Origin of the sequence: Devosia crocina (assembly GCF_900116545.1) — a bacterium.
Classification (GTDB): Bacteria; Pseudomonadota; Alphaproteobacteria; order Rhizobiales; family Devosiaceae; genus Devosia; species Devosia crocina.
Genome location: NZ_FPCK01000001.1, coordinates 1,469,515 through 1,584,857, shown reverse-complemented (window position 1 = coordinate 1,584,857; position 115,343 = coordinate 1,469,515). Strand labels below are relative to the sequence as shown.

Genomic DNA, 115,343 nt, shown 5'->3' with positions numbered 1-115,343 from the left:
GGTGACGCTGGTGAAGCGGCCGATGAGCTGGACCGCGATTGACTGCAGTTTCCCACGCGTTCTTCTTGCTGTTGGCGCTTTCGTGAGGACGAGCGGGCAACACGTTCTTGTGTTTGCCTGCGATTGAACCTATTTCTGGGCCAATCTATCGCGTGTAACGCGTTCTGGTAGTTTGGGAGATCAATATGCACGCGCCATCCATCTGGGGCATTCTCGTTGTCGCCGTCGTCGTCATTCTCTTGTTCGGCCGCGGAAAGATCTCTGGCATGATGGGCGAAGTCGCGTCAGGAATCAAAGCCTTCCAGAAAGGCATGAAGGACGACGACAAGCCGGTCGAACGCGTCACCACGAGCGCCGAAGTCGAAGCGCGCGAAGTCGATCGCAGCAAGGACGCTTAAGTCACTTTCCTGCTGACTGCATGGAGCCCTTTGGCTCTCGGAGACTATTGAGATGATCGGCCTCAGCTGGACAGAGATGCTGGTGATCGGCGTCGTGGCGCTGATTGTCATCGGACCCAAGGATTTGCCGGTCGTCATGGGGCGGATCGGCAAGGTGGTCGGACAGATCAGGCGCATGGGTGCGGAATTCCAGCGCGAGATCAACCGGACTACGGGCCTCGACGAAGTCCGCAACCTGCGCAACTCCATTACCGCGCCGCTCAAGAAATCCGCCGATGAAATTCGGCGTGAGTTCAACGCGATGACACCGACCGGCCCGCAGCCGAGCGGAGCGATCAAGCCGTCCGACCCCAAGTCGGAAAGTGTGGTCGACGAGTTGCGCAACGCGGCAGGCATGCAGCCAACCAAGAAGACGAATGACGAGATCGCTGCCGAGGCAGGGTTCAAGCCCAGCGCGCCTATCAAGGCCGCTCAGGTTACTCCGGCGCCAAGTGTAACGCCTGTTCCGACCGGGGAGGTTACGGCGATCGAGTTGCCGTCAGTGGCAGTAACAGCGCCTCCTCCTGCCAAGAAGGTCCGCGCCCCGCGCAAAAAGGCGGAAACCTCCAGCGCCGCAGATGCGAGCACGGAGGCGGTAAAGCCCGAGCGCAAAACGAGGGCAAGGCCCTTAACTTCGAGCGATGCCAGCACGGCAGCAGAAACCCCGGCCAGGAAGCTTCGTGCGCCTCGGGCCAAGCCCGCTGATACGGCAGAAAAGAATTGACGATGGCGGACGCCAAGGCTCAGATCGACAACAAGAGCAAAGACACAGACGACGAGCTCGCCGGCAGCGAAGCCCCGCTGCTCGATCATCTTATCGAGCTGCGTAAGCGCCTGATCCATAGCGCCATCGCAATCATCGTTATGATGATCATCTGCTTCATTTTCGCGGGCCAGATCTTCGACATACTGCTCAACCCGTATCGCTCCATCTATCCCAATCCGGGAGATATGGAGCTGATTTACACGGCGCCGCAGGAATTCTTCTTCACCCAGCTCAATCTCGCTTTTTTTGGCGCAGTCTTCCTGGGTTTCCCCTATCTTGCCTCGCAGGTTTATGGGTTCGTCGCGCCGGGGCTCTACAAGCATGAGCGCAAGGCACTCATTCCGTATCTTGTTGCGACGCCGATTTTCTTCCTTCTTGGCGCAGGGATGGTCTATTTCATCGTCCTGCCGCTGGCTCTTGGCTTCTTTGCCGGCATGCAGACCGACGAAATCAAGCTTCTGGCTCGAGTTTCGGAATATCTCAGCCTCGCAATGACGCTGATCCTCGCATTCGGCGTCTGTTTCCAGTTGCCTGTCGTCTTGACGCTCCTGGCACAGATCGATCTCGTCAATGTCGAGATGCTGCGAAAGGGGCGGCGCTACGCTATCGTAGGCATCCTCGCGCTGGCTGCTTTCGTCTCGCCGCCTGATCCGATCTCCCAGATCGGCCTTGCCATGCCGATGTATGGTCTTTACGAACTCGCCATCATTTCGGTTCGGATGGTCCAGAAAAGGCGCGAGGCCGCCTTGGCAGCGCAGGCTGCCAATCTTTCCGGATCTTCCTCCGAATAGCTGTGCCGCGCCGCGCGGGGCACAGCTGAGTGCCCGCGGCGCTGGCAGGCGTGCCACGGGCTTCGCAACCCTCGACCTGCCATTCAACCAGAGGCGGGCAGGGGCCCGTATGACCGATGTTCGATATCAAGTGGATCAGAGCTAACGCCGAAACATTCGATGCTGCCGTTTCCCGGCGCAAGAACGTTTCTGTGCGCTCCTCCGACCTGCTAGCCATCGACGATCGGCGTCGGGCCATCATCGCGCGCCTCAACGAAGCGCAGGAAAGGCGCAATGCGCTTTCCAAGCAGATCGGCCAGGCCAAGGCTCAAAAGGATGAGGCCAAGGCGCAGGAGCTGATGGCGGAAGTGAGCCGTCTCAAGGACTCCATTCCAACCGGCGAGGCCCAGGAACGTGCGATTGAAGCCGAACTGCGCTCGGCGCTCTCCGTCATCCCCAATCTTGCCCTTGAGGATGTTCCTGAAGGCGGCGACGAAAGCGACAATGTCGAATATTTCGGCGCAAATGGCACTGCGGCTACTGCAGCGGCCCAGCGGCCGGGCAAGCCTCAGCTATCGTTTGCTGCCAAGGAACATTATGAACTGAGCGTAGCACACAAGGACATGGACTTCGAGGTTGCCGCCAAGCTCTCGGGTAGCCGTTTCGTGGTGCTCAAAGGTCATCTCGCGCGTCTCGAACGGGCGCTGGGGCAGTTCATGCTCGATCTCCACACCACCGAGCACGGTTACCTCGAAGTACAGCCGCCGCTGCTGGTGCGTGACGATGCCTTGTTCGGCACCAACCAGTTGCCCAAGTTCGAGGAAGATCTGTTCTTCACCCCTCATGGCGAATCCCGCCTCGCGCTGATCCCAACAGCCGAGGTGCCGCTGACCAATATGGTTCGCGAGTCGATTTTGGCTGAAGAGGAACTGCCGCTGCGCCTCAGCGCGCTGACCCCTTGTTTCCGTTCCGAAGCGGGTTCTGCCGGACGCGACACGCGCGGCATGCTGCGCCAGCACCAGTTCGACAAAGTCGAGATGGTGTCGATCACGACGCCTGAAGAATCGATCAATGAGCACGAGCGGATGCTTGCTTGCGCCGAAACTGTGATGCAGCGGCTTGGGCTGCATTATCGCGTCATGTTGCTGTGCACCGGCGACATGGGCTTTGGGGCGCGCAAAACTTACGACATCGAAGTCTGGCTGCCGGGGCAGGACACTTATCGCGAGATTTCTTCTGTTTCGCTATGCGGTGACTTCCAGGCCCGCCGCATGGAAGCACGCTATCGGCCCGCTGGCGAAAAGCAGGCGCCGCGATATGTCCACACTCTCAATGGCTCCGGCACCGCTGTTGGACGTTGCCTGATCGCAGTGATGGAGAACTATCAGCAAGAAGACGGCTCTGTGCTGATTCCGGAGGCGCTGCAGCCCTACATGGGCGGCCTCACAAGCATCGGGAGCAAGTAAGCCATGCGCATCCTCATCACCAATGACGATGGTGTGGATGCGCCAGGCATCGCCATCATGGCCGACATTGCCGCGGCACTGTCGGACGACGTCTGGATCGTCGCTCCAGACGATAACCAGTCTGGGGCGGGGCACCGTTTTACCTTCGGCCGCGAACTCCAGGTAGATCAGCGCGGCCCGCGCCGGTTCGCTATCGTCGGCGGTTCGCCGGCAGACTGCGTGGTTGCGGGCATGACGCACCTGCTCGGCGGCCAGCCCGCGGACCTGGTGTTATCAGGCGTGAATGCGGGCCAGAACCTCGGTGATATCGTTCATTGCTCGGGCACTGCGGCAGGCGCGCGCGAGGGCGCCTTGCACGGGGCTGTAGGGATCGCCATGAGCCAGGCCATCGATTACCAACGCAGTCGTACGGTCGACTGGTCCAACGCGAGCCGCTTTGGCATTGCTGCCGTTCAGGCAATTCTCGAGACCAAGGGCCAGCATGACGTCTTCTACAACGTGAACTTCCCCGCCTGCAGCGTCGAAGACGTTCAGGGCATCGCCGCAGTGGCGCATCAGCGCTTCCCCCGTGCGGCGTTCAGCTATCGTGAGGCGGATGACGGGCAAGGGTTCTACATCACCATCCCTGAGACGCCTACGCCGCTCGATCCCACGGCCGACTATGAGGTTCTCAGGCAGAACCGGAAGATCACGGTTACGCCTTTTGCCCTTCAGCAAACCGAAAAAGTTGCGCTGAATGCACTTGCCTCCCTCAGCCTTGGCTGAGTGAGGTATTCTTAACCTTACCCAATCCCAAACACGCCCCTTCGTATCTCACTCAAATCGCAGCGGTCTTAAACTCGTCTTTACCTTGCCATCCTAATCTCGAATCCAGTGTTAAGTACCTGCGTACGAGTTAGCCGATGCGTAAAAACCTGCTTTCCAGGGTGCCCAAGGGTACAGTCGCCGTGGCTGGTCTGTTGGTGGCGACAGTTGCTCTGTCTGGCTGCTCCAGTCTCGGTGCCCGTAGCTTTGGTGATCCCACGACGACTGGCTCGGTCGCGCAGTCAGCGCCGCCTGCCACGATCAATCAGCCAATGCCGCCTTCGATCGGCGCCCAGCAGAATATGCAGGTCGCTGAAGCCCGCTTCCTTCCGCCCGCTCCGCTAGGCGGCGGCTGGGCTGGTGGGGCTGTCCAAAACAACTCTCCTGTTCAGTCCAGCTTCACCCAGCCGATGGCCGCGACGTCTCCGGTCGCTTTGGGCGCCAGTGCGCCCACGGTTCAATCCCAGGACCTTCCTGTACTGAGTAATTCCGCTTCCATGGGAACCCAGCAAGCCATGCCCGCCATGCAGACCCCGGCCGCCGCGCCAACCATGCCGCCATCCCTTGCCGTCGGCAGCCTGCCCACCAGCGCTCCTGCGCCTAGCCCCAATTCTTCCCTCCCGGTCAACAGCAGCGTGCCCACTTCGGCGGCCACTGCGCCCTCCGGTGGCTACACGCACACCATTGCCGGCGGTGAGTCGCTCTACACGATCGCCCGCCGCTACGAAGTGACGACGCAGGCTCTGGTCCAGGCAAACAACCTTTCCTCCCCTGACAAGATCGTGGTGGGGCAGCAGCTGGTGATCCCGGGTCGCCCCGATCTCGTGCGGACGCCGCAAACCGCATCCCAGCCTGTACAGGTTGCGAGCGTCGCGCCAGGCAATGCTTCGTCTCCCGCGCCTCTGACGCGTCCGCAGGAAGCTGCAGCGCCGCAGCAGGCGGCAGCAACGCCCACACCCGCGCCGGCTGCAACTCCAGTCGCAGCGCCGACGCAGGCGGCCGCACCCACTCAGGTTGCCAATGTGCCTGCAGCTGCGGAGCCCGTTGCCTCGGGCAATGACAAGTTCCGCTGGCCCGTGAGTGGACGGGTCATCACCGACTTTGCCGCCTCGCGTGGCACTGGTATCAATATCGACGTGCCGGAAGGCTCGACCGTCAAGGCCGCTGAGAATGGTACGGTCATCTATGTCGGTTCCGGCGTGGAAGGCTACGGCAACCTGATCCTGATCCGTCATCCCAATGGCTATGTCTCAGCCTATGCCCACCTTAAGGGCATGAGCGTTGCAAAGGGTGCCGTTGTTGGCCGCGGCGACGCGATCGGTACTGTGGGCATGTCTGGTTCGGTGTCCAAGCCACAGCTTCACTTCGAGCTGCGCAAGGGTGCGACGCCAGTCGATCCGATGCCGCTGCTGGCCAGTTAAAGCGGACATCGCTGCTGAAGAAAAGGCCGGTGCACTGCATCGGCCTTTCGCTTTGCAGGCCTCAAACCGCTTTACCCTGTTCGCCTGCCAACGTCCGGATAAGTTGCATGGCAACGCGGCCCGAGCGCGCCCCACGCGTTGCAGCCCATTCGATGGCCCGTGCCCGCAAAGTTTCTTCACTCAGGCCAAGGTCATAAAAATCGGCATAGCCGCGGACCATGGCGAGATATGTGTCCTGATCCGAAATGTGGAACCCGAGCCACAGGCCGAAGCGATCGGAGAGCGAGACCTTTTCTTCCACGGCTTCGCTCGGGTTGATAGCTGTCGAACGCTCGTTTTCGATCATATCTCGCGGCATCAGGTGCCGCCGGTTCGAGGTCGCATAAAACAGCACATTGTCCGGCCGGCCCTCGAGCCCTCCGTCGAGAATCGTCTTGAGGGATTTGTAGCTGGTCTCGCCCTGGTCGAAACTGAGATCGTCACAGAAGATAATGATCCGGGCGTCGGTGCCTGCGATTTTGCGCATCAACTGTGGAAGCGTCTCGAGGTCTTCGCGAGCGATTTCGATCAGCACAAGCCGCCGGAAGCCCTCCCGGCCAGCGATATCGGCGTGTATAGCCTTGACCAGCGAGCTCTTGCCCATGCCGCGCGCGCCCCAGAGCAGGGCATTGTTGGCGCCGTGTCCCCGGGCGAATTGCTCGGTGTTCTTCAATAGCTCGTTGCGCACGTGGTCGATGCCGCGCAGCATCTGCAGCGGCACGCGGCTGACATGCGGAACGGCTAGTAAGCTGTTCGATTCGCCTTGCCAGTGAAAGGCATCGGCCGCTTCTAGTTCGAGAGCGTCGGCGCCATCGTTCGCCGGAGCCATCGACGCGGCGATAGCCTCGAGCGCAGTCGCGATGCGGCCTAGATATTCCTTGGTTTTCACCACTTCAGTTCCTTGCTTGGGGCGCGGCAACATGTTCCCCGATTGGCTTTGCAATCATTAGGGGGCAAATGTATAGTCCGCGCGATTTTGGCCGGGGTGCAAGTGCACAAGACCCCATTCGCGTCTAGTCTTTCAGCCACCCGGCTGCCTGGCGCTCTTCTCCCCCAATACCCAAGAAACGACAAGGAGTTCGCCTGATGTTTGTAACGCCCGCTTTTGCTCAGGATGCAGGGGCACCCGCCGCGGGAGGATTTGCCGACGTTTTGATCCAGCTGATGCCGATCGTGCTGCTGGTTCTGATCTTCTGGCTCCTGATCTTCCGCCCGCAGCAGAAGCGCTTGAAGGCACAGCAGGCGATGCTGGCTGCCATTCGTCGTGGCGACACAGTCGTGACTACCGGCGGCATCGTCGGTAAGGTGACCAAGGCTGTCGATGGCGAGGATCTCGAGGTCGAGATCTCCCAGGGCGTCAAGGTCAAGCTGGTCCGCGGCATGGTGGCGGATGTCCGCTCCAAGGCTGAGCCGGTCAACGACAACAAGCCGGCCTAAGCCGGATCGCTTCAGCCGGAGCCCCGCTAGGCTCCGGCTTCTTGCTTTTTTAGGACGCCGTAGATGAACCAGTCGCCGTTCCGCGTTGCCATCATCCTGATCGTCGCACTCGCGGGTATTCTGTTTGCAGCTCCGAATTTCCTGCCCCAGCAGGTGCGGGACTCCTTGCCTGGATGGCTGCCTCAGCCTGGGCTGGTGCTTGGGCTCGATCTGCAGGGCGGCTCTCATCTTCTGCTTGAAGTCGATCGCGCCGGCATTGTCGCACAACGTCTGAGCGACGTTCGCCGCGACGCCCGCAATGTCCTCGCCAATCAGAACGGCATCGGCAATCTCATCACGACCGATGAGGCAAACAACGCCATCTATATCGAGCTGACGGACCCGACCCAGAAAGAGCAGGCCATCTCTGTTCTTCAGGGCATCCAGAACACAATCAACAACTCGATGTTCTCTGCCGGCGTCGGCGTCAACGAACTCGCCTTTGGCGAACGTCCGGATGGGCGGCTTTCGATTACTCTGACGCCCGATGGCATCACGCAGCGCATGAGCTCGCTCGTCGCGCAATCCATCGAAGTCATCCGCAGCCGTATCGATGAACTGGGCACCACCGAGCCAACGATCCAGCGTCAGGGCGACACCCGCGTTCTTGTGCAGGTTCCCGGATTCGGGGATTCCACGCGCCTCAAGAACATCGTCTCCCAGACTGCCCGCCTGACCTTCCACATGGTCTATCCCGGCCTCACTGCAGACCAGGCGGAAGCTCAGGGCCTTCCGGCAGGAACCATTATTGTTCCGAGCCAGGATGGCGGTCGCGAACTGCTCTTTGAAGACGTTGCTCTCGGCGGTGAATCGCTCGTCGATGCTCAGCCGTCCTACGATGCACAGCGCGCCATTCCGGTAGTCAGCTTCCGGTTTGATACGCGCGGCGCCATCACCTTCGGCGAAATAACCTCGCGCAACGTAGGTCAGCGCTTCGCCATCGTCCTCGACAACACCGTCATAACCGCGCCGGTCATACAGCAACCAATCACCGGCGGTTCCGGTCAGATCAGCGGCAATTTCACGACTGCCTCGGCCAATGACCTTGCCGTGCTGTTGCGCGCGGGTGCTCTGCCTGCCAGCCTCAATGTGATCGAAGAGCGCACGGTTGATGCCAGCCTCGGTGCCGATTCCATCCAAGCCGGTTTTACTGCCGGCGTCGTGGCTTCGGTCCTCGTCGTGACCTTCATGGTCATCGCCTATGGCCTCTGGGGCGTCTTCGCCAACGTCTCGCTGGTGCTCAATATCATCCTGATCTTTGCCGCACTTTCGACACTCGGCGCCACGCTGACCTTGCCGGGTATCGCTGGTATCGTGCTGACCATAGGCATGGCGGTTGATGCCAACGTGCTGATCTACGAACGCATGCGGGAAGAGCAACGGGCCGGACGAACGCCGCTGCAGGCGATCAATGCCGGGTTCGAGCGCGCCTGGGGAACCATCGTCGACTCCCACCTCACCCAGCTCGTCGCAGCCATCGTGCTCTATTTCATGGGTTCGGGACCGGTTCAGGGCTTTGCCGTGACGCTCGGCCTCGGCATTCTGACTTCACTCTTCACCTCCTACACAGTCACCTCCTATCAGGTGAACCTGTGGTACAAGCGCGTCCGCCCTAAAGAGCTCAAGATCCAGCACTTCCGGTTCATTCCGGATGGGACCAAGATTCCGTTCATGAAGATCTCGCGCTATGTCATTGCGCTTTCGATCGTCATGTCGGTGATTTCCGTCGGCGCCGCCTACTTCAAGGGCTTCAACCTCGGCATCGACTTCGTTGGCGGCACCGCTATCGAAGTTCAGCATCAGGGTGGACCGGCTGATGCCGGACGCGTCCGCGAACTCTTAAGCGGTCTGGAGCTCGGGGAAATACAGGTGCAGGGCTTTGGCACACCCGAAGATCTGCTGATCCGTGTGCAGGCGCAGGAAGGCGGCCAGTCGGCCGATCAGATCGCGGTGCAGCAGGTGCAGGATGCTCTCGCAGGAGATAACTACGAGGTGCGGCGAACAGAGGCCGTGAGCGGGACGGTTTCGGGCGAACTCGCCTGGACCGGCACGATCGCCGTCATCATCGCGCTCGTATGTATCCTCATCTACATCTGGTTCCGCTTCGAGTGGCAATTCGCCCTGGCTGCCGTGACGACCACGTCTCACGACATCATCATGACTATCGGCCTGTTCTCGATCACGGGGCTGGAATTCAATCTGAGTTCGATCGCTGCGGTCCTGACGCTCGTGGGTCTGTCACTTAATGAAACCGTGGTCGTATCCGACCGTATACGTGAGAACCTGGTCAAGTACCGGAAGATGCCGCTGCCGGAATTGATCGACCTGTCGATCAACCAGACGATCGTGCGAACGTCTTTGACCCAGTTCACGGTTCTGCTCGCGCTCGTGCCGCTGGTGCTGTTCGGCGGCGAGGCTTTGCGCAGCTTCACCATAGCAATGACGTTTGGGTCGCTTGTGGGCATGTACTCCTCGGTTATCGTCAACGGCCCGATCCTCATCAACTTCGGTCTCAAGCAGAAGACCGACGAAGAGCTGACCTCCAAGAAAGAGAAGACGACGGATGGCGCATCCGTCTGATCAAACATCATCAGGCGCGGGACATTTCCCGCGCCAGGTCGGCATCGACGCCTATGGCAATAGCGGGTTCCGCTTCGCCGAGATGTCACACCGCGGTTCGCTGCTCTGCCTGCCTTCCGGCATGCACGGGTGGGAGGTCACCACACCTGAGCAACTGACGCTTGCAAGTCTCAAGCCGGTATTCGACCTTGCCGATCAACTCGATGTTCTCATGATCGGACTCGGCACGGACATCATGGCTATCGATCCTGCGATCAGGGCAGCTTTCCGCGAGCGCAGGGTGATCATCGAGGCTGTCGGAACCGGTAGCGCTATACGAACCTATAACGTCTTGCTGGCGGAAGAGCGCGCCGTCGCAGGCGCCTTTATCGCTGTCGAGAACGCGCGCTGATGGCGTCCGAAAGTTTCGCCTATTCAGCGCAGGTCTTGCGGGAAACCGATCGGGACCGATATCTCGCGACACTGGCGCTTCCAGCCGAAGCGCGTGACGGCGTGACTGCGCTGCTTGCCTTCAATGCAGATGTCGCGGCCATAAGAGAGCGGGTGACGGGACCTGCGCCAGGGGAGATCCGGCTGCAGTGGTGGAACGACGCGCTGAGTGGCGATGGCCATGGCGCGGTGCGGCAGAACCCTTTGGCCGATGCGCTGCTCGATACGCTGGATCGCTATGCCCTTCCGCCCGGCACGCTGCAAAGACTGATTGGGGCGAGGCGCTTCGACCTTTACGACGATCCCATGCCAGACCTCGAATCGTTTGAGGGCTATGCCGGAGAGACAGCAGCGACACTGTTGCAGCTGTCGGCGATGATCCTCAATGACGGGCTCGCGGTCGAACACGGGGACGCCGCCGGCCATCTCGGCGTTGCGCAGGCCATGGTTGGGCATCTTCGTGCCTTTGGACACGTTTCTGCTCAAGGACGCATCATGCTGCCGTGGTCGATCCTCGCAGCGAACGGCGTTCGTGAAGGCGAGATTTTCACGGCAACAGATAGCGAGGGCCTCCACGCGGCGCTCAGCCAGGTAGCAGACCTCGCCAAAGAGCACCTCGCCAAGGCCAGGCCTGCCATCGCGGCGCTTCAGCCGAAGTTGAGGCCGGCATTCGCGATTCTACCCGTTGTCGAGGCGCAGCTCCTCCATTGGGTGCGGAACGGCGAAACGCCATTCAGTTTGCCCCGCGACGATGCCGACTGGCGGAAGATTGCGCGGATCACCTGGTGGACCCTGCGCAATCGCTAGCGGAGGAACGGCGGAATGCCGCCGTTCGACTTGGGGTGCTACTGCCAGGCTTTCAGGTCTTCGAGGGCGCGGCTTGTTATCGCCTTGCGCTTGGCGATTGTTTTTTCCGGCCCTCGCCAGCGCTTCACGCCTTCAGGCTTGGTAATGCTCACCTCGGGGAACAAGCCAAAATTGACGTTCATGGGCTGAAAACTACGCGCACCGCTATAGCTTTCCGCTTCGATGTGGCCACCAGTTATGTGGCCGATGAGAGCGCCGAAGGCAGTTGTGACTGGCGGAAGCGGCAGCGTTTCCCCTCGGGCTTCCGCTGCAGTCAGACGGCCGGTGATCAGGCCTACGGCGGCGCTTTCGACATAGCCTTCCACGCCTGTCACCTGTCCCGCGAAGCGAACACGCGGGTCTGCCTTGAGGCGCATGTCCGGCCCGAGCACTTTGGGTGAGTTGATGAAGGTGTTGCGGTGCAACCCGCCCAAGCGGGCAAACTGGGCATTCTCCAGCCCCGGAATCATCCGGAAGATCTCGGTCTGGATGCCGTAACGCATCTTGGTCTGAAAGCCGACCATGTTCCAGAGGGTGCCCAGCGCATTGTCCTGCCGCAGCTGCACAATGGCATACGGCTTGACGGTCGGGTTGCGGGGATTGGTGAGGCCAACCGGCTTCATCGGTCCGTGCCGCAGAGTCTCGGGGCCGCGCTCGGCCATCACTTCGATCGGCAAACAACCGTCGAAATAGGGGACCTTCTCCCAATCTTTGAATTCATGAAGCGGAGCCGATTTCAGTGCCTCGACAAAGGCGTAGTACTCGTCCCGGTCCATGGGCAGGTTGAGGTAGTCAGCTCCAGTGCCGCCAGGGCCAGCCTTGTCATAGCGCGACTGCTTCCATGCGATGTCATGGTTGATGCTGTCATAATGAACGATGGGCGCGATAGCGTCGAAAAAGGCGAGAGAGTCTTCACCCGTTTTGGCAAGGATCGCGTCTGCAAGAGCCGGCGAGGTGAGGGGACCGGTTGCGATGATGACGTGACGCCAGTCCTCGGGCGGCCAGCCGTTGAGCTCCTCGCGCACCACGGTGATCCGCGGGTGATCTTGGATCGCCTGCGTGACCGCGCCGGAAAATCCATGACGGTCGACCGCAAGAGCGCCGCCTGCTGGAAGCTTGTGCTCGTCGGCCGCCCGCATGATGAGGGAATTGCAGCGGCGCATTTCCTCATGAAGAAGCCCGACGGCGTTCTGTTCGTGATCGTCGGAACGGAAGGAGTTGGAGCAGACGAGCTCGGCGAAATCGTCCGTCGAGTGCGCGTCGGTTGCTTTGACGCCGCGCATTTCGTGGAGGATCACGGTTGCGCCAGCCTCGGCGGCTTGCCATGCGGCTTCAGAGCCGGCGAGACCGCCGCCGATGATGTGAATAGGTTCGTTTGACATGGCGAGCCAGATAGCAAGCCCGCCATGCCGCGGCAATGGCCGAATTAGGCGGCGCGACGCTCGTGGCGGCCCTCGTTGATCTCTTCTGCGATTTTGCTGCAGAAGGCATCGAGATCGCCCGGATTGCGGCTGGTGATCAGACCCTGGTCGGTGACGACCTGGCTATCTTCCCAGAGACCGCCGGCATTGATGACATCGGTCTTGATGGAGTTGAAGGACGTGACCTTGCGGCCCTTCACAAGGCCGGCTTCAATGAGGAGCCAAGGCGCGTGACAGATCGCGGCGACCACTTTTTTCTGCTGCCAGAAGGACTTGATGAAGGAAAGCACACTCTGTTCGACGCGCAGGAGGTCGGGGTTGATCTGACCACCCGGCAAAACCAGGGCGTCGTAATCGTCCGCCTTGACCTCGGAAAGCACCTTGTCGACGGGCACGGCATTGCCCCAGTCGTCCTTGTCCCAGCCTTTGACTTCACCCGCCTCGAGCGAAACGACATGCACCGTGGCGCCAGCTTCGCGAAGCGAGTTGAGGGGGACTTCAAGTTCGGATTGTTCAAAGCCGTTTGTGGCGACGATGGCGATATTTTTACCAGAAAGATTCTGCACGGGGATAACTCCTTTGTTTGGTTCGCTGGGGGAACGGTGAGGAGTCGCCGCGGTTCCTGAAATGCCGATCATAAGGCGTCAGAAACGGAAACACCCGCATCTCACAGAGAAGCGGGTGTTCGGTTTACAGTATTCGCGCAGTATACTTCAGAGCGAATTTGCATGATCGCGGGCAATGCGATTGATGTCGGTGCGGTTGATGCCCAGGTCGTTGAGCTGACGATTGTCGAGCGAAGCGAGTTCACGAACGGTCTGCTGGTAAGCGGCCCATTTCTTGAAGGTCTTGCGGATGTCCATTTGGTTTCTCCTGTCGTTTGCAGGGAGAGGTATAGTCAAAACTGTCCGTGGGGAGCAGATAGAGTTTGGTCAGATAAGCCATGCATTCCTTGCAGGGCCTTTGTGGGGATCGTTCACCTTCGATTCAGCTTGAGGGCAAGACAAAGGCCGCCGGGGTGTGCTCCGGCGGCCTTGGGTAGGGTGAGGGACAAAGATGGTCAGCGGTCGAAAAGAGACCGCGTCATCTTGGAGAAGTCCGGACCGGAAATCCCAAGCATATCGGCGTCGCGCGTGGAGGGAACGTCCATTTCCCGCAGGCTCTGCTTGATGTCGATGAGGCGCTTCACACGCCAGACGGCTCGTACAAACATGGGTCAAATCCCCTGTTGTGGTGGCAGCACGAGAGGAGGATGGGCCGGTTTGCGGATCTGCGCCAGAGGGGCAGGAGCAGGCACGACATGCGTGCGGCGCATGGCATTTTCATGGAACTGACATGAACATTATGCGCCTCAACCACGCTTTATGCTGTCCATGTGTTACCATCTCGCTAACACAAAGGCGCTGTTAACGCCGATTGGTCAGCGCGTCGACATGCGGCAGCGGTTTCTCGCCGGAAGGGGATTGGAGAGAAAAGTGTGGGCCGCTATTCAGCGGCCCGGGTCGCATATTGCGGACGCCGGTCCATGACTTCCTTGAGGAAGGTTCCTGTATGCGAGCGCGGATTGGCGGCGACGACCTCTGGCGTGCCTATGGCCACCACTTCGCCACCCCCATCGCCCCCTTCGGGCCCCATGTCGATGATCCAGTCGGCCGTCTTGATGACTTCGAGATTATGCTCGATCACCACGACGGTGTTGCCGCCATCGACCAACTCATGGAGCACTTCGAGGAGTTTGGCCACGTCGTGGAAGTGAAGCCCCGTGGTTGGCTCGTCGAGCATGTAGAGCGTACGGCCGGTCGCGCGCTTGGAAAGCTCCTTGGAGAGTTTTACGCGCTGCGCTTCGCCGCCGGACAGGGTTGTGGCGGGCTGGCCCACCTTGACATAGCCAAGACCGACCCGCTGAAGCGTAGCGAATTTGTCACGGATCGTTGGCACGGCCGAGAAGAATTCGACGCCCTCGTCGATGGTCATATCGAGAATGTCGGAAATCGACTTGCCCTTGAACTGCACCTCAAGGGTTTCGCGATTGTAGCGCTTGCCCTTGCAAACGTCGCAGGTGACGTAGACGTCGGGCAGGAAGTGCATCTCGATCTTGAGAACGCCATCGCCCTCGCACTTTTCGCAGCGGCCGCCTTTGACGTTGAAGGAGAAGCGGCCAGGCCCGTAACCGCGTGCTTTCGCTTCCGGCAGGCCGGCGAACCATTCGCGCAGCGGCGTGAAGGCGCCGGTATAGGTTGCGGGATTGGAGCGGGGGGTGCGGCCGATCGGGGATTGGTCGATGTCGATGACCTTATCGAGGAACTCGAGGCCAGTCAGAGACTGGTGCGGGGCAGGGACCACACGGGCGCCATTCAGACGCCGTGCGATGGCCTGATACATGGTGTCGATCATCAGGGTGGACTTGCCGCCCCCAGAAACGCCGGTGATGGCGACAAACATGCCGAGCGGGACGTCGACCGAAACATTCTTGAGATTGTTGCCGGTGGCGCCCTTGACCGAAAGCGCCTTGCCTTTTTTGCCTTCGCGCCGTTCAGCGGGCAGCGGAATGCCCATGCGGCCAGAAAGGTATTTACCGGTCAGGGAATCGGGATGATCGAGAATGTCCTGAGGCGTGCCCTCGGCAACGATATTGCCGCCGTTGACGCCGGCACCGGGGCCGATGTCGAGAACATAGTCGGCAGTGAGGATCGCATCTTCGTCGTGCTCGACGACGATGACCGTATTGCCGAGATCGCGCAGGCGCTGCAGCGTTTCGAGAAGACGCGCATTGTCGCGCTGGTGGAGCCCGATGGAGGGCTCGTCGAGCACATAGAGCACGCCCGTCAGGCCGGAACCAATCTGCGATGCGAGGCGGATGCGCTGCGATTCACCGCCCGACAGGGTGCCGGAATTGCGGGACATGGACAGGTATTCAAGGCCCACATCGTTAAGGAAGTTCAGGCGTTCGCGAATCTCCTTGAGGATACGCTCGCCGATCTGCGATTGGGTCTCGGTGAGCTTGTCGGACAGCTCCACGAACCACTTCGAGGCGACCTTGATCGACATGTCGCTGACCTGGCCGATATGGAGACCATCGATCTTGACCGCCAGCGTCTCGGGCTTGAGGCGATAGCCGCCGCAGGCAAGGCAGGGCTTGGCGGACATGTATTTTTCGATTTCCTCGCGCATGCCGGCGCTCTCGGTTTCCCGGTAGCGGCGCTCGAGGTTGCCGATGACGCCTTCAAAAACCTTCGACGTCTTGTATTGGCGCAAGCCATCGTCATAGACAAAGTCGATCTTGGTCTTGTCGGTGCCGTAAAGCACGGCGTGCTGCACATCGAGCGGCAGCGCGTTCCAGGCTGTGCCGGTCGAAGCACCATAGTGCTTCACCACAGCCTGCAGGGTTTGCTGGTAATAGGGCGCGCTGGTCTTGGACCAGGGGAGGATCGCGCCATCGCGCAGCGACAGGGTCGGGTCGGGTACGACCTGATCGGAGTCTATCTTCTGCTCGGTACCGAGACCATCGCATACCGGACAGGCGCCAAAAGGATTGTTGAACGAAAAGAGGCGCGGCTCGATCTCGGCAATGGTGAAGCCGGAAACCGGGCAGGCAAACTTTTCCGAAAAGGTGATCTGACGTGCGGAGCCGTCCGCGTTCTTCTCGTCGGCAAATTCAACAAGCGCAATACCGTCGGCCAGCTTGAGCGCGGTTTCAAAACTCTCGGCCAAGCGGCCGGAGATGTCGGGCGAGACGACGACGCGGTCCACCACCACTTCGATATCGTGCTTGAACTTCTTGTCGAGCGCCGGGGCATCTTCGATTTCGTGATATTCGCCGTCGATCTTGACGCGCTGAAAGCCCTTGCGCATCAGATCGGCCAGTTCCTTCTTGAACTCGCCTTTGCGACCGCGCGCGATGGGCGCGAGCATATAGAGACGCGTGCCTTCGGGCAGTTCAAGGGTGCGATCGACCATCTGGCTGACGGTCTGGCTTTCGATCGGCAGACCCGTGGCGGGCGAGTAAGGAATGCCAACGCGCGCAAAGAGCAGACGGAGATAGTCGTAGATTTCGGTGACGGTACCCACTGTCGAGCGTGGATTGCGTGAGGTGGTTTTCTGCTCGATGGAAATGGCGGGCGAAAGCCCCTCGATGTGCTCGACATCGGGCTTTTGCATCATTTCGAGGAACTGGCGGGCGTAAGCGGACAGCGACTCCACATAGCGGCGCTGGCCTTCGGCATAGATGGTATCGAAAGCCAGAGACGATTTGCCCGAGCCCGACAGCCCAGTCATGACGATCAGGCTGTCACGCGGCAGCTTGACGTCGATGCCCTTCAAATTGTGCTCGCGGGCGCCGCGCACGATGATTTCGCGGTTCTGGCTGGGCGTAGGCTTCATCATATCAGTCCATGGCTCGGTGCGCCGCAAGCAGCACGACGGCGGAGGTCACATTGGGGCGTGGCAGCGGGAAGACCCGAGAAATAGGTGCGCAACGGGACTTTCGCAAGCGCGTATAGCGCATGGCCGAACAAACGGTTGATCACAGCATCGCCTCTTGCCGGAACGAACATAAGTAGAACGCGAGGGATCGGTCAAGAGGCGCGCTGCCCCTCCTCGCCGGTGCTCGGAGCCGCCGGGGAGAGAAAAAGAGCTGGAGGCTTTCGCCGGAGGCAGATGCGGGATCGTTGCTGACAACCGGTGTCAGTAGAGCAATCGTGCGTGGCACATTGACTCTCCTGAAGAGGTGGAACATAAAGAGAACGTTACGCGGGGGGCTCGCCGGGTTCGCGTGGAGACGCTAGGGTGCGCGACCGCTGTGCAGTCCATTCCGCGCCTGAGCGGATGCAGCATTGATTGTGGGATGTGAGCGTTCCGAGCCCTCAGGCGAGCCGGAACTGAATCGAGAAGGACGAGACCATGGCAGGCAGTGTGAACAAGGTCATTCTGGTCGGCAATCTGGGCAACGAGCCCGAGGTGCGCAACTTGCCCAGCGGCGGCAAGGTGGTGAACCTGTCCGTGGCAACCTCGGAGCGCTGGCGCGACCGCAATACCGGCGAGCAGCGCGAAAAGACCGAGTGGCATCGCGTGGTGATCTTCTCGGAAGGCCTCGCCAAGGTTGCCGAGCAGTATCTGCGCAAGGGCAGCAAGGTTTATCTCGAAGGCCAGTTGCAGACCCGCAAATGGCAGGACCAGTCCGGGCAGGACAAGTATTCGACCGAAATCGTGCTGCAGGGCTTCAACGCGTCGATGGTGCTGCTCGACGGTCGCGGCGACAATGCCGGCGAAGGCAGCGGCTATCGCGGCGGCAATGACGATGGCGGCTTCCGCGGCGTCAGCAACAATTCCGGTGGCGGCGGCGGCCGTCGTCCATCGTCCAATGCGCCGGCCTTTGAGCCCGGCGGGCTCGATGACGATATTCCGTTCTGAGTGTGTCTTGAGGAGGGTCGCGTAAGCGGCCCTTTTTATTTTGGCGGGCGCGGGGCGGACGGGCGGCTGAGCACGAACCACGCGCAGGCGCCAAGGCACAGGCCAACCACAACAAGCAGCCAGACGTCGGGTTGAGCGCCAAGCCAGAAGATGGCGAAGCCCGAAGCCATGCCAAGGCAGGCGAGGATTTTAGCGCGGGGCGGAATGACGCCATGGCGGCGCCAATTGACGATGGTGGGGCCGAGATAGCGGTGCCCCAGCAACCAGGCTTCGAGCCGCCGGGACGAGCGGGAAAAGCACCAGGCAGCAAGGATCAGAAAGATCGTTGTCGGCATCAGCGGCAGAAAGGCACCGATGATACCGAGCCCCAGAAGGACAAGGCCGGCGAGAAGATAAAGGACGCGAACCAGCCGATTGGCCGCGACCTCAGGCGGATTGGTCATTGAGCGGTGTCCAGCCAGATGGTGACCGGCCCGTCATTGACGAGGGCGACCTGCATGTCCGCTCCAAAGACGCCATTGGCGACGGCGACGCCAGCGGCGGCCAGCGAGGCGGAAAAATGCTCGTAAAGCACAAGGCCGAGATCTGGGCGGGCTGCCCGTGAAAATCCCGGACGGTTGCCGCGTGTATCGGCAGCTAGAGTGAACTGGCTGACGACGAGTGCTGCACCGTTCACATCGAGCAGCGACCGGTTCATCTTGCCCACGTCGTCGGCGAAGATCCGAAGTTTGGCGATCTTGGCGGCCAACCACTGCGCCTGATCCCCGGTATCGCCCTCCATGGCGCAGACCAGCACCAGAAGCCCCCGAGCGATTTCGCCGGTGACCACATCGTTGACGGCGACCGAGGCGGACGAGACGCGTTGAACAAGAGCGCGCATACGGTTTCCCTGGCTGGAGCGCCCGTGTTGACCAGCCCGAACACTGTGGCGCGGCGGCGAAGCGGGCAACCGGTGGCCGCCCGCCGGAACGCGCCGATTAGCGGCTGAACGGAACCTGGGCCTTGAGGCTGTCGCCGGATTCGACATAGACCACATCGAAGCCGACGCTGATCGCATCGCCATTAAGCGCAATCTGGGCCGAGATGTTCATGTCCTTGCCCTCTTCATCCGGCGTGCGCTCGCGCAGGTTGAAGACGAGGCCATTACCCCGCTTCTGGCCAACCGCGACACCGCTGAAGGTGGCATTGGAGGTCATGGCCGCCTCGAAGCGCCGGTTGGCGTCGACATAGGCTAGGGTGCCAGCGACCGACAAGTTGGTGCCGGCCAGGGTGCAGCGGCCATTGTAATTGACCTTGTCCTGATTGCCCTGGCTCAGCGTCAGGCGGCAGACGACGGATTCGGTCGAGGCGCCGACCACCGTTCCGCGGCCGCGCCACTCCCCGATATAGGATTTGAGCAGGGCGACCTCGGCAGGGCCGGCATAAGCGGGCGCAGCGGTCAATCCGGCCGTCAAAAGGAGACCTGCCAGTGCAGCGGCACGGGACAGGGGTCCAAGAACAATCATAGTGCAAAGCCTCCAAGTGTCACAACAAGCCCCCCGGCATGTCAGCGCCGGCCAGATTATCCCGCTTCGGTGAAAAGCCGGGCCGGATGTCGCGAAAGTGATTGCTTCACTTCCGGTTCAACCTGAATCATCGTTGGCCAGAGTAGCTTTAGCTTCCCTGCGGCGGCAAGCAGATCTACTCGCCCGGCTTGAGCCGCGTATCGGTATCGCCGGATGGATCGTCCGGGGTCGGCACGTGGTCGGCGGTGCGGATGCGGATCGATGTCAGGTTCTGCAGCCAGCGCGATGCGGCTACCAGCAGCGAGGGCAGCATGAAGAGGTCGCCGATCAGCGCCAGCGCGAGCGAAAGCACGAACAGCGTGCCGAACAAGGCGACCTGCGGCAGCTCCGAGAAAGCGACGATGATGGTGCCGGCGCAAAGGATCACGGTGGTCGCTATGATGGCGCCCCCGATCCTGTTCAGCGTATGGCGCACCGCCTCAAGGTGCTCGCGCTGCTCCTCGCGCCGACCGTGCATATAGTGGGATAGCATGTGGATCGTATCATTGACCGCGATGCCAAAAGCGATGGTCAGGGCCATCACGCTGGTCAGTTGCAGTCCGGCACCGGACGCCCAGAGGTAGGCCTGGGTGCCCAGGATCGGGAACATGTTGGGCACGGCGGAGATGAGGGCGATGCGCAGCGAGCCGAAAGCTACCCCGATCAGCACCAGATTGAGAAACACGCTGGCGGCCAGCGAGATCTGCAGCGAGCGCACGATGTCGTCGGTCGCAAAGGTGGTGAGAACGCGGAAGCCCCCCACCTCGGCGCCGCTGATGCCGGCTTGGGCTATTTCGGTTTCGATGCGAGCGACGATGTCCTTGAGCGCCTGGCTCTCGATGATCGTGGGCATGAAGCCGGTGACGAGGGCCTGGCTGCCGTCATCGGTCACGAAGCGCTTGCGCATGAAGGGGCCGACGGCGTCGAACACCTCCTGCCGCGAAAAACCGCTGTCGGTGTAATTGGTGAGGCTGGCTGCAGAGATGACCTTGTTTTCACCCAGCTCGGCCTCGACGATCTCGTGCACCGTGCGGATCGTCTCGAAATCCTGCGGGCCGACATTGGGATCCCGCTCCTGAAGCGGCACGCGGACATAGAATGGCGCGACCCCACCAACGCCCTGGTCGATGCTTTCCGCTGCGCTAAGGGCTGTCGAGCCCTCGGTCATGAAATCCTCAAAGGAAAAGCGAGGCTGGATGAGGAAGAAGGGGATGACCAGGAGAATGGTGACGACAAGCGCCAGCGCCGAGAAGGGGCGGCCGTAGCGCATGGCGAGGCCGAGAGCCAGCGGCACGGGGGCGCTGAGAGCGAAATTAGGCGCCTTGGGTGCCTTGAAGCCAAGGCGGACGGCTAGCTTGAGCAGCAGCGGCATGACGGTCATCAGACAGACGAACATGATGACGCAGCCGACAGCGCCCGCCAGCGCAAATTCCTGCACGCCCTGACCGGGCGACACATAGAGCGATGCAAAGGCGACCAGGGTTGTCAGCGTGGTCAGCGCCGTGGCCGGGCCGACGAGCTTGAGCGTCGTATCCACCGCCTTGTTCGGCTCCATGCCGTCGCGCCAATAGGCCAGCCAGTTGAACACGAAGAACATCGACTCCGCGAAGGCCATGACGAGGACAAGCGTGGTAACGATGATGGTGAGAAAGGAGAAGGAGCCAAAGAGCAGCAGAACCGTGCCGATGGACCAGGCCACGGCCACGAAGGGCGTTGCAGCCACCAGGATGGCGCCCCAGAACGAGCGGAGGGCGAAAAGCGCGATGAAAGCGCCGAGGCCGAAGCCATAGACGGTGAACTTGATCTGATCGTCCACTGCGGCATTGAGCATCTCCGAGGTCCAGACGGGCGGACCGGTCAGCTCGATCGAAAGGGCGCTGTCCTCGTAAAACGCCAGCGTTTCGCGCAGGCTGTCGATCATCGCCTTGCTGCCGTTCTGGCTGACCATTTCCTGATTGGGGAAAACGATGATGACGACGCCTTCGAGGTCGGGCGTGATCAGGTTGCGCATCATCGGATCGTGCTGCTGCAGGTCGGTGAGGGCGAAGGCCACTTCATCCGGCGTGAGCATGCCCTCCGGCACGGCGGGCGCCGACCCACCGGCGCCATCAGGCTTGCGCAGGGTAAAAGGCGACATGGTGCCCACGGCGTAGTCGTTGAGCTCGAGATCGAAAGCGAGGCTGCGCGCGGTCTCGATCACCTCGGGGTCAACGAGGTTCGGCGCATTGACCATGACATAGATGTCATTTTCGAAGGTGCCGAACGTATCGGAGAGACGTTCATAGGCGTCGTAGTAGTGCCCCGAATGGGCGTAGACGCGCAGCAGGTCGCCATCGACATTGGCGCGTGGGATTTGCGCAAAGCAGAGGATCGAAAATGCGATCACCGCCAGCGCCATCAGGCGCGGATAGCGGACGGTCGAGAGCCCCAGATATTCAAAGCCGAAACCGATGGAGCGATCTTGAGTGAGGCGGGCAATAAAACGCTTGAACCAGGAAGAAGAAGAAGACACCGAGACCCGACTCCGCGTTGAGCGCCACCCGGTTCAATTGTCTAGGCGTTTCGTTCTGGTGCGTCCAGCATTTGCCGGTGTCTGGCCTCACGCCCTGCTGCCGGTCGTAACGGCAGCAGGGCGGGGTGGGACTGGCGATCAGACGCCGAGCGCCTCCTTGTTCTCTGCCAGGAACGCGCCGAACGGAGTCGGCTTGCGGCCGGAATAGCGCTCGACTACGCCGGTTACGACGCCATGATGACCGGCGACGGCATCGCGCTGAAAGGCGACAAGCGCTGCGGCAAACCCTTCGGGCAGGCCAGCGGCGACCAGACCCTTGTGGAGCTGCTCGGGGGTGAGCGGCACGACCGAAATGGTTTTGCCCGTCAGCTGACCGAACAACTGCGCCCGCTCGGTATTGGTCACGGGGGCCGCGCCTGTGACGTCTTCGATCGTCTTGCCCTCGGCGCTCAGGAGCGCGCCTGCGGCGGTGCGCGCGGCGTCCGCACGGGTGATGTAAGAGGTGCCGCGATCCCCGATCAGGCCAAAGAGCTGCCCGGATGAGACAACATGCGCCGCATCGGCGAGCGTATTCTCCGCATACATGTGATTGCGCAGGATGGTAAAGTCGAGGCCGCTGGCAGCAATGGCGACTTCCGTCCAGAAATGTTCCGGGTTGAGGCCGGCATCGGGGTCAGGGCGGGCGGCAGGCGCAGAGGTATAGACGATGTGCTTGACCCCCGCAGCGGCAGCGGCTTCAACGATAGCGCGCTGCTGATCGACGCGCCGGCCTACAGCATCGGTGCTGACCAGCAGAAGACGCTCAACCCCGGCAAGAGCAGGCGCAAGGCTTGCCGCATCGTCGAAATCGAGCTTGCGCACTTCGACGCCCTTTGCGGCAAGATCCTGAAGCGTGGCAGGATCACGGGTACCGGCGATGACGCGGGTAGCGCCGCGGGCGAGGAGTTCCTCGACGGCGAGGCGCCCCAGATTGCCAGAGGCTCCGGTGACCAACAGGGCGGCGTTGCTGAACTTGCTCATTCCATTCTCCGTTTGCTTTGCCTCGAACCGCTTGCTCCAATGCAGCATGGAGAGTAGGTATCTAAAGGAGAGTGCTATCTAGGTGTATCCGGCTCTGCTGGAAAGGAGGCACTTTTTCGAGTGAAGATTACCTTGAGGTAAGTGCATGCTGGATGGTGTGGAAACAGCCCAGATCTATATCGAGCGTTGGGCAGCCGCGGCCGGTGCGACGGGTCCCTGTCCGGTGCGCGACGTGCTCGACAAGATCGGCGACAAGTGGAGCATGCTGTTGGTGATGACGCTGGCCGGTGGGCCCAAGCGGTTCAATGAACTTCACCGTGCCGTGCCCGACATTTCCCAGAAGATGCTGACCCAGACGCTGCGCGATCTGCAACGCGATGGCCTAGTTTCGCGCCATGTCTTCGACACCAAGCCGCCTTCGGTGGAGTATCGGCTGACCCGGCTGGGGCATTCCTTGATCGTTCCCTTCGGGCACCTGATCGAATGGGCTAACGGATCCATCCGCCGCATCGAAGCTGCGCGGAAGGATTTCGACGCGGCGCGCTAGTCAAGAAATTGCAAAGACATCTTTGCAAAGAAATGTTTGCGGTTTAGTGTGCATCCCTGAAGGGGAGGGGATGCGCCATGTCCGAACGCCGAGAGATCAGCCGCGTTAAACCTGATGCCATGGCGTTACGCGCGCTCGCCCATCCCCAGCGGCTCAAGATGCTGGGCATGCTGCGGATCGATGGACCAGCAACGGCGACGCGGCTGGCCGAGAGGATGGGGCTCAATAGCGGAGCGACCAGCTATCATCTGCGTCAGCTTGCGCGGCACGGCTTCATCGAGGAAGACAGCGAACGCGGCAATGCACGGGACCGCTGGTGGCGGGCTCGGCACGAAACAACGACGGTGCTTGAGGACGAAACGGACGACGATGCGCTCGATGCAGGGATTGCCTTCACCGAAGCGGCGCTCGCCAGCCAGATGGCCGACATGCAGAACGCCATCGCCCGGCACGCTACGCTCACGCCCGAGTGGCGCAGGGCATCTACCTTCAGCGACTACATCATCCCCCTCGATGCAGCCGATGCCCAGGCGCTGATCGAAAAGCTGCATGCGGTTTTGCGCGAGGCCATGGCGGAAGCGCCGAAGCCCGGCAGCGTTCGCGAGCCTGGCGTCGAAACGGTCAGCATCATGTTGCACGCTTTTCCGCGCGACACAGTGGAGCCAGGTAAATGAGCGGCAAGGGGCCGCTGGTCGCGCTGGCGGCTGCGACGGTCGCCTCGGTCGGCGGTACGCGGCTGTCCGTCATCGCCATTCCCTGGTTGGTGCTGACGACAACGGGTAGCCCGGTGCTGACCGGTTTGATGGGTATGGCGGAACTGCTGCCCTACGTGATCGCCAAGGCGCTTGGCGGCCCCTTTATAGACCGCTTGGGCGCGCGGCGAGTTGCTCTTTGGAGCGATTGCCTGTCTGCCCTTGCCGTGAGCCTTGTGCCCTTGCTCTTCTGGATGGGTCTGCTCTCGATCTGGGTGCTGATTCCAGCGGTTGCGCTGATCGGTGTCTTGCGAGCGCCTGCCGATGCGGCCAAGCAGGCACTGGTGCCCGAAGTTGCCGCGCTGGGGGCAATCAATCTCGAGCGGGCCGCAGGCGTTCTTGGTGCCAGCGAGCGGCTGGCGGGAACGATCGGGGCAGCTGGGGCAGGGGTGCTGATCGCCCTTTTGGGAACGGGTACGGCCATGCTGGTCAATGCGGCAGCTTTTCTCGCATCGGCCGCGCTGATTGGTCTGGGGCTGCCGAAGGGGCGGGCTGTGGGAGGGGAAAGGGAGAAGAGTGGCTATGGCGCCGAGCTTGCCCAGGGCTGGTCGATGTTGCGGCGCGAGCCAGTGCTGGTCGGGCTCGTCGTGATGATCGCCTTCACCAATCTCTTCGATCAGGGATTTGCGCTGGTGCTGCTGCCGGTCTGGGTGAAGGCCGGTGGGCTCGATGTCTCCTGGGTGGGGATCGTCCTCGCGGTGTTTTCCGGTGGCGCCATTGCAGGAGCGGCAATGGCTGCGGCCTTTGCCGAACGGCTGCCTCGATTGCCGGTTTATGTGGCGGGTTTCGTATGCGCGGGGCCAACGCCCATGCTGGTGCTGGCCTATCAAGTGCCGATGCCTGCGGCACTCGCGATCCTGGCGATCAGCGGTTGCGCGGCGGGATTTCTCAACCCGATCATCAACGCCATTCTTTTTGAGCGCATCCCCAAGGAGATGGTGGGGCGGGTGATTGCGCTGGTGGGCGCCTTTGCCTGGGCGCTGATGCCGTTTGGCGGGCTCTATGCGGGGGTTCTGGTAGACCGGTTTGGGATCGCGGCCGCCCTTACGGCAACTGCGCTGCTCTATCTTGCCGCCGCGCTCTCGCCCATTGCCATACCAGCATTCCGCCAGATGAAGCGGCAAGCTCCAGCTGTGGGGTGATCTCCACAGCCCATTGGGGGTGAAATTGGCAATTTGCCCGGAAATCCGCTAGATATGGGGCAAAGAAACCAACGTAGAATCACCCCGTGACAGATACGCCCGAAGATGTGAGCGGCAGAACGCCCGGCTCAGACATCGCACCGATCCACATCACCGACGAAATGCGCAAGAGCTATCTCGATTACGCCATGAGCGTGATCGTCAGCCGCGCCTTGCCGGATGTGCGGGACGGTTTGAAGCCTGTGCATCGCCGCATCCTGTTCTCGATGAACGAGAACGGCTACGACTACAACAAGCCGTTCCGCAAATCGGCGCGCGTCGTCGGTGACGTTATCGGTAAATACCATCCGCATGGCGATAGCGCCGTCTATATGGCGCTCGTGCGCATGGCTCAGGAATTTTCCATGGGCCAGATGCTGGTGGAAGGGCAGGGCAATTTTGGTTCAGTCGACGGCGATATGCCGGCGGCCATGCGTTACACCGAAGTGCGCATGCGCAAGATCACCGGCTTCATGCTCGATGATCTCGACAAGGACACGGTCGATTTCCGCGACAACTATGACGGCTCCGAGCGGGAGCCGAACGTCTTGCCGGCGCGGTTTCCAAACATGCTGGTCAATGGCGGTGGCGGCATCGCCGTGGGCATGGCGACCAATGTGCCGACGCACAATCTGGCCGAGACGATCAATGCGACGCTCGCCGTGCTCGACAATCCCGCGATCACGACGGAAGAGCTGATCGAGCATCTGCCGGGGCCGGATTTCCCGACGGGCGGCGTCATTCTTGGCCGGGCCGGCATTCGCCAGGCTTATGAAACAGGCCGCGGTTCGATCATCGTGCGCGGGCGCTCGACCATCGAGGAAGTGCGCAAGGAACGCGAAGCCATCGTCATCACCGAAATTCCCTATCAGGTGAACAAGGCGGCGATGGTTGAGCGCATTGCAGAACTGGTGCGCGACAAGCGGATCGAGGGCATTGCCGATCTTCGCGATGAATCGAGCCGCGAGGGCATGCGCGTCGTCATCGAGGTCAAGCGCGATGCGCTGCCCGAGGTGGTGCTGAATCAGCTTTATCGGTTCACGGCGCTGCAGTCCTCGTTCGGCTGCAACTTTGTGGCGCTCAATGGCGGCAAGCCGGAGCTGATGAATCTCAAGCAGATTCTCGACTGCTTCATCGCTTTCCGCGAGGAAGTGGTGACGCGTCGGGCCCGGTTTCTCCTCAACAAGGCGCGCGACCGTGCCCATGTGCTGGTCGGTCTGGCTGTTGCCGTTGCCAATATCGACGAAGTGATTGCCTTAATCCGCACCGCGCCGGATCCGGCGACGGCACGCGAGCAGTTGATGACCCGCCGCTGGCCGGCAGCCGATGTGGCCCCGCTGATCAAGCTGATCGACGACCCGCGTCACCGGATCAATGACGATGGCACGTTCAACCTTTCGGAAGAACAGGCACGCGCCATTCTCGAACTGCGTCTGGCGCGCCTCACGGCCCTTGGCCGCGACGAAATCGGCGACGAACTCAATGGGCTCGGCGCCGAAATCGAGGACTATCTCGACATCCTGCGCTCGCGGCAGCGCGTCATCGAAATCATCCGCGAGGAGCTGGAAGCGGTGCGCGACGAATTTGGTTCGCCGCGCCGGACCGAGATTTCGGACCACGCAGCGGATTTCGAGGACGAAGACCTCATTGCGCGCGAAGACATGGTCGTGACCGTGAGCCACGGCGGCTATATCAAGCGGGTGCCGCTTTCGACCTACCGTGCGCAGAATCGCGGCGGCAAGGGTCGTTCGGGCATGTCGACGCGCGACGAGGATTTCGTGTCGCGCCTGTTCGTTGCCAATACGCACACACCGGTGCTGTTCTTCACGAGTCGCGGCATCGCCTACAAGCTCAAGGTCTGGCGCTTGCCGCTGGCGGCCGCCAATGCCCGGGGCAAGGCGCTGATCAATATCCTGCCGCTCGAGCAGGGCGAGCGGATCACCTCGATCATGCCGCTGCCCGAGGATGAAACCTCGTGGGGCAATCTCGACATCATGTTTGCCACGACCCGGGGCACGGTGCGCCGGAACTCGCTAGCTGACTTTGTCGAGGTGCGCCAGAACGGTAAGATCGCCATGAAGCTCGACGAGGGCGATGCCATTGTCGGGGTCGACACCTGCACGGTCAATGACGACGTCTTGCTGACGACGGCCATGGGTCAGGCGATCCGCTTCCAGGCCGACGACGTTCGCCTCTTCAAGGGACGCGATTCCATGGGGGTCCGCGGCATCCAGCTTGCGGAAGGCGACACAGTCATTTCGATGGCCGTGATCAACCATTCCGACGCCACTGCCGAGGAGCGCGCGGCCTATCTCAAGATGAGCCGCGCGGTACGCGGCGAAGAAGAGACAGAGGAGAGCCCCGACGAGGCAGGGGTGGAAGTCGGCGCCTTGCCGCAGGAGCGCTATGCCCAGATGAGCGCCATCGAGCAGTTCATCCTGACCATCTCCGAGAACGGCTATGGCAAGCGAACCTCGAGCCACGAGTATCGCATCACCGGCCGTGGCGGTAAGGGGATCGTCGCCATGGCGGTCAACAAGCGCAATGGCCAGCTTGTCGCCAGCTTCCCTGTCGCCGATGAGGATCAGATCATGCTGATCAGCAATGGCGGCCAGACCATCCGCCTGCCGGTGGGCGGTGACAAGCCCATCCGCCTCGTCAGCCGCGGCTCGCAGGGCGTGATCGTCTTCGATACCGCCGAGGGCGAGAAAGTGGTTTCGGTGGAGAGGATCAGCGAACCGGAGGACGAAGAGGGCGATGATCTCGCCCCACCCGCCGAGGAATAAGCTTGGAACCGCCGGTTGTTCGGGAGAATGGCCGGCGGTTTTGCATTTGGGAGGTGGGCCGGCGTGTGATGTGGGGTGGTGGGTCGCTGCGATATTGGGGCACGCCACTGTCCCTAGAGGCTAAGCTGCGCTTCGGAGGATGGCGCGCGCCGTAACCGCGTTTTTGTCATTTCCGACGGTTGAAATCACGCGCCGAGCGGTGCACACAAACGGGGCACAACTGGACCGAGGACTGCCCGTGACCGCCGCAAAACTGCCCGCTGCATGTGAAACCAAGGACGATGTCCGGTCCGAGATCGACCGGATCGATCAGAGCCTTTTGACTTTGCTTGCCGAGCGTCATCGCTATGTGACAAGAATGGCGGAGATCAAGACGGACCCGCACGAGGCTTTCGATCCCGTGCGGATCGAGGCGATCATTGGCAAGGTGCGCAGCCGCAGCCTCGATCTCGAACTGGACGAGGATCAGGCGGAGCTGCTGTGGCGGACGCTGATCGACTGGAACATAAACTACGAAAAGGGCATCATCGCTGCCCGCAAGAGGGCGCGCTAGCTTTGCGCCACCGGCCGGGCGCCTGGGGCGAGAGAATGGAGATTGGGCCATGGCGGTTATCAAAATTCGCAAAGCCGAAATCTCCGACGCCCCGCGCATGTCCGATATCGCATTTTCGGCCTGGGACACCGGGATAAGACCGCTGCTCGACGAGCGGCCGGGACAGCGTGAAAGCGAACGAACGCGTCTCAGCCAGGCCGCGGGGATGAATTGGCAGAACGCTATCGTCGCCACCATCAATGGCATCGTGGTGGGCTGGTGCTGCCGCTCCCCGCGCCGCAGCTATATCCCATATCTCTTCGTCATGCCGGACATGCAGGGCAATGGCATTGGCGCGCAACTGCTGAGCCGCATGGAAATGATTCTGGAAATGCAAGGCGCGAGGCGCGTGCATCTGGAAACGCCGGCGGACAACGTGCGGGCCGTTCGCTTCTATGAGAAGCAGGGTTATCATATCCTGGCGTTGCGCGGCGAAGGACGGCGTGCCCACGAACCGTTCATGAGCGTGCATCTCGAAAAGGCGTTGCACCCCATCGAGGGGGCGGTCGATTGATCACCCGGCGCGCGCAGACAGCCGACGCCCCGACGCTGGGCGCAATCGGCATTGCCGCCTGGCGCGAGAGCGCGTTTGGCAGGCATGACGCCGGGCGTACCGATGGGGAAAAGCTCCATACCGAATTCATCGACTTCTGCGCGGCCCACCCACACACGATCCTCGTTGGCGAAGAAGGCGGGACTTTGCTCGGATGGGGTGCGCGCGAGCTGTCGGACGAAACCATATCCGATCTTTGGGTTGCACCCGAGGCGCAGGGACGCGGGGTCGGTGCGGCCTTGCTTGCGGCTCTGGAAGAGGCTATCGCCTTGGAAGGTTTCGCGCATGCCGAGCTCGAAACCTATGCCGGCAATGCCGGGGCAGTGCGCTTCTATTCGCGACAGGGCTATGAGCCTATCTGGCGCGGTTTGAAATTCTCTGCCAGCCTGAACTATGACCTCGATAAAATACGCTTCCGGAAACCTCTTCGGGAAGCGGCATAGGACCCGCCCAAGCATGACCCTCGTCGATACCCGCACCCCCGACAAGAAGCGCCTGATTTCCGGTTCGACCGGCGACTGGGAGGTTATCATCGGCATGGAAGTGCATGCCCAGGTGACGAGCGAGAGCAAGCTCTTTTCCGGATCGTCGACCGCTTTCGGCAACCCGCCCAACGCCAATGTCAGTTTCGTCGATGCGGCCATGCCCGGCATGCTGCCGACCATCAACGAAGAATGCGTTCGCCAAGCCGTGCGCACCGGGCTCGGGCTCAAGGCGCAGATCAACAAGCGTTCGGTGTTCGACCGCAAGAACTACTTCTATCCCGATCTGCCGCAGGGCTATCAGATTTCCCAGTTCAAGGACCCGATCGTGGGCGAGGGCAAGGTGTTGCTCGACGTGGATGGGGAGCAGATCGAGATCGGCATCGAGCGTCTGCATCTGGAGCAGGATGCGGGCAAGTCGATCCACGACCAGCACCCGAACATGAGCTTTGTCGATCTCAACCGCTCAGGCGTGGCGCTGATGGAAATCGTGTCCAAGCCGGATCTGCGCTCGTCCGAAGAAGCCAAGGCGTATCTGAGCAAGCTGCGCACCATCCTGCGCTATCTCGGCACCTGTGACGGCAACATGGAACAGGGCTCCATGCGCGCCGACGTGAACGTCTCCGTGCGTCGTCCCGGTGGCGAGTTCGGCACGCGCTGCGAAATCAAGAACGTCAACTCGATCCGCTTTGCCGGCCAGGCGATCGAATACGAAGCGCGCCGCCAGATCGACATTCTGGAAGATGGCGGTGCCATCGATCAGGAAACCCGGCTGTTCGACCCGAAAAATGGCGAAACGCGCTCGATGCGGTCCAAGGAGGAAGCGCATGATTATCGCTACTTCCCCGATCCCGACCTGCTGCCGCTCGAATTCGACGATGCCTTTATCTCCGAACTCTCGCAGCACCTTCCCGAACTGCCTGACGAAAAGCAGGCCCGATTCATCGCCGATTATGGCGTGACTGCCTATGATGCGATGGTGCTGACACTGGACCGGGAAACGGCCGACTATTACGAGGCCTGCGTCGCCCATGGGGGCAGCAAGCGGGATGGCAAGGCTGTTGCCAATATCCTCAATGGCGATGTCGCAGCCTTTGCGAACAGCCAGGGACTTGCTGTTTGGGAGACCCACCTGCAGCCTGCTCAGATCGCTGGTCTGGTCGATCTGATCGCTGGGGGTACTATCTCCTCCAAGGGCGGCAAGGATGTGCTGCAGATCATGATTGCGGAGGAGCCTGAAGGCGATCCGGCCGAAATCGTGGAGCGTCGCGGGCTCAAGCAGGTGACAGATCTTGGCGCCATCGAAAAGATCGTCGACGAGATCATCGCTGCCAATCCCGATCAGGTGGCCAAGGTGTTGGCCAAGCCGACCATGATCGGGTGGTTCGTTGGTCAAGCGATGAAGGCTTCGGGCGGCAAGGCCAATCCGCAGGCGCTTAACGAGCTGATGAAGAAAAAGCTCGGCATCGAATAGCGAAAGGAGGACCCATGGCCAAGGGATATTGGGTTGTGCGGGTCGATATCATCGATCCGGAGCAGTACAAGATTTACCAGGCGGCCGTGGGTCCTTTTCTCGACAGTGTCGGCGGGCGCTTTATCGTGCGCGGCGGCAGAAACACCGTGACCGAAGGGACATCACGGCAACGCACGGTCGTGGTCGAGTTCGACAGCTACGAAGCGGCCCTTTCAGCCTATGACACAGCGCAATATGAGGGGTTGGCTGAGCTTCGCAGCAAGGCGGGCGAGCTGGATTTTGTGATCGTTGAGGGCGTCGACGGTTAAGAGATGAGGCCTGCGTTTTCGGAAGGCCCCTAACCCTAGCCCTCTCCCCATAGGGGCGAGGGGACTGGGCCGGCGGGTGCGGACAGGGCCTGCGTCAAACTGGATCTGATCCCCTCGCCCCTATGGGGAGAGGGTTAGGGTGAGGGGCAGTTGCTTGGTAGCGTCCGCTATGGATTCCAGTCGTTGAGCGGCTCGGGCGGCAGACTGTAATCCAGCTCGTCGGGCTTGTTGTTTCGAACCGGATTACCCTCGGGATCGGATGCGTCAGACGTCGGCAGATGAACCGGCATCGGCGGGGCTGGATGATGTCCGCGATCGACAGGTGCATCGGGCGGCAGTTGTTCCGGGATCGGGGATATGGGGTCCTCGACACCAGGGCCCTGATCCGGCACTTCTTGCGGGCTGGGCGGCACCGGATCGACCGGCTGTGGCTGAGGCGGCTCAGGCTGCGGAACGATCTCGGGATTGGGACGCGGGTCGATTTCAGGTGTGCGATCGGGCATGGCTTTCTCCTTTTGAGCCAACGATGGCTCGCTCGGAGAGTTCCGCCAAAGCTCAGGCGGGCTTGCGCCGGAGGATGTGGCGGATGCGCCCATCGATGAACAGCAGCCCCACGAAGATCACCAGCATTCCCACAAACTGGATCGGCAGGATGGTCTCCTTGAGCACCAGAACGCCGATGACAATGGCCGAAATCGGCGCAATGAAAGTGGTGGTGGCAAAGTTGGTCGGCCCCACGCGCGGCAGGATGCGATACATGATCTGGAAGGTAAAGGCGGTCGACAGGAGCCCGATGGCCAGAGCCGCGCCATAGGTTTCGGGCCGCGTCATGACCGGAATGCCTTCGGCCGCAAAGGCGACAGGCAGGGCGAGAATGGCTGAGCCGCTCATCGCGATCGCTGCGAAGGCCGATGGCTCGATGTGCCGGAAGCTGCGCGTGATGTTGAGCGAAAGTCCATAGCAGAAGGCAGCGCAGAGACAGGCGATCACTGCCCAGATCTGGGAGCTGCCGCCGCCGGACAGCGCCGGCGAGACGAGAATGGTTGCGCCTACGAAGCCGATGCCGACGCCGGTGAATTTTGTCGGGCTCGCCTTTTCACCGCCGATCCAAAAATGGGAAATGATCGCGGTGACCATGGGGGTAAGGGCGTTGATGATCGCGGCGATGCCGCTGGCCAGATGCGCCTGGGCGAGCGGAAACAGGGCAAAGGGAATGGCGTAGGACAAGAGCCCGAGTGCGCCCAGTTGCAGCCAAAGTTTACGATCGCGCGGCACCGGCTTGCGCAAGGCGAAAAGCACTGCCCAACAGCCGAGCGCGCCAATCGAGACGCGCAGGGTGGCGACCCAGACGGGCCCGATCTCGCGGATCAGCACCGCATTGAAGATAAAGGAGAAGCCCCAAATCGTGCCAAGGGCAATGATCCATAACCAATCACGCAGACTCATCGCCATTCTCCCGGTCAAGCCGCAGTTCAGTACGCCCGGCCCGAACAAAGGTCGAACCGATTCTGACGATGGGAGAGATCAATTGCGGTGATGGCCGCTTCCAGGTTCGCGGGGCTAGATTGTCACCTCGCCGCGGGCCAGCTTGGCGAGGGCTTGCGGGTAGAGGCGGTGCTCTTCGACGAGAACGCGGGCGGAGAGGGTTTCGGGTGTGTCGCCGGCGAGAACCGGAACGCGGGCCTGGAGAATGGCAGGACCTTCGTCGAGACCGAGGGTAACGAAATGAACGGTGCAGCCGTGTTCGGTGGCGCCATCGGCGAGGGCACGGGCGTGGGTGTCAAGGCCCCTATAGGCGGGCAGGAGAGAGGGGTGGATGTTGATCAGCCGACCCTGCCAGTGGGACACGAAATCTTCGCCAAGAACGCGCATGAAACCGGCAAGACAGACGATGTCCACTTCCCAGCTTTCGAGCACCTGGGTCATTGTGTCTTCGAACATCTCCCGGCTGGGAAACTTGCTTTGTGCCAGCGAAGCCGTGGCTATGCCCTCGTGTGCGGCAGTTGCAAGACCCGGCGCGGCGGCCTTGTTGGAGAGCACGCCGACGATATCGGCCGGATAATTGGGGTCGCGTGCGGCCTCGATAAGGGCGGACAGGTTGGAGCCACGGCCGGAAATGAGAACGCCGACCTTCTTCCGGCTCACAGGGCGAGCTTTCCGCGGAAGGTCACGGCTTCATCGCCTCGCGCGGTCAATTGGCCGACAATCGCGGCGGTTTCCCCGGCGGCGTTGAGGCTGTCGACGAGTTTGTCGGCGTCTTCCGGAGCGACCGCGACGAGCATGCCGACGCCGCAATTGAAGGTGCGGAGCATTTCGCGTTCGGTCATGCCGCCGACCTTGGACAACCAGCCGAAGACCGGGGGCAGGGTGACTGCGCCAAGATCGATATCGGCAGCAAGTTCATCAGGCAGGACCCGGGGGATATTGTCGATGAAGCCGCCGCCGGTGATGTGGGCGAGAGCCTTGATGCCGAGGCCTGACTTGAGCGCGGCGAGAAGCGGTTTGACATAGATGCGGGTCGGCTCGAGCAGGGCTTCGGCCAGCGATTTGCCGGTTTCGAACGGGGCTGCATCAGTCCAGGCAAGGCCCGAAACATCGACAATCTTGCGGACGAGCGAATAGCCGTTGGAATGTACTCCGGAAGAGGCGATGGCAACGAGCGTGTCACCGGCCGCGATGTCCTTGCGGGGGAGGAGGGCATTGCGCTCGGCAGCTCCGACGGCAAAGCCGGCAAGGTCATAGTCGTTGCCGTGATACATGCCCGGCATTTCAGCGGTTTCCCCGCCGATCAGCGCGCAGCCAGCGAGGCGGCAGCCATGGGCGATGCCCTCCACGATCGCAGTGCCCTGGGCGACATCGAGCTTACCGGTCGCGAAATAATCGAGGAAGAACAGCGGCTCGGCGCCCTGGACGACGAGGTCGTTGACGCACATGGCAACGAGATCCTGGCCAATCGTGTCATGCTTGCCCGTGTCGATGGCAATCTTGAGCTTGGTGCCGACCCCGTCATTGGCTGCGACCAGGACTGGATCGACAAAGCCGGCGGCCTTGAGATCGAACAGCCCGCCGAAGCCGCCGATCTCGCCATCTGCGCCGGGCCGGCGCGTCGAGCGCACCGCAGGCTTGATAGCTTCCACAAGCGCATTTCCGGCATCGATGTCGACGCCTGCCTGCTTATAGGAAAGGCCGTTTGATGGCACGTTTTGCGCTTCGGACATGAGCCTAATACCAATGCTGGGGATATCGGGTACGCCTTGGCAGCCGAGACCCTGTCTGGTTGAACTTCTCGGTGCTTGCCGCTAGAGCTTTGTAGCGAACCGAAGGGATCGCACAGTGCTCCAGGTCTGTGGTTTTAGTCGCGTTTTCATTGGCGTTGAGGTGCAGCCCCAGCGTCAGCGATTTCGCTAGGGGCCTGATAGCTTCTTGGATAGTCAGACGCAAGGGCCGCCAGGCACCATGAACCTTCGAAATCAAGTGCTGATCTGGATTGGCTTCTTCGTCTTCCTGATCCTCTCGCTGTGGATCTTCCGCGGCATCCTGCTGCCCTTCGTGGTGGGCGCGGCACTGGCCTATCTTCTCAACCCGCTGGTGAACCAGCTGCAGAAGCTGCGGATAAATCGCGGCTGGGCCACCGCTTTGGTGCTGGCTAGCGTCGTCGTGATCGTCATCGGGCTTTTCGTGATGCTATTGCCCATGATCATTCAGCAGGTCGTGGGGCTGGTGCAGCGCTTGCCAGGTTATGCCGCCGATCTCGAAGCCCTGGTGCGGCGCTGGGCGCCGGAACTGAGTCAGTGGCTGGGACCGGAGCGCGCCGCACAGGTCGAGCGCTCGGTTTCCGATATTCTGGGGCAGATGGTGGGTCTTGCCGGCATTCTGACGCAGGAAATCGTCAATTCGGGCATGACCCTGATCAGCCTGATCGGCTTTACGATCTTCACCCCTGTGGTCGCGTTCTATCTGCTGCTTGATTGGGACAGCATGGTGCGCGGCGTGCACGATCTGCTGCCGCGCCGGCACCGCGCGGAAATTCTGGGCATCCTGCGCGACATCGATAGTTCCATGGCCGGGGTGATCCGCGGGCAGGGCGGTGTGCTGCTGATCGATGCGGCCTTTTATTCTGTGTCGCTGTCGCTGATCGGACTCAACTTCGGCCTCGCAGTCGGGCTGATCGCGGGACTTCTGAGCTTCATCCCTTATGTCGGGTTCGGGGTTGGGTTCACCCTGTCGATGGGAATCGCCATCGTGCAGTTCTGGCCCAATTGGTGGATGGTCGCCGGAGTGGGTGGTATTTTCCTCGGCTGGCAGTTCATTGAGGGAAATATCCTTTATCCAAAGCTTGTGGGTGGATCGATCAACATCAACCCGGTGTGGCTGATGTTCGCGCTGCTGGCCTTCGGTGCGCTGTTTGGCTTTGTCGGGCTGCTGCTCGCCGTGCCCCTGGCGGCCATTGGCGGTGTGCTCGTGCGCTTTGCCATTCGCAAGTACAAGGCAAGCAGCCTTTATCTCGGGTCCAGCCATGGGGGTCATGGTGGCAGCCCCACTGCGTGAGGATAGGGTGCGCCAGCTACCGCTCGAATTCGATCACGCTCCGTCCCATGCGGCTGACGACTTCCTAGTCGGCGCCGGGAATGCGTTAGCCCACGGCCGCATTCAGGCTTGGCCCCACTGGCCGGAAGCGGTGACGCTGCTGATCGGGCCGCCCGCAGCTGGCAAGTCGCATCTGGCGCGCATCTTTGCCGATCGCAGCCATGGGCAGACCGTGACGCCTGAAACGATCGCCGCCATCGCCGCTGCCGATGGACGCGGGGCTCTCGTGATCGAGGATGCCGACAGGCTCCATTACGACGAACCGAGCCTTTTTCATCTGCTGAACCAGGCCATGCGCGGGAACCGCACGATTTTACTGACGGCGCGTGCCGAAGTGGCTGAATGGCCGCTTGCGACCGACGACGTGCGCTCGCGAGTTCGCCGCGCTCCGGCGTTCCGGCTGGAGGTGAGCGACGACATAGAACTGTCACAGATGTTCGCCAAGCTTTTCGGTGACCGGCAGGTCAGGGTCGATCCGAAGATCATCAGCTATCTCGTGGCGCGCATGGAGCGCAGCCCGGAAGAAGTTGCTGTTCTCGCCAATCACCTCGATCGGCTCGCCCTTTCGCGGGGCACGGCCATTACCCGCGCAATCGCTGCGGAAGCACTGGCGCTCCGGGACCTGGAGCGCGATCATGAGCGTCAAACGGATGGGGAAGCGTCGACCGATGAATGAAATGGGAGAATTCAACGAAGCCGAAAGCGCTGCTCCTGACATAGAGGCCTTGCGCACCAGTCCCGCGCGGTTCGTCAATCGGGAAGTGAGCTGGCTGCAGTTCAACATGCGCGTGCTCGAAGAAGCCGGCAACGAAGCGCATCCCCTCCTTGAACGACTGCGCTTTGTGTCGATCTCGGCAAACAATCTCGACGAATTCTACATGGTGCGTGTGGCCGGCCTGAAGGGACAGATCCGGGCAGGACTGACCAAGCACAGCGCCGATGGATTGACGCCGAGCGAACAGCTCGAGGAGATCGCAACGCTCGCCCAACACCTGCAGCGCGATCAGCAGGACCACTGGGAAACACTGCGCGAAGAGCTCTTTGCGCAAAACGTCGTCATCCACGAATCCAACGATCTCAGCGAAGATCAGGTCGCCTATCTGCAGCGCCTTTTCCGGGAAGAGATTTTTCCGGTTTTGACGCCCATTGCGGTGGACCCGGCGCATCCGTTTCCATTCATTCCCAATCTCGGCCTGGCGCTCGCCTTTGAACTGCGCCGGCCCGATAGCGACCAACCGCTGACGGCTCTGGTGCGTATTCCAGGCAATCTTGACCGCTTCATCAATCTGCCGACCGGGCTTGTATCCGATGGGCGGACTGAAGTCGTTACCATAGACACTCTGGTCAAGCTGTTCTTTCACAAGATGTTTCCGGGCCATGAGGTGGTGGGTTCGGGCGCCTTCCGGATCATTCGGGACAGCGAGATCGAAATCGACGACGAAGCGGCTGATCTGGTGGTGGAGTTCGAATCTGCGCTGCGCCAACGCCGCCGCGGCCAGGTGATCCGGCTCGAGATCGAGCGCTCGATGCCGCGCGCGCTGCAGCGCCAGATCGGTGAACAGCTGGGCATCAAGGACGCCGATGTGTTCGAGGTCCATGGCTTTCTTGGCCTTGCCGATGCGCGCAAGATTTGTGACGTGGACCGGCCAGACCTGAAATTCCCGCCCTATATCGCGCGCTTCCCCGAGCGGATCCGCGACTACAACGGGGACAATTTCGCGGCGATCCGCGCCAAGGATATCCTTGTCCATCACCCCTTCGAAAGTTTCGACGTCGTCGCCCAGTTTCTGATGCAGGCGGCGCGCGATCCGGACGTCGTGGCAATCAAGCAGACCCTTTATCGCACCTCTGCCGATAGCCCGATCGTCAAGGCGCTGGTGATGGCGGCGGAAGCGGGCAAGTCGGTCACCTGTCTCGTCGAACTTAAAGCGCGGTTCGACGAAGAGGCCAATATTCGGTGGGCCCGCGATCTAGAGCGCGCCGGGGCGCAGGTGGTGTTCGGCTTTATCGAACTCAAAACGCACGCCAAACTCAGCCAGGTGGTGCGGCGCGAGAAGGGCAAGCTCGTCAGCTATTGCCATATCGGCACTGGCAACTATCACCCGATCACGGCCAAGGTTTATACCGACCTCAGCTATTTCACCATCGACCCGACAATCACGCGTGACGTTGCGCGCGTCTTCAACTTCATCACCGGCTATGCGCGCCCGACCGAGCTCGAAACCATTGCCGTGTCGCCGGTGAACATGCGTGAAACGCTGCTCAACAACATCGCGCGCGAGATCGAGCTGGCGCGCGAGGGGCAGTCCGCATCGATCCTTTTGAAGATGAACTCGCTGGTTGACCCCCAGGTGATCGACGCGCTTTACGATGCGAGCCAGGCCGGCGTGAAGGTTGACCTGATCGTGCGCGGCATCTGCTGCCTGCGGCCGGGCATCCCGGGATTCTCAGAGAATATACGCGTCAAGTCGGTGGTCGGACGCTTCCTCGAGCACAGCCGCATCTACTGCTTCGGCAATGGCGAGAGCATGCCCTCGCCGCGGGCACAGGTCTATATTTCCTCGGCAGACCTCATGGGGCGCAATCTTGATGGGCGTGTCGAGGTCATGGTGCCGATCCTTAACCGGACTGTCCACAAGCAGATCCTTGACAGGACGCTGGTTGCCTATTTGAAGGACAACCAGCAGAGTTGGGAAGTGCTGCCTGATGGCAGCTCCCACCGGGTGCGTGTTGCAGACGGCGAGGAACCGTTCAATGCGCATGACTATTTCATGACCAACCCATCGCTGTCGGGCAGAGGCAGCGCAGGGATTGGAGACGGCGACGAGGGCTGAGTTTGACACAATTCTGGGGCGTCGATGCCGATCCCACAGCCCAGGGCCGTCTCAAGGGTGCGCAGCCCGTGGCGGTGCTCGATATCGGGTCGAACTCGGTTCGACTGGTGGTTTACGAACGCCATGCCCGTTCCCTGACGCCACTTTATAATGAAAAATCGGCCTGTGCGCTCGGGCGTGGCATCGCTCAAAGCCGGCGGCTGGCCGATGCCAATGTCGCCAAGGCGATCGACGCCATCAAGCGCTTCGCGCTGGTTGCCCGCATGATGCGGGTCGGGCAGGTGCATGTGCTGGCGACCTCTGCCGTGCGTGATGCGGCCAATCGGCTGGAATTTGTTTCCGCAGTCGAAGAGATCATGGGCGCACCGGTGCGCGTGCTCTCAGGCGAAGAAGAAGCCCATTTTGCAGCGCTGGGCGTAGTGGCCGGAATTCCCGGTTTTGTAGGTGTGGTCGGGGACCTCGGGGGCGGGAGCCTCGAATTTTCCGCCATTCTCGACCGAAACGACAGCAATGGCGAATCCTTCGAACTTGGCGTCATCCGCCTGCAGGACGATGCCGATGGATCGCCGAAAAAGGCGGCGACGATCGTCCGGGACCGGCTCAAGAAATCCATGCTGCCGCAAATCCCGTCCGGGGGGCAATTTGCGGCCATCGGGGGCACCTGGCGCTCGCTCGCCAAGCTTCACCTCGAGCTGCGCAGCTATCCGCTTCACATGGTCCAGGACTATGTGGTGCCTGCTTCGGAAATGATCTCATTTTGCGACGAGATCGTAGCCGCAGATTCGGTCAAGAGCTATTCCGGCTCAGGCAGCGTGAGCAATTCGCGGCGCGAACTGGTGCCGTTCGGCGCCGCCGTGATGGGCGAGGTGCTCCGCGCCGGGCATTTCGACAATGTGGTCTTCTCCGCACTCGGGGTGCGCGAAGGGTATCTCTACGGCTTGCTCTCGGAAGCGGAGAAGGGCGTCGATCCGCTGATCCGGGGCGCTGAAGAACTGGCGGTCCTGCGATCGCGTTCGCCCGCGCATGCCAATGATCTGATCGAGTTCACCGGTCAGTATTTCGAGGCAATCGGCCATGCTGAAAGCGGTGACGAGGCCCGGCTGCGCAAGGTCGCGTGCCTTCTGGCCGATATCGGCTGGCGCGCGCATCCGGATTATCGTGGGCCGCAGAGCGTCGACATGGTCGCCTATGGCTCGCTGACCGGGGTCGATCATCCGGGCAGGGCGGTTTTGGCCAACACAATTGCCGTGCGGTATGACGGACTGAAGAGCAAATCAGCCAATATGCTGGCGGACCTGACGAGCCCAGAGCAGATCCGCTGGGGCCGTTTGGTGGGAGCCCTGTTCCGTGTCGCGTATCCGATGACGGCAGCCATGCCGGGCATCCTGCCGCGCATTCGGTTCCGCCTCGATAGCGATTGCCTGGTGCTGCACCTGCCGGCCGACTACGTCTTTCTCAATGGCGAGCACCTGCGCAACAGGCTCAACCATTTCGCCGGCTTTGCCGGGCATGCGGGTTCGCGCGTCGATGTGGGCTGAGGCTGCTTATTCAGCAGCCTGAGCCGGATTGACCGGGAATTCGAGCACGCCCTTGCGCGTGGCGGCGAGACCCACGCGGCCATGCTTGATCGCGAGAGCCTTCTCGCCGAAAAGCTTGCGCCGCCAGCCTTTGAGTGCAGGAACATCAGCCTCATCGTCGAGCACCAGGGCATCGATCTCGTCTGATGTGGCGATGATGCGCGCCGCGACGCCGTTTTGCTCGGCGACTGACTTGAGAAGAACCCGGATGAGATCGCCGACTGCGCCCTTGGGTGACGGGCCACGGTAGCGTTCGGGCATGACCGGTAGTTCGGACTTCGGCAGCGCCTCGACTTCCTTCAGCAGTTCCATGATTTCGGCAGCCGCGGCGCTGCGACCGAAACCGCGCGGCACCGCGCGCAACTTGTCGAAAGCCTCCGGCGTCACGGGACGCTGCATCGCCAGATCGTAGAGCGCGTCGTCTTTGAAGATTCGGCTGCGCGGCTGATCGGTCTGCTGGGCGCGGCGTTCGCGCCAGGCGGCAAGAACCTTTAGGGCGGCAAGATCGCGCGCACGGTTGATCTTCATCTTGAGCCGCTCCCAGGCGTGCTCGGGGCGTACGACATAGGTGTCGATGCTGCGCAGGGTTGTCAGTTCGTCTTCAACCCAGTCCCAGCGGCGGGTCTGTTCGACCTGCTTGCGTAGCTCGCGATAAATGTCGCGGAGATAAGTGACGTCAGCCAGCGCATAGGCGCGCTGCTTTTCCGAGAGCGGGCGGGCCGACCAATCGGTGAAGCGCGAGGATTTGTCGAGTTCCACCTTGCAGATGGCGCGCACCAGGCTGTCATAGGATGCGCTGTCCCCGAAGCCGCAAACGCTGGCGGCAATTTGCGTATCGAAGATGTTGTGCGGCACCTTGCCGGTCAGTTTGACAAAGATTTCAATATCCTGCCGGGCGGCGTGAAATACCTTGGTGACCGATGGATTAGCCAGAAGCTCGAAGAAGGGCTTGAGATCGTAGTCATAGGCGATCGGGTCGATCAGCACCGCCTCGTCATTGGTTGCCACCTGGATCAGGCACAGTTTTGGCCAGTAGGTGGTCTCGCGCAGAAATTCTGTGTCCACGGTCACAAAGTCAAACCGGGCGGCGCGCTCACAAAAATCCGCAAGCGCCTCTGTGGAAACTATAAGGTCCATACGGGTTACCGTCTCAAAATCGTCAATATTGTTCCTAGCAGGTGATGGCCGATAGCTCCACCTCGGATTTCCGTTGCCCGCCGCTACCGGGCTGACGCTTGACAAGCGGGGTGCTCCATGCGCTTTTCGCGCCCAAGAATCCGGCCTTTACTGCAGCTTTTTGAGTTTGATCATGACCACACATCGATACCGCACGCACACTTGTGGCGCTCTGACGGCGGACGATGCCGGCAATACTGTGCGCCTGTCCGGTTGGGTCCACCGCATCCGCGACCATGGCGGTCTGCTATTTATCGACCTGCGCGACAACTACGGCATCACCCAGTGCGTGATCGACCCTGATTCTGCCGCCTTTGCCGACGCTGAAAAGGTGCGCTCGGAATGGGTGCTGCGGATCGATGGCGAAGTGAAGCTGCGTGATGCCGCTGCCGTCAATTCCAACATCGCAACGGGCGCGATCGAGATCTTCATCCGCGAAATCGAAGTGCTCTCCGTCGCCAAGGAACTGCCGCTGCCGGTCTTTGGTGACCAGGATTATCCCGAGGACGTGCGCCTGCGTTACCGTTTCCTCGACCTGCGTCGCGAGAAGCTGCACGCCAACATCCTTAAGCGCACCAAGATCATTTCGACCATGCGTGCCGGAATGGGCGATGCGGGCTTTACCGAATTTTCGACCCCCATTCTGACAGCCTCGTCGCCGGAAGGCGCTCGCGACTTCCTTGTGCCGAGCCGTATCCATCCGGGCAAGTTCTTCGCGCTACCGCAGGCGCCGCAGCAGTATAAGCAGCTACTGATGGTTGCCGGCTTCGATCGCTATTTCCAGGTTGCGCCGTGCTTCCGCGATGAAGATCCGCGTGCCGACCGCCTGCCGGGCGAATTCTACCAGCTCGATCTCGAAATGAGCTTCGTAACGCAGGAAGATGTCTGGAACACCGTCGAGCCGGTGATGACCGATGTCTTCGAAAAGTTTGCGGACGGAAAGCGCGTTACCAAAGGCTGGCCGCGGATTCCCTATGACACCGCGATCCGCAAGTATGGCTCGGACAAGCCCGACCTGCGCAACCCGATCGAAATCCAAGGCGTCACCGAACATTTCGCCGGGTCCGGCTTCAAGGTCTTTGCCAACCAGATCGAAGCGGATCCCAAGGTCGAAGTCTGGGCCATTCCGGCCAAGAACAAGGCCGGTGCCGAGCCGATCGGCCGCGCGTTCTGTGATCGCATGAACGCTTGGGCACAAGGCGAGGGCCAGCCGGGCCTTGGCTATATCTTCTTCAAGGATGGTGCTGGTTCCGGTCCAATCGCCAAAAACATCGGCGAAGAGCGCACCGCAGCGATCAAGAGCCAGCTTGATCTTGATGATGGCGATGCCGTGTTCTTTGTCGCAGGGCGCCCGGAGAAGTTCTACAAGTTCGCAGGCGAGGCCCGCACGAAGGTCGGTACCGATCTTGGGGTTGTCGACACCGAGCAGTTCGCGCTGTGCTGGATCGTCGACTTCCCGTTCTATGAATGGAGCGAGGAGGAAAAGCGCGTCGACTTCGCCCACAACCCGTTCTCGATGCCCCAGGGCGGCATTGAGGCGCTAAACTCGTCCGATCCGCTTTCGCTCAAGGCCTATCAATATGATGCGGTCTGCAACGGCTACGAAATTGCCTCGGGCTCGATTCGTAACCAGGAACCCGAGACCATGGTCAAGGCGTTCGAGCTGACCGGCAAGTCGCGCGATGAGGTCGAAGAGCAGTTCGGCGGCCTTTACCGTGCGTTCCAGTATGGCGCTCCGCCGCATGGTGGCGCCGCTTTCGGTATCGACCGCATCGTGATGCTGCTCTGTGGTGTGGCCAACCTGCGCGAGATCACGGCGTTCCCGATGAACCAGCAGGCGGAAGATCTGCTGATGGGCGCACCAAGCGCGGCCGACAACAAGCAGTTGCGCGAACTCAGCATCAGGCTGAACGTTCAGAGCTAAGCTCTTTTGCGATCATCGATTTTGGGGGCGGGTCTGCGAATCCGCCCTTTGTCTTTTCCCCTTGCGGAGGCACTGGTTAACGCGTTTTTAGGCGGCAAACGCTAGCGTTCGATCACCTCTTTGGAAGTGGATCTATTCCGTGAAAGCGAAGTTCTCGCACCTTCTTATGTTGCTGGGCACGCTTCTGGCTTTCGTTCCGATTATTTCGGTCGATTATCTGCTCGATGGATATGCGCGAACCAAGGAATTGGCGCGCTTGCAGGCGACTGCCGACGAACTGGGCCTACGGATCAACGGCTATACCACGGACGCTGTCCAGACCTTGCGCAAGGTGATTGCCGACAGCCCGTCCTTCTGCACGCCGACTTTCACGGGTATCGCTCTTCAGGCAATCGAGAACAGCGTCAACGTCAAGCAGGTGCTGGTCGAGAACATGGATGGCGTGCAGTATTGCGACGCCTTCGGCCGCGGCGTGCAGCAGTCTCCACTCTCCGAATCCTTGCCTGTACCGGGCCTCACCGAAACCATATCGATCGTTGCCTTCGCAGAAATGGGCACTCCGGCGGTCAAGGTGAGCCAGGTCCTCGGGGGAACCCGGCGTGTCTCTGCCTTCGTTCCGATCATCGCGTCGTCCATGAAAACCTGGGAAGCCTCACTTGCTCCAGGGGGGATGGTCGATGTGGCCCTGACGAGTGGCCTCACCGTATTGTCCATCGGGTCGGCAGTCGACATGCAGCGTGCCGTCAACAGTACCGACTATCTGGTGGTGGAAAGCTTTGCCGGCGAATTGCCGATCAAGGTCCGCTACGTGGTGCCGTTCTCTGTTGCGCGCGCCAACTATGCCGACCTCGATGTCATTTTTACCATTCTGGCCTGCTTCGTCAGCGCCGGCCTTTTGCTGCTGGCGCTGCGCTATGCGCGCCGCTCGCGCGTGCCCTCGTTTGATTTGGAACGCGCAATCGGTCGAAACGAGATCAAGCCCTACTATCAGCCGGTCATCAATCTGCGCACCGGTGGGCTCGTTGGCTGCGAAGTGTTGTGCCGCTGGGAAAAGCCCAATGGCGAAATCGTGCCGCCGGGCGTTTTCATCGATTATGCCGAAGCCAGCGGCATGGCTATTCCCATGACACTGTCCTTGATGCAGCAGGTGCGTTACGACCTGTCCGAGCTGTCTCAGAAGATGCCGGGGTTGAAGATCTCCATCAATCTTTTCGAAGGCCACTTCAGGGATGTCGGGATCGTGGAGGACGTGCAGGCGATTTTCGGCAATTCGCCCATTTCCTACGATCAGCTGGTGTTCGAAATCACCGAGCGCCGGCCGCTGGAAAGCTCGCCAGCGGTCAACAGCGTCATTTCGGGGCTCCATGCGCTCGGCTCCAAGATTGCCATGGACGATGCGGGCACGGGCCATTCGAACCTCGCCTACATCGCTACGCTCGGCGTGGACGTCATCAAGATCGACCGCATCTTCGTGGATATGATCAAGCCAGGCACGAATCAGGTGCCTGTGCTTGATGGGCTCATCGCCATGTCGAAGGATCTTGGCTGCGAGATCGTGGCTGAGGGCGTCGAGACTGAGGCGCAGGCGGTTTATCTTCGCGCCCATGGCGTGACGCAGGCGCAGGGTTATATCTTCGCACCCGCACTTAAGATCGGAGCTTTCCGCGAACTAGCACTGGCCCTGGCTTCGACGCCGGATGAATCCGCAGGAGCAGGCAGCGATGGCGGCTTCAACGACGCGGCGTGATCATAACTCAATCGATTGCAGGCGGTTAGGGTGAGAAGAGGGCCGCCTGGCCCCTTTTCATCGCCTCGGAATGGTGGCAGTACCACCGGCATCTGCTGTGCCGGAGGAAAACGTGACGACCGATCCCAATGAGCAGCGCAAGGTGTTGCGCGAAGCCGCTCTGCATTTCCACGAATTTCCCAAGCCCGGCAAGCTCGAGATTCAGCCGCTCAAGCCGCTGGGCAATCAGCGGGATCTTGCACTGGCCTATTCGCCCGGCGTCGCGGCGCCCTGCGAAGAGATCGCCGAAACCCCCGAGGCGGTTGCGCGCTACACGTCGCGGCAGAACCTGGTCGCGGTGATCTCGAACGGGACGGCTGTTCTCGGTCTGGGCAATATCGGGGCGCTTGCCTCCAAGCCTGTGATGGAAGGCAAGGCTGTTCTCTTCAAAAAGTTCGCCGGGATCGATGTTTTCGATCTCGAAATCGACGAGATCGACCCCAAGAAGTTCAGCGATGCCGTGGCGCCGCTTTGGCCCACATTCGGCGGCATCAATCTTGAAGATATCCGCGCGCCGGACTGCTTCGAGATCGAGGAAGCGCTACGCGAGCGCATGCCGATTCCGGTTTTTCATGACGACCAACACGGCACCGCCATCATTGTAGGCGCTGCTGTGCTCAATGGGCTCGAGCTGAGCGGCAAGAAGATCGAAGAGGTCAAGATCTGCACCTCCGGGGCAGGGGCGGCCGCTATCGCGTGCCTCAACGTGCTCGTCGCCCTCGGTGCCAAGCACGAAAATATATGGGTGGCGGACAAGGATGGTCTGGTTACCCACAAGCGCAACGACGTCAACGACAAGTGGCGCGGGCAATTCCGCCGGGAAAGCGATGCCACGACGCTGGCCGAGGTGATCGAAGGCGCCGACGTGTTCCTGGGTCTTTCGGCGGCAGGCGCGCTGAAGCCGGAGATGCTGACCAAGATGGGGCCCAAGCCGCTGATCCTGGCTCTGGCGAATCCGAACCCCGAAATCATGCCCGAACTGGCCAAGTCGACACGGCCCGACGCGATGGTGTGTACCGGGCGCTCGGACTACCCCAATCAGGTCAACAACGTCCTCTGCTTCCCGTTCATCTTCCGCGGCGCGCTCGATGTGCATGCAACGACGATCAACGAAGAGATGAAGCTGGCGGCCGTGCGTGCCATTGCCAAACTGGCGCATGAGCCGGGCCTCGAGGTTTCCCCCTCGGGGGCACCGGCCGTTTACGGCCCCGAGCACATCATCCCCAACCCCTTCGACCAGCGGCTGATCCTGCGCATAGCGCCGGCCGTGGCGCGCGCTGCCATGGAATCCGGCGTGGCCAAGCAGCCGATCAAGGACTGGGACGCCTATCAGGACCAGCTGAACCGCTTCGTGTTCCGCTCCGGGCTGGTGATGAAGCCGATCATCGATCGGGCGCAGGGCCAGAACAAGCGCATCGCCTTTGCCGATGGTGAAGACGAGCGCGTGCTGCGGGCCACCCAGGTTCTGCTCGAGGAGCGGATCGCCCGCCCGATCCTGATCGGCCGACCCGCCGTGATCGAGGCGCGCATCGAACGCTTCGGGCTCAGCATCGAGCCGGGGCGCGATTTCGAGGTCATCAACCCCGAAGACGATCCCCGCTATCGCGACTATGTCAGCCTCTTCCATTCGCTGGTTGGGCGCAACGGCGTGACACCGGATACGGCGCGCACGATCGTGCGCACCAATACAACCGTGATCGGTGCGCTGGCGGTCAAGCGTGGCGAAGCGGATGGCTTGATCTGCGGCCTCCAGGGCCGGTTCATCAAGCATGTGCGCGATATCCGCTCGATTATCGGCTTGCAGAACGGGGTGAGCGATGCATCGGCGCTATCAATGCTGATCATGCCGCGTGGGGCCTTCTTCCTGGCTGACACCTATGTCAACCAGAACCCGAGTTCGGACGAAATCGTCTCGATTGCCCTCCAGGCGCGCGATCACCTTAAGCGGTTCAACATCGAGGCACGCGTGGCCCTTCTGAGCTACTCCAACTTCGGCTCGCGCGACGGGGACAGCGCTTTCAAGATGCGCGAGGCCTATGACAAGCTCAAGGTCGTGGCGCCGGACCTGATCGTCGAGGGTGAGATGCAGGGCGACCTGGCGCTCAATGAAAACTTGCGCGACCGCTACATCCCCGACTCGGTCCTGCGTGGCGAAGCCAATCTCCTGATCTTCCCCGATCTTGATGCGGCCAACCTCTCGATGACCCTGCTCAAGGAAATGAACAACGCGCTGGCTGTCGGCCCGATCCTGATGGGCACGATGGCCCCAGCACATATCCTTGCGCCTTCCGTGACGAGTCGTGGCATCGTCAACATGGCGGCGATTGCCGCCAATGAAGCGATCGGGGTCAAAGAATAACCGAATGTCCAGCAGCTCTCCCGAGACGGGAGGGCTGCTAAGACCATGGCTGTGGAATGCCGACCGGTGCCATTATGGGAAACGGGTTATTAAGGGCTCGCGCCACATAGTGGGACACCCCATATCGGTCTGCTCATGCCCACACGTCTCAAGCGCCCAGCATTTTGGCGACCTCTCGCTCTCGCAGTGTCGCTGATCGCCTTCCAGGGCTATCTTGGCTATTCGGCCATAAACGGCAATTTCGGTATCGAAAGCCGAGATGCGATTCTGGCCGACATCCAGGTTCTGAAGGATCGTTCGGCCGCCTTGCAAGGCGAAATCGACAGCTTTGCCCATCGCAATTCGCTGATGGACCCGCGTCACCTTGACCCCGACATCGTTACCGAACGTGCGCGCAGCTTGCTCAACATGGCGCATGCCGATGACATTCTGGTCATGGTGCACCCGGACAGCGGTCAACCGATTTCTGGTAAATTCCGAGAATTAATCGATGATCAGTTAATTCAGATTATCGAGGCAGATTCAACGCTCTAGGCCTTGTTCAGGGTGGCGCGGTGAGCAATTTTATCTGCCGCCAGCTTGCGCTATAGTGCAGGAGATGGCCTGATCGGGCCAAGCCGCTAATTCCAATTGTATTTCGGGAGCCACCTATGGCGCGCAAGGCGACGGCTACTTCGGCCAGCACAATGCCCAATGCCCCTCAGTTCACGCAGGAACAGGATCTGGAGGCTTTCCGCGAGATGCTGCTGATCCGGCGTTTCGAAGAAAAGGCTGGCCAGATGTATGGCATGGGCCTGATCGGCGGTTTTTGCCACCTCTATATTGGCCAGGAAGCGGTTGTTACCGGCATCACCATGGCCAGCGAGAAGGGCAAGGATGCCCAGATCACCGGGTATCGCGACCACGGCCATATGCTGGTCATGGGACTCGACCCCAAGGGCGTGATGGCCGAGCTCACCGGTCGCCAGGGCGGCTTGTCGAAAGGCAAGGGTGGTTCGATGCACATGTTCTCCAACGAGCATCGCTTCTATGGCGGCAACGGCATTGTGGGCGCGCAGGTGTCGCTCGGCGCGGGCTTGGCCTTTGCTTCGAAATATACCGGCGACGGCTCGGTCAGCATTGCCTATTTCGGCGATGGCGCGGCCAATCAGGGCCAGGTCTACGAAAGCTTCAACATGGCCAAGCTCTGGAAGCTTCCGGTCGTGTTCGTGATCGAGAATAACAAATATGCCATGGGCACCTCGATCGAGCGTGCTGCGGCGACCACCGACTTCTCCAAGCGCGGCGCGTCGTTCGACATTCCGGGCGAGCAGGTCGATGGCATGGATGTGCGCATGGTCTATGACGCAGCGCAGCGCGCCATTGAACATGCCCGTTCCGGCAACGGACCCTACATCCTCGAGATGCTGACATATCGCTACCGCGGTCACTCGATGTCCGACCCGGCAAAGTATCGCTCCAAGGACGAAGTGACCAAGTATCGCCAGGAGCGAGATCCTATCGAGCAGGTGCGTGCGCGTCTGATCGAAGGTGGTTCGGTGAGCGAGGAAGATCTCAAGAAGATCGAAACCGAGATCCGCGCGATCGTGACCGAGGCGGCCGACTTCGCGACCAACGATCCGGAGCCGGATGCATCCGAACTCTGGACCGATATCACGATCGAGGCCTGATCCCGCGATGAGCATCCTGCTCGGTGTCGTCATGCTCTTTGCCCTCTTGTCCGGCCTGCTCGCGGCCGGACAGGCCATGGCAATCAGCCGCATGGCGGCCGCGTCTGGCGCCAGCTGGCGCGACTGGCTGTTTGGCTGGTGGCGCTTCGAGCAGATCGCGCACCGGGCAGGCCTGAGCGGGGAAGTGCAAGCCGCGCTCTACAAGCGCGCGGTTATCGCCTGCATCGCCTTTGTCATTCTTGGCCTCATTCTGAGCGGCTGGGCCGTGAACGAACGCCAGGGGAGCGCCGCCATCGAGGCTGCCGAGACCCCAATCACCGATTGGCGCGTTCTGCCCGCCCGTCTTGCCGAACAACTCGAACTTCGCCGTGTGGCCACCATGCCCGGCGCTACCATTCTGGAGAGCTGATATGCCCCAAATCCTCATGCCCGCCCTTTCTCCCACGATGGAAGAGGGTAAGCTCGCCAAATGGCTGGTCAAGGTTGGAGACACCGTCAAGTCCGGCGACGTTCTGGCCGAGATCGAAACCGATAAGGCGACCATGGAAGTCGAGTCGGTTGATGAAGGCGTGGTCAAAGAAATCCTGATCGAGGAAGGCACCGAGGGCGTCAAGGTCAACACGCCCATCGCCCTGGTTATGGGTGAAGGCGAGGAAGTAGGCGAGGGGAACCGCCCGGCCGCTCAGGCGACCTCATCCGATCCGGACGGCGATTCGGCTGTGGCTGCAGCCGCAGCACCTGTGCCGGCGGAGCCGAGATCCGGCGCCGAAGCCCCTAAATTCGTTGCGCAGAACGATCCCGACCTGCCAGACGGCGTCGAGATGGTCGAGATGACCGTTCGCCAGGCGCTGAACGAGGCGATGGCCGAGGAAATGCGTCGCGACAAGGACGTCTTCATCATGGGTGAAGAAGTCGCCGAATATCAGGGTGCCTACAAAATCACCCAGAACCTGTTGCAGGAATTCGGAGCCGAGCGCGTAATCGATACGCCGATCACCGAGCATGGCTTTGCCGGACTTGCGGTCGGTGCGGCCTTTGCCGGGCTCAAGCCGATCGTTGAATTCATGACCTGGAACTTTGCCATGCAGGCAATCGACCAGATCATCAACTCCGCCGCCAAGCAGCTTTACATGTCTGGCGGTCAGGTGACGGCACCAATGGTGTTCCGCGGCCCGAACGGTGCAGCAGCCCGCGTGGCGGCCCAGCACAGCCAGGACTATTCGGCCTGGTACGCTCACGTTCCCGGGCTGACGGTCATCGCGCCCTATAGCGCGGCGGACGCCAAAGGGCTTCTCAAGGCGGCTATTCGCTCGCCGAATCCAGTCGTTTTCCTTGAAAACGAAATTCTCTACGGCTCAACCGGTCTCGTGCCCAAGGTCGATGACTTTGTCCTGCCGATCGGCAAGGCGCGCATTGCCCGTGAGGGTGCGGACGTGACCATCGTCTCGTTCTCGATGGGCATGCGCTATGCGACCCAGGCGACGGAAAAGCTGGTTGCTGCCGGCGTCGACGTCGAACTGATCGATCTGCGTACGCTTCGTCCGCTCGACATCGACACTGTCATCGAGTCGGTGAAGAAGACTGGTCGCCTCGTGACCGTCGAAGAAGGCTGGCCGCAGGGCGGCATTGGCGCCGATATTTCGGCGCGCGTCATGGAGCAGGCATTCGACTATCTTGATGCGCCCGTCATGCGTGTGACCGGCAAGGACGTGCCGATGCCATACGCTGCCAACCTTGAAAAGCTGGCGCTGCCAAACGTCGATGAAGTGATCGCGGCCGTCAACGCCGTGACCTACCGCTCGTAAGGAGTTTCCGGGATGCCAATCGATATCACCATGCCGGCGCTTTCTCCGACGATGGAAGAGGGCAAGCTCGCCAAATGGCACGTCAAGGAAGGGGACAGCGTTTCCTCCGGTGACGTGATCGCCGAAATCGAAACCGACAAGGCTACGATGGAAGTCGAGGCCGTCGACGAGGGCAAGATCGGCAAAATCCTCGTTGCCGAAGGCACTGACAATGTGAAGGTCAACGCCGTCATCGCCGTGCTTCTGCAGGATGGTGAGGACGCCAGCGCGATCGGCTCAGGCGGCGCAAAGCCGGCCGAGGCGCCGAAGGCTGAAGCCAAGACCGATGCGCCGAAGACTGAAGCGCCAAAGGGCGATGCCGGTACGCTGCAATATGACAAGGGCACGTCGACGACATCGACCGCACCGGTTTTCAACTCGAACACTGGTTCGAGCGCGCCGAAAGCTTCGCCCGCGCCAACCCCGGCCAAGTCCGATGGCGGTCGCGTCTTTGCTTCGCCGCTGGCCAAGCGCCTCGCCAAGGAAGCTGGGATCGACCTTTCGTCTATCGCCGGTTCGGGCCCCAAGGGCCGTGTCGTCAAGTCGGACGTTGAAGCTGCCAAGAGCGGGAAGGGCGCTGCCAAGTCTGCTGCTGGTGCTGCGCCCGCAACCGGCATGAGCAAGAACCAGGTCATGGCGCTCTACGAAGAGGGCACCTACGAGGTCGTGCCGAACGACGGCATGCGCAAGGTCGTGGCTGCGCGCCTGACCGAGAGCAAGCAGACCGTGCCGCACTTCTACCTGACGCTCGATTGCAAGATCGACGCGTTGATGGCCGCGCGCGAGCAGATAAATGCCACAGCACCCAAGGGCAAAGACGGCAAGCCGGCCTTCAAGCTCTCGGTCAATGACTTCATCATGAAGGCCTGGGCGATTGCCTTGCAGCGCGTGCCGGCGGCCAATGCGACCTGGGCGGGGGACTCGATCCTCTACCACAAGCGCTCGGACGTTGCCGTTGCCGTGTCTGTGCCGGGTGGCCTCTTCACTCCGGTGGTCAAATCGGCCGACACCAAGACGCTGCGGGAAATCTCGGAAGAGGTGAAGGATCTGGCGAGCCGCGCCAAATCCAAGAAGCTGGCGCCGCACGAATATCAGGGCGGTTCGTCGTCCGTGTCGAACCTCGGCATGTTCGGCATCAAGCACTTCTCGGCCGTCATTAACCCGCCGCATGGCACGATCCTGGCGGTCGGCGCCGGCGAAGAGCGCGTTTATCCGGACAATGGTCAGATCAAGATTGGCCAGTTCATGACGGCAACGCTCTCCTGCGATCACCGCGCCGTCGATGGTGCACTGGGTGCGGAAGTGCTCGGTGTGTTCAAGGGGCTGATCGAAAACCCGGTGATGATGCTGGCCTAGGGCTGCGCCCTAGGTTTCTTTGGTCGCGTTTCCAAACCGGAAAACCGGTTCCCATTTTTTCTGGAAACGCTCTGATGGAGCCGTCGATGAAGACCATTCTCGCCTATGGCGACAGCCTGACCTATGGCGCGGATCCTGGTGGTGGTCCGCGGCACGCCTATGAGGATCGCTGGCCGACGGCACTCGAAAAGGGGCTCGACGGGCAGGCGCGGGTGATCGCCGAAGGTCTTGGCGGTCGCGCTACGGCTTATGACGACTGGACGGCTGCCGCCGACCGTAACGGGGCGCGGATTTTGCCCACGTTGCTCGACAGCCATAAGCCGCTCGACCTTGTGATCATCATGCTCGGGACCAACGATCTCAAGCCGTTTGTCGCGGGTTCAGCGGCCTATGCGGCGCGCGGGGCTCGCCGGTTGGTCGAAATAACGCGGGGGCACTTTGCGGCTACCGGGGAGACGGCGCCGCAGATCCTGCTGGTGTCGCCGCCTGCCGTCGTCGAGACGACCAACGAGAACATGCTGGGCAATTTTGGCGGGCTCGACCATCTTTTCCGCGAGTCGCGTGAATTTGCGCGGCATTATCGTCGGCATGCCGAGGAAACCGGCGTTGCCTTTTTCGATGCGGCGACGGTTGCCAAGGCCGATCCGCGTGACGGCGTCCATCTGGACCCCGCCAATACGCGCGCGATCGGGGTGGGGCTCGTGCCGCTCGTCAAACAAATTCTGGGTCTTTGACCCTCTCTTCTTCTGGAGGCCCTTATGGCTGACCAATACGATCTTCTCGTCATCGGCGCCGGTCCCGGCGGTTATGTCGCTGCCATTCGCGGCGCGCAGCTCGGTATGAAGGTGGCCATCATCGAGCGCGAGCACATGGCCGGCATCTGCTCCAACTGGGGCTGCATTCCGACCAAGGCGCTGCTGCGTTCGGCCGAAATCTACGGCCATATGGGCCATGCCAAGGACTACGGCCTGACGGCCGAAAATTTCGGCTTCGATCTCGACGGCATCGTCAAGCGTTCGCGCGCTATCGCGGCGCAGATGAACAATGGCGTGCAGTTCCTGATGAAGAAGAACAAGATCGACATCATCTGGGGCGAAGCCACCATCACCAAGCCCGGCGAGATCAAGGTTGCCGCCTCGAAAAAGCCGGTCGTGCAGCCGCAGGGCCCAGTGCCGAAGAATACGCTAGGCGAGGGCACTTACAAGGCCAAGAACATCATCATCGCCACCGGCGCCCGCCCGCGCGTGCTGCCTGGTATCGAGCCCGATGGCAACAAGATCTGGACCTATTTCGAGGCGCTGAAGCCTGCTGAAATGCCCAAGTCGCTCGTGGTCATGGGCTCGGGCGCCATCGGCATCGAGTTTGCTTCGTTTTACCGTTCGTTCGGTGCGGAAGTGACGGTGATTGAACTGCTGCCGACCATCTTGCCGGTTGAGGATGCCGAGATTTCGGGCCTTGCCCGCAAGCGACTGGAAAAGCGTGGGATCAAGATCATCACCGAAGCCAAGGTTGCCAAGGTGGAGAAAACCGGTAACGGCGTTGTTGCGCATGTCGAGACCAAGGATGGCAAGACCCAGCAGGTCACCGGCGACAAGCTGATTTCGGCCGTCGGGGTTATGTGCAATATCGAGGGGCTTGGCCTCGAAACCGTTGGCGTCAAGACGGAGCGTGGCGCCATCGTCATCGACAACTACGGCAAGACCAGTGTGGACGGGATCTGGGCAATTGGCGACGTCGCTGGCCCGCCGATGCTGGCGCACAAGGCCGAGCATGAAGCGGTGATTACCGTCGAGAAAATCGCCGGCCTCAAGGTCCATGGCCTCGACAAGACTAAGGTGCCGGGTTGTACCTATTGCGAGCCGCAGGTGGCCAGCGTCGGTTTGACCGAAGCCAAGGCCAAGGAAGCTGGGCGCGAAATCAAGGTGGGGCGCTTCCCATTTGTGGGTAATGGCAAGGCAATTGCGCTTGGCGAGCCGGACGGCTTGGTGAAGACCATTTTCGACGCCAAAACCGGGGAACTTCTCGGCGCGCACATGATTGGTGCAGAGGTTACCGAGCTTATCCAGGGCTTTGTCGTAGCCATGAATCTTGAAACCACTGAAGAAGAACTGATCCACACCATCTTCCCGCACCCAACGCTAAGCGAAACGATGAAGGAAAGCGTGCTCAACGCCTATGATCGCGCGCTGAACATCTGATCGAGTCTGGCAATCTGAGGATGGCGCCCGGGCCACGGTCGGGGCCTTCCTCGGAACTTCCGACGACCCCGCTATCTCAAGATGGGTCCCGGCCTTCGCCGGGGTTCGGTGGCTGGAAAAAGCAAAAAAACCACAGGAGTTTCCCACATGGTCAAGGCAATTCAGATCGGCCTCGGACACTGGGGGTTCAGCTGGACCAAGGAAGTTATCCCTAAAGTTCCCTCTGTCGAAATGGTGGGCTATGTGGATACCAATCCCGAGGCCTCCGAACGCCTGCAGACGGAGTTGGGAATAGATCCAAAATTCTGCTTTTCCAGCCTTGAAGAAGCAGCAAAGAAAACCGATGCGGTGCTTGCGATCTGCACTCTGCGGACCGAAGCGCATTACCCCGTGGTCAAGCGCTGCCTCGAGCTGGGCTATCACGTAATCGTCGAAAAGCCTTTCACCTCGACCATCGCCCAAGGCAAGGAACTAGTTACCCTCGCCAAGGCGCAGGACCGGGTGCTGATGGTCAGCCAGAACTATCGCCATCAACCTGCACCGATCGCTGCGGCCAAGCTGATCGCCGAGAACCAGTTTGGCGTCATGAACATGGTGTCCATCGATTTCCGCCGGCATGGTCCAAGCCAGGGCTATCGCTATTGGGATATGCCCGATCCGCTCCTCGCCGACATGTCGATCCACCACTTCGACCTGATGCGCTATGTACTCGGGGAAGAGCCGGTGCGTCTATCGTGCCGGACCTGGAACCCGCCGGGCAGCCCGTTCCAGTTCCACCCGAGCGGGGCGGCGCTGATCGAGTTTTCGAAAGGCACGATGGTGTCCTACCGAGCAAGCTGGATGAACACCGGGGCCGTGACGCCGTGGGCCGGCGAATGGGTGATGGATGCAGCCCAGGGCCAGATCCATTGGACGTCGCGCGACCATTTCCGCGATCGGACCGGTCCGGATATCCTGACTCTGCAGCCTCTGGATCAGGAACCAAGGCCTATACCACTCGATCCCGTGCAGTTTCCAGATCGCAAGGGCACACTGAACGCTATCGCCAAGGTGATCGAGACAGGAACGGTGCCAGTCGGCTTCAGCTCCGGCGCGGACAATCTGGGTTCGTTGGCTCTTGTACAGTCGAGCATCCTTTCGGCCTCTCGCGGCGGCGATTGGGTAGAGGTCGCAGAGGTGCTTGGCTGATCCGAACGCAAGCCAGCCTAGCAGAAAGGCCGGGTTGAACCGGCAGCTCATGGGAGCGATATAGGGGCTCTAGTGGACGTGTTTCCGGACAGCGAACCGATACCCACTTCGCCTGGAAACACTTTGCCCAGACAGGACTAATATGGTCACGCTCATCGATAATTCGGCGCTTAAGCCGCGCCATCCTGAAAAGGCCAACCGGCCCGACAGCATCGTGCTGCGCAAGCCCGACTGGATCCGCGTGAAGGCTCCGGGTTCTCCGATTTACAAGGAAACCCAAGAGATCGTGCGCGAGAACAATCTCGTCACCGTCTGCGAGGAAGCCGGCTGCCCAAACATCGGCGAGTGCTGGAGCAAGAAGCACGCGACCATGATGATCATGGGCGAGATCTGCACGCGGGCCTGCGCCTTTTGCAATGTGCGCACGGGCCTTCCTGGACCGCTCGATCCCCACGAGCCGGAAAATGTCGCCATTGCGGTGCAAAAGCTCGGTCTTGAGCATGTCGTGATTACCTCGGTCGACCGGGACGATCTGGCTGACGGCGGCGCGCAGCACTTTGCCGATGTGATCCTGGCTATTCGCGCCCGGAACCCGCGCACCACGATCGAAATCCTTACGCCCGATTTTCTCCGCAAGGATGGTGCGCTCGAGGTTGTTGTGGCGGCGAAGCCCGACGTGTTCAACCACAATCTCGAAACCGTGCCGTCAAAGTATCTGAAGGTTCGGCCCGGCGCCCGCTACTTCCATTCGATCCGGCTGCTGCAGCGGGTCAAGGAGCTCGACCCAACCATTTTCACCAAGTCCGGCATCATGGTCGGCCTGGGTGAGGAGCGGAACGAGGTCCTGCAGCTCATGGACGATCTGCGCTCGGCTGAAGTCGATTTCCTGACCATCGGCCAGTATCTGCAGCCAACCAAGAAGCACTATCCGCTGCAGCGGTTTGTAACGCCTGAGGAGTTCAAGTCCTTCGCTACTGTAGCAACCGCCAAGGGCTTTTTGCTGGTTTCTTCGAGCCCGCTCACCCGGTCCTCGCACCATGCCGGCGAAGATTTCGCCCAGCTCAAGGCAGCGCGTCTTGCAAAGCTTGGTCACTGATGAAGCGCTTTTTTGAGCGGCATGTGCCGCACCTGCCGCACTCGATGTTCGAAATCGTCAGCGAGCTAGAGGACTACCCGCGCTTCATCCCGAACTGCAAGGCGATGGACGTGCGTCCCGATCCTGCTGCCCGGGACAAGGACGTGCGCCTTGCAAAAATGACCCTCTATTTTGGGCCAATCACGCAAGCCTATACAAGCCGCGTGACGATCGACCCGGACGCTCTGACGATCGCGGCGAAGGCTGTCGATGGTCCGTTCGCTTATCTCGATTCGATTTGGTCGTTCGAGCCAGAGGGGCAGGGGACAAGGGTCCGGTTCGAGATCGACTTCAAAATCTCGAACCCCTTCATTGCGGCCGTCGCCGAGCCTGCCTTCGCTGCCAAGCAGGACGAGATCATCCGGGCTTTTGCAGAAGAAGCCGACCGGCGATTTGGCAGTTGAAGCATTTTACGCCTGACGCTTTTGCCCGGCGCGTCGGGACAATCCATCTTGCCTAGGCATGGACCACCGGGACAGGCCCGGTGGTGACGAAGACGGGAATGCCAGCCGCTTGAAACAGAGTTGAAATGCTCTGCTTTACTCTTCTACGCTGGTCAGCACCTGCAGAACCAGATCCAGCGCTGCCGCCGCCGTCGCCTTGCGAACTTCGTCGCGGCCGATGTCGCCGAAGCGGTGCTCGATAACGACGGTGGCCAGGTCCGAAGAAACGGCTACGTATACCAGACCAACCGGTTTTTTGTCCGTGCCACCATCCGGACCGGCAATGCCAGTTGCGGAAACGGCGATGTCGACGCGGGCGGTGTTGCGCGCGCCGTCTGCCATGGCACGGGCGACCTGATTGCTAACCGCGCCATAGTCATGGATGAGGCGCGAGGGGACCTGGATCATCTTCGACTTGGCGGTGTTGGAGTAGGTTATAAAGCCGCCATAGACCACGGCGGAGGAGCCGGGAACGTCGGTCAAGGCAGCCGCGATCAGGCCGCCCGTGCAGCTTTCAGCCGTGACGATGCTGCGATTGGTTTCGCGTAAGAGGTCGATGATGCGCTTGCCGGCACTTGGTTCACTCGCCTGAACGGTTTTTGCCATCACTCATCCCTTGGTACTTCAACACTTGCACTTGCCATAGCCACAATACCTTCCTCCCGCCCGATGAACCCGAGCTTTTCGCTTGTTGTCGCCTTGATCGCGACGCGACTGGCTTTGATGCCCAGAGTCTGGGCAATGACAGTGCACATCGCCGGGACGTGTTTGGCAATCCTGGGCGCTTCACAAACAATCGTCACATCGAGATTGACTATGCGCCCACCGCGCTCGGACACCAGCTTTCCGGCGTGTTCAAGGAAGATGGTGGAGCGGGCACCACGCCATTGCATGTCACTGGGCGGGAAGTGAACACCGATATCGCCTTCGCCGATCGCGCCTAAAATAGCGTCGGTCAGAGCATGAAGCGCAACATCTGCGTCGGAATGGCCCTGCAGTTTGGCGGTATGCTCGATGCGCACGCCGCCGAGAAACACTGCGTCACCCGGCTCGAAGGGATGAACATCGTAGCCAGTGCCCACGCGTGTCTCCATGGCCTTGTCTCCCAGAATATGCCGCTCTGCACGCCGGAAGTCCTCCGGATGCGTGATCTTGAAATTGTCCCGGTCGCCAGTGGTCATTGCCACGCGCAAACCTGCCCATTCGGCGATTTCCGCATCGTCGGTGAACTCGCGCCGAACCGTTGCGGCCCGCATATGCGCGGAAAAGATCTGTCCGAACCGGAACCCTTGTGGCGTTTGCGCGGCAAAGAGCGTGCGCCGATCTTCCGTAATGGCGATTTCACGGCCATCCGGAGCGCGTTTGATCGTGTCGGTAAGCGGCAGGGTTGGCAGGGCGCCATCATGGCTCTCGAGCGCGCTCAGCACCTGCTCTATCTGTTTCGGAGACACGAAGGGGCGGGCGGCATCCTGGATGAGAACCAGATCCGGCCGCTCCGGCGCCAGCGCTTTCAAGCCCTCGAGAACCGACGCCTGGCGGGTCGCGCCACCCGTGATGGGCGAACGGAGGCGTGTATCCTCGAGCTTCAGAGCTGCGTAAGCCTCTGCGTGATCCGAATGAATGACCGGCAGGATCGTCGCTATAGCGGGATGAGCCAGAAAGGCATCCACGGTGCGAGCGAGGACGGCGCGGCCGGCGACGGTTCGATACTGCTTGGGATGAGCGGTGCCTTCCGAGTGGGCGCGCTCACCCTTGCCAGCGGCGACGATGATGACGGCTATGGATTTAGGACGTATGGACATATAGGCAGCGGCTACTCGACCGTCAGAGATAGAACTGGTCTAGCCTTCGCCTTGGCATGCGGCAAGAGCAGCGCAGCTTCCCACCCTCTGCAGATCCTTTGGGTGTTGCACCAGCGCGCATAATGACTATTGTGCGGGCACGTTGCTTTGATTGATGATTTCTGGGGCACTCTTTGTCTGGTAATGCCTTCCCGTTGAGCATTGGCGGACATGAAGTCCGCAACCGGGCCATTCTGGCACCGATGGCGGGAATCACCGACCGTCCATTTCGTGAGATCGCCGAGCGCTACGGTGCCGGACTTGTGGTATCAGAGATGATCGCCAGCGCCGCGCTCGGTACCGGGCACGCCGATATGGTGCGAAAGCTCAGCCGGGCAGGGGAACTGCCCCACATGGTGCAGCTTGCCGGGTGCGAGCCGGGCTGGATGGCCGAGGGCGCCCGTATCGCGGAGAGCGCCGGCGCGGACATCGTCGACATCAACTTCGGCTGCCCCGCCAAGCGTGTCACCAGTGGGTATGCTGGTTCAGCCCTGATGCGCGTGCCTGACCAGGCACTGGCCATCGTTGAAGCCGTCGCCGGCGCAACGCAGCTGCCAGTGACAGTAAAGATGCGGCTTGGCTGGGATGATGACAGCCTCAATGCGCCGGACATCGCGCGGCTGGCGGTGAGCGCCGGGGCGCAGATGATCACCGTACACGGTCGCACGCGGCAGCAATTCTACAAAGGTACTGCGCGCTGGGCGTTGGTGCGCGCTGTGGTAGAGGCTGTCGCTGTACCCGTGGTGGTCAATGGCGACATTGTGGATGGCGAAAGCGCAACCGAAGCGCTCGATCAGTCAGGTGCGGCTGCTGTGATGCTTGGCCGCGGTGCTCAGGGACAGCCATGGCGGGTAGGGCAGATCGGTGCTGTGCTTGCCGGTCAAAAGCCGCCGGATGCCCCAAGCGGTACCGAATTGATCGAGCTGATCCGTCATCATTATCAGGAGATGCTGGTGGACTACGGCACCGAGGTCGGCTCGCGTGCCGCACGCAAGCATCTCGACTGGTATGCTGAAGCCGCCGGTCTCAATCTCGATAAACCGACGCGCACGGCGCTGTTGAACAACGATCAGCCGGCCGAGGTCATCGACCTGATCGGCCGAATCTTTTCCGATGAATGGAGAGCAGCCGCATGAGCGCTGCCTTGACTATCCTCGATGCCGTGCCCGCTCGCTCGGTGCTGCAGGCGTTGCCTCAGCCCATCATCGTGCTCGATGAGGCACGCAAGATCCAGTTCGTGAACTATGCAGCGGAGGCGTTCTTCGGGGCATCGCTGAGCGTGTTGACGCGGCAGAAGCTGGACGATCTGCTCGCCTTCGGCTCACCTATCATCAGCCTTGTCGAAACGGTGGTAAACCGCCGTGCGCCAATGACCGAGTACCGGGTTCGCATAGGCTCGTCCCGCTTTGGAGACGAGCGCATTGCCGATGTTTTCGCCAGTCCCATGTCCGATGTGGATGGACAGGTCGCGGTGCTGATCCAGGAGCGCACCATGGCCGACAAGATCGACCGGCAAATGGTTTCTCGCGGCGCGGCGCGATCGGTGACAGGCCTTGCTGCCATGCTCGCGCACGAGATCAAGAACCCACTCTCGGGGATCCGCGGGGCGGCGCAATTGTTGGAACAAACCGTTGCCAGCGACGAGGTGCCGCTTGCCCGGCTGATCCGTGAGGAGACCGATCGCATCGTTGGGCTGATCGACCGTGTCGAAGTGTTTGGCGACGAGCGCCCGATGGAGCGCGAGCCGATCAACATTCACGTCGTTCTCGACCGGGTAAAACTTCTTGCCCGCAACGGGGTCGCGCGCGGAATCACCTTCTTTGAAGAGTACGATCCCTCCCTGCCACCGGTGCTGGGCAATCGAGACCAGCTTATTCAAGTGTTCTTGAATCTGGTGAAAAATGCCTCGGAAGCGCTTGAGAGAACACAGAAACCCGAAATCCGTCTCTCCACTGCTTTCCGCCCGGGAATTCGTATCAGCGTGGCTGGCGTAGCGGAGCGTATTTCCCTGCCGCTTGAGATCGTCATCGAGGATAACGGACCAGGTGTGCCGCTCGATACGCTGCCTTTCCTTTTCGATCCCTTTGTCACCACCAAGACCAACGGCTCCGGTCTGGGGCTCGCCCTCGTCGCCAAGATCGTGGGGGATCATGGCGGAGTGATCGACTGCGAGAGCCGGCCAGGGCGGACGCGCTTCCGCATTCTGCTGCCCGTTGCCAATGGCGTCTTCCAACAAAATTCTGACGAGGTATCGACGAAATGAGCCACGTAGTCCTGCTCGCTGACGACGATGCCGCGATCCGCATGGTACTTAACCAGGCACTGACCCGCGCCGGCTATGAAGTTCGGCCAACCGGCAACATCTCCACCATGTGGAACTGGGTCAGCCGGGGGGAGGGCGATGTGCTGATCACCGACGTCGCCATGCCCGACGGAAACGCCTTCGAGGTCATGCCCAAGATCAAGAAGTTGCGGCCCGACCTGCCAATGATCGTCATGAGCGCACAGAATACGTTCATGACCGCGATCCGCGCTTCTGAAGTCGGAGCCTACGAATACCTGCCCAAGCCCTTCGATATCACCGAGGTGCTTTCCGTTGTTTCGCGCGCGCTGGCAGACGCCAAGAAGCCTACGGCGGCCGACCGTAAGGTGGAAGAGCAGAGCGAGTCCATGCCACTGGTCGGGCGGTCCCCGGCCATGCAGGATATCTACCGCGCACTGGCCAGGCTGATGCAGACCGACCTGACCGTCATGATCACCGGCGAAAGCGGCACCGGCAAGGAACTGGTGGCACGCGCGCTGCATGATTTCGGCAAGCGCCGGAATGGCCCCTTCGTCGCCATCAACATGGCAGCCATTCCACGCGACCTCATCGAGGCCGAGCTCTTTGGGCACGAGAAGGGCGCCTTTACCGGCGCGAACACCCGCTCGTCCGGACGTTTCGAGCAGGCGGAAGGCGGGACGCTCTTTCTCGACGAGATCGGCGATATGCCGATGGACGCGCAAACGCGTCTTCTGCGCGTGCTGCAGGAGGGCGAATATACAATGGTTGGTGGCCGCAGCGCCATCAAGACCAATGTGCGCATCGTTGCCGCCACTCATCGGGATCTGAGCCAGATGATCCGGCAAGGCCTCTTCCGCGAGGACCTTTATTATCGTCTCAATGTCGTGCCGATCCGCCTGCCGCCGCTGCGCGAACGTATCGACGATATCGCCGACCTTGCTCAGCATTTCCTTCGCGCTGCGGAGCGGGAAGGAGAGCCGACCAAGACCATCTCGGCGGAGGCGATTCGCCTGATGCAGAACTACTCCTGGCCGGGCAATATCCGAGAGCTGGAAAACCTGGTGCGGAGGCTTTCCGCGCTGTATGCCGATGAGAGTATCTCTGCCGAGATCGTGCAAAACGAACTCAACATCGCCGAACGACCCGAGATCAACTCAACGATCGGCCCGGTGGATGTGTCGACAGCAGTTGAAAGCCATGTCGGTCAGTTGCTGCGCGAGTACGAGCCGAACCTTCCGCCTGCCGGACTCTATCAGCGTGTCATCGACCGTGTAGAAGCTCCGCTGATCGCCATGGCGCTGAATGCATGCGGTGGCAATCAGATCAAGGCCGCCGACCTTTTGGGGCTCAACCGGAATACGCTGCGCAAGAAGATCCGGACCCACTCGATAGAGATCGTCAAGCATAGCCGACGAAACTGATCTCGGCTTTCAGTCCAAGGGTGCGTGCGCGACTGTCACATTTTGGCAACATTTTTCTTGAAGGGTTGCTCGAATTGGGTCAGGGTCTTCCGCCTGAAGCTCCCAATGGGCGCCATTACGCGCGCTGCATGGGACGCTAGAACAGGGATCCGGAGAGAACCGAGCAGTGCATGACTGAGGCGCTCAGCAGCGACATCGAGGCCCTAGCCACGCCGATGACTGGGAAAAAAGGACCGCGCACGCTGTTATCCGGTCAGGGGAACGGGCCGCTTCGCGTGCTCGGTTTCTTTGTGGTTTTTGCGTCCGTTCTCATGTCTTCGGTGTCGTTTCTGATTCTGACGGGAACAACCAACATCGAGCCATCGGCTACGGTCTGGACTGCGATCTGGGTGGTCACGGGCATTCTCGTGCTGCTGGTGCTCGCGCTTGTGGTCACCGAAGCGGTTCTGCTGGTTCAGGCCCGGGTGCAGCGGGTACCTGGCTCGGCGCTCCAAATGCGCATGGTTGCGACCTTTGCACTGGTGGCCGGTGCGCCGGCGGTGCTTGTTGCCATCGTTGCCACCATTTCGCTGAACCAAGGCCTGGATCAATGGTTTTCCGAGCGTACGCGCGCCATGGTGGAGAGTTCCCGCCTCATTGCTCGCTCTTACATGCTTGAGCATGCCCAAGTGCTGCGGGACGATATTATCTGGGTTGCGACCGAGGTCGAGCAGTCGCATACGATCTTCGATCAGGATCCGACGCGGTTTACGCGCATCTTGACCGCTCTTGCGCAAACACGCTCACTGCCATTTGCGTCCTTGCTCGATAGCTCGGGCGCCGAAATCACCCGGGCCCAGATCAGTGTCGGCGGATCTTACCCCCGCCCGCCAGCCGGTGTGACGGACGGGGTTGTCGAAGGTATTCCGACGCCAATCGCGCCGGGTTCGACCCAGTTTGTCGGCTCCATCATCAAGCTGCGTGGCTATGATGACGTGTTCCTGTTCGTGGCGCGGCCGGTGGATGCGGAAGTGCTGCAATATATGCGGCTAACCGACGACAACATCACGGAATATCGCGAATACGCCTCGAACCGGCTGGTGTTTCAGATCACCTTCGCGATCATGTATGTCGGTTTGGCCGTGGTGCTGCTGCTCGCTGCCCTCTGGATCGGCATCGCGCTGGCCAACCGCTTTGTCGATCCGATTCGGAACCTGATGATCGCGTCGCGCCGGGTGAGCGGCGGCGACCTCGACGTGCGCGTGCCGGTGCAGGAGGGCAGGGGCGATCTTCGCGATCTTTCCAACGGCTTCAACCGCATGACGCAGCAGCTCAAGTCGCAGCGCGAAGCATTGCTCAACGCCAACGAGGTGAACGAGAAGCGTCGCCAGTTTACGGAAGCCGTGGTGGAAGGCGTGTCGGCGGGGATCATAGGCCTCGATGCCTTCGGGGCGGTTACCCTCGTTAACGCGCGGGCTTCCGAAATGCTTTCGCAGAGTGAAATCGACATGATGGGCGAAAGGCTCGAGGATATTTTGCCTGAGATTGCCCCAACCATGGAGAAGGCCCGGTCTGCGCGGCGTGGTCAGGTGCGCGACCAGATTCAGCTCGGCAACGAAACCAACCGTCGCATCTATCAGGTGCAACTGACGCGCGAAGGCTCGATCACGGAGTCCAAGGGCTATGTGCTGACATTTGACGACATCACTGAGCTGGAATCCGCGCAGCGTACGAGTGCGTGGGCGGATGTGGCTCGCCGCATTGCCCACGAAATCAAGAACCCGCTGACACCTATTCAGCTCTCGGCAGAGCGGCTGCGCCGTCGCTATGGCAGCAAGCTCGAGGAGGACCGCGAGGTTTTCGACAAGTGCATCAATACGATTGTCCGGCAGGTGGGCGATATCGGCCGGATGGTGGACGAGTTTTCCGCATTCGCCAGAATGCCGGAGGCTGCCCCCGAGCGTGCCGACCTGTCGGACACCATCCGGCAAGCGGTTTTCCTTGAGAGCGTTCGGCTTCCAGAGGTTGCCATCGCCACAGATTTGCCCGATGAGACGATATATGCCTGGTTCGACACGCGACTGGTCTCTCAGACGCTGACCAACCTGATCAAGAATGCCGTCGAAGCCTTCGAAGGGCTCGACATGGTCTCCGGCTGGCAGCCGGCAATCAGGGTCGAGGCGCACGAGGAAGGCAATCATGCGCGGATTTCTGTATCCGACAACGGCAAAGGGTGGCCCAAGGAGAACCGGCAGCGGCTGCTCGAGCCCTATATGACCACACGAGAAAAAGGGACCGGACTCGGCCTCGCCATTGTCGCCAGGATCATCGAGCAACATGGCGGCATTGTCGAACTGGTCGATGCCGAACCTGACGAACAGGGCAGGATTGGGGCCTGCGTGACCTTCACGCTGCCACTTCGTTCCCCAGACATGAACAACGATACGGACGCCTCGGCTCATTCCGAGCCGCAACATGTCCAACAGGAGGAATCGCTGATGCCGGCGGTTGTCCAGAGGTAAATGGCGCTAGATATTCTCATCATCGACGACGAAGACGATATCCGCGATCTGATTGCCGGTATCCTTGAGGATGAAGGCTACGAGACCCGCCAGGCGCATGATGCCGACAGCGGGCTCAACGAAATTGCGAGACGGCGGCCCAGCCTGGTCTTTCTCGATATCTGGATGCAGGGGTCGCGGCTTGACGGACTGCAATTGCTCGATGTCTTTCAGAGCCAGCACCCGGACATGCCTGTGGTGATGATCTCCGGCCATGGCAATGTGGAGACGGCGGTCTCGGCCATCCGGCGCGGTGCCTATGACTATATCGAGAAGCCCTTCAAGATCGATCGCCTCCTTCATGTCACCCAGCGGGCCATGGAGGCGACGCGCCTGCGCAACGAGGTGGCCGAGCTCAAGGAACGCTCCGCCAGCAAAGGCGGCGACATGGTCGGGCCATCGCCATCGCTGCAGCAGGTGCGCGGAATCATCGACAAGTCCGCGCCCACGAATTCGCGTATCTTCATTGCCGGACCTTCTGGTGCAGGCAAGGGTCTCGTTGCCCGCCTTATTCACCAGCGCAGCCCGCGTACACATGCCCCGTTCGTCGAGATCAACGCCTCTCTTTATGCACCCGATGAAGTATCAGTCGTTCTTTTCGGCCGTGAAAGTCGCGACAAGTCAGGCCTGCTGCAGGTGGAAGTCGGCGCGCTCGAGCGGGCCCATGGCGGTACGCTTTATCTCTCGGAAGTGACGACGCTGCCCGCTCAGGTGCAGACGGCCCTGCTGCGCACGCTGGTGGAAAACCGATTCACTCGCGTCGGCGGGGCACAGGCTGTGCCGATCGACGTGCGCATCATTTCATCGAGTTCGCAAAATGTTACGGCCCTGACCGAAAACGGAGATTTTCGTTCGGACCTTTTCCATCGGCTTGCCATCGTTCCCGTTCAACTGCACCCGCTCAAGGAACGGCGCGAGGATATCCCTCCGCTTGTTGGAGTATTCATCGAGCAGGTCTGCCGCATGCACAATCTGCAGCGCATGAATATCGGCGATGACGCAATCGCCGTGCTTCAGGCGCAGGACTGGCCTGGCAATGCCCGGCAATTGCGCAATTCGATCGAACGCCTGCTCATTCTTATGAAGGACCAGCAGCCCGAAGACGGTGTCATCACCGCGGCCATGCTGCCGTCCGATATTGGCGAGGTGCTGCCAACCGTAGGGGATGCGGACACCTCCGCCCACCTCATGAGCCTACCTTTGCGCGATGCTCGTGAAGTATTTGAGCGGCAATATCTCCTTGCCCAGATCGAGCGCTTCGGCGGCAATATTTCCAAAACTGCTGAATTCGTCGGTATGGAGCGCAGCGCCTTGCACCGGAAGATCAAATCGCTGGGTCTGTAGGCAGAATCCGAAAAAGCTGCCACGCCATGCGCAGAGCGCGGGTAGGCAGCAGGCATGACATGTGCCATAGTCGCTAATGTATGATAATTCTGGATAGAGGGAACTGGGCGGCAGTTTCCGATGTTCCGGACGCAAGTGATTGCGACAAAACAGCGACAATAAATGCCGCGACAAGAGGCCTAAAATGCCCAGCGAAAAGCAGCAAAACCTGCAGGATTCCTTTCTTAATCACGTCCGTAAGCAAAAGGTGCCAGTCACGATCTTTCTCGTGAACGGGGTTAAGCTTCAGGGGGTGATCACCTGGTTCGACAATTTCTGCCTGCTGTTGCGTCGTGACGCTCAGTCGCAACTGGTTTACAAGCACGCCATTTCTACCATCATGCCCGGCGCGCCGATCCAGTTGTTCGACCCCGAGCAAAACCACGATCACGACTGACAGGCTGCATGAGCGAATTCGACGACGAAGATGGCCGCCTGCCGGGCGGTCCCAAGCCCTTTATCGATCGGCAGGAGAAGCCGACCCGAACCGGGCTGATCTGCCCTGACGTCCGCGGCAAATCAAGCTACCACAGTCTTGAAGCGCGACAGGCCGAGTTCGAAGGGCTGGCCGAGGCTATTCGCCTGGACATCGCATTTTCCGATGTGGTCAAGGTTAGGGACATCCGCCCCGCAACCTATATCGGTGCAGGTCATGTCGAGACAATCGCCGAGAGGGTAAAGGCCGAAGAGGTTGAACTCCTGCTTGTCGACACGGCGCTCTCACCCATTCAGCAGCGCAATCTGGAGCGCGAAACTGGCGCCAAGGTGCTGGACCGCACCGCCTTGATCCTCGAGATTTTCGGTGAACGGGCTGCCACGCGCGAAGGCGTGCTTCAGGTCGAGCTCGCGCATCTCAACTACCAGAAGGGGCGTCTCGTGCGTTCCTGGACCCACCTTGAGCGGCAACGCGGCAGCGGCGGCATGGGGTTCATGGGTGGCCCCGGCGAAACGCAGATCGAAAGCGATCGCCGGCAGATTACAGAACGCATCGTGCTGCTTGAAGATCGGCTCGATAAGGTCAAGAAGACGCGCGCCCAACAGCGCCAGCAGCGCACCCGGGCGGCCATTCCCGTCGTGGCTTTGGTCGGCTACACCAATGCGGGTAAGTCGACGCTGTTCAATCGGCTGACTGGGGCAGGTGTCTTTGCAGAAGATCTGCTCTTTGCCACGCTCGATACGACGATTCGCAAGATCGAACTGCCACATGGGCGAGAAGTGATGTTGAGCGACACGGTGGGCTTTGTTGCAGACCTGCCGCACGATCTCGTTGCGGCATTCCGCGCCACGCTTGAAGAAGTGGTGGATGCCGACATCATCCTGCACGTGCGCGACATCGCCAATCCCGACCATGCGGGCCAAGCTCAGGATGTGCTGACGGTGCTTGATGAACTCGGCGTGTCTTCCGAAAAGACACCCGTCATCGAGGTGTGGAACAAGGTCGATCTTCTCTCCGAAACCGGCCTCGTCCTGGGGTCGGCGGCACCAGCGGGCAAGGTACTCGCCAGTGTGCCGGTTTCGGCTCATACGGGGCAGGGCATCGAAGATCTCAAGGATCTGATCGAACGCTCGCTCGGGGAGCAGGCTCGCACCTATCATGTCCATGTGCCGCACAGCGCGGGCAGCGATATCGGCTGGCTCCACAGCCATGCTGAAGTCGTCTCCCGCGATGAACCGAACGAGCGTGGGCAGGACTACGTGGTTCGTGTCGACCCGCGCCATCGCACCGCTTTTCTCGAGCGCTTCAACGGCCGCATCGCCACGTCCGATCTCTAACTGCCTTTGTTCTTGTCTGAAGCGCGCACTTCGTTCCAGTAGCCATCGAGCCGGTCGAGCCCCGCCTCGGCTGGCGCGATGCCATCTTGCCGGCATCGGTCTTCCACATAGTGGAAACGCCGCGTGAACTTGGCATTCGCGTCGCGCAGTGCAGCCTCTGCGTCAACACCAGCATGGCGGGCGAGATTGGCTACGGCAAAGAGCAGGTCGCCAATTTCCTCATGAGTGGCCTTTGTGTCGTTCTGCGCCTGAGCTTCGGCAACCTCGGCGATTTCTTCTTCGACCTTGCTCATGACGGCAGCAAAATCTGGCCAGTCGAAACCGACCTTGGCCGCCTTCTTTGTCAACTTTTCCGCACGGGCCAGGGCAGGCAGAACCTGAGGAACATCGTCGAGTGCGGAGACTGGCGCTGCGCTCTGGCGCCGGGCGGCCTTTGCGGCACGCTCCTGAGCCTTGATGCCCTCCCAACTCGCCTGCGCGCCGGACGCGTTGTTGGCGGATGTATCCCCGAATACGTGGGGATGCCTGCGGATCAGCTTCTCGGTGATGGCGTAAATGACATCGCCAATATCGAAGTGTCCCGCTTCCCGGGCCATTTGAGAATGAAAGACCGGCTGAAGCAGCAGATCACCGAGCTCCTCCCGAAGATCGGCGAAATCCTGCCGCTCGATGGCATCGGCAACCTCATAGGCCTCTTCGATCGTGTAGTGCCGGATGGACGCGAAATCCTGCTCCAGATCCCAGGGGCAGCCTGTATCAGGATCTCGGAGCGCGGCCATGATTTCGATGAGACGGGAGATGTCGCGAGAAGGCTGCATGGGTATGGTCCGAAGAATCGCTTCAATTCATCATATGCGCTGCGCCACGGAGTGAAGCCATTTCTTCCGGTGCGCGTTTGAAACGGACGATCAAACAATCGGAAATGCTCAACTAATCTGGTGAACCCATGGCCAAGCCTAAGATAGCAGTGATCTTCTATTCCACATACGGCACCAACCTACAGATTGCCCAAGCGGCCGCCAAGGCAGCAGGTGAAGCTGGCGCTGAGGTCCGTCTTCTGCGCGCGGCTGAGACAGCGCCATCGCAGGTCGTCGAGGGCCAGGCGGCATGGAAAGCCAATCTGGACAAGATGCAGGACATCGCCGAGGTCACCCCTGACGACATGGTCTGGGCGGACGGCTACTTCATATCCGCACCAACCCGGTACGGCGTCGTCGCCAGCCAGCTACGTGCTTTCATAGACACTCTGGGACCGGTTTGGAGCGAGGGCAAACTGGCAGACAAGACATTCACCGCCACCACAAGCGCTCAGAATGTCCATGGGGGGCAGGAGAGCACTTTATTGAGCCTTTACACCACGGCCATGCACTGGGGCGCGATCCTGGTCCCACCTGGCTATACCGACCCTGCCTTGTACGAAGCGGGCGGCAATCCTTACGGATATTCAGCGTCGGCGGGCTCCTTTGACGAGAAGGGTAGGGTGGCCGTAGCCCACCAAGCGAAGCGCCTGGTGGAATTCACGACCAAAGTCAGGTCATCCGCTTAACTCGGATAGACGCGAAGCGCGCCGACCGGGGCTTTAGTATTCTACAGGTCCAGTCGGTTATGCGGGAGGGTTCTTAGGCAGAACGTCGCGCAAGTGTTCCATGAGATAGAGGTGCGTGGCCGCGTTGGCCACGATCAAAACGCCCGTGCGTTCGAACACTTCCGGCCCGCGACCCCACCAGTCGGTGACGATTCCGCCGGCTTCTTCGACGAGGAGAATACCGGCGGCGGTGTCGACGAAGCCGGTTTCTTCATAGTAGCCGGTGAGCCGGCCGCAGGCGACATAGGCGCAGGAATTGGCGGCGCTGCCGACGATACGAACGGCGCCGATAGGCGCGCGGATAGCGTCAAGGCGTGCATAAGCGCTTGGATACAATGACAGATTTGGTGTCGGCAGGCCGGTGCCGATGCACATGGTAGCAATGTCGGTCTGCCCGCTGACCTGGAGGCGTTCGCCGTTGAGGTAGGCGCCTTCGCCCTTGATGGCGGTGAACATTTCATCAGCGACCGGGTTATAGACCAAGCCGCAAATTGTCTCACTGCCGCGGCGCAAGGCGATGGTGATGGTATAGTGCTGACCATTGAGAAAATTGGTCGTGCCATCAATGGGATCGACCAGCCAATGGTGGTCGTCGGCGCCTTGGGCTGGGGCGAATTCTTCGCCGGTCAGGCCCCAGGGGTAGCGGCCGAGGAGTTGGCTGCGGATCAGTTGCTCGGATTCGCGATCGGCGTCGGAGACGAAATCGCCGGGGCCCTTGATGCCGATATCGAGGTCGCGGAAGCGGCGGAAATGCTCGAGCGTCAAGGCGCCGGCTTCGCGTGCCGTGGCGACCATGTCATTGAGAATGCTGGTGTAATTTACGGTCATGCAACAAGAGCCCGATGGAGCCCCTCCGGGTCGTCGGTGGTGATCTGGTCGACTTTGAGGGCAAGCAGGCGCTCGACCTGGGGCAGGGTGGTGCCGTCGACGGTGCGAATGGTCCAGGCGTCGACCTTGCGGCCGGCAGCGTGGATGGGGGCAACGATATCGAAGCCGGAATCTTGTGCGGCGAGAACGATTTCGTGGGCGAGATAGATGAAAGCGGCGTCAGGCGCTGGGGCGAGGGCGTCCGAAATGAACGCCTGGTAGTCACCCGTCTGGTGCAGGCGATCGAGCGAGGGGCCGTAGCAGGGATCGTAGCCTATCCGAGCCAACGGTGCCGATTGCGTTAGCAAACGGTTAGCACTTGGGTCCGCTCCAGAGAGAATTATCGAGCGCGCGACGGGTGAAACCGTGACAGCAAAATTGTGCACGATTTCGGGCGAGAGAGCCGCCAGGTCTTCCTTGAAATCCAGTTGCAGCAGCGCTTCGGGGTGCGGCTTTTGCTCTGCGAGCAACGCGCAGAGATCTTCGAGCAGCATGACGCGCTCGGCGATCGGGGCGCCGTCATTGCCGCGCAGTTGAAGCTGACGAAGCGTTCTCCCATCCGTGTCGCGGACGCGGCCAGTGCCGGTGGTCTCTTCTTCAAGCGTCAGGTTGTGGAGGATAGCAAAGCCGTGATCGGCGTGGATAACCAGATCCACTTCGACGCTGGCGCCAAGGCGCATGGCTTCGGTGATGCGGGTGCCGGAGAAGGCCGGATCGGATGCGCGCCGGCGGCCGCGATGCCATTTGAGCCAGGTGCGGTGGCCGGCCCGTTCGATAAACAGCGGATCGGTCATCTCAGCTCCTGAAAACTTGTCTACCGTCGCGGAAGGCGGCCACGGCACGCGGTGCAAGGTTGACGCTTTGCCCGGTGCTGAAGCGATCGGGGTGATCGACCATGGCTTTGACGCGGATCGCTTCGGGCAGGTCGAGATCGACAAGGCCATGCGTCCCATAGTCGGTGACGCGATGCACGACGGCTTGTCCTTGATCGGCCAGGCTAAGATCGAGCGCTTCGGGGCGCATGGCCAGAATTGCCGGGCCATCGGAGATAGGCAGGTCAAGCGATAGACCGGCGCGATGGAACCGGCCGTGGGCGACCTCGCCGTCGATCAGGTTCATGGTGCCGATAAAGCCGGCGACGAAGGGGGTTTGAGGATTGCGGTAGACGACATCGGGGCGGTCGATCTGTTCTGTCCGCCCATCGCGCATGACCACGATACGATCTGCCATGGAGAGGGCCTCATCCTGGCCGTGGGTAACGAAGAGCGTCGTGATCTTGAGGCGTTGCTGGATGTCGCGGACTTCTTCGCGCAAGCGTTCGCGCAAGTGCTGGTCAAGGCTGGCGAAAGGCTCGTCGAGCAAGAGGATCTTGGGCTCGAGCACGAGGGAGCGGGCGAGGGCAACGCGCTGCTGCTGGCCTCCGGAGAGCTGGTGCGTCTTGCGCTCGCCATAGCCGGCAAGACCGACGAGGTCGAGCACGGCTTCGACCTTTTCGCGGATTTCGCTTTTGCCGGTGCGGCGAAGTTTTAGGCCAAAGGCGAGGTTGTCGAAGACATTCATGTGGGTCCAGAGCGCATGGCTCTGGAACACCATGCCTGTCGGGCGCCGCTCGGGCGGCAGGTGGGTGATGTCTTCGCCATCGATGGTGATCAGGCCAGAGGACGGATCTTCGAAACCGCCCACCATGCGCAGAAGCGTCGACTTGCCAGAGCCTGAGGGGCCGAGAAGGCAGACGAGTTCGCCATCGGCGACATCGAGCGAGAAGCTGTCGACGGCCTTGGTGCCACCGGGGAAGTATTTGGAGACGGATGAAATCTTGAGAACGGACATTTTTATTCCTTCACCTCTCCTTCTGGGGGAGAGGTCGGCGCTTGCGCCGGGTGAGGGGGCCTGAACCGGATGCGAGGCAAGGCCCCCTCACCCGACCCAAGAGGGTCGACCTCTCCCCCAAGGGGAGAGGTGAAGAAGTGGTCCATCACCCCCCGAATCCCCGTGCAAAAGAACCCGAATTCACCACGCGGCGGGCGAAAAGGAGGGCGATGAAGCTGGGGATCCAAAGCAGCACGGAAAGCACTGCGCCGAACTGGATGACGGGCTGGTTGTTGATGAAGCTGATCATCAGCACAGGCAGGGTGCGAACCTGCGGCGCGCCGATGAGCCAGGCGCCTTCAGTTTCGTAGAAAGTGCCGACGAAACTGAGCAACAGGGCGGCGGCGATGGTGGGGCCGGCCTGGGGCAGGGTGATGGACCAGAAGACGCGGAACGGTCCGGCCCCGACATCGCGCGCCGCTTCCTCCATTCGCCGGTCGACAGCCTGGAAGGCGGCGACAGGGATCCAGATCATGAAAAGCAGCGTGCCGACGAGCTGAATCAGCACGACACCCCAGAAGGTGCCGATGAGATTGAGCTGGAGGAAGATGGCGGCGATGGCGACGAGCAGACCGAATTTGGGGAAGGCGTGGCCGGCAAGGAACGAGAAGAAAAGGATATCGCGGCCGGGAAAGTCGAGCCGGGCGAAGGCATAGGCGGCGGGCAGGCAAATGATGGCGGAGAGCAGCGTCACCACCGAGGCGAGCGTCAAGCTCATCGAGATCGAGCTCCACACATCGGCGCGGGCCAAGGTTGCCGACCACCAGCGCAGGCCAAATTCCTGCGGAATGATGGAGGGAAAGCGCCAGACATTGGTGAAGGCCCATATGCCTACTACAAGGAGCGGACCGATGATGGCGATGGTGAGGAGGACGGCAAAGACGATGCCGGTCCAGTCGATGCGTCGTGAAACAAGAGTTGCCATTTCAGGGCGTCCGGTTCTTGGCAACGGAGCGGATATAGAACAGCCCGAAGACGATGCAGAAAGCGAAGGTGATGACGGCCTGGGTGATGGCCATGGGCGGGTTCTGCAGATCGCGGAAGGTGCGCTGCATGAAAGGGCCCATCATTTCGGGCGCTGCGGGACCCAGCACATAGGGCAGAGTGAAACTCGAAAAGATGCCTAGGACACCAAAGGAAATGGCAACGAGGATCGAATTGGTGATGCGCGGCAAGATGATGTGCCAGAGAATGGCGAGGCGCCGGGCGCCGACATCGCGCGCCGCTTCGATCGTGGCGTTGGACACTGCGCCGAGGCCCGAAACGAGGATCAGGACGGTGAGCGGGATATTGTCCCAGACAAGGCCGATGACCGGGCCCCAGGGGGTAAGGTAGGGCGAGCGGATGCGTGGCAAACCTACGCCATTAAGCAGGAGATCGACCGTGCCGTTGGGACCGAGCACGCGAATAAAAGCGTAGCTCAGGATGATCGAGGGTACGAACATCGGAAAGATCGCCAGGCTCTGCACAAAGGCGGCAATGCGATTGCTGGTGAAGCGCAGATATAGCGCCAGCGGCAGGCAGATCACCAGCAAGAGGGCAGCGCAGACCATGGTGGTCCAGAGCGTAACCGTCAGGTTGTTGAGGCTATAGCGGTCGGAAAAGAAGAACTGGTAGTTGGCAAACGAGAACGACGTACTGCCATCGGTGCCGACCTGCATCAGCGAGCGGGGAATAGCGGTCAGGATTGGCCAGATCACCATCCAGGCCACAAGAAAGACAGGGATGGCGACAAGGAAGAGGCCGGCATATTTACGGCCTCGCCTGGTGCCCGCGACGGAAACGGTCGCAGCGGTGTGTTCGGTCATGGAGTACTGACTGCGTTTTGGGCGCGGTTCGCGCCGCATTGCCTGGTTGTCGGCTCGATCGCATCCCTCCCCTCAAGAAGGGAGGGGGCCAAATCTGTGATTGTGATGCCCCCATCCAGCCTCCCCCGGTTTTGGGGAGGCTGGGTGGGGCGCGATGCTTAGGCGTTGCGGTCGACGTTGGGCGCGACGGCGCGGTACCAGCCGTCATTGACCGCCACTTCCCATTCCCCGCTCGGGAAGGTCGGGATGGTGGTGGGAATGATGTCGGCATAGCGCTCGCGCAGGTCGGACGAAACGTAATCCCAGGAGACGCCGGGGAAGCCGCCGAGTTCGGTCAGGACCTTGGACTGGATTTCCTCGGACAGGAGGTAATCGGCCAGCTTGATCGACATGTCGCGGTTGGTGCCGTTTTCAAGAACGAGACTGCGCGAGAAGCCGCCGGGCAGAGCGAGATCGGTCAGCTGCACGAGGCCGGTAGTTTCCGGCAGCACGCCATTGGCAAGCGCCTGCAGGGCCTGGTCGGACCAGACGGGGATCATGGTGACGGCCGATTGGCTCAGCAACTGCACCGACTGGGTGTTGCCGCTGGTATAGGCGCCGTTGTCGAAGAGCGACGGAGCGAGATCGGCAAGGATGTCCCAGGCTGGGTTGAGCATCGCCTCGGCCGCTTCGGCCGAATAGTTGTCGACCGTGAACTTGGAGGTGTCGCGGCCATTGGCCTCGAGAATGGCGCGGCGCACGAAGTTGCTGCCCGAGCCGCCTTTGTCGGGACGGTTGTAGATGAACTGGCCCGGATTGGCCTTGATCCAGGCGACCAGAGCTTCCCAGGTCTTGGGCGCGTCGGCGACCGGCAGCTTGGTGGTGTCATAGGCCAGGAGCACCTGCGAGCCGCGATAGGGCAGGGCGTAATCGGTATCCATGGCGAGCGGATTGACGCGCGACCAGTTTTCGAGGCCGGCTTCTGCGAAGTTGACGTATAGGCCTTCATCGATAGCGCCGACCGGCAAGTGCGGGTCGCCGGTTTCGAAGTAATCGGCCTGCGGATCGGTGCCGGTCTGCATGGCGGCGCGGGCGCGATCGAGAATGGCCAGCTGCCCCGAGCCGTCGCCGGCATCAACCAGGTTCAGCGTGATTCCGGGATTGGCGGCCTCGAAGCCGGGCTTGACGTGATTGGTCCAGAAATCGAGGATGTTGGTATCCGAGCTCGTGTACCAATCGATGGTGCCTTCAGCAGCAAAGGCGAGCTTGGGCAGGACCAGCGTACCCACGGCCGAGCCTGCGGCCATGATCACGAATTGACGACGTTTCATCTGTTTCTCCCGGGTGGGCGGCAGCCACCGCTATGATTGGGCGCCGGAAGGAACCGGCGGGGTATTGGGTCGGCCGAAGGGGTGCGGCCTGCCCAATGAGCGCTGACCTGTCACGCATGCGTGGCTGCAGCGCGAGAAGTCGCCCGGCTATGCACGCAGTTGCACAAAGGACCGGGTTCGCGGTGCTTAATAGGAGTTCCAGTTGAAGCTTTGATGACGCTTTGTTCATTGCACATGTGTGCAAGAGAACTGCATCGGTCAGCGCGAGTTGGCCCTGACGGATCGGCGCCAGACGGGAAGCGGCTCAAAGAGCTTCCGCTCGGAGCCCCAGGCATGGGGCTCGGCGAGCAAGTCGACCGCATGATCGGCCATGGCTGCCAGGGGCTGAGCAAAAGTGGTCAAGCGGTAGGATTCCCAGCCGCCCTGCTCGATATCGTCGAAGCCAACGACGCATACATCGTCCGGTATCCGCAGGCCAAATTCCTGCCGGGCGGCGTCCATGAAACCCAGGGCCAGCAGATCGGTGACACAGAAGACCCCATCCGGCCCATCAGAGCGGCCAAAGAGCCGCCGCCCGGCCTCAAGTCCGGACGCATAGGTTGTGGGGCCCGCTCGTGTCACTGCGACGTCGAGGCCGGCTTTTCTGGCAGCTTCGACAAACACGTCCTCGCGTTGCAGGAGGCTGGCGGTTCGCGCCGTGGAGGTGACCACAGCCAGCCGCCGACAGCCGGCACGCTGGAGCAGAAAGAAGGCTTCCCGCGCACCCATGGCGTTGTCGACGCCCAGGTTCTGGCTGCCCTGAAGATGGTCGGCGCGGTTGATCAGTATGACTTGCTGCCCGTTTGCAAGGCAGGTTTCGATCAGGCTTGCCGGAGGCGTGCCGGAAAGAACGATGGTGGCATCCGCACGATAGTTCAGCGTCTGCCGCAAAGCGGTAGCAACGCTCTCATCATCGCTTTCGGTGTTGATCACCATGGTGATCTTGCTGGCCGCCTGAAGTTTGCGGGTCAATTCGTCGACTAGGCCGGCGCGGATCGGCGTTGTGAGGTCGGCCACCACGAGGCAGACGATGTTGCTGTTTTCGCGCAGGCCGCGGGCAAGGTGATTGACGTGGTAACCAAGCGCTCCTGCGGCAGCGAGCACCTTGCGGCGCGTGGCTTCGGATACGCTGGCGCCATCGGTGAAGGTGCGCGACACCGCCGAGCGGGACACACCGGCGCGTTCGGCAACCATGCGCGCGCTGACAAAGGGACGGCGCTGCAGGTCGGTCATTCTGAACGTTCCAAGAGTGATTAGCGCAATTGTGCCGGGCAGCGAGGTCGGGTCAAGAGATCAAATCCTCATCGGCGGAACAGCAGCACCAATCAGCGGAACACACGTAGCAGCTATTGAAACTACTGACCTGGTGGATATTGCGCACGGATGAGAAGGCGGCGAGAGCGTTCAGGCCCTCAGGCAGCACCCGGCGTTCCTCAATGTGCGGGCACTGGCGAGGACATTGCGGTTTCGATCAACAACCTTCTGCCACTCAGGGCCGTTCATCATGACTGACCTGGACACGCCATTATCGCCTTGGATCCCATAGAACCCCGGATCGCGTAGGTCGAGGCTAGCGGGCAGGGTGCTGAGCTCTGATACCTTCAACCCGCCGGAATAGATGGTCTCGAGCATCGCCGCGGTCCTGGCGAGTGATATCGCTTTCGTGGATCCTGGTTTGCCGGCCTTGACGTCCGTATACGCGCAATCCAGCACCTTGGTAGCTTGCTCGACGGTGACGAACCGCAACGACTCCTTGACCACTGCGCCGTACCGCTTTTGCGGGGTTTTGCGCGATTTGCCCGACTTCGACAGCGTATTTGTAAAAAGAGCGGATGGCTGAAACCGCTCGCCGGAGTGTAGCTTACCACATAAGCCTACAACCCGGTCGGCGGGAAGGCCGAGAAAATAGGCCCGGTTTATCCCTAAAGCCTACAACACCTTATCCTTGAGTTTACAACAAATCCAAGTTGATACCCTAAAAGGGTACAACCACTGCCGCGAATAGTTTGGACTGAGGCGGCGTTGACCCGACTGGATCGAGCTGGCCGGCTGCCATAAAGGGTAGAATAACCTTGTCCGGTTACGAAGGAGCATGGACCGGCAAACCAAGAAAACCTTCGATACTGCCTATTCAGCGATCTGGGCCTCCTACGAGGAATATCTGGTCAAGGAGCGAGGGAACTCGTCAGCTACCATTAAGACCAAAAAGGCGCTCGTGAACGCCTACACCCATCGCGTGCAGGAGGGTGATCTGCCCCTCAGGGCAGCAACGATAACAGGGCTGACCCCTCAAGTGTCTTCACATCACATCGGCGAATATTCGAAGGGTGTCCAGCCAACTTCAGTAGCGCAGGCCATATCGGTGTTGGACGAATTCTTTACCTTTCTGGAGCGCCAAGGAACCGTAGCTGTAAACCCGATATTTCGTCCCGCTGATCTAATCGTGACGTGGCATGCTCCGGGCGCATTGTCTGATGATGAGGTTGAGGCAATTTTCCACCTACTGCCGGTTCACGACATCGCCTGGGTCGAGGCACGCGATCGCGCAATCCTTCACCTGTATTATGATGCCGAATTGGATCCCTCCCAGCTGTTCAGCCTTACGGCGAGCGCTTTTGATGGCGAGAGACTTCGAGTGCGGGGTGGCCGCGATAGATCGCTTGCAACTCTCAAGCTTCCCAGGGTCGCGGCCGAGGCACTGTCCAACTATCTGCTTTTGTGGCCCGGCTCTTTTCTTCCGGATGATCCGTTGTTCAGACACCATCGGTACCACCGCGGAGTTAACCAGAAAGGACACGCCAGGTTCTTGCAAATGAAGGCGGAGCACTTGCAGTTGAGGTACACGGCAAGGCTGCTGAGAATGGCCGGAGTGAAAAGGCGTATGGCCGAGCGCCCGAAGCAGGGAAGGACGCGGACACCACCGAAATGGCAACGGGGTGCCGATAAGGATTGGGACTTCGAAGCTCTAATTTTGGCCTTCAGGCAGACCCATCCTCGGTGGGATTGAGTATGGAATCCATGGATGATGAACTGGAGGTTGCCTGGCAAAAGTCAGTCGTCACGAACGGCCCGCCCTCCTTGATTGAGCGATATTTACGCGAAGTATCGCGATTCAGGGGCTGGCTTTCAGCGCGCCATATCGGTCTACTGACCGTCAATCGGGATACTATCGAACAGTATGTGTTAGAGCGTGAGCCTCGGGAAGCCGCAACGGTGGCGTCGATCAAGTCCCTATTTCGGTTCCTGCTTGCCAATTCCGAAATCGCAGTCGATCCCGCGGAACATATACGCTGGCGAAAGCCGGTGCTGCAGCGCAAAGCCTTGGATGAGACGAGCGTGCATGGCTTCTTGGATCAGCTTTCGCCGTGGCATTGCGCCGATGACTTCGGTCCGAAGCAATACTTCCCGCGAGTACGGGCTTGGGCAATGGCGGAGCTAGCCTACTCGTCCGGGATGTCCACTGAAGAACTCGTAAAAATCGGTCTGAAGGACACCGATCTGCCGCGGTTGTCCGTGACCGTTGATAATCGGCTCGTTCCGATAACGCCGCGTGCGCGGACAGCCATCTCGTATTGGCTGCTTATCAGGAACGCGCTCCTCGACGTGCCGGCACGTTTCCTGTTTCACGGTCGGGGCCTTCCGCATGCGGCAATGACGCAGCGGCCTTCTGCCGACTTCCGCTTTTTCGAAATTGCAGGGCGCCGCTACACGATGGTGGAGCTTCGGCACGCGTATATCGTGCACGCCGCCGACCGGGGGCTGTCTTTGGCCAACATCTGCCGCCTTACCGGGCTAGGCGTGGCTCAGGTCGAAAGCATCCTCAAGGAATACCTCATTGACGCTCCAGGATCGTAGACCAGTTTACACGAGTTCCACGACGATCGTAGGTAAATGGCAGGGAGGGCGCGGGAAAATTGCCATCCGCCAACGTCCCCATCCACGCCGTTCAGGTTGAAGTCGACCGAGCAAGTTGGAAAGCCCAACCGACCAAATTCAGGCATCCGTTTCCGCAGGCCCTAGCACGGCAAGCCGGTCCGTTTCCGGTGAACCTGCTTGAAATGCTGAACAGGCGGGGGGAATTGACGCCCCCGACGCTCACGTCCCAAATAGGCGTCGCAAGGCTGGCCTCTCCTCCGATGTCTGCGCATCATGGCCGATCCACCGCCCTGAAACCGCGAAACGAGTGGCGAGCTGTCGATCTTCACCGGACGGGAGTTGCAAGCGATAATGTTGGGGTCGGGCTCGCGACTACCGTGCTCGCTCTGGTTTTCAACTATACTGCCTACCCAACGGTCGCGATTTCCATCATCGGTTGGCAAAGCACGGTTAGGAAGCTTCCATCGGCGGCGTCCCGCCCAAAGTACGAAGGGTTGACAGTAGTTCCCTTTTTGTTCTTTCATTGCTTTGCTCACGTAGGCAGTGCGTGACCTTCCCATCGCCGGCCTAGCCGGCCCATCGAAGAAACGACGCCATGAGCGAAAACAAAGTCCCTGCGGCATCTGCCGCGGATATGCTGCACGCGCCTACATCGACGCGCTCGCAGCAGCCGAAAACGTCAAAATCAAATCAATGATCCGCGGATCCGCACCGCAGGACTCCCTGGAAACCATCCTTACCGATCTCGAAGACGATGACGACGGCGAAGGCCCGCATCTTCGGGTGGACCTTGTCCTCGCCGCGGTTCTCACCGCAAAGGCGGTGGCAGGCGAGCCGGGATGGGCCAAACGCCTTTTTCCCGCAGACATAAGGTGACAATCTACCCCATATGCCGACAACAGGATCAATGTGTGGGAGGGACGATCGGCGCCAGAGCGCCGACCAACGACACGGCGTAATTGACCGACGACGGTGACCCCTCGAACCTAAAGCCCCAAGCCGCGCCGCCGTTTTCTTCCTCGGCATAGACTACAACCCTGAGTCCGTCGAGCTCTTGCGGGTCCGCTGCCTGATCCAGTGCATTCTGCACCGTCGCTCTGAGCGGGCAGACTATGGCGGACACGGCATCCAAGATTTCGTCCAGTGGCTTCTGGACGCCTTGGAATTCGATTATCCAGCTCACCTGTTCGGTCAATCGAGGCCTCGCAACCTATCTTTCGGATGGTCACTCCGCGGCGCTAAGGGACTTATGCTCTATGCTGGCCACTTCCATTTCCCCGCGCTTGTTCATGGCACTACGCCACTTGAAGCCTCGGCCCGCGAATTCGGCAACCGCTCTCTGCAGAACCCAGGCAGTCGCGTATCGGACGGGTCGGTGAACGCATACGTCGGCGAGCAATTTGAGACCGGAATAACGCGGGAAATGGGGGATCGACGCCGAGACGGCGGCGAAAACCTCCAGAAACTCGTTCTGCTCGCGGCCGCGGCCCATGAGATGACGCAAGAGATCATCTGCTCCGTCATCAAGGACATAAAGAGCGGGTTCTAGAAAACTACCCCTGAATTTATCCGTGGAGCCCTCGGCCTTAGCCATATCCAGCAGGACGATAATGGTCAAAGACGCGGTTTCGAGACTGACGGGAAGACCTGTCGCGGCCATCCGGAACGCGACGGGAGACAAGTGCTCCGCCAGGTCGCCGATCACTTCGAGCGCGTCATGCTTCAGGCCGTGCCGCGCATGCGCCTTTAGGATCCTCATAGCGTAGTCGCTACGTTCGCTACGCGTCTTCGGGAGATGATCCTGAACGCCAACGAGAAAATTGACGCGCGCCTGCGTCATCGCGGTTCGATGGATCGTCGCCGTCAGCAGTTCGGGACGCTCGGCTATGGTCGCAGAAATGGTCTTGAAGTCCAGGCGCGGCACCTCGAGCATCGCTCTCTGGAACTGGTCGTACACGCTGGCCTTACGGAATACTTGGAGATGATCCAAACCCATGCGGTCTAGGTTGGCGAAGGCACTCTTGAACTCAGCTGCGCCATAGAGGAGTGCCAACATCTCGTCGTAGGCCACGACAAGGCTTAGGTCTGGAGGAGCGCTCGCGCGCTTCCTCTCCTCCTCCTCGACGAACTTTGCACGAGCATTGTGGGACCGGATGGCATCATCGTCGGCGGTCCGCAGGCCGAACGTCTGCATCGCGGCAGATATCGGCACGGCATAGGCCAAGTCTTCTGCCACGGCCACGATCATGCCGAGCACGTCGCCGGCATCGTCCATGACCAGCGTGCCGCCGTCGCCAGCAACGGCAAACGGTCCGTTCTCGCCACGGATCGAGAAAGCCCCGCGATAAATCTGCTTGGTGCCGTCGCCACGTTTGATGAACATGGGCGTATCTACTGCGGCAATAGTACCCTTGGCGGCCCGGGCCGAGCCAACATCTCTTGTCACCCTGGCACCCAAGCTCGGCGGTCCGTCGGCGACGGTATGCTCGATCGGCGCTACCTCGACATTCTGATGCAGGCGAACCGGCTTGAGTGCAGCCGCGATCGGCATTCCGCGTTCGCCCCATGCGGCGACATCGACGCCCACGACGGTGCCGATGGGAGCGCCCCCGACTTCAAGGCTGTCGTCCGCCAAGAAAAACGCTCCCGGGACAAGCGCGAAGAGATCGTCTCCGTCACCCTGCACCGCAATCGGGCCGATCGACAGATCCCGGCCGACATTGTCGGCGAAGATCCGCAATCCCGGCTGTATCAACATTGGCTCAATCCATGTCCGTTACATTCAAACCCATTCAGCGACCGGTTCTGGCACGATGAAGCAGGCGATGCCGAAGAGATCGGTAGGTAGCTGGCGATGATCAACACTGTCGGGCGCATAATAAACTCTAAAGCCCTTCTTGTTGTTTAATCCAGATGCATCGCATGTTGCGCGAAATTTGGCCCAAAGATAGTCCTCGGCCAAATCTTTCCGGAATTCGATGAACTCCTGACTGAGAGGATCGCGAAGGGGCACCCCGTTGCAGGACTCGAAGAAGTCGTCGGGCAACTTGGCCGGCCGGAGAATGTCTCCCAGGTAAAGCTGCGCCGTTTTGAGCGAAGCGATCTCGCCTTTCTTCAGGAGCCAGTTCAAGCCTCCACCGGGCCCGATTCTCATGACCACTTTGTTTCCCGCCGCGACCGGCACCAACGATTTGGCCGTCTTTATCATCGGCTCGTCGGTGATCGGATCCCTTGTGACTTTTCCTTGGGTATAGCGGACGGCTCCATCGGCCAGCGCCGCGGCAATCATGATCTTGTGGACCGGTGCGGAGTTGACCGCATAGGGGAATGGAAGCGTACCCACCAGTGTCACCGTCATGCCGGTCACGCGGGAGCGGAGGAGGGCGCGTGCGTCGTTGGAAAGGCTGCGCTCGACCAGGTCCGAATACGCCCGGGCATAATATTTCGCGGCTTCCGCGGTTGAGCCCTTCTTTTTGGCCTCCACCTCGATTGCAGTGACGGCCGGCCGAAGGCCCGACGCCTCCATGTCTTTGATCAAGCGGAAGCAGATATGGCCGCCCTCGAATTCTTCCTGCAAGATGCGGAGCGTGTCGATGAGGCCGCCGTCGCCCGTGCCGGCGATCGTGAAGCTCCGATGACCGGATTCCACCAAACCGTCGAGATCGTCGGGATCCCAGTAGGATCGGTCCGTGTCCCACACCTTGATCTCGGCGCCGAAGCCGGTGGCGACGAACACGTGGTCATATAGCTCCGACTTAGGGCTTGTATGGCCGGGTTCCGTGAAGACCACCTTCATGGTGCCGGCGGCGGTGCGTTTGATGTCGGTGACCGTCCGGTTCAGCCGCAGTTGCTGCATACGCGGGAGAAAGAACCTCCGCCACTCCCTCTCGATCGACTTGGCCGCGACATCGCTGGTTGCTTCGTACCAATCGAGATAAGGCTGCGACGTCGTCGGTTTGAGCGTTAGTGACGGCCAAAAATTCACCGTCGGGTGAACGTACCTGTGCCGTGCGTTCTTTTGGCACTTCACGAGTTCCGTGTTCGCTTCGAACAGGGTCACCGTATGGCGTTTCGCGACAAGCGCGGCACTGGTGGTCAAACCCGCGATCCCTCCGCCGATTACGGCGACCCGGGCGTTGGGCTTGTGGGCGCGTTCTTCGGACCAAGCCCAAACGGTATTGAAGGCACGTGCCTGTTGGCTCGCGAAACTCACGCGTGAACCGAAAGGACCAATGAAGGAGATGCCCTGCCGACCGGGAAGGCTGGACGCGGTATTGAACAACGTCACGCGATCTTGGTTTTCTTCTTCGATCATGCAAGCAAACTTGGTCATTCCTCAACAAGAGTGCCTTGTGACGAAATCGTGTCGCTTCCGCAAATGGATTATCGGAGCGTTCGCAAGAATTAAGCGTGCAATCCCACTTTGATTGGTCATCGGCAACAGGACTCGATAATCGGGAGCCGAAGTCGCCTTCACCATCCCCGGCGATGACGCGTCCGCCGCGTCAGATCGATCGCTCGGCGGCTCGTTGACTCTTTCGCATCCCTCTCCGAACATTTGCCCAGGACACAAGATAGGTGATCAAATGGACCCCGTTGCAAACCTCGGCAATCTCCTCGGCGGAATTGCAAACCTCCCCTTCGTTCGACCGTTCGGTGCGTTGCTCCTCAGTATCGTCAGCGCATGGTTGAGTTGGACCGGGAATGGCGAAGGGTGGCGCGACATCATCCTCGCGATCGCCGTAGCCCTAGCTGTCTGGACCTTCCTGGAAGCGCAGTCCGGCACAATGCGGGGCTTCGTCGTCGGGCTCTTTGCGTTTCAGATCTCGACGGGTCTGACGACGATCGGCATGATGTCGCCGACGACCCCCCAGCTGTGCATCATGACGCCCGGCGAGGACATGGCAAGTTGTGCCGAAAACCTGGGCGTCCATCACTCGGCGATCTCGGTCAATCCGAGTTAATCAGTCGGCATCCGGCTCGGATGGGTGGTGGTGGTTTCCGCGCTGCGACGCCAATAGTCCGCCTGTATCGGTAGTGCGTCGTCGCCGTCGTCGAGGGCAAGCACAACGCCCCGCATGCTGGAATCGTACATCTCCATCAGGCGCTCCAGCACGATATGGGGCTCGACTATGGACCCCGTAACTGGGAGGTCGCCAATCCTTCCATTCTCGAAGGGCCCATCGAATGCCGCGAGATCAGCGACCAGTCCATCTACGATCACCTTGGCATTGGCGAGCGCGTGGATCGAGGCAGGGTGGACGAAGTCCGACCGGCTCAATAGGGCGTCCAGCGATATCGCCACCGTCGCCATACGTTGGCGCCAGTTCCTGACGTCGGTCATTTCAAGTTCGGTGCCGTTCACCCACTCGGCCGCCACGATGTGGGCCTCGCGCTGCGCCTGCATGATCGCGAACCTGGCGAACCATGCGGCCTCCTCTCCCTGCCTTCGTCGCTCGCGGCGAGCCCGCCGGGCCTCTCCTTGTGCGAGCCAGGCCGCGCCCACGATCGCGGCCACGGAGCCGGCGGCCTGTGCCCGGCAGCCGCGTCGGCAGTCCAACCGACCGCGACGACCTTGTCGTATGTCGCCCAGCCGGATATGCCGATCACGACGAAGGCTGCGGGATAAAATGCAGCCGCTAGGGCCGACCGGGCCAGGCGGAGCGATCGTCGCCCGATTTTCGCGGCTTGCTTCCAGAAATCAGCCTTCGCCATCCGCTTTCATCCTGACCCACTCGGCCTCGATCACGCCGACACGGGCGAGGGAAGTGCCCAAATCGTGCGCGATTCGTTGCGCATGGCTGGGCTTGAGCTGGGCCACCCATTCGTATTCCTGGTTCTCGCCTTTCAACCTGAACCGATAGCCGTCCTTGGCCGCCATAACCATGTGCTGGTTGCCGGCAACGAATGTGTCCATGAAGAGCTGATCGCGAGGCTTGCCGTAACTGTAGAGTTCGAGGAACCCTTCATTACCGGGGCGCTCGATGACGACACCTTTCGACTGGCCTTTGCCGGCATTTGCCTTCAGCTCCCAGAGGGGGAACCGGTAGGCGGCCCCTTCGGTAAGACGGACGCAATCGCAGAGGGGCATCAGGCAAACGGCGTAACGCTGCTCTTCCTGTTCCTTGCCCTCCTTATCGACCGTCTTCACGACATACCGGACAACCGTTCCGAATTCGAGGAAGCGCTCTTCTCCATACTGCGTGCGGGAGACGTAAAGTGCCGCTAGACGCTCGCTCGCTTCGGTCTTACCCGACCCCAGCTCCTGATTGAGCTGCCTGATTGCCTTGTAGGTGAACTTCACCTCTTTCTTGACCGCGTGAGGCCCTTCCTTGAGCATCCGCGTCGCGTATAAACCAGCTTCAGTGGGCTTGTTGTCCGCGCCCGTCCATGCGGTTTTCAGGTTCAGGGCGCCTATGGCGTCGTTGGCCATGGCCTCTGCGTCGGCGGGAGCAAGTCGATTGTCGATCATCACGGCCAGCGCTTCTTCGGCGAGCAGCTCCGGTATTTGCTCGAAGGCGTCGTCTGCCGGCGAGATCAACCCCCTTTGGGCCAGGAATACGCCGTCCATATCGGCGCGGAACTTGTCGAGGATTTTTTTCGTGTTTGTCCGGACGCTCGCCAGGCCATGGAGCGCCATGGACGGCAGTATCCCTGCGTGCATCTTGGCGAACTCGGCGATGATCCTTTCAGCGAGCGCGGCTTCGGCAACCTCGGCGGCCTGGGCCTGATCGGCCGGGCGACCTGTGGTCGGCTTGCCCAGCACGATTATCCGAGAGGATCCGGCGTTGAGATCGTATTCGCCGTCAGTCTGCACTTCGAGGTTCAGTTTGCCGAGGTGATCGAAAACCTGCTGGGCGACGTGCTTGAGATTTTGGGTCGAAGTGTAAATCGCGAAAAGGCGAACGTGATGGGGAACCGTGGTCTGGGCGGTCGTGACGAGGCCACCGATGAGGTCCATGACCTTCTTGCCCGGCTCCTTATGGAATTCCCAATCGAGGATCACGACGTCGGCGCGCTCGCAGAGCTTGAACAGTTCCGATTCGGGCCCGGTCTCGAACCCCTTTGCCGGTTCGTACAGGGCGCAAACCATCCGTTCCCTGGCGAACGATTCCACGAGATGCTTGGGATGATAGAGGGCTCCGGTGTCAGTTTCCGCCGATAGCGCCGCTTCGGTGGCGGCCACCTCTTTATCGGGGACTTCGATGACCTTTTCGACTTGCGGCTCGACCGGCCTGCTTCGGAAAATTGTCATCGCTTCGGCCGGCGCGGCTACCGCCTTCACCGCCTTAGCCGGCACATGCTCGTAAATCTCGTCGTCGACGAAGACCACGCTTTGCAGGTATTTCCGCGCCGCCGAACGGGCAAATTCCTGAGCCGTCGTCAATTCCTCTTTCCTCCGCCTCTTCCGGTATCGATTGCGAACGTCACGGTGTAATTCGGCCGCGGATCCGCAATGCGCAACTCCATGCCTTCGGCTTCGAGCGCCTTCGCTGAAATGAAAAGTCCAAGTCCGCGGCCGCCCGCCTTCCGACTGAAACCGCGTTCGAAAATTCTCGCGTTGTCGTGCCCTTCGACCGGCGGCCCGTTGTTCGAGATAAAGAGCGTGCCGCCTTCCGCGTGCATTTCGATGCGCCGGTCCTCGGGCACCGAATTCAGCCAGTGAAGGGCGTTGTCGACTATGTTGATCACGGCCGGATACAGCGTCGACGGGTAGCATTCCACAACGGTATCGAGGAACGGCTCGGTGGCCTCCAGCGTAACCTGGTGACGCTCCAGTCGATTGGAGAAGAGTTCGTTGCAATAATTGCGGATATCGCGGCCGTCGATCCTGATCGCGGCCCGCTGAAGCCGGCGCTGCAGCGGGGTGAAAAGATTGAGGTGGCCATCGAGGTGCTCGAAATTGGAGCGGATGGATTCGTATAATGGACGCAGTCCGTCACTGCGGCGCGAGATCTGGCCCAGTTCCTGGATGCTGCGGCGCACGCGCTTGATGGACGCGCTGAACTCGTGGTTGATGATGGCCACGGCCAGGCCGAGTTGGACCATTTCGAAGTCCTCGTCCGCCTGCTCTTCGAGCGCAAGCATGCGCTCTTCCATCGCTTCCATGATCTGTGCGGGCGCTTCGCCGTCGGAGGCCCGCAGGTTTTCTGCCAACGATGCGAGCATATCGCGGGCGGCCATTAAGGCATCGCGGTGCCGCCCCTCGATTTCGGTGAGCTGGTCTTCCCACTTGCGTCGGAGGTCTTCGATGCGATCTGGTTCCATCCCGGCCAGGTCGGTGCGATTGAGGTCGGCTTGAATCGCCCGTACTGTCTCGTCGAGTGCAAGTCGAGCGCGCTCGGTGATCGTGAACACCGTCTGCCGGGTGTCGGAGGCGGTCGCGTTGGCCTGCTGCACCGCCTCCGCGAGATCCTTCTTCCGCTCGTTGGCGAGAGACTTAATGCGCTCCTCGAGGCGTTTTCGCTGATCGACATAGACGCGAGCCTGTTCCGCGACGGCGCCGAGAGTACTGGCAACCTGCTCTTCGAACGGCGCAAACACTTCGGTCTCCAACTTCTGCCGTTCGACGACGTAGGCGTCCCAGTCGCGCTGCAGTTCCTTGCCCAGCGCCACGCCGGAAGGACGTTTCTTCGTATATTTCTTGCGTAATTCGGCCAGCGAACCGATGGCGTGCTGTTCGGCCCTGATGAGGGCGGCGGCCGCCTTGTCCTGATCGGCGATCGCCGCCGCGGCATCCATCCTCGATTGCGTGACGCGCATCAAGTTCGCGACTTCGGTTGCCGGGAGGCCGGCGCGCACGTCCTCGGAAAACGAGTCGAGCGCGATGGTGAAATTGCGCTTCTTAGTCGCCGACTGCTTCTGTTGCCGCTCTAGGGCGGCGGACCGTTTCCGGATCTCGGCCTGTGCGGTCTCAAAAGCTTCGGTGTTGGCGCCTGACTTTCGGAAGAACTCGGCGGCCAGATACAGCAGCAGGTTGACGAGGATATCCCTAATTTGCCTATAGGCTTCATTCTGCTGATAGCCCTCGCGGCCCGCCTTTTCCTGGAGCTCGCTATTGTTTTCCCTGGTCAGCAGCACCGCGCCGAACATTCGCCGGAACGAGAAGAAGTAATAGCCAGCGCCTTTGTTGCGGCGTTTCTCGACGTCGAGCCAGTCGAAGGAATAGTCGCCATACGGCAGGATCCTCACGCCGTCGCGGTAGACATAGATGCCGCCGAGGTGGTTGAGCTTCTCGTTGAGCGGCCAGTAGACGTCGGTCGGCATCAGGCTCTCGGTGGGGCGCCCCATGACGTAGCCGAAATTGACGTCGAACGGTCCGCATTTCGTCCGACGGCCGTTCGCGCCACCCCAGGGGATGACGATGTCGTAGTCCTTGTCGTAGACCCGCAATGTGCCCTTGAACTGGCCGAACTCGTCGACGGCGCCGTCGAGGAAATGGTCCGACTGTTGCAGGAGCTCCGCTCGCGTGAAGAACGTCGCCGGATCGAGCAGCTCCTGGCCTTGGGCGTCGCCGGCGCGCCAGCGTCTAAACGAAGTCGCGATGCGCGGTTCGGTATCCTTGCCGAAAACGCCCTCTGAAAAGCCGAGCAAGTGCTTGCGGAACCCGTAATCATCTTCGCGTTCCTCGTGCGCCAGATCGAGCTTGATCACCGGGTTGCTCGGCGCGATCAAGAAGTGCGTTCCGGTGTTCGTTCCGGCTAGGGTAAGGTGGTTAGCCTCTGTGGTCGCGAGGTAGCCATAGACACTTGCGAGGTCAGGCTCGAAGGCGTCGATCTGCTCGATGATGCCGTCGACCTCGGCTTCGGGATGGTGGCCTTGAATGGCCAACGCGCAGTCCTTCAACTGCGAGCGCATCCGGGCGAGCGTCTCTTCGTCGGGCAATTTTCCGTCTTTGACGATCTCGACCGGTATTTCGATTTCTTCGAGATTGAGACCCGGAATCTCGAACAAACCCCAATGTATAAGTCCGGCCACCAGGTCATGGACCCCGTCCTCCCGCACGGCGCGCGTCAAGACAAGAGTCTGGGCGCCGAGCAATGCGATCGCCAGGCGACCGATACCCTTTTCGCCGGTGATAGGACGGACCTTGGCATCGGCGGGACGATAGGGAGGAGCGCTCGCCACGGCTTTGCTCTCGGTGCCGAGGACGAGCCACTTGTCGACGAAGTCGGCGTGGGTCATACCGAACCCGTCGTCACGGATTATGAGGAAGCCTTCGCCGTGGACGCCGAAGTCTTCGAAATGATCAACGGCGATCCTGTCGGCGTAAGCATCATGGGCGTTCTTGAACAGTTCGACCAAAGCGTTCTGGACGCCGGCGATCTGTTGCCGGCCCAACATATCGACAGCGCGTGCCCTGGTCTGGATCCTAGCCATTTCTGACCGAGTTCAAATGCATCCCGATGCGTTCGGCGAGAGCCGGCGGAACGGCATTGCCGATCTGGCGGGCAATGGCGTTGATGCTTTCCCCATGGAACCGATAGTGGGTGGGAAAAGTCTGGAGCGATGCGCCTTCCCTGATCGAAATGGCGCGATTTTCTTCCGGATGGCCGAACCGGCCGTTGGACAAACTGATGAAGCGCGTGGTTATCGTCGGGGCAGGGCGGTCCCAGGCCATTCTGCCGTAGACGTCGCGGAACATGTGGTCCTTGTCCCGGTAGGCATCGATTTGCAAATCCGGGTCCCCCGCCCACGCGAAGCGATTGCCGCCTGTCGGCGTCAATGAAATCCTGCGCACGTTTTTTTCGGTCAATGCCGCCGAGGTGTGAAGGAAGTCCGTATCGTCCCGATGCCCTTGGCCGATTTCGGGGAAGCCGTTCGAAACGCCGATGAAGTCGCCTACGTTGAGCGGAACGCGGGTCGTATCGGCGGGGAGGGGGCTGACCGTCCTGACGCGGGACGCGATCAACAGATAACGCATACGGTTTTGGGGCACGCCGAAGTGGCTGGCGTTGATGACGCCGTCCCGGAAGTTGTAGCCGAGGCCCGCCAAGAACGACAGGAAGTCGGTAAGGATCGAGCTATCCTTGCTGCGAAAGAGGCCCGGCACGTTTTCGACCACGACATAGCCCGGTCGGAAATACCGTATGAACTTCTGAAACTGCTTGAGCAGGAATGCCGTCTTCAAGGACTTGGTCTTGTCCGTGCGGATCTTTGACCAGAATTGACAGGGCGAGCATCCGCAAAGAATGAGGTCCGGGTCGTTGACCTTCAATCCGAGCCGCCTGCCCAACTCGGGCGCGCTGAGGCGGGTGATGTCGCGGCGGACGTACTTGGCGCCGGGCACGTTGGCCTCGTAAGTCTTCTTGCAGTCCTTCGAATTATCGATACCGCCGAGAACACGAATGCCGGCCTGAGACAATCCATACGACATTCCGCCGGCGCCGCAAAAGAAGTCGACGGCGCGCAAGGGCTCGGTGATGACAGGGCTAAGGTCCGACATCCATGCAACTACATTATTATTCGAGGCACCAATCACTTGGTGTTTTTAAGTTTGTAGCGGGATTCGGTGAACGGTTCCCTATTTCAACAATGCACGGCCTGCGCCGGAACGCAATGGCGCACCGGACGGGCAATAAAAGCGGCGCTCGAAGCATATCGAGCCGGCGACAGGATGTCGGGACAACGGCGACACCAGATTGGTTCGGCGCAGGTACGAAGACGTCAGGGGCGGAGATTGCGCAACCGAACGCTAAAAGGATAGCGATTGCTAACCTTCGCGCGGCATAGGCCAATCATGGCCAAAAAAGCACAACCTCAAAACCTCGCTTTGTAGGAAGCGATCCTGAGCATACAAGCGAGCAGAATGAGGTAACAGGCGCCCGATCCAAACGCGACCGCGGTACGGGCATGGGCTTGCAGTTCTGTCGCTTCTTGACCGGGGACGCCGGCAAGGAGCTTGCTCTCGCAACTTTGCTGGAGGCCACATCCGAAGACGTCGACCGGTTCATCGGATCGCTCAAGCCGGGCGTGCGGCAGTCTTATCGAAGGTCTCTTGTGCTGTTCTTCAACTCCCTGGTTGAACAGGGCCACAAGGAGTCTTCGGTTATGGACAGCGCTCGCTTCTGGCCGAGAGCCGCCCCTCCGCCGCGCGGTCCCCAAGCGCTGGGCGACGCTTTTGAGCGTTTTCGACGGGTCGGACGATCGGATCTCGGCATGGTCAGCGGCCGGCTACGCAATGTTTCTGACCCTACATCGGAACCTTGGTTTGAGCGCGGCCCGGATCGGCATGATAACGGCCGGTATGGCCCGGTCAGGCATCATTCGGGAAGAGAACTGGCGCACCGGCTCCGTGAATCAGATCGCCGTAGACTCCGAGTGTGCCGCAGCGATTGCCAAGTACCTTGCCCTCCTGCCGGTGCGGCTCGAAGACACCGACCAACTCATGCGGCAGAGCGAAACGCTCGCTCCGGCGGACACCAAGACTGTCCTTCATGCAATCAGGGTACAGGCGGCGAATGCCGGGGTGCCGTTCACGATTTCCGAAATCCCCTGAAGGCGGCTCGATTGGTCGGCCGACGCGCCCGGAGCGATCGACGCGCTGTTCGCGTCGTTCCGTCGCATCCATCCTCGCTTCGGTGCCGGACAGGAGCGGCACTGATGGGTATCGTTCGACCGAAATTCGATACTGGTTTCATCCAAGAGTATCTTGATCGCGTGGAGATGCTAGCAAAGACGCCGGCGTTCTTCAGGGGTGAGGAATTGACGGCAATGCGTGCCTGGGCCGTCGCCGAGCTTGCTTTTTCGAGCGGGGTGGTACCTACCCGTCTGGCCGGCCTCTTGTCGTCGGATCGGGACAGCGTAAGGTTGGCTGTCAGGATCGACGGAAGGTGGATACCGATCACCGAAAAAGCCAACGCCGCCATAGACACGTACAGAAGCCATCTCGCCGCGCATCGGGGAAACCCCGGTAACTTCCTCCTCAGCAACGCGAGCGATCCTTCAATTGCGATTTCCCCAAGAAGCCTGACCCTGGGCTTCGGATGGATCAGGGAACGCGTCGGCATCCATGTGGCGGCCGTGGATTTGGTGAACGCTTTCACGGTCGAAATGAAGGCGCGCGGGATGTCGGCGCGCGAGCTGGAGTACATCACCGGCATACCGGCGCATCGGATAGAGTTTCGACGTCGCTGAAACGCCTGCGGCTCGCCAAGCTCGTTCGAACCAAATAGGCATCGTTGCCGATGTTACAGAATAACCTCTGGACGGTGCGTGCAGTGTCTTGACAGATGTTCTCTATTTGTTCTTAGATCGCTTTGCTCACGTAAGCAGCGCGTGACCTTCATAGCCGTCGGCCGAACGGCCGTCACCAGAAGGAATAACGCCATGAGCGAAACCGAGACTGCCGCGGCATCCGCCGCGGACCTGCTTGCACGCGCCTATATCGACGCGCTCGCGGCAGCCGAAAATGTCAAAATGAAATCAATGGTCCGGGGACCGGACGCCAAGGATTCGCTGTCGACGATCCTTGACGAGCTTGAGGACGATCCCGACGAGGATGCCCCGCACCTGAGGGTCGACCTCGTGATGGCGGCCGTTCTGACCGCCAAAGCGGTCTCGGCGGAGCCGGGCCTCGCGCGCCGCCTGCGCAAGGAGGCACCCATCGTCACCATGGAGACCCATACTGCCGATATGGTGCCGCTCGTCCGCGCGATCGTCGACGATTGTGCTGCCGCGACCAACAAGGGGCGGCACATCGTGGCCCGGGATGGGTCGGAGAAGTCACATGCGCCCGACAGGAACAACGCCGAGGTCATCGCGGCGTTGAACCGACGCAAGCTGACCGTGGGCATCGCTCCGGATGTCCGCCGCTACCTCCCTTCGACATTGATGCGCATGACCGAATACCGGCTCGTGCTACCCGCGATCGACGACTGGGCGATAAAGCTGGTGATCGAAGCGGTGACCGGCGAGGCTTGCTCACACCCGATTGACCCGCGGCTCGTCCGCAACGCCGACATGAGCGACCTTTCCCTCGCGATCCGTTCCGGACTTTCTCCCGCCGAATGTGTCGCGCGCCTCGTCAAGATCGTACACGAAAAATCCCAATATGCCGGTGAAGGACCCGCGCTTGGCGACCTTCACGGATATGGCGAAGCCATGGAATGGGCGCTTGATCTCGTCGAGGACCTGCGGGAATACCGCGCCGGTCGCCTCGACTGGGAGCTGGTCGACAATCGCGCGCTGCTTCTCGCGGGCGCACCCGGTTTGGGGAAGACGACCTTCGCAGCGGCTCTCGCCAAGTCGGCGGGGGTGCCGCTCATCTCCACGTCGGTTGCGGAATGGAACGCCTCCTCGTACTTGAGCGGCACCTTGCAGATGATCCGCGATGCGTTCGGCCGGGCCCGGCGCAACGCGCCGAGTGTCCTGCTCATTGACGAACTCGACGGGATTTCCGACCGCGCCAGTCTGACCGGCGACTATGTCGAGTATTGGTCGCAAATCGTCAATTATCTCCTTGAGCATTTATCGAGTGGCGCCGAGAACGTCGGTGTGGTCGTAATCGGAACGACGAACTTTGCTTCCAAAATCGACCCCGCCATTCTTCGCTCGGGTAGACTGGACCGGCAGATAATCTTGACCGCACCCGGGCCGGAAGATCTCGCGAATATCTTCGGCCATTACCTGGCGGACACGATCCTCAAGGGGGACGACATGATGCCTCTGGCTTTGGCTGCCGAGGGCAAAACCGGCGCCGACGTTGAGGCCTATGTCAAACGCGCTAAGGCCGCGGCACGGCGCGCGCGTCGCGAATTGCGCATTTCCGATGTTCTCGACCAGATTCAGAAAGGCGGACCGAAAATGCGTCAATCCGTGCGCCGTCGCGTTGCAACCCATGAAGCGGGGCACGTTATCGTCGGACGCGCGCTAAACGTCGGAAACTTTCTGGTGGCATCCATCGGGGAGGGCGGCGGACAGGCCTCGTTTGCCGACGCCATAGACATGGCGTCGACGCCCCGGGAAATCGAGAACGTCATCTGTCTCTTGATGGCCGGGCGTGTTGCCGAGCGGCTGACGTTCGGTGATTGCGCGATCGGGTCGGGTCTGGAGGAACACTCGGACCTCGCTCGTGCGACCAGTCTGGCGGAGATGCTGGAAACCAAAGGGGCTGCGGGAAACCTTTACCTGCCAGACGACCCGGCCCGCAATATGTTGCGTTTGCCTGGCCTTCTTTCCGCGGTGAAGACCAGGCTCGACAAGGGCGAGGCGCGCGCAGCCGAAATCCTCGAGGCCAACCGTGCGCTGCTCGACGACATTGCTGCGCGTCTCGACGCCAAAGGGTACCTGTCGGCCGCCGAGATCGACAAGATCGAAGTCGTCGCACGCGTACGGGAGGCGGCGGAATGAGGATGGGCAGGTTCGACGGCCCTCGTGCCGGTTCCGCGGGCGCGGACGCGGCCGATTTGATTGATACGATCGATGCCCTGGAAAGCGATCTCGACTTGGAGGAGGGGACCCTGATCCGCGAGTTGACCGCGATCATCGGGCGCCGGCGTCGCTTCGCGGCGTTGAGGCGCGATCATGACTTCCGCTTCCGTTGACCGCGGCAGGGGCAACGCCATGACGGTTCTCAACCGTAAAACTATCCTCGATGGACTTCGGGCGGCTGCGGTCATTCGGGCCGGCGAGTTACCTACCGAGGCGGACCTTGCGAACGCACCCACTCTTACGCTTTGGACCTATGAACCGCTGTCGGGTGAATTTTACCGTCTCGCAGGGATCGTCGCGGGGCACCCGCGACTGCCGGATGGATCATGCTTCACCAGCGCGGTACTGGCAATCGATCCCTGCCTCAAATGGGCGAGGACAGTAAGTAGATTCTACAAGCTTGGTCCTTCCATTCTGGAGATTACGAAACGCGAAAACTCCTCGGGTGCTTAAGACCGCGTCTGATGGGCCGTAACCTCGATGTTCGCGGGTTGGGGGGCCTCCGCAAGGAGGCCCTCTTCAATTTCGAGGCCGCGGCCATACCGGGCGCGAACGCAAAGTTGGCGGCGGAAGTCCGAATAATGCCCGGGGGTGACCGAGCGTGCGCGTAGCACTCGTGACCTAGCGGGAGGGTTCGCCACATCGTGACGCAGGTTGGCGGACTGAGTTCGCATGATCCCAACGCACATATCCCGAGATTTTACAGTGCAGACAACAGCTTCTCGCCAAGGGCGAACTGAGGCATTCTGGTTCGCGGGGGTACCATGGCCGAACAGAGCAGACCGGGTGAAAACTGGAGCGCGATCGAGCTAGATGCCATCATCGCCGATTATTTCGGCATGCTGGGAGATGAGCTGGCGAAACGACCTTACGTGAAAACCCATCATCGTTTGGCGCTTATGCACATGACCGGCCGATCGGCCGCATCGATCGAGTTCAAGCACCGCAACATTTCTGCAGTTCTTCAGGAGTTGGGCCTTCCCTGGATATGGGGGTACAAGCCGGCACCGAACTACCAAGACGCCCTCGTCGACGCAGTGGACCGGTACTTGAGTGGCCATCGCGAGATCGTGGAAGAACAGCCAGTCTTGATGCCAGCCGCGCCCAAGATCTCCGACGATACATTCACTGACGTCCCTGTGCGGACATCGCGGCCCCGGCGCCCAACTTTCGAGCGGCTAGTGCGAAAGTTCGATCCAGTTGAGCGTGATTTCCGAAACAGGCGGCTCGGTCGCGCGGGTGAGGAGTTTGTGGTCAAAGTCGAGCACCAGCGTCTTATAGCCGAGGATCGGTCTGACCTCGCGAACAGGGTGCGTTGGGTGGCGATGGAAGACGGTGACGGCGCCGGCTTCGACGTGCGGTCGTTTGATAGGGATGGCCGAGAGCGTCTTATCGAGGTGAAGACCACCAATGGCGCAGCGCATACGCCGTTCTTCATGACGCGCAACGAGCTGGAGGTTGCGGAAGAACGGTCGGACCATTGGTACCTATACCGGGTCTACATTTTCGCGCAGCAACCCAAGATCTTCACGGTCCGGCCGCCGTTGGGATCGGTATTACAACTGAACCCGGAAACATGGCGGGCAGAACCTGCTGCGTGAAACCGAGGAACGATGGCTTCTACGATATTTCAGCGACTGACCGCGACGAAGCTTGCGCTTGATGAGATCGAGGAGGTGATTGCCTCCCATTTCGGTCATTCGAGCTGGACGGACGACGGACACGTGGAATTCTCCCATCTTGGCCTTTTCGTGCCCGATGTGGCGCTGACCTTGCTCCTGGGGGAGGACAGGCGCCCGCGCGACGCTATTGCGGGGCCGGGCTTGAAGGATAGCGACATTGAGGCGATCGAGACGGCATTGACGAAGCTGGCTTCGACGAGCACCTACGTGCATTACCGGCAGGTCGCATTCACGAACGCACCGGTGAGATCGGCCTACAAGTACAAGGATTACTTCCAGATCGTCCCCGTCCCGATCGGTTCCCCCGTACCAGCGCAAGCGATGGCGGAATGGCCGTTCGTCTTCGAGTTCACCTATATGGGTTCCGCGAACATGTCGATCGACGCGCATCGGCGAGCAAAAGCGGAGTCGAAACTGCTCTCCCTCCTCAACGTGCTTTTCATCTCTGGCGTCTTCGTCAGGCCGTCGCACGAGAAGGTGTGGGTCATGGGGCCGCGCGGCGAAACGCAATATCTTCAGGCCGGGTACTACCATCCCGTCCCGAGCGGTCCGCGCTTTTTAGAACGGGCCCTTTATCCGCCGATGCGGCGATCACCGGCGCAAACCTATTATGGTGGGTTCGCGGAGACGCTGTCGGGGTTCTCGCTTCCGGACGATATCGAAACATCCCTCGACTGCTATCACGCAATGTCGGAAGCCGATCGGGACCGGTTCGACATCGCGGCTCACTGGTTCAGCAGGTACGCGGACCTGAAAAAGGTTTCGATGTCATCGGGCATCGTCGCACTGGTGACGGCATTGGAAGCGCTTTCGCCAAAGTCGCGGGTCCCGCCCTGTCCGACCTGCGGAAATATCAGCGCGGCTGTGCGCGGGTTCCAGACGCTGCTCGATGCAGTGCTCCAGAGCAATACCGAAGCGAAGGACCAATTCTATCGGCTTCGATCAAAGATCGCGCATGGCGCCTGGTTGCTGCATAGCGATTTCTCGGCCTGGGGAGGCGGCAGCCAAGCGCGGCTCGAAGAATTCGACGTCTATCGTCTCGAAGAGACCGTACGACAGGTGCTTTATCGATGGTTGCAGCCCGAGATCCGCGACCAGGTGGAGCGCGCGGCAGCGAGGTCACATCGGCACGGGTGATATTGGGCCAGCGGGACGATGGTTTTTGGGAGCGCGATTTGAAGTTGATTTTGAACGGGTTGAACGGCCGGTACCTCCGTGACCTATTGGAAGTGGCCAAGGATGAGACCGCTCGGGTCGACGCCGCGGTTGCCTACGCAACCGAAAGCGAACTCCTGTTTGATTGGTGTTGGGATAACGCAATTCCATTGCGCTATTGGGGACGTTTTGACGATCAGGTGCCGGTCAGTATACCTGTCCTCGAGGCCTTTTTCGCCCGGCGGTCTGGACGCTACACCTGCCAGCTAGTCCGCAAATTTCATCCGAAAGTCATTTGGTGGCGCGGTTTCGGCGCGTATATCGGGTCTGCCAATCTCACTCAAAGTGCCTGGTGGAACAATGTTGAAGCTGGTGTTTTCCTGACCGAAGCCGAGATGTCCGAGGAGGGACATGATCGGCACCTGGAGATCATGTTCTCCGAGATCGACAAGCACGCGGCTCCGTTGACCAGTGAATTGATGGACTTGTTGAGGAAGCGAAACTCCGAGTTATCACGACGAAAGAAGGAACAGAGATCGGCGGACGACGCTTTCCTGAACACCACGCTGGTGCCGCATTGGGATGGCCTCGCGCGCGTCGGCAGGAAGACGGCCAAGGAGAGGGAGAGGCAGGAGTTCCTGGACGAATGGGCCAGTACGCTTCAAACCATCCGCAACATTGGCGCCGCGATCTCCGACAAGAAAGTCCGCCCGACTTGGATTGGGGACGACGTCCCGCTGGGCGCTCAGGCCGATCAGTTCCTTCATGCCTACTACTATAATGATGTCATAGGCGAACGCGGGCGGTCGAACTATGAGTTGCTCTTTGCCGCGAACCGGGACGATCCAGACGCCGCCGTCACTGCGGCCATGGAAATCTGGAAAAAGCTACCTTCTTCATCACATGAAAACCGTACCCTGAACACTGTCGCGCCTATGCTGCGAAAGGCCTTCTCCGAGGGGAACCTGGCGCGTCTGACCGAGGACGAATTCGTTACGGCCCTAGGTGGCATACACGCTGCCAGCGAGTATGCCCGCCGCGTGAGAAACCTGAAGGTTGGTCTGAAAGACGGGCCCAAATATACGATCCCCGAAAAGGTCAACGCGTTGGCGCGTCACATCTATCGCGCACCCGAGCGGGGCGGAAATCCCGTCCTCTCCACCCTGGACTTTATCCTGTACGGCGGATCGGGCGCGGAGGTCCCGCATCGGCTCTGGGACGCAATGAACGACCCGAAGCGCCGTATCGAGCTGCTCGGCGTAAGTTCGCTCGGTGAGATCGTCGGTTGGGCGCTTCCAGATGTCTACCCGCCACGCAATGGTCGAACGAGCAAGGCGCTCCGGGCACTCGGACATGACGTCCGCGTCCATGTCGACTAATCCCACTTTTCTGGAACGATACCAACTCCTAGAGCCCAGGGGCGGCCAAACGTTTGGCGGAAGCGGGTGCAAGCAGACGGCCATCCATCCAACGGCAGGCATAATGTCGCCTGGCTTATCGAGGATTACCGACGGCGGACAACATCCTGGATGCGCTTGGTAAGCACCTGCCGGGATGATTGAGTTCCGGATCGGCTTCGCGCTCAGGAGCGATCACAAGCTGCGCGGCTTCACGCTCAACGTCGGTGCCGACCAAGCGATTACCACCTTGGAACGACATGCAGTCATAGATGCGCTCTTTCTCGAAATAGAGGACCATATCGATGAGGCCATTGCCTCGACGATGGTGGAGTTGAATTGATGACGCTGGCCATCTCACCACTCGATACCGAGCGTGAGATCAGGCGCCTGCGTAATCTCTTCGGCCAATTGCAGCGCATACCCCAACGTCGTCGCGACGACGAATGCGCCGAGGCGAGGGCGCTCGACATCTTGTTCCTGCTCCGACAACTTGGCGACGACTGCAGCGACCTTCGGGCAATTGAATTATCTCGCCAAAATGAGCCGGCTTGCGGGATAGGGCAGGCCACCTTTTCCACGCGTTATCCACTGTTGCAAGTGACGCGCACGACTCCTTGACCGTCCACCGAGTCAAATGAGAACAAAGACGGAACGTAACGAACTCGATTCCGACTTGCCTCGCTATGCAGCGTTCTGCCAAACCTTACGCCGAGCTTCTCGCGGCGACGAATTTCTCATTTTTGCGCGGAGCGTCTCACCCGTTCGAGATGGTGGGACAGGCTGCTGGGCTCGGGCTGTCGGGTATCGGCATTTGCGACCGCAACAGTCTTTCAGGCGTGGTCCGCGCCTTTGCCGCCGCTCGCGATTTGGCAAAGGACCATCCGCAGTTCCGGCTCGTGGTTGGCGCTCGCATCGTGTTCTCGGACGGAACGCCAGATGTCGCCGTCTACCCGACGGATCGCGACGCCTATGGGAGATTGAGCGCCTTGCTGACGGTGGGCAACAGGCGTGCGCCCAAGGGTGAGTGCCGTCTGACGAAAGAGGACCTCGTGGACTACTCCGAGGGTCAGTTGATGATCGTCGTACCGCGTCAGGATCAAATCGAGGAAGACGGTGCCATCGCCGGATGCCTACAGGAAGCTGCGCCAGGGCGCGTCTGGTTAGCCGCTTATTACCGGTTTGACGGCGTGGATACCGCAAGGCTCAACCATCTTGCGCGAACGGCTTTGACGGCAAGAGTTCCTCTGCTCGCCAGCATGGATCCGCTCTACCATGAGCCGGGCCGGCAGATCTTGCAGGACGTGCTCACCTGTATCCGAGAGCATGTCACCGTCGACCGGGCCGGATTTCGGTTGGCTGCCAATGCCGAACGGTTCATCCATCCTCCCGAGGAAATGGCTCGCTTGTTTCGCGGCTATCCAGCCGCCTTGGCAGAGACCAACCGCTTCCTGTCATTGATTTCGTTCAGCCTCGACCAGCTCAGGTACATTTACCCCGAGGAGACCGTCGGCAATGGCGAGACGGCACAACAGACTTTGGAGCGCCTCTCTTATGACGGCGCCCGTTCACGATACCCCGATGGCGTTCCAGAGAAGGTCCAGAAGGGTCTCGCGCACGAGCTCGCGCTGATTGCCGAGATGGGCTATGCGCCGTATTTTCTCACGGTCCACGACATTGTCCGCTTCGCCCGCCAGGAACGCGGCATTCTCTGCCAGGGCAGGGGATCTGCCGCAAACTCGGCCGTCTGCTTCTGCCTCGGCATCACCGAGGTCGACCCCATGCTGGTCGACCTTCTCTTTGAACGCTTCGTTTCCACCGAACGAGATGAGCCACCCGACATCGACGTCGACTTCGAGCACGAGCGGCGCGAAGAGGTGATGCAGTACATCTACCAGAAGTACGGTCGCCATCGTGCTGGCCTGACTGCCAACGTCATCACCTATCGGGCCAAGGGCGCCATTCGAGATGTTGGCAAGGTTTTCGGCCTGAGCGACGACACGATCTCGATGATCAGCGGTCTCAACTGGGGCTGGGGCAGCATCGACATTCCAGAAGACCGGATGCGCCAGATCGGCATCGACCCCAATGACCGCACCATCGCCATGGTCATGGCTTTGGCCCATGAACTCTACGGCTTCCCGAGACACCTCGGCCAGCATGTCGGCGGCTTCGTCATCACCCGAGATCGCCTCGACCACCTGGTGCCCATTTCCAACGCCGCCATGGAAGACCGAACGGTCATCGAGTGGAACAAGGACGATCTCGATGAACTCGGCATCCTCAAGGTCGACGTTCTCGCTCTCGGGATGCTCAGCTGTATCCGGCGCGCCTTCAACCTGATCCGTCAGCACTATGGTCAAAGCCTGACCTTGGCGACAGTGCCGCAGGAGGATCCGCGCGTCTATCGAATGACCCATCGCGCCGACACGATAGGCGTCTTCCAGATCGAGAGCCGGGCGCAGATGTCCATGCTGCCGCGGCTCAAGCCGTCCGAGTTCTATGATCTGATCATCGACGTGGCGATCGTTAGACCCGGGCCCATCCAGGGCGACATGGTCCATCCCTATCTCAAGCGTCGGCAGGGGCTGGAGCCGACCGTCTACCCGTCACCCGAACTCGAACAGGTGCTCAAGAAAACCTATGGCGTTCCCCTGTTCCAGGAACAGGCCATGAAGATTGCTATCGTCGCCGGCGGCTTCACGCCGGGGGAGGCCGACAAACTCCGCCGGGCCATGGCAACGTTCAAGCGCACGGGCGGCGTCGGCATATTCAAGGACAAGTTTATCAACGGCATGCTCGAACGCGGCTACGAAAAGGACTTTGCCGAAGCCTGCTTTCGCCAGATAGAAGGCTTCGGATCCTATGGTTTTCCCGAGAGCCACGCGGCCAGCTTTGCGCTCCTGGTCTACGTTTCCTGTTGGCTCAAGTGCCACTATCCCGATGTTTTCGGCGCGGCGCTCCTTAACTCCCAGCCCATGGGCTTTTACGCGCCGGCCCAGATCATCAGCGACGCCCAGGCACATGGTGTCGACGTTCGACCTGTCGACATCAACCTCAGCGATCTCGAAGTCGTCATGGAGCGGACCAATCAGGCGGGGCTCACCCTTGCGCCGCGTCATGTAGAAATGGCCGAAGACATTTGGGGCAACATGGCCATTCGCCTGGGCTTCAATCTGGTAGGAGGGCTCAGGACCGATCATGCCAATCTCATTGTCGCCAAACGCCGCGGCGGCTACGACAGCATCCGCGATCTCTGGCTGCGAACTGGATTGTCGCCGAAGATCCTCATCGTTCTGGCTGAAGCCGATGCTTTCCAGTCTTTGGGCCTATCCCGCCGTGACGCCATGTGGTCAATCCGCGGCCTTATCGGCAACCATGGCGCAGAGACCCTGCCACTGTTTGTGGCTGCAGGCGCGCCGGCTCCTATCAAGGACGACGAGAGTCATCTGCCGCCTATGCTCTTGGGTGAGGAAGTCATCCACGATTACCGGTCGCTCTCGATCTCGCTAAAAGCCCACCCCATGAGCTTCCTTCGCGAGAACCTGGCAGCGCGACGTGTGATGGTCGCGGACGAACTGCGCATCGCCGAACCGGGCCGGCGCGTCAATGTCGCCGGGCTCGTGCTGGTCAGGCAACGGCCGGGCACTGCGAGTGGCGTCATTTTCGCGACGCTCGAAGACGAGACAGGCGTCGTCAACATCATTGTCTGGCCCAAGGTCTTCGAGGCCAATCGGCGCGTCGTCCTCGGCGCTCGGGTGCTTGGCGTTCAAGGCAAGCTGCAGCGCGAAGGCATCGTCATCCATGTCATAGCCGAGAAGTTCGTCGACCTGACATCGAACATGGCCGCAATAGCCGGTGGAGTATCGATCGGCGATCGCACAATCGCAAGGGCCGACGAGGGCAAGACCGGTGGTCCCAAAGGTCGGAACAGAGAGCAGGAGCAATACGAGGCTGCGGTCGCCAAGCGACTTCTCGATGCTCTGCCTGCGGGTCGGAACTTCCACTGATGCCTATGCGGCCGATCAGAACCCTGCAGGATTTCCACGACACGCATCGAGCCATCCATGCCTATTGCTCGCATTACTGGGTCTGCAGCCATGATGCCCAGCTTGCACTTGATCGTCTCGCTTTCCATCTAGGTTGGGGATTCGATTTCTATCAGGGACGGGACTATCTGGCGGGCCGGTTGAGATGCTCGATCTGCGGCTGGTCCCATCCCACCTTCGCCCTGGGTCACGCCGGCAAACGGCCCGAGTTCTCGGGGACGCACGGTGCCGGAACGGTGCCCCTGCCGGCCGAGGAACTGATTGCCCTGCAACGTGCGCGCGAGGTCCATATAGCGGACGAGATGCCATGGGTCGGCAAACGCAAGGGGGGCAGGAAGTTCGGCCGATGACTGCTGACAAAGGGCGGCGTGGTCGTGCTGCAGTCTCGCTCGGAAGGAGCGATCGATGACGGTTCGAAAGATCATTCATATCGACATGGACGCTTTTTACGCGTCCGTGGAGCAGCGCGACAATGCGGACTTGCGCGGCAAGCCCGTTGCCGTCGGACATGGCGCGAAGCGTGGCGTCGTTGCCGCCGCGAGCTATGAGGCACGAACTTTTGGCGTCCGATCGGCAATGCCGTCGATCACGGCGATGCGGAAATGTCCGCAGCTCGTTTTCGTGCCACCGCGGTTCGACGTCTACCGCGCCGTCTCGGCCCAGATCCGCGAGACTTTTGCCGAGCACACGGATCTCATCGAGCCTCTCTCGCTGGACGAAGCCTATCTCGACGTCACCGAGAACAAACAGAACATCGCACTTGCCACCGATGTCGCAAACGCCATTCGTGCCCGCATCAAGGAGGTCACGGGCCTCAACTCGTCGGCCGGCATCAGCTACAACAAGTTCCTTGCCAAAATGGCCTCGGGCTACAGGAAGCCGAACAACTTCTTTGTCATCCCGCCGGGCAAGGGCGAGGCGTTCGTCGCCGCTCTGCCGATTGAGAAATTCCATGGTGTTGGACCCGCGACTGCCGAGAAGATGCACCGCTTCGGCATCAGGACGGGAGCGGACTTGGCGAGCATGCCCATGGAACAACTTATAGAGCGCTTCGGCAGCTCGGCAGATTATTGGTGGAAGCTCAGCCGCGGTATCGATGAGCGCGCGGTCAAACCCAACCGTGAACGCAAATCCATCGGTGCCGAAGATACGTTTCCGGAAGACATCTCCACCATCGATCAGGCGCGCAGCCTGACCGCGCCATTGATCGATAAAGTCTGGGCCGCTGGCGAAAAACGGGGACTTGCCGGACGCACCGTCACCCTCAAAATCAAATTCGCCGACTTCGAGCAGATCACGCGTTCGAAGAGCAATGCCGGCCCACTGCGCTCGAAAGGCGACATGGAAAGTCTTGTCGACGACCTGCTCGTCCGAGAGTTTCCACCGCCGCGTCCCGTCCGCCTCCTGGGCGTTACGCTCTCGAACTTGGTCCAGGCCGAGACTGATGAGGAGATCCAGATAGAGTTGGCTCTTTAATCTGCCTAGCCTGCGACCCAGGACCCAGGTGGGTCCTCGCCCGGGCCGACCGAGACGATCTTGAGCTCTCCGTCGGGCAGGGGGCGTTGCAGACTGATCGCTTCTTCCTTTGGCGCCGTAAGCCACATCTCGACTTCGGCCGGTGTCGTGAGGATGACCGGCATCGCCTTCATGTGGATCGAGCCGACGACATCGTTCGGTTCGCATGTGAGGAAGCCGTAAAGCGAGATATGTTCTTCCTTGCCCAGCTTCTGCTTCCGCACCCCCGTCCAGTCTGGGATATGAATGCCTGCGAAAAAGGCGAGCGGACGCGTGTCGTCGAAAGCGAACCACGTGTTTCCTCGCTTCTTTCCGTCGGGGCCGCTCGTATTGTCGTATTCAGCAAAGCTCGTGACGGGCACGACGCAACGGTTCTCAACTCCCATCCAGCGGTTCCAATGCGCGTTCCACTTGCCGGCAGCAGTCTTGATGTTGCGCACATTGGTGGTGCCGATGTCTGGCTCTAGTGCGAGCATCGCAGTAAAGTCGATTTCCGCATCGGGCTTTTTGGCGCGGAGTTTCTCGACGCGCTTTACCGCTGCGTCGTAGATGACCTTCTGGCTCGAAGGCAAACCCCAACGCGCTTTCGTCAGCTCGCGTCCGCCTGCCGTGTTCCGCACAATAGGGCCCATATAGTCGGGGTATATGCCCGTCTGTGGCCCCAGGTTGCCGATGTTCTCCGCCACTCGAGCGACATCGCGGACGAAGTCGAGAATGGCCTCGCGGTTTGATGTGTGGCTGTAAAGGTTACACACGATGGATGCCGACTGAGTGGTTCAGCAAAGCTCGTTGAGAAGTGGTCTTTGGTCAATATGGCAACGCTTGCTGTTTCGCCGTTAGGAATGGAGGCATTTCCCGCGTCTGGTTTCGACCCCATTACGGTCATTGACCGAGTTCGTGCAGCGCCCTAAAAGCGGCCAGATAGCAGAAGGAGATTTATGCACAGAGGCTTGTGATTTCGACCGCGGTTTGCGGATTCACCTGGCACTGACATCGGTTGCCAGACCTTTTTGCATATCCTTCTTCGGAGTTGTCATGAAGAAACATGACCTCATCATCCGGCCCTACGCGCCAAAAGACGATTTGAAAACATTATCGCGCATCTGGCTTGATGCATCCCTACTTGCTCACCCTTTCATTGGCGAGCAGCGCTTGCTTGAGCAACGAACGCTGATCGAAGAGCAGTATTTGCCTAATGCCGAGACTTGGGTGGCGTGCGTTGACGAAGAGCCGAGCGGCTTTGTCAGCCTGCTCGATACCTTCATCGGAGGGATCTTCGTTTCTCCTTCCCAGCAAGGGCGCGGTATTGGTCGTCAACTGATCCGTCATGCGCTGACGCTTAAGGGCGAACTCGAGCTGGAAGTTTATACCGACAATCGGCAGGCCGTGAATTTCTACACCCGGCTGGGCTTTCGAGAGCTGTCACGACGTCCTCACGATGACGAGGGCTACGCTTTCGAAAATGCGCGTCTGCATCTAGTAGGCTAATGATGCGTCGGGGGCAGTTCGTGCCACCCGACAGTCATTTTGGACCCGGGCAAACCAAAAGCCGCCAGTCCGCAACCCACCCCTAAACCGCCAAGATCAGCGCTTCACAACCTGCCTGATCCTTTCCGTGAGTAGCTGGTGACCTCGAAAAAGGCGTCTGTTTCTGATTAGTCTAATCGAAATCAGACCAATCCGCGCGGCAGAGTCGCCACGGCCGAACGATCACGCGGATTTAGCCGTGTCTCGCAGGAAGTCGTGCGCAATGCGCCCGATTCGGACGGCATTGCCGATATCGTTCGGCAGTGTCGGAAAAACCGGCATGAACGCTTCGGTCGGGTCATGAACGAAGTAAGGCTTAAACGACCCGATCCGCCATGTCGCTTCGCCCAGTTCGGCGGCCAGCCCGAAATCTCCGCGCGCCAACGCTTCGGATGCCTGCCGATCGATCCGCTCGTGCTCGGCGATGTCCCTCGGTGTCAGCGCCGCCGGCGGGACATGCAGCGGAATACGGTGGGCTGCCGGGTTCCTGCGCTCACGGAATTCGGATACCCACGGAACGAAGGCTTCGAATTCGTTCCCCAGCGTCGCCAAGGCGGGGTCGTCGCGGAAAATTCGGGAAAAGAGGCTGACCGCCATGGGCCGTGCCGCTCGGGTGTTCTCGCTCCCAGACTGGTGAACCAGCATCCAGGCGTAGTTGTCGAGCAGGCCGTATATGTCGATGTAGATGGAGTTCAACGCCCGACAGCTGAGGTCCGCCTGTTCTTGAGAGAGCGGCACATTTCGGTCTGGCGATACTATGGATCTGAAATCGCGAAACGAGGCAGAGATCATCCTCCAACGCCGCATGATACCATAGCGGAAGAGGCGTTCCGCAGGAGCCGCAAAATCAGTAGTGGGTAACAGGAGCAGGGCGTCCCGGGTCACGCCGTCGACGGCCTGCGCAACCGTCAGCGCGTGCATTTCTTGTGCTTGTTGCTCGAAGTAGAGGTTGTTCGCCGAGTTGCCGTCGATGATGAAGCTTTGGGCGTACTGACGGTAATGCCACTGATAATCGACCTCTTCAAATAGCGACATGACCGTTCTCCATGCTCCCATCCGCCGAAGCGGCCGCGTCCTCACTCGATCTCTTCGTGTGGGACAAAATGTGGCTGCAAATCCTCGGCGCACCCGAGGGATCAGTCCGTTTGACACGTCGGCGGATCCTTCCGCAAGTTGACGCCGCGGTAAGGCTAACCTCGTAAGCACGTAAACACGGCGCACTAGAGTGCATTTCGTGCAGATATGCATACGATGCACTTGTGCATACCGTGCATGAATGCGCGCTACGCATTTGAAAGTTTGTGTTTTTTCATGAGGTTATCGGCGATTGCTTAGGTTTCGCGACGCGGACGAGCCTGAGGCTTCCTTTGCTCAATGCGTGCTGTTGCACGTCATGTAGGAGTGCACGCCGTGCAAAAACTTAATCCTTCGGAGGCAATGTGGATTCCAACTACCCCTGGGGCCCGAGCAATGACCAATGTCAGGTCCGCGCGTACCGGCGAAATCCGAGATCGAATCTGGGCCGCTGCGGATGCGGAGTTCGCCGAGAACGGTTACGAGGGCGCCACCATGACGGCCATCGCGAGGCGCGCCGGTATCGCCCTGCGGACCCTCTATAACTATGCCCCGCGGAAGGACCTGCTTTATTTCAGGGACCTCCGGCTTTTCGACGATCTACTTAAGATCGTGAGCGAGACGCCGCGAGCGGAAGAGGTCGGGGAGCGTATCCGTGACTATCTCATAACTCACCAGGGGAGGGACCGTGCCATAGTCGAGCGCGCCCCCAAGGCCTACGAGAGCCTTTTGTGGTCTCAGCTCGAGGAGCAAATGACGACACTACTCCGGCTTCGGTATCCGGAAGCGGCGCCGTCGATCATTCCGAGGACCGAAGCAGCCATGCTCGTCTTGATGGCGCGTTCTCTATACTGGCGCGAATTCTCGACGGCGGAGCGGAGCGGCCCCGGTGTTTCGGCCCAATGGCTCGACCTGACCGCTTCCATTGCAGCCGATACGATGAAAAAGCTCGGTGCCCGGCGCAAGGGTGGATGAGCTCGTAACCTATGGATAGCCTCGAGGGCCTCCGCGGGCGGACTGGGTTACCCGCCAGAGCGTGTCGATCGGCACGAATAGATCATCGCCCGACGCGATACATGATGTCCGCCAGTTTCCTTCATGGGAGTATCCCGATTGAGTGAGTTCGCCTAGCGCTAGGCAGACGTCGACGCAAGCCTCGATGGGAAGATCGTCCAAGCAGGACCACGAGGTGCTTTTCTACCGACCCAGTCGGCCGAGCAGGTATGCCTGGAAGGGCAGGGGGCGAGGTTGTGCAGGCCTCGTCGGCGGTGCGATGTCGCCAGCCCCGATAAGGCACTCAGGCTCGCTACCATACACGAGTCGAAAGGTTGTGAATTTGGCGCAGTGGTAATCGTGGGCTTGCGGGAGGGCTGGCCTCCTCGCTACCGGGCGGATACCTAAGGGAAGGTCGATGCCGAAAAGCGAACCTTCTGCGTGGGCATAACGAGGGCCGAGAAGCTATTAATGTACATCTACCAGGCGGACCGGTACCGCAATCCGCCTAGCCGATTTCTAGGGCCGGACGGTGTCGACGTCATTTGACTAACACCGGCATTGGCTCCTTCCCCCGCAGTTGGCTATGGCGCGCAGCGGCGGATGCGCCCACTGCGTGTTCACATGAATTGCGTTCGGCAACGGCGGTCCCGCATGTCAGCCCGCCGCCCGCCTGAGCAGCCAAACCACGTCGACGGGCACGAACAGTCTATCCGCATCGGTAGGGCATTTGGACATCCAACCGCCGTCTCGTAGTTTGGCGATCAGTTGAGCCATGCTAATTCCTAAATCCCCGGCACACCATTCGCCGTCCAGATAGTCAGTTCGCCAAAGGTCGTGGACGGGATATCCCAAAACTCGTCCAAGGCCGGCACACAACAAATCATTCAGTTTCTCGCCGCCCCGAGCATGCAGGGCGGGAATGCCGGCTATGAAACCCAGACTGGCAATCGGCTGCTTGGGAGATATGTTTCCCGTGCGTGCCCTGAACTCGTCGACTGCGGGAGAAAACGCTCTACCGACGTCACCGGCTGCCAGGCTGCGATAGCCCCGCTCGCGCCTCCGGGCCCTTTCATCATCGATGACGTCCGGCAACGAGAGTGCATAGCCGATCTCCAGCACGCCTCCGATGGCTTCCGCAACGTCTGCGGCCATAGGGAGGGGAAGCGCATCGAGGATCGGACAGGGGACAGGCACCGATCGTCCGAGCCTGCCCAGGAAATATCTTTCAAACGGCAAATCCGACGGACCGGCCATCGGCGCTGGGGGTAACTCCCAGATGGGAGCGGGACAGTCGTTGCATACCCACATATGCCGGTCGGACCAGGTCAACGGGTTGCCGCACGCGCAACTCCCTGTCAAAGGGCCATGGTCAGGACATTGGGTGATTTGAGGGAGCTCCCACTCGAAGCGAGCCGATTGCAACCCTGCACAACATGTGGGGCAAATGCGTCGCCTCTTTCCGTCGATTTCATCGGTCCGAAAGTGGTGCCCGGCAAACGACACGACATGGGAGAAGACCCACTCGTCCGCGAAGTGGCCGAATTCCGAAGAATCGCAGCCGAACGCTCTGGCCATAAGGGCAGGGTCCAGTTTGCGCTCGCTTTTGAGAGCTCCGATCCGTCGACGGAATGCCTTTTGAGAAGGCCAGCCGTTCGACGCCGTTGCGCGGACCATGAACGCGCGTCCGGTTTCGCCGACGGCGGGACGAACTGCAACGGCAGGCACCCAGGTCTCGCGGACCAAGCTACTCATCTCCGGGAAGATAGAAAGGGTTGGCCTTGCCGAAGAGGCTTTTCTTCAGCTCGAGATGCTTGCGCAAGGCCGTGCGATCAATTCCCGAAATGCCGCTTTGCAAAGCTGTGTCCGTCGCAGCCAGCATCAAATGCTTGATGTCGCCTATGACACCCTTGCTGTAGCGCCATAACATGTCGGCCAGCTTCTCTTCGTCTATCGGGCTGAGTTTGGGGTTGGGAAGCTGGGTTCTGAGCTTGGTGAGAAACGTAACGAATTCGCCGGGTTTCTCGTTTTTGAAATCGGGGCGTGAGAACGGGCGAATGGTGACATTGGTAGCCACCAGCTTACGGGTCTCATTCTCGCTTTGGAGCACTTCCAGCGTTCCCTCAGTGCCGACGACGACGACTTCGACACGCACGACCTTACAAAGGTTGCGCAGCAGCACTACCGCTTCATTCTTCCTGGCACCCTTTACCTTCGCTAACTCTTGGATGTCCTCGTAGATGACAACTTTCGTCTGGAATGCCGTCAGGTGCGTTGCGAGCAGCGACGCCAGGTCGCCGCCGTTTTTCCATACAGGTGCCCTGCCACGCACCAAGCCACGCAACGTGTCGTCACCTAATGCCTTGAAGGTCGGGTTGCCGACAATCTGGATCCTGACCACCGGATGGATCCTTTGGCCCCTGTCATGCAACGTCACATATGACACGTTGGCGGCCGCCTCGATGCGACTTTCGTCCCGGCTGAGGTTTTCAGTAACCCCGCCATATGCCTTTGCCGTCTGCTTCATCCAAAAGTCGATCGCCGTAGACTTCCCGACATGCGACGTTCCTAAGATCGCGTGTATCTTACCGAAATGACCGGTGCCGTGGAGCCGCAGAGCTGTCTGGAGACAGTCAATGATCCGCTCGGAGGTCGACAACTGGATGAAGGCCCGCCCGACTTTATCTATCGGTCCGTTGCCGAGCGTTGAAAGTAAGGTCGTCATAGCTGATAAACACCATCCTCGCCGTCACCTTCGGTTCCATTGTCGCTCGGCGTCTGCGGATCGGTCTCGTAACCGGCAAGCGTGTGATCGTTTTCGACGGCAGGCTCGGCGTCATCCTCGTCTTCGTCCGGCAGGGCGGGGGGCTCCGTGCTGGGCATGAACGAGCTAGTATTTGGCGGCACTACAACGTGGCTGCGATTGCCGATTGCAGCGTTGCGGGACCGTTCGATAGCCAATTCTGCGGCGCTGGGAACGCTGTAAACGCCGCCCCTACCGTAGGTCTTGTACGAAAAAGCCTGCCGCGACATGTCGTGAGAGGCGAACTCCTCGGACGCGCTGACTTCCGGCTCCACGGGCGGTACGGCAATTTTGGAACTGGCTTTCTGACGAGGCTCAGTCGGCAGGTTTTTGACCTTCTTGGGCTCCCCTGCGCGCTCCTTGATCGCTCGATCGGCGTTCAAGCGAGTATCCCTCGCGGCGCGCAGTTCGCCCAAAGAGTCCTTTTTCTTGCGATCTTTCTTGCGTTTGCCGACCGCCCCTTCGTGCGTCAGACCACGATTGGCGTACTTACCCTGCAGGTGAGCTTCGACATAGCCAGGACCCTCGAGACCCAAGATGCGGACCGTGCCGTCGACTGTGTGCTTCGGAATGGTAACAACCACCTGTCGGCGACCTCCGCCGTTCCAGTATTCGCGGTGAAGCTCCTCAGACCAGTACTGCAAACCGTCAATGACCACGCCGCTTTCCGTGAGCCAGGCAGTTTGGGCCTTGCCCCCGAAGATATCGGGATCGGGCGGGTTTTTCCAATTGAGCGAGTTCATCATGCCGCGGCGAAATCGGTTGATGCGGATCTCGCCAGTGCCGGGCTCTTCTCGCATGTTATAGTCCTCGACCAGGAAGATCATCAAACATTCCTTCGCCTGCTCGAGCGTCATGGTCGCCTGTGCCTTGTCCGGGTCGGTCTTCGTGAAATTGGCCCCTTTGAAGCCAGGAAGCCTGCGGACATGCATGCGCATGATGTCGCCCAGGCCTTTTTCGATCCCGCCCTTTAGATGACCGCTCGCCTTAGGCAGATCGCGGATCGCAAAACCTAGGGAATTCGACAGCCCGACCAATGCGCCGCCAAGATGGATGGAGTCGCGATCAACCCAAAGTTCGTCAAACACGCCGTGAGTGTCCCACGCGCCCTTCCAGTCATGGTCGATCGTCGCCAACCAATCGGCTTTGGGAAGCACCGACATGCGAACGGCTTCATGAACGGCGAACCAATCCGGTCGCTGAAACGACAAGTGGAAGCCCAAGGCAACGCCGCTCCATTTGTCCTTGAGCAAGCTCAACCAAGCGATCTTCTCTTTGCCGTCCTCGTCAGTCAACGAAACCTGCAGGAGGTTTTGATCCATCGGCGTATGATCGAATTCCACGCGCTGAAGCGGCCCGTCGACGCGCGGCCCCTGCGCGATGCCGGCCGTCAGTCGGTCAGCATCGCGGCGGTTCCGGTCGTAGGAAAGCTGCTGGTGAGCATTGCGCTTGCGAAACAGGCGACGAATGAGATGCACGCCGACGAAATGAAGCTCCTCGGTGTTGCACTTCGGATGAATTTGCACTTCGCCCTTATCATGAAGCTCCCATATCTGGTCGTTGAGCTTGCACTGCACGTTGTAGAGGCTGTTGACCTGGTCGACATTGTTGACGATCTCGTCGTCGATTAGACGCTCGGCGTGCCTCAGTACCGGCATGTAGGGATCGTCCTCCTGCCGGCGCTTCCCCTTCTTGTGGTCCCGATCAATCATGGCCTTGCGCTGCCGGCCGGAGGCTATCCAAAGCGGATCCCAGATGCGGCGGACTGTCTGAACCGATGGCCGGCGCTGACCCGTGGTGTCGGATGCCATGCCGTGGTCGATTGCCGCCTCGATGTGCTTTGCTTGGCGGCGCCTGATCGGGCCAAGATTGGCTTCATCTAGATGCTTCAGTATCGTGACCTTGAAATCGGCGCGCGCGGTTTGCCTATCGGAGAAGAGGTTCCAATCGGACTCCATCAGCTCTTTGATGGACGGAGCGAGAGCCTCCCATTCGTGATCCGTAACGATTTCCGCGCGATACTGATGTTCGTGATCTGCTGCCGCGTAAGGGTGATTAGGTCGTCCGTCGATCCTACCTGACGGAAGTCCCATTTCATGGCGAAGGGGTCGGCATGAACGATCTCGCAGCGCCGTCCCTTGATCCGGAAGACTTTGCCCTTCACAAAGTCCTTGGAGGTAAGCATCCTGCCCATCAGTCGCGCTCCGGCCAGAGGTTGCGGAACATCGTCTCGGGCAGGAAGAACGAGCGCCGATCCATGGCGATCGCGCCGAGCCGCTCCAGAATGCAGACGACGTTCAATGCCAGTGCCGCGTGCGGTCCAAGATGGTACGAGAACTCTAGGACGCTCATGGCCTCGGGCAGTTCCTTCAAGAGTGATGCGGCATCGTTGATCACGTCCTCCCCGATGTGGGCGGTCAACGCCCGACGCATGGCTTTCGCGTTGTGGAATCGCGGCTCCGAGCGAATTTCCAGCTCGGTATAGAGGCCAAAGCGCATCCCCACGATTTCGCTCGAAAGGCGCATGCCCTCGAGCCGCTTTCTCATCGCCAGGGCCTCCACAGGATCCTCAGGTCGCGCGTCGGATACGAGCTTGCACTCCACGAGCAGGTCGATATGTCCAGGGCGCCTTATCCATGCATCCGGGTACCACGTGTGCTTCCCGGCGGCATCGAACCACTCGACTTTTCCGGGCTGCGCCCTGGCATCGGTCATGTCAGGCCAGAGGTAATCGGCAACGAGCCAGAAATCGCCCTCGACACCTGATTCATGAGCTTTCCCCTCAAACCCCAGCGCCTGTATGGGCTGCACTCCCGAATAGAGGGATGCTCCGCGCGTTCTGACGACCCGCGCCTCGGAGCCGCGGAGCGTCTTGTGCTTGCCCTTCTGTCGGGGTTTGATCTGGTGCGCGAACGGGTCCCGGTCGTCTCCGATACCATTCATTCCCAACGGTCCACGGACGACAATGCCGGTGACGTCGTCTACGGTGACATATGGAGATTGCGGGGCAGGGAGGTATCGTCTGGAATTCTTCTCTTTGGGCATGACTCGTCGTTCCTGCCCAAGAAGCGTGCGCGATCGTTGACAATTGCCGACGGTACGTGCAGCCTCTACGGGCGATTGAGACACCGACTGGACTTGGCGGCTAACCTTACGTCCCGTCGGTAATCGTTGGAGAAGGCATCCCATGTAAGAGAGGGGGTGCCTTTTTCTTTTTTCGGCTCGGCTCGAATCCTTCGTAGTTCGTGAAGGAATTGTCCGATGGTTTTTCGCAAAGGAAAAGCGAATACCGACTTAACCGCTTGACTTATTGCAACCGCAGCCGAGGAAAAACGCCTTTCGGTAGAGTCACTTAGCGAGTTGGCGCTTGAATTCAAAGCCCATTGGCAGGTAGCTAAGCTCCGGAAGACGCACGCCTTTTTCGAATC

General features: G+C 60.5%; 105 protein-coding genes (2 of these 105 only partly in view). 65 read left to right on the top strand and 40 right to left on the bottom strand.

The features are described 5' to 3' along the window. The 7 genes from scpB to BM364_RS07595 all read left to right on the top strand — a co-directional run. On the top strand, positions 1–42 hold the end of the coding sequence (gene scpB / locus BM364_RS07625; RefSeq protein ID WP_092422983.1) for an SMC-Scp complex subunit ScpB. Its footprint begins 615 nt before the window's first position; 42 of the gene's 657 nt are visible here — the last part of the coding sequence; its start codon lies off the left edge, out of view; its stop codon occupies positions 40–42. A gap of 143 nt (positions 43–185) precedes the next feature. Then, positions 186–398 carry a twin-arginine translocase TatA/TatE family subunit gene (locus BM364_RS07620; RefSeq protein WP_092422981.1) on the top strand — a complete coding sequence of 71 codons (213 nt, stop codon included), beginning with the start codon at positions 186–188 and terminating at the stop codon, positions 396–398. Positions 399–450: 52 nt separating this feature from the next. Beyond that, complete coding sequence (gene tatB / locus BM364_RS07615; RefSeq protein WP_092422979.1) at positions 451–1,161, top strand: Sec-independent protein translocase protein TatB; 711 nt, start codon at positions 451–453, stop codon at positions 1,159–1,161. Positions 1,162–1,163: 2 nt separating this feature from the next. Then, complete coding sequence (gene tatC, locus BM364_RS07610; RefSeq protein WP_092422977.1) at positions 1,164–1,994, top strand: twin-arginine translocase subunit TatC; 831 nt, start codon at positions 1,164–1,166, stop codon at positions 1,992–1,994. 116 nt (positions 1,995–2,110) lie between these two features. After that, positions 2,111–3,439 (top strand): serine--tRNA ligase, encoded by a 1,329-nt coding sequence (gene serS, locus BM364_RS07605; protein WP_092422975.1) that lies wholly within the window; start codon positions 2,111–2,113, stop codon positions 3,437–3,439. A gap of 3 nt (positions 3,440–3,442) precedes the next feature. After that, positions 3,443–4,204 carry a 5'/3'-nucleotidase SurE gene (surE, locus tag BM364_RS07600; RefSeq protein ID WP_092422973.1) on the top strand — a complete coding sequence of 254 codons (762 nt, stop codon included), beginning with the start codon at positions 3,443–3,445 and terminating at the stop codon, positions 4,202–4,204. Positions 4,205–4,341: 137 nt separating this feature from the next. Beyond that, the gene (locus BM364_RS07595; RefSeq protein ID WP_092422971.1) at positions 4,342–5,664 is read left to right on the top strand and encodes a M23 family metallopeptidase; all 1,323 of its coding nucleotides are present in this window, start codon (positions 4,342–4,344) and stop codon (positions 5,662–5,664) included. Between the two features lie 61 nt (positions 5,665–5,725). On the opposite strand, the gene BM364_RS07590 is transcribed toward BM364_RS07595, so the two are convergent. Next, positions 5,726–6,625: an ATP-binding protein gene (locus BM364_RS07590; protein ID WP_092422969.1), complete on the bottom strand. Its 900-nt coding sequence runs from the start codon at positions 6,623–6,625 to the stop codon at positions 5,726–5,728. Positions 6,626–6,789: 164 nt separating this feature from the next. Here BM364_RS07590 and yajC point away from each other — a divergent pair, with 164 nt between their 5' ends. The 4 genes from yajC to BM364_RS07570 all read left to right on the top strand — a co-directional run bounded on the left by yajC (position 6,790) and on the right by BM364_RS07570 (position 10,995). Further along, positions 6,790–7,140: a preprotein translocase subunit YajC gene (gene yajC, locus BM364_RS07585; protein WP_092422967.1), complete on the top strand. Its 351-nt coding sequence runs from the start codon at positions 6,790–6,792 to the stop codon at positions 7,138–7,140. 63 nt (positions 7,141–7,203) lie between these two features. Beyond that, on the top strand, positions 7,204–9,759 hold the full coding sequence (secD, locus tag BM364_RS07580) for a protein translocase subunit SecD (RefSeq protein WP_092422965.1): 2,556 nt from the start codon (positions 7,204–7,206) through the stop codon (positions 9,757–9,759). Continuing rightward, a complete protein-coding gene (locus BM364_RS07575) occupies positions 9,743–10,150 on the top strand; it encodes an Mth938-like domain-containing protein (RefSeq protein WP_092422963.1) in 408 nt (135 codons plus the stop codon). Before secD ends, BM364_RS07575 begins: the two co-directional genes overlap by 17 nt. Beyond that, complete coding sequence (locus BM364_RS07570; RefSeq protein WP_092422961.1) at positions 10,150–10,995, top strand: phytoene/squalene synthase family protein; 846 nt, start codon at positions 10,150–10,152, stop codon at positions 10,993–10,995. The genes BM364_RS07575 and BM364_RS07570 overlap by 1 nt, the downstream gene beginning before the upstream one ends. Positions 10,996–11,033: 38 nt before the next feature. Here BM364_RS07570 and trmFO read toward each other — a convergent pair whose 3' ends face one another. From trmFO to uvrA, 5 genes are all read right to left on the bottom strand, one after another. Continuing rightward, complete coding sequence (gene trmFO, locus BM364_RS07565) at positions 11,034–12,416, bottom strand: methylenetetrahydrofolate--tRNA-(uracil(54)-C(5))-methyltransferase (FADH(2)-oxidizing) TrmFO (protein ID WP_092423982.1); 1,383 nt, start codon at positions 12,414–12,416, stop codon at positions 11,034–11,036. Positions 12,417–12,460: 44 nt separating this feature from the next. Then, the gene (locus BM364_RS07560) at positions 12,461–13,021 is read right to left on the bottom strand and encodes a type 1 glutamine amidotransferase domain-containing protein (protein WP_092422959.1); all 561 of its coding nucleotides are present in this window, start codon (positions 13,019–13,021) and stop codon (positions 12,461–12,463) included. Positions 13,022–13,168: 147 nt separating this feature from the next. Further along, positions 13,169–13,318: a DUF1127 domain-containing protein gene (locus tag BM364_RS07555; protein WP_092422956.1), complete on the bottom strand. Its 150-nt coding sequence runs from the start codon at positions 13,316–13,318 to the stop codon at positions 13,169–13,171. A 197-nt stretch (positions 13,319–13,515) separates the two neighbouring features. After that, a complete protein-coding gene (locus BM364_RS18430; RefSeq protein WP_175528508.1) occupies positions 13,516–13,668 on the bottom strand; it encodes a hypothetical protein in 153 nt (50 codons plus the stop codon). Between the two features lie 272 nt (positions 13,669–13,940). Next, positions 13,941–16,835, bottom strand: coding sequence for an excinuclease ABC subunit UvrA (gene uvrA, locus BM364_RS07550; protein WP_175528507.1), 2,895 nt, complete (start codon positions 16,833–16,835; stop codon positions 13,941–13,943). 519 nt (positions 16,836–17,354) lie between these two features. On the opposite strand from uvrA, the gene ssb reads away from it, so the two are divergent. Next, positions 17,355–17,864, top strand: coding sequence for a single-stranded DNA-binding protein (ssb, locus tag BM364_RS07545; protein ID WP_092422952.1), 510 nt, complete (start codon positions 17,355–17,357; stop codon positions 17,862–17,864). Between the two features lie 35 nt (positions 17,865–17,899). Here the strand turns inward: ssb and BM364_RS07540 are convergent, their stop codons facing one another. The 5 genes from BM364_RS07540 to BM364_RS07520 all read right to left on the bottom strand — a co-directional run bounded on the left by BM364_RS07540 (position 17,900) and on the right by BM364_RS07520 (position 22,940). Then, positions 17,900–18,307 carry a YbaN family protein gene (locus tag BM364_RS07540; RefSeq protein ID WP_092422950.1) on the bottom strand — a complete coding sequence of 136 codons (408 nt, stop codon included), beginning with the start codon at positions 18,305–18,307 and terminating at the stop codon, positions 17,900–17,902. After that, the gene (gene dtd, locus BM364_RS07535) at positions 18,304–18,744 is read right to left on the bottom strand and encodes a D-aminoacyl-tRNA deacylase (RefSeq protein ID WP_092422948.1); all 441 of its coding nucleotides are present in this window, start codon (positions 18,742–18,744) and stop codon (positions 18,304–18,306) included. Before dtd ends, BM364_RS07540 begins: the two co-directional genes overlap by 4 nt. Before the next feature lie 97 nt (positions 18,745–18,841). Further along, the gene (locus tag BM364_RS07530) at positions 18,842–19,369 is read right to left on the bottom strand and encodes a hypothetical protein (protein WP_092422946.1); all 528 of its coding nucleotides are present in this window, start codon (positions 19,367–19,369) and stop codon (positions 18,842–18,844) included. A gap of 175 nt (positions 19,370–19,544) precedes the next feature. Continuing rightward, on the bottom strand, positions 19,545–21,920 hold the full coding sequence (locus tag BM364_RS07525; RefSeq protein ID WP_092422944.1) for an efflux RND transporter permease subunit: 2,376 nt from the start codon (positions 21,918–21,920) through the stop codon (positions 19,545–19,547). A 138-nt stretch (positions 21,921–22,058) separates the two neighbouring features. Next, on the bottom strand, positions 22,059–22,940 hold the full coding sequence (locus tag BM364_RS07520; RefSeq protein ID WP_092423980.1) for an SDR family oxidoreductase: 882 nt from the start codon (positions 22,938–22,940) through the stop codon (positions 22,059–22,061). Between the two features lie 145 nt (positions 22,941–23,085). Here BM364_RS07520 and BM364_RS07515 point away from each other — a divergent pair, with 145 nt between their 5' ends. The 9 genes from BM364_RS07515 (at position 23,086) to BM364_RS07475 (ending at position 31,615) form a co-directional block, all read left to right on the top strand. Further along, entirely contained in the window at positions 23,086–23,487 is a 402-nt protein-coding gene (locus tag BM364_RS07515) for a winged helix-turn-helix transcriptional regulator (protein WP_092422942.1), read from the top strand. Between the two features lie 77 nt (positions 23,488–23,564). Further along, positions 23,565–24,161 (top strand): ArsR/SmtB family transcription factor, encoded by a 597-nt coding sequence (locus BM364_RS07510; protein WP_092422940.1) that lies wholly within the window; start codon positions 23,565–23,567, stop codon positions 24,159–24,161. After that, the gene (locus BM364_RS07505; RefSeq protein ID WP_092422938.1) at positions 24,158–25,381 is read left to right on the top strand and encodes an MFS transporter; all 1,224 of its coding nucleotides are present in this window, start codon (positions 24,158–24,160) and stop codon (positions 25,379–25,381) included. Before BM364_RS07510 ends, BM364_RS07505 begins: the two co-directional genes overlap by 4 nt. Before the next feature lie 161 nt (positions 25,382–25,542). After that, entirely contained in the window at positions 25,543–28,206 is a 2,664-nt protein-coding gene (gyrA, locus tag BM364_RS07500; RefSeq protein WP_092423978.1) for a DNA gyrase subunit A, read from the top strand. Between the two features lie 238 nt (positions 28,207–28,444). After that, positions 28,445–28,759, top strand: a complete 315-nt coding sequence (locus tag BM364_RS07495; protein ID WP_092423976.1) for a chorismate mutase — start codon at positions 28,445–28,447, stop codon at positions 28,757–28,759. 49 nt (positions 28,760–28,808) lie between these two features. Then, the gene (locus tag BM364_RS07490; RefSeq protein WP_092422936.1) at positions 28,809–29,312 is read left to right on the top strand and encodes a GNAT family N-acetyltransferase; all 504 of its coding nucleotides are present in this window, start codon (positions 28,809–28,811) and stop codon (positions 29,310–29,312) included. Beyond that, entirely contained in the window at positions 29,309–29,794 is a 486-nt protein-coding gene (locus BM364_RS07485; RefSeq protein ID WP_092422934.1) for a GNAT family N-acetyltransferase, read from the top strand. Before BM364_RS07490 ends, BM364_RS07485 begins: the two co-directional genes overlap by 4 nt. Positions 29,795–29,807: 13 nt before the next feature. After that, a complete protein-coding gene (gene gatB, locus BM364_RS07480) occupies positions 29,808–31,307 on the top strand; it encodes an Asp-tRNA(Asn)/Glu-tRNA(Gln) amidotransferase subunit GatB (RefSeq protein WP_092422932.1) in 1,500 nt (499 codons plus the stop codon). A gap of 14 nt (positions 31,308–31,321) precedes the next feature. After that, positions 31,322–31,615 carry a DUF1330 domain-containing protein gene (locus tag BM364_RS07475; protein ID WP_092422930.1) on the top strand — a complete coding sequence of 98 codons (294 nt, stop codon included), beginning with the start codon at positions 31,322–31,324 and terminating at the stop codon, positions 31,613–31,615. Between the two features lie 167 nt (positions 31,616–31,782). On the opposite strand, the gene BM364_RS07470 is transcribed toward BM364_RS07475, so the two are convergent. The 4 genes from BM364_RS07470 to purM form a co-directional block, all read right to left on the bottom strand. Next, a complete protein-coding gene (locus tag BM364_RS07470; protein WP_139232535.1) occupies positions 31,783–32,118 on the bottom strand; it encodes a hypothetical protein in 336 nt (111 codons plus the stop codon). A gap of 52 nt (positions 32,119–32,170) precedes the next feature. Beyond that, positions 32,171–33,061, bottom strand: coding sequence for a DMT family transporter (locus BM364_RS07465; protein WP_175528506.1), 891 nt, complete (start codon positions 33,059–33,061; stop codon positions 32,171–32,173). Between the two features lie 114 nt (positions 33,062–33,175). Continuing rightward, positions 33,176–33,760 (bottom strand): phosphoribosylglycinamide formyltransferase, encoded by a 585-nt coding sequence (gene purN / locus BM364_RS07460; RefSeq protein WP_092422924.1) that lies wholly within the window; start codon positions 33,758–33,760, stop codon positions 33,176–33,178. Further along, the gene (gene purM, locus BM364_RS07455; RefSeq protein ID WP_092422922.1) at positions 33,757–34,833 is read right to left on the bottom strand and encodes a phosphoribosylformylglycinamidine cyclo-ligase; all 1,077 of its coding nucleotides are present in this window, start codon (positions 34,831–34,833) and stop codon (positions 33,757–33,759) included. The genes purN and purM overlap by 4 nt, the downstream gene beginning before the upstream one ends. Before the next feature lie 238 nt (positions 34,834–35,071). On the opposite strand from purM, the gene BM364_RS07450 reads away from it, so the two are divergent. Genes BM364_RS07450 through BM364_RS07435 form a run of 4 tightly spaced genes read left to right on the top strand, consistent with a single transcriptional unit; the run spans position 35,072 to position 40,574 of the window. After that, positions 35,072–36,163, top strand: a complete 1,092-nt coding sequence (locus tag BM364_RS07450) for an AI-2E family transporter (protein WP_092422920.1) — start codon at positions 35,072–35,074, stop codon at positions 36,161–36,163. 7 nt (positions 36,164–36,170) lie between these two features. After that, positions 36,171–36,878, top strand: coding sequence for a P-loop NTPase family protein (locus BM364_RS07445; protein ID WP_139232534.1), 708 nt, complete (start codon positions 36,171–36,173; stop codon positions 36,876–36,878). Beyond that, positions 36,871–39,036, top strand: coding sequence for an RNA degradosome polyphosphate kinase (locus tag BM364_RS07440; RefSeq protein WP_092422916.1), 2,166 nt, complete (start codon positions 36,871–36,873; stop codon positions 39,034–39,036). The genes BM364_RS07445 and BM364_RS07440 overlap by 8 nt, the downstream gene beginning before the upstream one ends. A gap of 2 nt (positions 39,037–39,038) precedes the next feature. After that, entirely contained in the window at positions 39,039–40,574 is a 1,536-nt protein-coding gene (locus BM364_RS07435; protein WP_175528505.1) for a Ppx/GppA phosphatase family protein, read from the top strand. 6 nt (positions 40,575–40,580) lie between these two features. On the opposite strand, the gene rnd is transcribed toward BM364_RS07435, so the two are convergent. Further along, positions 40,581–41,750, bottom strand: a complete 1,170-nt coding sequence (rnd, locus tag BM364_RS07430; RefSeq protein WP_092422910.1) for a ribonuclease D — start codon at positions 41,748–41,750, stop codon at positions 40,581–40,583. Positions 41,751–41,922: 172 nt separating this feature from the next. Here rnd and aspS point away from each other — a divergent pair, with 172 nt between their 5' ends. The 13 genes from aspS (at position 41,923) to BM364_RS07365 (ending at position 57,653) form a co-directional block, all read left to right on the top strand. Further along, positions 41,923–43,713 carry an aspartate--tRNA ligase gene (gene aspS, locus BM364_RS07425; protein WP_092422908.1) on the top strand — a complete coding sequence of 597 codons (1,791 nt, stop codon included), beginning with the start codon at positions 41,923–41,925 and terminating at the stop codon, positions 43,711–43,713. A 139-nt stretch (positions 43,714–43,852) separates the two neighbouring features. Next, on the top strand, positions 43,853–45,460 hold the full coding sequence (locus BM364_RS07420; RefSeq protein ID WP_139232533.1) for an EAL domain-containing protein: 1,608 nt from the start codon (positions 43,853–43,855) through the stop codon (positions 45,458–45,460). Positions 45,461–45,530: 70 nt separating this feature from the next. Beyond that, positions 45,531–47,858: an NADP-dependent malic enzyme gene (locus BM364_RS07415; RefSeq protein ID WP_092422904.1), complete on the top strand. Its 2,328-nt coding sequence runs from the start codon at positions 45,531–45,533 to the stop codon at positions 47,856–47,858. 186 nt (positions 47,859–48,044) lie between these two features. Continuing rightward, entirely contained in the window at positions 48,045–48,392 is a 348-nt protein-coding gene (locus BM364_RS07410) for an FtsB family cell division protein (protein ID WP_175528504.1), read from the top strand. Between the two features lie 116 nt (positions 48,393–48,508). Beyond that, positions 48,509–49,528, top strand: a complete 1,020-nt coding sequence (pdhA, locus tag BM364_RS07405) for a pyruvate dehydrogenase (acetyl-transferring) E1 component subunit alpha (protein WP_092422900.1) — start codon at positions 48,509–48,511, stop codon at positions 49,526–49,528. Positions 49,529–49,535: 7 nt separating this feature from the next. After that, positions 49,536–49,937: a hypothetical protein gene (locus BM364_RS07400; RefSeq protein WP_092422898.1), complete on the top strand. Its 402-nt coding sequence runs from the start codon at positions 49,536–49,538 to the stop codon at positions 49,935–49,937. 1 nt (position 49,938) lies between these two features. Further along, positions 49,939–51,333, top strand: coding sequence for a pyruvate dehydrogenase complex E1 component subunit beta (locus BM364_RS07395; protein WP_092422896.1), 1,395 nt, complete (start codon positions 49,939–49,941; stop codon positions 51,331–51,333). Between the two features lie 12 nt (positions 51,334–51,345). Then, on the top strand, positions 51,346–52,728 hold the full coding sequence (locus BM364_RS07390) for a pyruvate dehydrogenase complex dihydrolipoamide acetyltransferase (RefSeq protein ID WP_092422894.1): 1,383 nt from the start codon (positions 51,346–51,348) through the stop codon (positions 52,726–52,728). Between the two features lie 86 nt (positions 52,729–52,814). Then, positions 52,815–53,462 (top strand): SGNH/GDSL hydrolase family protein, encoded by a 648-nt coding sequence (locus BM364_RS07385; protein ID WP_092423975.1) that lies wholly within the window; start codon positions 52,815–52,817, stop codon positions 53,460–53,462. Positions 53,463–53,486: 24 nt separating this feature from the next. After that, complete coding sequence (gene lpdA / locus BM364_RS07380; protein WP_092422892.1) at positions 53,487–54,926, top strand: dihydrolipoyl dehydrogenase; 1,440 nt, start codon at positions 53,487–53,489, stop codon at positions 54,924–54,926. 147 nt (positions 54,927–55,073) lie between these two features. After that, positions 55,074–56,114 carry a Gfo/Idh/MocA family oxidoreductase gene (locus tag BM364_RS07375; RefSeq protein ID WP_175528503.1) on the top strand — a complete coding sequence of 347 codons (1,041 nt, stop codon included), beginning with the start codon at positions 55,074–55,076 and terminating at the stop codon, positions 56,112–56,114. 142 nt (positions 56,115–56,256) lie between these two features. Beyond that, positions 56,257–57,210: a lipoyl synthase gene (lipA, locus tag BM364_RS07370; protein ID WP_092422888.1), complete on the top strand. Its 954-nt coding sequence runs from the start codon at positions 56,257–56,259 to the stop codon at positions 57,208–57,210. Beyond that, the gene (locus BM364_RS07365; RefSeq protein ID WP_092422886.1) at positions 57,210–57,653 is read left to right on the top strand and encodes a type II toxin-antitoxin system RatA family toxin; all 444 of its coding nucleotides are present in this window, start codon (positions 57,210–57,212) and stop codon (positions 57,651–57,653) included. Before lipA ends, BM364_RS07365 begins: the two co-directional genes overlap by 1 nt. Before the next feature lie 135 nt (positions 57,654–57,788). Here BM364_RS07365 and BM364_RS07360 read toward each other — a convergent pair whose 3' ends face one another. Then, positions 57,789–58,298 carry a CinA family protein gene (locus BM364_RS07360; protein ID WP_092422884.1) on the bottom strand — a complete coding sequence of 170 codons (510 nt, stop codon included), beginning with the start codon at positions 58,296–58,298 and terminating at the stop codon, positions 57,789–57,791. Then, positions 58,298–59,494, bottom strand: coding sequence for a bifunctional 2-C-methyl-D-erythritol 4-phosphate cytidylyltransferase/2-C-methyl-D-erythritol 2,4-cyclodiphosphate synthase (locus BM364_RS07355; protein WP_092422882.1), 1,197 nt, complete (start codon positions 59,492–59,494; stop codon positions 58,298–58,300). The genes BM364_RS07360 and BM364_RS07355 overlap by 1 nt, the downstream gene beginning before the upstream one ends. Before the next feature lie 173 nt (positions 59,495–59,667). Between BM364_RS07355 and dusB the strand changes: the two genes are divergently transcribed. From dusB to hflX, 7 genes are all read left to right on the top strand, one after another. Further along, positions 59,668–60,669, top strand: a complete 1,002-nt coding sequence (dusB, locus tag BM364_RS07350; protein ID WP_244542790.1) for a tRNA dihydrouridine synthase DusB — start codon at positions 59,668–59,670, stop codon at positions 60,667–60,669. Next, positions 60,666–61,796, top strand: coding sequence for a two-component system sensor histidine kinase NtrB (locus tag BM364_RS07345; protein WP_092423971.1), 1,131 nt, complete (start codon positions 60,666–60,668; stop codon positions 61,794–61,796). The genes dusB and BM364_RS07345 overlap by 4 nt, the downstream gene beginning before the upstream one ends. Next, the gene (gene ntrC / locus BM364_RS07340; RefSeq protein WP_092422880.1) at positions 61,793–63,238 is read left to right on the top strand and encodes a nitrogen regulation protein NR(I); all 1,446 of its coding nucleotides are present in this window, start codon (positions 61,793–61,795) and stop codon (positions 63,236–63,238) included. The genes BM364_RS07345 and ntrC overlap by 4 nt, the downstream gene beginning before the upstream one ends. 170 nt (positions 63,239–63,408) lie before the next feature. Further along, entirely contained in the window at positions 63,409–65,739 is a 2,331-nt protein-coding gene (locus tag BM364_RS07335; protein ID WP_092422878.1) for a sensor histidine kinase NtrY-like, read from the top strand. Continuing rightward, entirely contained in the window at positions 65,740–67,122 is a 1,383-nt protein-coding gene (gene ntrX, locus BM364_RS07330; protein WP_092422876.1) for a nitrogen assimilation response regulator NtrX, read from the top strand. It begins immediately after the preceding gene. Positions 67,123–67,306: 184 nt separating this feature from the next. Further along, the gene (gene hfq, locus BM364_RS07325) at positions 67,307–67,558 is read left to right on the top strand and encodes an RNA chaperone Hfq (protein WP_086469421.1); all 252 of its coding nucleotides are present in this window, start codon (positions 67,307–67,309) and stop codon (positions 67,556–67,558) included. Between the two features lie 8 nt (positions 67,559–67,566). Then, entirely contained in the window at positions 67,567–68,934 is a 1,368-nt protein-coding gene (hflX, locus tag BM364_RS07320) for a GTPase HflX (protein WP_092422874.1), read from the top strand. On the opposite strand, the gene mazG is transcribed toward hflX, so the two are convergent. Next, positions 68,931–69,752 (bottom strand): nucleoside triphosphate pyrophosphohydrolase, encoded by an 822-nt coding sequence (gene mazG / locus BM364_RS07315; RefSeq protein WP_092422872.1) that lies wholly within the window; start codon positions 69,750–69,752, stop codon positions 68,931–68,933. The two genes, hflX and mazG, sit on opposite strands and share 4 nt — an antisense overlap. Before the next feature lie 128 nt (positions 69,753–69,880). On the opposite strand from mazG, the gene BM364_RS07310 reads away from it, so the two are divergent. Continuing rightward, positions 69,881–70,480 carry an NAD(P)H-dependent oxidoreductase gene (locus tag BM364_RS07310; protein WP_092422870.1) on the top strand — a complete coding sequence of 200 codons (600 nt, stop codon included), beginning with the start codon at positions 69,881–69,883 and terminating at the stop codon, positions 70,478–70,480. Positions 70,481–70,537: 57 nt separating this feature from the next. On the opposite strand, the gene BM364_RS07305 is transcribed toward BM364_RS07310, so the two are convergent. From BM364_RS07305 to BM364_RS07275, 7 genes are all read right to left on the bottom strand, one after another. Next, positions 70,538–71,347: an inositol monophosphatase family protein gene (locus BM364_RS07305; RefSeq protein ID WP_092422868.1), complete on the bottom strand. Its 810-nt coding sequence runs from the start codon at positions 71,345–71,347 to the stop codon at positions 70,538–70,540. Next, positions 71,344–72,180 (bottom strand): glycerophosphodiester phosphodiesterase, encoded by an 837-nt coding sequence (locus BM364_RS07300; protein WP_092422866.1) that lies wholly within the window; start codon positions 72,178–72,180, stop codon positions 71,344–71,346. Before BM364_RS07300 ends, BM364_RS07305 begins: the two co-directional genes overlap by 4 nt. 1 nt (position 72,181) lies before the next feature. Next, positions 72,182–73,216: an ABC transporter ATP-binding protein gene (locus tag BM364_RS07295; protein WP_092422864.1), complete on the bottom strand. Its 1,035-nt coding sequence runs from the start codon at positions 73,214–73,216 to the stop codon at positions 72,182–72,184. A 145-nt stretch (positions 73,217–73,361) separates the two neighbouring features. Beyond that, entirely contained in the window at positions 73,362–74,180 is an 819-nt protein-coding gene (locus BM364_RS07290) for an ABC transporter permease (RefSeq protein ID WP_092422862.1), read from the bottom strand. A 1-nt stretch (position 74,181) separates the two neighbouring features. Next, the gene (locus BM364_RS07285) at positions 74,182–75,063 is read right to left on the bottom strand and encodes an ABC transporter permease (RefSeq protein ID WP_092422860.1); all 882 of its coding nucleotides are present in this window, start codon (positions 75,061–75,063) and stop codon (positions 74,182–74,184) included. Positions 75,064–75,221: 158 nt separating this feature from the next. Next, positions 75,222–76,373 carry an extracellular solute-binding protein gene (locus BM364_RS07280; RefSeq protein WP_092422858.1) on the bottom strand — a complete coding sequence of 384 codons (1,152 nt, stop codon included), beginning with the start codon at positions 76,371–76,373 and terminating at the stop codon, positions 75,222–75,224. A gap of 258 nt (positions 76,374–76,631) precedes the next feature. Then, a complete protein-coding gene (locus BM364_RS07275; RefSeq protein ID WP_092422856.1) occupies positions 76,632–77,645 on the bottom strand; it encodes a LacI family DNA-binding transcriptional regulator in 1,014 nt (337 codons plus the stop codon). A gap of 859 nt (positions 77,646–78,504) precedes the next feature. On the opposite strand from BM364_RS07275, the gene BM364_RS07265 reads away from it, so the two are divergent. The 3 genes from BM364_RS07265 to BM364_RS18420 all read left to right on the top strand — a co-directional run bounded on the left by BM364_RS07265 (position 78,505) and on the right by BM364_RS18420 (position 81,164). Beyond that, entirely contained in the window at positions 78,505–79,419 is a 915-nt protein-coding gene (locus BM364_RS07265; RefSeq protein ID WP_092422852.1) for a tyrosine-type recombinase/integrase, read from the top strand. An 11-nt stretch (positions 79,420–79,430) separates the two neighbouring features. Next, positions 79,431–80,267 carry a site-specific integrase gene (locus tag BM364_RS07260; RefSeq protein WP_139232532.1) on the top strand — a complete coding sequence of 279 codons (837 nt, stop codon included), beginning with the start codon at positions 79,431–79,433 and terminating at the stop codon, positions 80,265–80,267. 714 nt (positions 80,268–80,981) lie between these two features. Beyond that, on the top strand, positions 80,982–81,164 hold the full coding sequence (locus BM364_RS18420) for a hypothetical protein (RefSeq protein ID WP_175528501.1): 183 nt from the start codon (positions 80,982–80,984) through the stop codon (positions 81,162–81,164). A 28-nt stretch (positions 81,165–81,192) separates the two neighbouring features. Here the strand turns inward: BM364_RS18420 and BM364_RS07250 are convergent, their stop codons facing one another. The 3 genes from BM364_RS07250 to BM364_RS07240 are packed head-to-tail and all read right to left on the bottom strand — an operon-like array spanning position 81,193 to position 84,603. Continuing rightward, positions 81,193–81,483 (bottom strand): hypothetical protein, encoded by a 291-nt coding sequence (locus BM364_RS07250; RefSeq protein WP_092422846.1) that lies wholly within the window; start codon positions 81,481–81,483, stop codon positions 81,193–81,195. A gap of 30 nt (positions 81,484–81,513) precedes the next feature. Next, positions 81,514–83,046 carry a hypothetical protein gene (locus tag BM364_RS07245; RefSeq protein ID WP_092422844.1) on the bottom strand — a complete coding sequence of 511 codons (1,533 nt, stop codon included), beginning with the start codon at positions 83,044–83,046 and terminating at the stop codon, positions 81,514–81,516. 24 nt (positions 83,047–83,070) lie between these two features. Then, complete coding sequence (locus tag BM364_RS07240; protein ID WP_175528500.1) at positions 83,071–84,603, bottom strand: NAD(P)-binding protein; 1,533 nt, start codon at positions 84,601–84,603, stop codon at positions 83,071–83,073. Positions 84,604–84,874: 271 nt separating this feature from the next. Here BM364_RS07240 and BM364_RS07235 point away from each other — a divergent pair, with 271 nt between their 5' ends. After that, complete coding sequence (locus BM364_RS07235) at positions 84,875–85,252, top strand: hypothetical protein (RefSeq protein WP_092422840.1); 378 nt, start codon at positions 84,875–84,877, stop codon at positions 85,250–85,252. Here the strand turns inward: BM364_RS07235 and BM364_RS07230 are convergent. The 4 genes from BM364_RS07230 to BM364_RS07215 all read right to left on the bottom strand — a co-directional run bounded on the left by BM364_RS07230 (position 85,249) and on the right by BM364_RS07215 (position 91,734). Beyond that, the gene (locus BM364_RS07230) at positions 85,249–85,695 is read right to left on the bottom strand and encodes a hypothetical protein (protein ID WP_139232531.1); all 447 of its coding nucleotides are present in this window, start codon (positions 85,693–85,695) and stop codon (positions 85,249–85,251) included. The two genes, BM364_RS07235 and BM364_RS07230, sit on opposite strands and share 4 nt — an antisense overlap. A 294-nt stretch (positions 85,696–85,989) precedes the next feature. Continuing rightward, on the bottom strand, positions 85,990–87,675 hold the full coding sequence (locus BM364_RS07225; protein ID WP_092422836.1) for a response regulator receiver domain: 1,686 nt from the start codon (positions 87,673–87,675) through the stop codon (positions 85,990–85,992). Beyond that, entirely contained in the window at positions 87,672–90,668 is a 2,997-nt protein-coding gene (locus BM364_RS07220) for an ATP-binding protein (protein WP_092422832.1), read from the bottom strand. Before BM364_RS07220 ends, BM364_RS07225 begins: the two co-directional genes overlap by 4 nt. Then, the gene (locus tag BM364_RS07215) at positions 90,661–91,734 is read right to left on the bottom strand and encodes a DNA cytosine methyltransferase (protein ID WP_092422830.1); all 1,074 of its coding nucleotides are present in this window, start codon (positions 91,732–91,734) and stop codon (positions 90,661–90,663) included. The genes BM364_RS07220 and BM364_RS07215 overlap by 8 nt, the downstream gene beginning before the upstream one ends. A 765-nt stretch (positions 91,735–92,499) precedes the next feature. Here BM364_RS07215 and BM364_RS18190 point away from each other — a divergent pair. From BM364_RS18190 to dinB, 13 genes are all read left to right on the top strand, one after another. Continuing rightward, positions 92,500–92,787, top strand: coding sequence for a hypothetical protein (locus tag BM364_RS18190; RefSeq protein WP_139232530.1), 288 nt, complete (start codon positions 92,500–92,502; stop codon positions 92,785–92,787). 104 nt (positions 92,788–92,891) lie between these two features. After that, entirely contained in the window at positions 92,892–93,425 is a 534-nt protein-coding gene (locus BM364_RS07205; RefSeq protein WP_092422826.1) for a hypothetical protein, read from the top strand. A gap of 192 nt (positions 93,426–93,617) precedes the next feature. Next, the gene (locus tag BM364_RS07200) at positions 93,618–95,639 is read left to right on the top strand and encodes an AAA family ATPase (RefSeq protein WP_139232529.1); all 2,022 of its coding nucleotides are present in this window, start codon (positions 93,618–93,620) and stop codon (positions 95,637–95,639) included. A gap of 2 nt (positions 95,640–95,641) precedes the next feature. Further along, the gene (locus BM364_RS07195) at positions 95,642–95,833 is read left to right on the top strand and encodes a hypothetical protein (RefSeq protein WP_139232528.1); all 192 of its coding nucleotides are present in this window, start codon (positions 95,642–95,644) and stop codon (positions 95,831–95,833) included. Then, entirely contained in the window at positions 95,814–96,173 is a 360-nt protein-coding gene (locus BM364_RS18870; RefSeq protein ID WP_425284872.1) for a DUF6634 family protein, read from the top strand. The genes BM364_RS07195 and BM364_RS18870 overlap by 20 nt, the downstream gene beginning before the upstream one ends. 311 nt (positions 96,174–96,484) lie before the next feature. Beyond that, the gene (locus BM364_RS07185; protein ID WP_092422818.1) at positions 96,485–97,321 is read left to right on the top strand and encodes a protein NO VEIN domain-containing protein; all 837 of its coding nucleotides are present in this window, start codon (positions 96,485–96,487) and stop codon (positions 97,319–97,321) included. A 12-nt stretch (positions 97,322–97,333) separates the two neighbouring features. Beyond that, a complete protein-coding gene (locus BM364_RS07180) occupies positions 97,334–98,539 on the top strand; it encodes a hypothetical protein (RefSeq protein ID WP_092422816.1) in 1,206 nt (401 codons plus the stop codon). A gap of 38 nt (positions 98,540–98,577) precedes the next feature. Continuing rightward, positions 98,578–99,936 carry a phospholipase D family protein gene (locus tag BM364_RS18805; protein ID WP_210186396.1) on the top strand — a complete coding sequence of 453 codons (1,359 nt, stop codon included), beginning with the start codon at positions 98,578–98,580 and terminating at the stop codon, positions 99,934–99,936. 175 nt (positions 99,937–100,111) lie between these two features. Continuing rightward, entirely contained in the window at positions 100,112–100,297 is a 186-nt protein-coding gene (locus BM364_RS07170; RefSeq protein WP_092422814.1) for a hypothetical protein, read from the top strand. Continuing rightward, the gene (locus BM364_RS07165) at positions 100,297–100,575 is read left to right on the top strand and encodes a hypothetical protein (RefSeq protein ID WP_092422812.1); all 279 of its coding nucleotides are present in this window, start codon (positions 100,297–100,299) and stop codon (positions 100,573–100,575) included. The genes BM364_RS07170 and BM364_RS07165 overlap by 1 nt, the downstream gene beginning before the upstream one ends. A gap of 65 nt (positions 100,576–100,640) precedes the next feature. Further along, positions 100,641–103,964: an error-prone DNA polymerase gene (locus BM364_RS07160; protein ID WP_092422810.1), complete on the top strand. Its 3,324-nt coding sequence runs from the start codon at positions 100,641–100,643 to the stop codon at positions 103,962–103,964. After that, positions 103,964–104,353 (top strand): hypothetical protein, encoded by a 390-nt coding sequence (locus tag BM364_RS07155; protein WP_139232527.1) that lies wholly within the window; start codon positions 103,964–103,966, stop codon positions 104,351–104,353. Before BM364_RS07160 ends, BM364_RS07155 begins: the two co-directional genes overlap by 1 nt. Positions 104,354–104,408: 55 nt before the next feature. Further along, positions 104,409–105,479 (top strand): DNA polymerase IV, encoded by a 1,071-nt coding sequence (dinB, locus tag BM364_RS07150; RefSeq protein ID WP_092422806.1) that lies wholly within the window; start codon positions 104,409–104,411, stop codon positions 105,477–105,479. 5 nt (positions 105,480–105,484) lie between these two features. Here the strand turns inward: dinB and BM364_RS07145 are convergent, their stop codons facing one another. After that, positions 105,485–106,273, bottom strand: a complete 789-nt coding sequence (locus BM364_RS07145; RefSeq protein ID WP_092422804.1) for an SOS response-associated peptidase — start codon at positions 106,271–106,273, stop codon at positions 105,485–105,487. Between the two features lie 280 nt (positions 106,274–106,553). Here BM364_RS07145 and BM364_RS07140 point away from each other — a divergent pair, with 280 nt between their 5' ends. Further along, the gene (locus BM364_RS07140) at positions 106,554–107,006 is read left to right on the top strand and encodes a GNAT family N-acetyltransferase (protein WP_092422802.1); all 453 of its coding nucleotides are present in this window, start codon (positions 106,554–106,556) and stop codon (positions 107,004–107,006) included. Between the two features lie 222 nt (positions 107,007–107,228). Here the strand turns inward: BM364_RS07140 and BM364_RS07135 are convergent, their stop codons facing one another. Beyond that, a complete protein-coding gene (locus BM364_RS07135) occupies positions 107,229–108,080 on the bottom strand; it encodes a hypothetical protein (protein ID WP_092422800.1) in 852 nt (283 codons plus the stop codon). 435 nt (positions 108,081–108,515) lie between these two features. On the opposite strand from BM364_RS07135, the gene BM364_RS07130 reads away from it, so the two are divergent. Then, on the top strand, positions 108,516–109,094 hold the full coding sequence (locus tag BM364_RS07130) for a TetR/AcrR family transcriptional regulator (RefSeq protein ID WP_175528499.1): 579 nt from the start codon (positions 108,516–108,518) through the stop codon (positions 109,092–109,094). 675 nt (positions 109,095–109,769) lie between these two features. Here the strand turns inward: BM364_RS07130 and BM364_RS07125 are convergent. The 5 genes from BM364_RS07125 to BM364_RS18415 form a co-directional block, all read right to left on the bottom strand. Beyond that, positions 109,770–110,858 carry a TniQ family protein gene (locus tag BM364_RS07125; RefSeq protein WP_175528497.1) on the bottom strand — a complete coding sequence of 363 codons (1,089 nt, stop codon included), beginning with the start codon at positions 110,856–110,858 and terminating at the stop codon, positions 109,770–109,772. 1 nt (position 110,859) lies between these two features. Beyond that, positions 110,860–111,837: a TniB family NTP-binding protein gene (locus BM364_RS07120; protein WP_092422794.1), complete on the bottom strand. Its 978-nt coding sequence runs from the start codon at positions 111,835–111,837 to the stop codon at positions 110,860–110,862. After that, positions 111,834–113,873 carry a hypothetical protein gene (locus tag BM364_RS07115; protein WP_092422792.1) on the bottom strand — a complete coding sequence of 680 codons (2,040 nt, stop codon included), beginning with the start codon at positions 113,871–113,873 and terminating at the stop codon, positions 111,834–111,836. The genes BM364_RS07120 and BM364_RS07115 overlap by 4 nt, the downstream gene beginning before the upstream one ends. Positions 113,874–114,108: 235 nt before the next feature. Then, positions 114,109–114,960, bottom strand: coding sequence for a hypothetical protein (locus tag BM364_RS07105; RefSeq protein WP_139232526.1), 852 nt, complete (start codon positions 114,958–114,960; stop codon positions 114,109–114,111). A gap of 303 nt (positions 114,961–115,263) precedes the next feature. Then, positions 115,264–115,343, bottom strand: partial view of a hypothetical protein gene (locus tag BM364_RS18415; RefSeq protein ID WP_175528496.1) — the 3' portion only. It continues 70 nt past the right edge of the window; only the last 80 of its 150 coding nucleotides appear in the window; its start codon lies beyond the right edge, outside the window; the stop codon is at positions 115,264–115,266.

What these genes read in the sequence shown, in the direction of transcription:
- BM364_RS07205 (WP_092422826.1), top strand. Translation starts at nt 92,892, where the DNA reads ATGGGTATCGTTCGACCGAAATTCGATACTGGTTTCATCCAAGAGTAT.
- BM364_RS07180 (WP_092422816.1), top strand. Translation starts at nt 97,334, where the DNA reads ATGGCTTCTACGATATTTCAGCGACTGACCGCGACGAAGCTTGCGCTT.
- BM364_RS07530 (WP_092422946.1), bottom strand. Translation starts at nt 19,369, where the DNA reads ATGATTGTTCTTGGACCCCTGTCCCGTGCCGCTGCACTGGCAGGTCTC.
- BM364_RS07240 (WP_175528500.1), bottom strand. Translation starts at nt 84,603, where the DNA reads ATGATCGAAGAAGAAAACCAAGATCGCGTGACGTTGTTCAATACCGCG.
- BM364_RS07215 (WP_092422830.1), bottom strand. Translation starts at nt 91,734, where the DNA reads ATGTCGGACCTTAGCCCTGTCATCACCGAGCCCTTGCGCGCCGTCGAC.
- BM364_RS07555 (WP_092422956.1), bottom strand. Translation starts at nt 13,318, where the DNA reads ATGGACATCCGCAAGACCTTCAAGAAATGGGCCGCTTACCAGCAGACC.
- BM364_RS07395 (WP_092422896.1), top strand. Translation starts at nt 49,939, where the DNA reads ATGCCCCAAATCCTCATGCCCGCCCTTTCTCCCACGATGGAAGAGGGT.
- BM364_RS07575 (WP_092422963.1), top strand. Translation starts at nt 9,743, where the DNA reads ATGGCGCATCCGTCTGATCAAACATCATCAGGCGCGGGACATTTCCCG.
- BM364_RS07235 (WP_092422840.1), top strand. Translation starts at nt 84,875, where the DNA reads ATGGACCCCGTTGCAAACCTCGGCAATCTCCTCGGCGGAATTGCAAAC.
- BM364_RS07165 (WP_092422812.1), top strand. Translation starts at nt 100,297, where the DNA reads ATGACGCTGGCCATCTCACCACTCGATACCGAGCGTGAGATCAGGCGC.
- BM364_RS07620 (WP_092422981.1), top strand. Translation starts at nt 186, where the DNA reads ATGCACGCGCCATCCATCTGGGGCATTCTCGTTGTCGCCGTCGTCGTC.
- BM364_RS07140 (WP_092422802.1), top strand. Translation starts at nt 106,554, where the DNA reads ATGAAGAAACATGACCTCATCATCCGGCCCTACGCGCCAAAAGACGAT.
- gatB (WP_092422932.1), top strand. Translation starts at nt 29,808, where the DNA reads ATGACCCTCGTCGATACCCGCACCCCCGACAAGAAGCGCCTGATTTCC.
- aspS (WP_092422908.1), top strand. Translation starts at nt 41,923, where the DNA reads ATGACCACACATCGATACCGCACGCACACTTGTGGCGCTCTGACGGCG.
- mazG (WP_092422872.1), bottom strand. Translation starts at nt 69,752, where the DNA reads ATGCAGCCTTCTCGCGACATCTCCCGTCTCATCGAAATCATGGCCGCG.
- ssb (WP_092422952.1), top strand. Translation starts at nt 17,355, where the DNA reads ATGGCAGGCAGTGTGAACAAGGTCATTCTGGTCGGCAATCTGGGCAAC.
- surE (WP_092422973.1), top strand. Translation starts at nt 3,443, where the DNA reads ATGCGCATCCTCATCACCAATGACGATGGTGTGGATGCGCCAGGCATC.
- BM364_RS07295 (WP_092422864.1), bottom strand. Translation starts at nt 73,216, where the DNA reads ATGTCCGTTCTCAAGATTTCATCCGTCTCCAAATACTTCCCCGGTGGC.
- BM364_RS07390 (WP_092422894.1), top strand. Translation starts at nt 51,346, where the DNA reads ATGCCAATCGATATCACCATGCCGGCGCTTTCTCCGACGATGGAAGAG.
- BM364_RS07280 (WP_092422858.1), bottom strand. Translation starts at nt 76,373, where the DNA reads ATGAAACGTCGTCAATTCGTGATCATGGCCGCAGGCTCGGCCGTGGGT.
- BM364_RS07540 (WP_092422950.1), bottom strand. Translation starts at nt 18,307, where the DNA reads ATGACCAATCCGCCTGAGGTCGCGGCCAATCGGCTGGTTCGCGTCCTT.
- BM364_RS18870 (WP_425284872.1), top strand. Translation starts at nt 95,814, where the DNA reads ATGACTTCCGCTTCCGTTGACCGCGGCAGGGGCAACGCCATGACGGTT.
- BM364_RS07345 (WP_092423971.1), top strand. Translation starts at nt 60,666, where the DNA reads ATGAGCGCTGCCTTGACTATCCTCGATGCCGTGCCCGCTCGCTCGGTG.
- BM364_RS07375 (WP_175528503.1), top strand. Translation starts at nt 55,074, where the DNA reads ATGGTCAAGGCAATTCAGATCGGCCTCGGACACTGGGGGTTCAGCTGG.
- BM364_RS07415 (WP_092422904.1), top strand. Translation starts at nt 45,531, where the DNA reads ATGGTGGCAGTACCACCGGCATCTGCTGTGCCGGAGGAAAACGTGACG.
- BM364_RS07475 (WP_092422930.1), top strand. Translation starts at nt 31,322, where the DNA reads ATGGCCAAGGGATATTGGGTTGTGCGGGTCGATATCATCGATCCGGAG.
- BM364_RS07450 (WP_092422920.1), top strand. Translation starts at nt 35,072, where the DNA reads ATGAACCTTCGAAATCAAGTGCTGATCTGGATTGGCTTCTTCGTCTTC.
- BM364_RS07265 (WP_092422852.1), top strand. Translation starts at nt 78,505, where the DNA reads ATGGACCGGCAAACCAAGAAAACCTTCGATACTGCCTATTCAGCGATC.
- BM364_RS07360 (WP_092422884.1), bottom strand. Translation starts at nt 58,298, where the DNA reads ATGGCAAAAACCGTTCAGGCGAGTGAACCAAGTGCCGGCAAGCGCATC.
- BM364_RS07130 (WP_175528499.1), top strand. Translation starts at nt 108,516, where the DNA reads ATGACCAATGTCAGGTCCGCGCGTACCGGCGAAATCCGAGATCGAATC.
- BM364_RS07155 (WP_139232527.1), top strand. Translation starts at nt 103,964, where the DNA reads ATGCCTATGCGGCCGATCAGAACCCTGCAGGATTTCCACGACACGCAT.
- trmFO (WP_092423982.1), bottom strand. Translation starts at nt 12,416, where the DNA reads ATGTCAAACGAACCTATTCACATCATCGGCGGCGGTCTCGCCGGCTCT.
- BM364_RS07285 (WP_092422860.1), bottom strand. Translation starts at nt 75,063, where the DNA reads ATGACCGAACACACCGCTGCGACCGTTTCCGTCGCGGGCACCAGGCGA.
- BM364_RS07105 (WP_139232526.1), bottom strand. Translation starts at nt 114,960, where the DNA reads ATGCCCAAAGAGAAGAATTCCAGACGATACCTCCCTGCCCCGCAATCT.
- BM364_RS07335 (WP_092422878.1), top strand. Translation starts at nt 63,409, where the DNA reads ATGACTGAGGCGCTCAGCAGCGACATCGAGGCCCTAGCCACGCCGATG.
- BM364_RS07120 (WP_092422794.1), bottom strand. Translation starts at nt 111,837, where the DNA reads ATGACGACCTTACTTTCAACGCTCGGCAACGGACCGATAGATAAAGTC.
- BM364_RS07515 (WP_092422942.1), top strand. Translation starts at nt 23,086, where the DNA reads ATGCTGGATGGTGTGGAAACAGCCCAGATCTATATCGAGCGTTGGGCA.
- BM364_RS07570 (WP_092422961.1), top strand. Translation starts at nt 10,150, where the DNA reads ATGGCGTCCGAAAGTTTCGCCTATTCAGCGCAGGTCTTGCGGGAAACC.
- BM364_RS07245 (WP_092422844.1), bottom strand. Translation starts at nt 83,046, where the DNA reads ATGTTGATACAGCCGGGATTGCGGATCTTCGCCGACAATGTCGGCCGG.
- BM364_RS07160 (WP_092422810.1), top strand. Translation starts at nt 100,641, where the DNA reads ATGCAGCGTTCTGCCAAACCTTACGCCGAGCTTCTCGCGGCGACGAAT.
- yajC (WP_092422967.1), top strand. Translation starts at nt 6,790, where the DNA reads ATGTTTGTAACGCCCGCTTTTGCTCAGGATGCAGGGGCACCCGCCGCG.
- BM364_RS07115 (WP_092422792.1), bottom strand. Translation starts at nt 113,873, where the DNA reads ATGGAGTCCGATTGGAACCTCTTCTCCGATAGGCAAACCGCGCGCGCC.
- pdhA (WP_092422900.1), top strand. Translation starts at nt 48,509, where the DNA reads ATGGCGCGCAAGGCGACGGCTACTTCGGCCAGCACAATGCCCAATGCC.
- BM364_RS07290 (WP_092422862.1), bottom strand. Translation starts at nt 74,180, where the DNA reads ATGGCAACTCTTGTTTCACGACGCATCGACTGGACCGGCATCGTCTTT.
- BM364_RS07465 (WP_175528506.1), bottom strand. Translation starts at nt 33,061, where the DNA reads ATGAGTCTGCGTGATTGGTTATGGATCATTGCCCTTGGCACGATTTGG.
- BM364_RS07365 (WP_092422886.1), top strand. Translation starts at nt 57,210, where the DNA reads ATGAAGCGCTTTTTTGAGCGGCATGTGCCGCACCTGCCGCACTCGATG.
- BM364_RS07490 (WP_092422936.1), top strand. Translation starts at nt 28,809, where the DNA reads ATGGCGGTTATCAAAATTCGCAAAGCCGAAATCTCCGACGCCCCGCGC.
- BM364_RS07520 (WP_092423980.1), bottom strand. Translation starts at nt 22,940, where the DNA reads ATGAGCAAGTTCAGCAACGCCGCCCTGTTGGTCACCGGAGCCTCTGGC.
- BM364_RS07195 (WP_139232528.1), top strand. Translation starts at nt 95,642, where the DNA reads ATGGGCAGGTTCGACGGCCCTCGTGCCGGTTCCGCGGGCGCGGACGCG.
- secD (WP_092422965.1), top strand. Translation starts at nt 7,204, where the DNA reads ATGAACCAGTCGCCGTTCCGCGTTGCCATCATCCTGATCGTCGCACTC.
- lipA (WP_092422888.1), top strand. Translation starts at nt 56,257, where the DNA reads ATGGTCACGCTCATCGATAATTCGGCGCTTAAGCCGCGCCATCCTGAA.
- BM364_RS07135 (WP_092422800.1), bottom strand. Translation starts at nt 108,080, where the DNA reads ATGTCGCTATTTGAAGAGGTCGATTATCAGTGGCATTACCGTCAGTAC.
- BM364_RS07305 (WP_092422868.1), bottom strand. Translation starts at nt 71,347, where the DNA reads ATGACCGTAAATTACACCAGCATTCTCAATGACATGGTCGCCACGGCA.
- lpdA (WP_092422892.1), top strand. Translation starts at nt 53,487, where the DNA reads ATGGCTGACCAATACGATCTTCTCGTCATCGGCGCCGGTCCCGGCGGT.
- BM364_RS18430 (WP_175528508.1), bottom strand. Translation starts at nt 13,668, where the DNA reads ATGTTTGTACGAGCCGTCTGGCGTGTGAAGCGCCTCATCGACATCAAG.
- gyrA (WP_092423978.1), top strand. Translation starts at nt 25,543, where the DNA reads ATGCGCAAGAGCTATCTCGATTACGCCATGAGCGTGATCGTCAGCCGC.
- BM364_RS07310 (WP_092422870.1), top strand. Translation starts at nt 69,881, where the DNA reads ATGGCCAAGCCTAAGATAGCAGTGATCTTCTATTCCACATACGGCACC.
- BM364_RS07260 (WP_139232532.1), top strand. Translation starts at nt 79,431, where the DNA reads ATGGATGATGAACTGGAGGTTGCCTGGCAAAAGTCAGTCGTCACGAAC.
- tatB (WP_092422979.1), top strand. Translation starts at nt 451, where the DNA reads ATGATCGGCCTCAGCTGGACAGAGATGCTGGTGATCGGCGTCGTGGCG.
- BM364_RS07385 (WP_092423975.1), top strand. Translation starts at nt 52,815, where the DNA reads ATGAAGACCATTCTCGCCTATGGCGACAGCCTGACCTATGGCGCGGAT.
- hfq (WP_086469421.1), top strand. Translation starts at nt 67,307, where the DNA reads ATGCCCAGCGAAAAGCAGCAAAACCTGCAGGATTCCTTTCTTAATCAC.
- ntrX (WP_092422876.1), top strand. Translation starts at nt 65,740, where the DNA reads ATGGCGCTAGATATTCTCATCATCGACGACGAAGACGATATCCGCGAT.
- BM364_RS07185 (WP_092422818.1), top strand. Translation starts at nt 96,485, where the DNA reads ATGGCCGAACAGAGCAGACCGGGTGAAAACTGGAGCGCGATCGAGCTA.
- BM364_RS07510 (WP_092422940.1), top strand. Translation starts at nt 23,565, where the DNA reads ATGTCCGAACGCCGAGAGATCAGCCGCGTTAAACCTGATGCCATGGCG.
- dtd (WP_092422948.1), bottom strand. Translation starts at nt 18,744, where the DNA reads ATGCGCGCTCTTGTTCAACGCGTCTCGTCCGCCTCGGTCGCCGTCAAC.
- BM364_RS07355 (WP_092422882.1), bottom strand. Translation starts at nt 59,494, where the DNA reads ATGTCCATACGTCCTAAATCCATAGCCGTCATCATCGTCGCCGCTGGC.
- BM364_RS07300 (WP_092422866.1), bottom strand. Translation starts at nt 72,180, where the DNA reads ATGACCGATCCGCTGTTTATCGAACGGGCCGGCCACCGCACCTGGCTC.
- purM (WP_092422922.1), bottom strand. Translation starts at nt 34,833, where the DNA reads ATGTCCGAAGCGCAAAACGTGCCATCAAACGGCCTTTCCTATAAGCAG.
- hflX (WP_092422874.1), top strand. Translation starts at nt 67,567, where the DNA reads ATGAGCGAATTCGACGACGAAGATGGCCGCCTGCCGGGCGGTCCCAAG.
- BM364_RS07590 (WP_092422969.1), bottom strand. Translation starts at nt 6,625, where the DNA reads ATGTTGCCGCGCCCCAAGCAAGGAACTGAAGTGGTGAAAACCAAGGAA.
- BM364_RS07400 (WP_092422898.1), top strand. Translation starts at nt 49,536, where the DNA reads ATGAGCATCCTGCTCGGTGTCGTCATGCTCTTTGCCCTCTTGTCCGGC.
- BM364_RS07470 (WP_139232535.1), bottom strand. Translation starts at nt 32,118, where the DNA reads ATGCCCGATCGCACACCTGAAATCGACCCGCGTCCCAATCCCGAGATC.
- serS (WP_092422975.1), top strand. Translation starts at nt 2,111, where the DNA reads ATGTTCGATATCAAGTGGATCAGAGCTAACGCCGAAACATTCGATGCT.
- tatC (WP_092422977.1), top strand. Translation starts at nt 1,164, where the DNA reads ATGGCGGACGCCAAGGCTCAGATCGACAACAAGAGCAAAGACACAGAC.
- ntrC (WP_092422880.1), top strand. Translation starts at nt 61,793, where the DNA reads ATGAGCCACGTAGTCCTGCTCGCTGACGACGATGCCGCGATCCGCATG.
- uvrA (WP_175528507.1), bottom strand. Translation starts at nt 16,835, where the DNA reads ATGAAGCCTACGCCCAGCCAGAACCGCGAAATCATCGTGCGCGGCGCC.
- rnd (WP_092422910.1), bottom strand. Translation starts at nt 41,750, where the DNA reads ATGGACCTTATAGTTTCCACAGAGGCGCTTGCGGATTTTTGTGAGCGC.
- BM364_RS07170 (WP_092422814.1), top strand. Translation starts at nt 100,112, where the DNA reads ATGATTGAGTTCCGGATCGGCTTCGCGCTCAGGAGCGATCACAAGCTG.
- BM364_RS07440 (WP_092422916.1), top strand. Translation starts at nt 36,871, where the DNA reads ATGAATGAAATGGGAGAATTCAACGAAGCCGAAAGCGCTGCTCCTGAC.
- dinB (WP_092422806.1), top strand. Translation starts at nt 104,409, where the DNA reads ATGACGGTTCGAAAGATCATTCATATCGACATGGACGCTTTTTACGCG.
- BM364_RS07505 (WP_092422938.1), top strand. Translation starts at nt 24,158, where the DNA reads ATGAGCGGCAAGGGGCCGCTGGTCGCGCTGGCGGCTGCGACGGTCGCC.
- BM364_RS07595 (WP_092422971.1), top strand. Translation starts at nt 4,342, where the DNA reads ATGCGTAAAAACCTGCTTTCCAGGGTGCCCAAGGGTACAGTCGCCGTG.
- BM364_RS07275 (WP_092422856.1), bottom strand. Translation starts at nt 77,645, where the DNA reads ATGACCGACCTGCAGCGCCGTCCCTTTGTCAGCGCGCGCATGGTTGCC.
- BM364_RS07200 (WP_139232529.1), top strand. Translation starts at nt 93,618, where the DNA reads ATGAGCGAAACCGAGACTGCCGCGGCATCCGCCGCGGACCTGCTTGCA.
- BM364_RS07230 (WP_139232531.1), bottom strand. Translation starts at nt 85,695, where the DNA reads ATGCAGGCGCAGCGCGAGGCCCACATCGTGGCGGCCGAGTGGGTGAAC.
- BM364_RS18420 (WP_175528501.1), top strand. Translation starts at nt 80,982, where the DNA reads ATGATCCGCGGATCCGCACCGCAGGACTCCCTGGAAACCATCCTTACC.
- BM364_RS07220 (WP_092422832.1), bottom strand. Translation starts at nt 90,668, where the DNA reads ATGGCTAGGATCCAGACCAGGGCACGCGCTGTCGATATGTTGGGCCGG.